This window comes from Pseudomonas sp. B21-012 (genome assembly GCF_024749305.1).
Lineage (GTDB): Bacteria > Pseudomonadota > Gammaproteobacteria > Pseudomonadales > Pseudomonadaceae > Aquipseudomonas.
The window spans coordinates 4857928-4970742 of sequence record NZ_CP087197.1 but is presented as its reverse complement, the minus strand read 5'-3'; the positions used below and the strand labels follow the sequence as shown (position 1 = coordinate 4970742).

104 protein-coding genes and 1 other RNA gene (2 of these 105 cut by a window edge) are annotated in these 112815 nt (G+C 63.0%); 65 read left to right on the top strand and 40 right to left on the bottom strand.

Features of this window, described 5'->3' with window-relative positions:
* From LOY37_RS22665 to LOY37_RS22635, 7 genes are all read left to right on the top strand, one after another.
* Nucleotides 1-1948, top strand: partial view of a ligand-gated channel protein gene (locus LOY37_RS22665; RefSeq protein WP_258594848.1) — the 3' portion only. Its footprint begins 20 nt before the window's first position; only the last 1948 of its 1968 coding nucleotides appear in the window; the start codon falls outside the window, past its left edge; the stop codon is at nt 1946-1948.
* A gap of 74 nt (nt 1949-2022) precedes the next feature.
* A complete protein-coding gene (locus LOY37_RS22660; protein WP_045197184.1) occupies nt 2023-2328 on the top strand; it encodes a DUF3649 domain-containing protein in 306 nt (101 codons plus the stop codon).
* Nucleotides 2325-3899, top strand: a complete 1575-nt coding sequence (locus LOY37_RS22655) for a PepSY domain-containing protein (RefSeq protein WP_258715765.1) — start codon at nt 2325-2327, stop codon at nt 3897-3899. The genes LOY37_RS22660 and LOY37_RS22655 overlap by 4 nt, the downstream gene beginning before the upstream one ends.
* On the top strand, nt 3899-4225 hold the full coding sequence (locus LOY37_RS22650) for a DUF3325 domain-containing protein (protein ID WP_258715764.1): 327 nt from the start codon (nt 3899-3901) through the stop codon (nt 4223-4225). Before LOY37_RS22655 ends, LOY37_RS22650 begins: the two co-directional genes overlap by 1 nt.
* 22 nt (nt 4226-4247) lie before the next feature.
* Complete coding sequence (locus LOY37_RS22645; protein ID WP_258717221.1) at nt 4248-4811, top strand: RNA polymerase sigma factor; 564 nt, start codon at nt 4248-4250, stop codon at nt 4809-4811.
* Nucleotides 4808-5782: a FecR domain-containing protein gene (locus LOY37_RS22640; RefSeq protein ID WP_258715763.1), complete on the top strand. Its 975-nt coding sequence runs from the start codon at nt 4808-4810 to the stop codon at nt 5780-5782. Before LOY37_RS22645 ends, LOY37_RS22640 begins: the two co-directional genes overlap by 4 nt.
* A gap of 105 nt (nt 5783-5887) precedes the next feature.
* Nucleotides 5888-8290, top strand: coding sequence for a TonB-dependent receptor (locus LOY37_RS22635; RefSeq protein ID WP_258715762.1), 2403 nt, complete (start codon nt 5888-5890; stop codon nt 8288-8290).
* Here the strand turns inward: LOY37_RS22635 and LOY37_RS22630 are convergent.
* Nucleotides 8287-9162: an AraC family transcriptional regulator gene (locus LOY37_RS22630; protein WP_258715761.1), complete on the bottom strand. Its 876-nt coding sequence runs from the start codon at nt 9160-9162 to the stop codon at nt 8287-8289. The two genes, LOY37_RS22635 and LOY37_RS22630, sit on opposite strands and share 4 nt — an antisense overlap.
* A 137-nt stretch (nt 9163-9299) precedes the next feature.
* Between LOY37_RS22630 and LOY37_RS22625 the strand changes: the two genes are divergently transcribed.
* Nucleotides 9300-10202: a DMT family transporter gene (locus LOY37_RS22625; protein ID WP_258715760.1), complete on the top strand. Its 903-nt coding sequence runs from the start codon at nt 9300-9302 to the stop codon at nt 10200-10202.
* A gap of 101 nt (nt 10203-10303) precedes the next feature.
* Here the strand turns inward: LOY37_RS22625 and LOY37_RS22620 are convergent, their stop codons facing one another.
* Nucleotides 10304-10813 carry a DUF2165 family protein gene (locus LOY37_RS22620; protein ID WP_258715759.1) on the bottom strand — a complete coding sequence of 170 codons (510 nt, stop codon included), beginning with the start codon at nt 10811-10813 and terminating at the stop codon, nt 10304-10306.
* A gap of 182 nt (nt 10814-10995) precedes the next feature.
* On the opposite strand from LOY37_RS22620, the gene LOY37_RS22615 reads away from it, so the two are divergent.
* Nucleotides 10996-11364, top strand: a complete 369-nt coding sequence (locus LOY37_RS22615; RefSeq protein ID WP_258715758.1) for a hypothetical protein — start codon at nt 10996-10998, stop codon at nt 11362-11364.
* Here the strand turns inward: LOY37_RS22615 and LOY37_RS22610 are convergent.
* A complete protein-coding gene (locus LOY37_RS22610; protein ID WP_258715757.1) occupies nt 11361-12338 on the bottom strand; it encodes a D-glycerate dehydrogenase in 978 nt (325 codons plus the stop codon). The two genes, LOY37_RS22615 and LOY37_RS22610, sit on opposite strands and share 4 nt — an antisense overlap.
* A 73-nt stretch (nt 12339-12411) precedes the next feature.
* The gene (locus LOY37_RS22605; protein ID WP_045197201.1) at nt 12412-13359 is read right to left on the bottom strand and encodes a LysR family transcriptional regulator; all 948 of its coding nucleotides are present in this window, start codon (nt 13357-13359) and stop codon (nt 12412-12414) included.
* A 186-nt stretch (nt 13360-13545) separates the two neighbouring features.
* Between LOY37_RS22605 and LOY37_RS22600 the strand changes: the two genes are divergently transcribed.
* From LOY37_RS22600 to LOY37_RS22585, 4 genes are read left to right on the top strand one after another with little or no spacing between them, the layout of a single operon-like run.
* On the top strand, nt 13546-15072 hold the full coding sequence (locus LOY37_RS22600; RefSeq protein WP_258715756.1) for an efflux transporter outer membrane subunit: 1527 nt from the start codon (nt 13546-13548) through the stop codon (nt 15070-15072).
* On the top strand, nt 15069-17255 hold the full coding sequence (locus LOY37_RS22595; RefSeq protein ID WP_045197206.1) for an FUSC family protein: 2187 nt from the start codon (nt 15069-15071) through the stop codon (nt 17253-17255). Before LOY37_RS22600 ends, LOY37_RS22595 begins: the two co-directional genes overlap by 4 nt.
* Complete coding sequence (locus tag LOY37_RS22590; protein ID WP_028943216.1) at nt 17245-17445, top strand: DUF1656 domain-containing protein; 201 nt, start codon at nt 17245-17247, stop codon at nt 17443-17445. The genes LOY37_RS22595 and LOY37_RS22590 overlap by 11 nt, the downstream gene beginning before the upstream one ends.
* Before the next feature lie 11 nt (nt 17446-17456).
* Nucleotides 17457-18323 carry an HlyD family secretion protein gene (locus LOY37_RS22585; RefSeq protein ID WP_258715755.1) on the top strand — a complete coding sequence of 289 codons (867 nt, stop codon included), beginning with the start codon at nt 17457-17459 and terminating at the stop codon, nt 18321-18323.
* 7 nt (nt 18324-18330) lie between these two features.
* On the opposite strand, the gene LOY37_RS22580 is transcribed toward LOY37_RS22585, so the two are convergent.
* Nucleotides 18331-18783 (bottom strand): universal stress protein, encoded by a 453-nt coding sequence (locus tag LOY37_RS22580; RefSeq protein ID WP_093379669.1) that lies wholly within the window; start codon nt 18781-18783, stop codon nt 18331-18333.
* A gap of 162 nt (nt 18784-18945) precedes the next feature.
* On the opposite strand from LOY37_RS22580, the gene LOY37_RS22575 reads away from it, so the two are divergent.
* The 4 genes from LOY37_RS22575 (at nt 18946) to LOY37_RS22560 (ending at nt 24049) form a co-directional block, all read left to right on the top strand.
* Entirely contained in the window at nt 18946-19851 is a 906-nt protein-coding gene (locus LOY37_RS22575) for a LysR family transcriptional regulator (protein ID WP_045197211.1), read from the top strand.
* Nucleotides 19852-19962: 111 nt separating this feature from the next.
* Nucleotides 19963-21504: an MFS transporter gene (locus tag LOY37_RS22570; protein WP_258715754.1), complete on the top strand. Its 1542-nt coding sequence runs from the start codon at nt 19963-19965 to the stop codon at nt 21502-21504.
* Nucleotides 21505-21527: 23 nt separating this feature from the next.
* Entirely contained in the window at nt 21528-22598 is a 1071-nt protein-coding gene (locus LOY37_RS22565; RefSeq protein ID WP_258715753.1) for an HlyD family secretion protein, read from the top strand.
* Nucleotides 22595-24049, top strand: a complete 1455-nt coding sequence (locus LOY37_RS22560; RefSeq protein ID WP_258715752.1) for an efflux transporter outer membrane subunit — start codon at nt 22595-22597, stop codon at nt 24047-24049. The genes LOY37_RS22565 and LOY37_RS22560 overlap by 4 nt, the downstream gene beginning before the upstream one ends.
* Nucleotides 24050-24090: 41 nt before the next feature.
* Here the strand turns inward: LOY37_RS22560 and LOY37_RS22555 are convergent, their stop codons facing one another.
* The 16 genes from LOY37_RS22555 to yaaA form a co-directional block, all read right to left on the bottom strand.
* Entirely contained in the window at nt 24091-24915 is an 825-nt protein-coding gene (locus LOY37_RS22555) for an SDR family oxidoreductase (RefSeq protein WP_093379686.1), read from the bottom strand.
* A gap of 33 nt (nt 24916-24948) precedes the next feature.
* A complete protein-coding gene (locus LOY37_RS22550) occupies nt 24949-25299 on the bottom strand; it encodes a thioredoxin domain-containing protein (protein WP_258715751.1) in 351 nt (116 codons plus the stop codon).
* Nucleotides 25300-25384: 85 nt separating this feature from the next.
* Nucleotides 25385-25849, bottom strand: coding sequence for a hypothetical protein (locus tag LOY37_RS22545; RefSeq protein ID WP_045197219.1), 465 nt, complete (start codon nt 25847-25849; stop codon nt 25385-25387).
* Nucleotides 25850-25955: 106 nt separating this feature from the next.
* Nucleotides 25956-27407 (bottom strand): mannose-1-phosphate guanylyltransferase/mannose-6-phosphate isomerase, encoded by a 1452-nt coding sequence (locus LOY37_RS22540; protein ID WP_258715750.1) that lies wholly within the window; start codon nt 27405-27407, stop codon nt 25956-25958.
* Between the two features lie 33 nt (nt 27408-27440).
* Nucleotides 27441-28097: an alginate O-acetyltransferase AlgF gene (locus LOY37_RS22535; RefSeq protein WP_045197222.1), complete on the bottom strand. Its 657-nt coding sequence runs from the start codon at nt 28095-28097 to the stop codon at nt 27441-27443.
* Between the two features lie 13 nt (nt 28098-28110).
* Nucleotides 28111-29268, bottom strand: coding sequence for an alginate O-acetyltransferase (locus tag LOY37_RS22530; RefSeq protein WP_093379696.1), 1158 nt, complete (start codon nt 29266-29268; stop codon nt 28111-28113).
* Nucleotides 29269-29279: 11 nt separating this feature from the next.
* Nucleotides 29280-30737, bottom strand: a complete 1458-nt coding sequence (locus tag LOY37_RS22525; RefSeq protein ID WP_258715749.1) for an MBOAT family protein — start codon at nt 30735-30737, stop codon at nt 29280-29282.
* Between the two features lie 139 nt (nt 30738-30876).
* Nucleotides 30877-31986, bottom strand: coding sequence for a mannuronate-specific alginate lyase (locus LOY37_RS22520; RefSeq protein WP_258715748.1), 1110 nt, complete (start codon nt 31984-31986; stop codon nt 30877-30879).
* Between the two features lie 7 nt (nt 31987-31993).
* Nucleotides 31994-33403, bottom strand: a complete 1410-nt coding sequence (locus tag LOY37_RS22515; protein ID WP_213603309.1) for an alginate O-acetyltransferase — start codon at nt 33401-33403, stop codon at nt 31994-31996.
* A 13-nt stretch (nt 33404-33416) separates the two neighbouring features.
* Nucleotides 33417-34982: a mannuronan 5-epimerase AlgG gene (gene algG / locus LOY37_RS22510; protein ID WP_258715747.1), complete on the bottom strand. Its 1566-nt coding sequence runs from the start codon at nt 34980-34982 to the stop codon at nt 33417-33419.
* An 18-nt stretch (nt 34983-35000) separates the two neighbouring features.
* Nucleotides 35001-36482, bottom strand: a complete 1482-nt coding sequence (locus tag LOY37_RS22505; protein ID WP_093379717.1) for an alginate export family protein — start codon at nt 36480-36482, stop codon at nt 35001-35003.
* A complete protein-coding gene (gene algK, locus LOY37_RS22500) occupies nt 36479-37882 on the bottom strand; it encodes an alginate biosynthesis TPR repeat lipoprotein AlgK (RefSeq protein WP_258715746.1) in 1404 nt (467 codons plus the stop codon). Before algK ends, LOY37_RS22505 begins: the two co-directional genes overlap by 4 nt.
* Nucleotides 37883-37894: 12 nt before the next feature.
* Nucleotides 37895-39061 (bottom strand): alginate biosynthesis protein Alg44, encoded by a 1167-nt coding sequence (locus LOY37_RS22495; protein WP_258715745.1) that lies wholly within the window; start codon nt 39059-39061, stop codon nt 37895-37897.
* A gap of 37 nt (nt 39062-39098) precedes the next feature.
* Nucleotides 39099-40589, bottom strand: a complete 1491-nt coding sequence (gene alg8, locus LOY37_RS22490) for a glycosyltransferase family 2 protein (RefSeq protein WP_195884980.1) — start codon at nt 40587-40589, stop codon at nt 39099-39101.
* Between the two features lie 63 nt (nt 40590-40652).
* Nucleotides 40653-41969 (bottom strand): nucleotide sugar dehydrogenase, encoded by a 1317-nt coding sequence (locus tag LOY37_RS22485; RefSeq protein ID WP_045197240.1) that lies wholly within the window; start codon nt 41967-41969, stop codon nt 40653-40655.
* 793 nt (nt 41970-42762) lie between these two features.
* Entirely contained in the window at nt 42763-43542 is a 780-nt protein-coding gene (gene yaaA, locus LOY37_RS22480; RefSeq protein ID WP_045197242.1) for a peroxide stress protein YaaA, read from the bottom strand.
* 134 nt (nt 43543-43676) lie between these two features.
* On the opposite strand from yaaA, the gene LOY37_RS22475 reads away from it, so the two are divergent.
* Both LOY37_RS22475 and LOY37_RS22470 read left to right on the top strand, forming a co-directional pair.
* Nucleotides 43677-44804: a polysaccharide deacetylase family protein gene (locus tag LOY37_RS22475; protein ID WP_258715744.1), complete on the top strand. Its 1128-nt coding sequence runs from the start codon at nt 43677-43679 to the stop codon at nt 44802-44804.
* A 340-nt stretch (nt 44805-45144) separates the two neighbouring features.
* On the top strand, nt 45145-46539 hold the full coding sequence (locus tag LOY37_RS22470; RefSeq protein ID WP_045197246.1) for a PhoH family protein: 1395 nt from the start codon (nt 45145-45147) through the stop codon (nt 46537-46539).
* A gap of 63 nt (nt 46540-46602) precedes the next feature.
* Here LOY37_RS22470 and LOY37_RS22465 read toward each other — a convergent pair whose 3' ends face one another.
* On the bottom strand, nt 46603-46851 hold the full coding sequence (locus LOY37_RS22465; RefSeq protein ID WP_093379737.1) for a hypothetical protein: 249 nt from the start codon (nt 46849-46851) through the stop codon (nt 46603-46605).
* Between the two features lie 186 nt (nt 46852-47037).
* Here LOY37_RS22465 and moaC point away from each other — a divergent pair, with 186 nt between their 5' ends.
* The 4 genes from moaC (at nt 47038) to LOY37_RS22445 (ending at nt 49185) form a co-directional block, all read left to right on the top strand.
* Nucleotides 47038-47514, top strand: coding sequence for a cyclic pyranopterin monophosphate synthase MoaC (moaC, locus tag LOY37_RS22460; RefSeq protein WP_258715743.1), 477 nt, complete (start codon nt 47038-47040; stop codon nt 47512-47514).
* Nucleotides 47511-47756, top strand: coding sequence for a molybdopterin converting factor subunit 1 (gene moaD / locus LOY37_RS22455; protein ID WP_045197253.1), 246 nt, complete (start codon nt 47511-47513; stop codon nt 47754-47756). The genes moaC and moaD overlap by 4 nt, the downstream gene beginning before the upstream one ends.
* A gap of 2 nt (nt 47757-47758) precedes the next feature.
* The gene (gene moaE, locus LOY37_RS22450; protein WP_195884975.1) at nt 47759-48205 is read left to right on the top strand and encodes a molybdopterin synthase catalytic subunit MoaE; all 447 of its coding nucleotides are present in this window, start codon (nt 47759-47761) and stop codon (nt 48203-48205) included.
* Between the two features lie 200 nt (nt 48206-48405).
* Nucleotides 48406-49185, top strand: coding sequence for an ABC transporter substrate-binding protein (locus tag LOY37_RS22445; protein WP_045197257.1), 780 nt, complete (start codon nt 48406-48408; stop codon nt 49183-49185).
* 29 nt (nt 49186-49214) lie between these two features.
* Here the strand turns inward: LOY37_RS22445 and LOY37_RS22440 are convergent, their stop codons facing one another.
* The 5 genes from LOY37_RS22440 to LOY37_RS22420 form a co-directional block, all read right to left on the bottom strand.
* Nucleotides 49215-49841 carry a transcriptional regulator gene (locus LOY37_RS22440; protein WP_045197259.1) on the bottom strand — a complete coding sequence of 209 codons (627 nt, stop codon included), beginning with the start codon at nt 49839-49841 and terminating at the stop codon, nt 49215-49217.
* 73 nt (nt 49842-49914) lie between these two features.
* The gene (locus LOY37_RS22435) at nt 49915-51045 is read right to left on the bottom strand and encodes an FAD-binding oxidoreductase (protein WP_093379754.1); all 1131 of its coding nucleotides are present in this window, start codon (nt 51043-51045) and stop codon (nt 49915-49917) included.
* A gap of 10 nt (nt 51046-51055) precedes the next feature.
* On the bottom strand, nt 51056-52006 hold the full coding sequence (locus LOY37_RS22430; protein ID WP_258715742.1) for an ornithine cyclodeaminase family protein: 951 nt from the start codon (nt 52004-52006) through the stop codon (nt 51056-51058).
* Nucleotides 52007-52152: 146 nt separating this feature from the next.
* On the bottom strand, nt 52153-53586 hold the full coding sequence (gene rhlB / locus LOY37_RS22425; RefSeq protein WP_045197884.1) for an ATP-dependent RNA helicase RhlB: 1434 nt from the start codon (nt 53584-53586) through the stop codon (nt 52153-52155).
* A gap of 102 nt (nt 53587-53688) precedes the next feature.
* Entirely contained in the window at nt 53689-54345 is a 657-nt protein-coding gene (locus tag LOY37_RS22420; RefSeq protein WP_045197265.1) for an alpha/beta hydrolase, read from the bottom strand.
* Nucleotides 54346-54680: 335 nt separating this feature from the next.
* Between LOY37_RS22420 and LOY37_RS22415 the strand changes: the two genes are divergently transcribed.
* The 4 genes from LOY37_RS22415 to LOY37_RS22400 all read left to right on the top strand — a co-directional run bounded on the left by LOY37_RS22415 (nt 54681) and on the right by LOY37_RS22400 (nt 58838).
* A complete protein-coding gene (locus LOY37_RS22415; protein WP_258715741.1) occupies nt 54681-55709 on the top strand; it encodes an amino acid ABC transporter substrate-binding protein in 1029 nt (342 codons plus the stop codon).
* A gap of 67 nt (nt 55710-55776) precedes the next feature.
* The gene (locus tag LOY37_RS22410; RefSeq protein ID WP_045197267.1) at nt 55777-56955 is read left to right on the top strand and encodes an amino acid ABC transporter permease; all 1179 of its coding nucleotides are present in this window, start codon (nt 55777-55779) and stop codon (nt 56953-56955) included.
* Nucleotides 56956-56965: 10 nt separating this feature from the next.
* Nucleotides 56966-58063: an amino acid ABC transporter permease gene (locus LOY37_RS22405; RefSeq protein ID WP_045197269.1), complete on the top strand. Its 1098-nt coding sequence runs from the start codon at nt 56966-56968 to the stop codon at nt 58061-58063.
* Nucleotides 58064-58073: 10 nt separating this feature from the next.
* Nucleotides 58074-58838, top strand: coding sequence for an amino acid ABC transporter ATP-binding protein (locus LOY37_RS22400; RefSeq protein ID WP_010220739.1), 765 nt, complete (start codon nt 58074-58076; stop codon nt 58836-58838).
* Between the two features lie 82 nt (nt 58839-58920).
* Here the strand turns inward: LOY37_RS22400 and algW are convergent, their stop codons facing one another.
* Nucleotides 58921-60078 carry a Do family serine endopeptidase AlgW gene (gene algW / locus LOY37_RS22395; protein WP_010220741.1) on the bottom strand — a complete coding sequence of 386 codons (1158 nt, stop codon included), beginning with the start codon at nt 60076-60078 and terminating at the stop codon, nt 58921-58923.
* Nucleotides 60079-60307: 229 nt separating this feature from the next.
* Here algW and LOY37_RS22390 point away from each other — a divergent pair, with 229 nt between their 5' ends.
* The 4 genes from LOY37_RS22390 (at nt 60308) to cysN (ending at nt 64519) form a co-directional block, all read left to right on the top strand.
* On the top strand, nt 60308-61066 hold the full coding sequence (locus LOY37_RS22390; protein WP_093379772.1) for a Nif3-like dinuclear metal center hexameric protein: 759 nt from the start codon (nt 60308-60310) through the stop codon (nt 61064-61066).
* 136 nt (nt 61067-61202) lie between these two features.
* A complete protein-coding gene (gene cysD, locus LOY37_RS22385) occupies nt 61203-62120 on the top strand; it encodes a sulfate adenylyltransferase subunit CysD (protein ID WP_038998836.1) in 918 nt (305 codons plus the stop codon).
* A 102-nt stretch (nt 62121-62222) separates the two neighbouring features.
* Complete coding sequence (locus LOY37_RS22380) at nt 62223-62564, top strand: four helix bundle protein (protein ID WP_093379777.1); 342 nt, start codon at nt 62223-62225, stop codon at nt 62562-62564.
* 53 nt (nt 62565-62617) lie between these two features.
* A complete protein-coding gene (gene cysN, locus LOY37_RS22375; RefSeq protein ID WP_258715740.1) occupies nt 62618-64519 on the top strand; it encodes a sulfate adenylyltransferase subunit CysN in 1902 nt (633 codons plus the stop codon).
* Nucleotides 64520-64619: 100 nt separating this feature from the next.
* Here cysN and LOY37_RS22370 read toward each other — a convergent pair whose 3' ends face one another.
* On the bottom strand, nt 64620-65099 hold the full coding sequence (locus LOY37_RS22370; RefSeq protein ID WP_045197280.1) for an Lrp/AsnC family transcriptional regulator: 480 nt from the start codon (nt 65097-65099) through the stop codon (nt 64620-64622).
* A gap of 128 nt (nt 65100-65227) precedes the next feature.
* Here LOY37_RS22370 and LOY37_RS22365 point away from each other — a divergent pair, with 128 nt between their 5' ends.
* On the top strand, nt 65228-66424 hold the full coding sequence (locus tag LOY37_RS22365; protein WP_045197282.1) for a methionine gamma-lyase: 1197 nt from the start codon (nt 65228-65230) through the stop codon (nt 66422-66424).
* 36 nt (nt 66425-66460) lie between these two features.
* Nucleotides 66461-69157 (top strand): alpha-ketoglutarate dehydrogenase, encoded by a 2697-nt coding sequence (gene mdeB / locus LOY37_RS22360; protein WP_258715739.1) that lies wholly within the window; start codon nt 66461-66463, stop codon nt 69155-69157.
* Between the two features lie 84 nt (nt 69158-69241).
* Here the strand turns inward: mdeB and LOY37_RS22355 are convergent, their stop codons facing one another.
* On the bottom strand, nt 69242-69676 hold the full coding sequence (locus tag LOY37_RS22355) for a YhcB family protein (protein ID WP_038998843.1): 435 nt from the start codon (nt 69674-69676) through the stop codon (nt 69242-69244).
* 138 nt (nt 69677-69814) lie between these two features.
* Here LOY37_RS22355 and LOY37_RS22350 point away from each other — a divergent pair, with 138 nt between their 5' ends.
* The 3 genes from LOY37_RS22350 to zapE all read left to right on the top strand — a co-directional run bounded on the left by LOY37_RS22350 (nt 69815) and on the right by zapE (nt 73001).
* Nucleotides 69815-70450 carry an alpha/beta hydrolase gene (locus LOY37_RS22350; protein ID WP_045197284.1) on the top strand — a complete coding sequence of 212 codons (636 nt, stop codon included), beginning with the start codon at nt 69815-69817 and terminating at the stop codon, nt 70448-70450.
* Between the two features lie 24 nt (nt 70451-70474).
* Entirely contained in the window at nt 70475-71824 is a 1350-nt protein-coding gene (locus LOY37_RS22345) for a tryptophan--tRNA ligase (protein WP_045197286.1), read from the top strand.
* An 82-nt stretch (nt 71825-71906) separates the two neighbouring features.
* Nucleotides 71907-73001, top strand: coding sequence for a cell division protein ZapE (gene zapE / locus LOY37_RS22340; RefSeq protein WP_195884968.1), 1095 nt, complete (start codon nt 71907-71909; stop codon nt 72999-73001).
* A 241-nt stretch (nt 73002-73242) separates the two neighbouring features.
* Here zapE and LOY37_RS22335 read toward each other — a convergent pair whose 3' ends face one another.
* Both LOY37_RS22335 and LOY37_RS22330 read right to left on the bottom strand, forming a co-directional pair.
* A complete protein-coding gene (locus tag LOY37_RS22335) occupies nt 73243-74163 on the bottom strand; it encodes a GlxA family transcriptional regulator (protein WP_177329159.1) in 921 nt (306 codons plus the stop codon).
* A gap of 190 nt (nt 74164-74353) precedes the next feature.
* The gene (locus tag LOY37_RS22330; RefSeq protein ID WP_258715738.1) at nt 74354-75394 is read right to left on the bottom strand and encodes an NADP(H)-dependent aldo-keto reductase; all 1041 of its coding nucleotides are present in this window, start codon (nt 75392-75394) and stop codon (nt 74354-74356) included.
* 252 nt (nt 75395-75646) lie between these two features.
* On the opposite strand from LOY37_RS22330, the gene rplM reads away from it, so the two are divergent.
* The 7 genes from rplM to LOY37_RS22295 all read left to right on the top strand — a co-directional run bounded on the left by rplM (nt 75647) and on the right by LOY37_RS22295 (nt 80511).
* Complete coding sequence (rplM, locus tag LOY37_RS22325; RefSeq protein ID WP_010220758.1) at nt 75647-76075, top strand: 50S ribosomal protein L13; 429 nt, start codon at nt 75647-75649, stop codon at nt 76073-76075.
* Nucleotides 76076-76089: 14 nt separating this feature from the next.
* Nucleotides 76090-76482, top strand: a complete 393-nt coding sequence (gene rpsI, locus LOY37_RS22320) for a 30S ribosomal protein S9 (protein WP_038998850.1) — start codon at nt 76090-76092, stop codon at nt 76480-76482.
* A 263-nt stretch (nt 76483-76745) separates the two neighbouring features.
* Nucleotides 76746-77339, top strand: coding sequence for a ubiquinol-cytochrome c reductase iron-sulfur subunit (gene petA / locus LOY37_RS22315; RefSeq protein ID WP_010220763.1), 594 nt, complete (start codon nt 76746-76748; stop codon nt 77337-77339).
* Nucleotides 77339-78550 carry a cytochrome bc complex cytochrome b subunit gene (locus LOY37_RS22310; protein ID WP_045197292.1) on the top strand — a complete coding sequence of 404 codons (1212 nt, stop codon included), beginning with the start codon at nt 77339-77341 and terminating at the stop codon, nt 78548-78550. Before petA ends, LOY37_RS22310 begins: the two co-directional genes overlap by 1 nt.
* The gene (locus tag LOY37_RS22305; protein ID WP_010220765.1) at nt 78550-79329 is read left to right on the top strand and encodes a cytochrome c1; all 780 of its coding nucleotides are present in this window, start codon (nt 78550-78552) and stop codon (nt 79327-79329) included. The genes LOY37_RS22310 and LOY37_RS22305 overlap by 1 nt, the downstream gene beginning before the upstream one ends.
* Nucleotides 79330-79447: 118 nt before the next feature.
* Nucleotides 79448-80065 carry a glutathione S-transferase N-terminal domain-containing protein gene (locus LOY37_RS22300; protein WP_010220766.1) on the top strand — a complete coding sequence of 206 codons (618 nt, stop codon included), beginning with the start codon at nt 79448-79450 and terminating at the stop codon, nt 80063-80065.
* Between the two features lie 17 nt (nt 80066-80082).
* A complete protein-coding gene (locus LOY37_RS22295; protein ID WP_045197293.1) occupies nt 80083-80511 on the top strand; it encodes a ClpXP protease specificity-enhancing factor in 429 nt (142 codons plus the stop codon).
* Nucleotides 80512-80561: 50 nt separating this feature from the next.
* Here the strand turns inward: LOY37_RS22295 and LOY37_RS22290 are convergent, their stop codons facing one another.
* The 5 genes from LOY37_RS22290 to LOY37_RS22270 form a co-directional block, all read right to left on the bottom strand.
* The gene (locus LOY37_RS22290; RefSeq protein WP_045197295.1) at nt 80562-80780 is read right to left on the bottom strand and encodes a YgdI/YgdR family lipoprotein; all 219 of its coding nucleotides are present in this window, start codon (nt 80778-80780) and stop codon (nt 80562-80564) included.
* 54 nt (nt 80781-80834) lie between these two features.
* Complete coding sequence (locus LOY37_RS22285; RefSeq protein ID WP_045197297.1) at nt 80835-81413, bottom strand: BON domain-containing protein; 579 nt, start codon at nt 81411-81413, stop codon at nt 80835-80837.
* The gene (locus LOY37_RS22280; RefSeq protein ID WP_026001179.1) at nt 81410-82003 is read right to left on the bottom strand and encodes a phosphoheptose isomerase; all 594 of its coding nucleotides are present in this window, start codon (nt 82001-82003) and stop codon (nt 81410-81412) included. Before LOY37_RS22280 ends, LOY37_RS22285 begins: the two co-directional genes overlap by 4 nt.
* A gap of 134 nt (nt 82004-82137) precedes the next feature.
* Complete coding sequence (locus LOY37_RS22275; protein WP_045197304.1) at nt 82138-82509, bottom strand: YraN family protein; 372 nt, start codon at nt 82507-82509, stop codon at nt 82138-82140.
* Nucleotides 82509-84329 carry a penicillin-binding protein activator gene (locus LOY37_RS22270; RefSeq protein WP_045197306.1) on the bottom strand — a complete coding sequence of 607 codons (1821 nt, stop codon included), beginning with the start codon at nt 84327-84329 and terminating at the stop codon, nt 82509-82511. Before LOY37_RS22270 ends, LOY37_RS22275 begins: the two co-directional genes overlap by 1 nt.
* A 186-nt stretch (nt 84330-84515) precedes the next feature.
* Between LOY37_RS22270 and rsmI the strand changes: the two genes are divergently transcribed.
* The 18 genes from rsmI to lpxC all read left to right on the top strand — a co-directional run bounded on the left by rsmI (nt 84516) and on the right by lpxC (nt 103911).
* The gene (gene rsmI / locus LOY37_RS22265) at nt 84516-85391 is read left to right on the top strand and encodes a 16S rRNA (cytidine(1402)-2'-O)-methyltransferase (RefSeq protein ID WP_045197308.1); all 876 of its coding nucleotides are present in this window, start codon (nt 84516-84518) and stop codon (nt 85389-85391) included.
* A 67-nt stretch (nt 85392-85458) separates the two neighbouring features.
* Nucleotides 85459-85818: RNase P RNA component class A (rnpB, locus tag LOY37_RS22260), an RNA gene on the top strand.
* A gap of 309 nt (nt 85819-86127) precedes the next feature.
* Nucleotides 86128-86583, top strand: a complete 456-nt coding sequence (gene mraZ / locus LOY37_RS22255) for a division/cell wall cluster transcriptional repressor MraZ (protein ID WP_010220775.1) — start codon at nt 86128-86130, stop codon at nt 86581-86583.
* The gene (gene rsmH, locus LOY37_RS22250) at nt 86580-87527 is read left to right on the top strand and encodes a 16S rRNA (cytosine(1402)-N(4))-methyltransferase RsmH (RefSeq protein WP_371128635.1); all 948 of its coding nucleotides are present in this window, start codon (nt 86580-86582) and stop codon (nt 87525-87527) included. The genes mraZ and rsmH overlap by 4 nt, the downstream gene beginning before the upstream one ends.
* Nucleotides 87524-87817, top strand: coding sequence for a cell division protein FtsL (ftsL, locus tag LOY37_RS22245; RefSeq protein WP_045197313.1), 294 nt, complete (start codon nt 87524-87526; stop codon nt 87815-87817). The genes rsmH and ftsL overlap by 4 nt, the downstream gene beginning before the upstream one ends.
* On the top strand, nt 87817-89550 hold the full coding sequence (locus tag LOY37_RS22240; protein ID WP_176794319.1) for a penicillin-binding protein 2: 1734 nt from the start codon (nt 87817-87819) through the stop codon (nt 89548-89550). Before ftsL ends, LOY37_RS22240 begins: the two co-directional genes overlap by 1 nt.
* Nucleotides 89550-91013, top strand: a complete 1464-nt coding sequence (locus tag LOY37_RS22235) for a UDP-N-acetylmuramoyl-L-alanyl-D-glutamate--2,6-diaminopimelate ligase (protein ID WP_258715737.1) — start codon at nt 89550-89552, stop codon at nt 91011-91013. The genes LOY37_RS22240 and LOY37_RS22235 overlap by 1 nt, the downstream gene beginning before the upstream one ends.
* Complete coding sequence (murF, locus tag LOY37_RS22230; protein WP_093379818.1) at nt 91006-92376, top strand: UDP-N-acetylmuramoyl-tripeptide--D-alanyl-D-alanine ligase; 1371 nt, start codon at nt 91006-91008, stop codon at nt 92374-92376. Before LOY37_RS22235 ends, murF begins: the two co-directional genes overlap by 8 nt.
* Nucleotides 92376-93458 (top strand): phospho-N-acetylmuramoyl-pentapeptide-transferase, encoded by a 1083-nt coding sequence (gene mraY / locus LOY37_RS22225; RefSeq protein WP_036996790.1) that lies wholly within the window; start codon nt 92376-92378, stop codon nt 93456-93458. The genes murF and mraY overlap by 1 nt, the downstream gene beginning before the upstream one ends.
* A 6-nt stretch (nt 93459-93464) precedes the next feature.
* Nucleotides 93465-94811 (top strand): UDP-N-acetylmuramoyl-L-alanine--D-glutamate ligase, encoded by a 1347-nt coding sequence (murD, locus tag LOY37_RS22220; RefSeq protein WP_258715736.1) that lies wholly within the window; start codon nt 93465-93467, stop codon nt 94809-94811.
* Nucleotides 94808-96022 (top strand): putative lipid II flippase FtsW, encoded by a 1215-nt coding sequence (ftsW, locus tag LOY37_RS22215; protein WP_045197333.1) that lies wholly within the window; start codon nt 94808-94810, stop codon nt 96020-96022. The genes murD and ftsW overlap by 4 nt, the downstream gene beginning before the upstream one ends.
* On the top strand, nt 96012-97091 hold the full coding sequence (murG, locus tag LOY37_RS22210; protein ID WP_093379822.1) for an undecaprenyldiphospho-muramoylpentapeptide beta-N-acetylglucosaminyltransferase: 1080 nt from the start codon (nt 96012-96014) through the stop codon (nt 97089-97091). The genes ftsW and murG overlap by 11 nt, the downstream gene beginning before the upstream one ends.
* Nucleotides 97084-98538: a UDP-N-acetylmuramate--L-alanine ligase gene (gene murC / locus LOY37_RS22205; protein ID WP_045197336.1), complete on the top strand. Its 1455-nt coding sequence runs from the start codon at nt 97084-97086 to the stop codon at nt 98536-98538. Before murG ends, murC begins: the two co-directional genes overlap by 8 nt.
* The gene (locus LOY37_RS22200) at nt 98535-99494 is read left to right on the top strand and encodes a D-alanine--D-alanine ligase (protein ID WP_093379827.1); all 960 of its coding nucleotides are present in this window, start codon (nt 98535-98537) and stop codon (nt 99492-99494) included. Before murC ends, LOY37_RS22200 begins: the two co-directional genes overlap by 4 nt.
* A gap of 4 nt (nt 99495-99498) precedes the next feature.
* Complete coding sequence (locus LOY37_RS22195; protein ID WP_038998876.1) at nt 99499-100368, top strand: cell division protein FtsQ/DivIB; 870 nt, start codon at nt 99499-99501, stop codon at nt 100366-100368.
* A 15-nt stretch (nt 100369-100383) separates the two neighbouring features.
* Nucleotides 100384-101643 (top strand): cell division protein FtsA, encoded by a 1260-nt coding sequence (ftsA, locus tag LOY37_RS22190; RefSeq protein WP_010220793.1) that lies wholly within the window; start codon nt 100384-100386, stop codon nt 101641-101643.
* Between the two features lie 56 nt (nt 101644-101699).
* Nucleotides 101700-102887 (top strand): cell division protein FtsZ, encoded by a 1188-nt coding sequence (ftsZ, locus tag LOY37_RS22185; protein ID WP_045197340.1) that lies wholly within the window; start codon nt 101700-101702, stop codon nt 102885-102887.
* 112 nt (nt 102888-102999) lie between these two features.
* Nucleotides 103000-103911 carry a UDP-3-O-acyl-N-acetylglucosamine deacetylase gene (gene lpxC / locus LOY37_RS22180; protein WP_028943297.1) on the top strand — a complete coding sequence of 304 codons (912 nt, stop codon included), beginning with the start codon at nt 103000-103002 and terminating at the stop codon, nt 103909-103911.
* Between the two features lie 115 nt (nt 103912-104026).
* Here the strand turns inward: lpxC and LOY37_RS22175 are convergent, their stop codons facing one another.
* Complete coding sequence (locus tag LOY37_RS22175; RefSeq protein WP_258715735.1) at nt 104027-104494, bottom strand: DUF721 domain-containing protein; 468 nt, start codon at nt 104492-104494, stop codon at nt 104027-104029.
* Between the two features lie 283 nt (nt 104495-104777).
* Between LOY37_RS22175 and secA the strand changes: the two genes are divergently transcribed.
* The 4 genes from secA to LOY37_RS22155 all read left to right on the top strand — a co-directional run bounded on the left by secA (nt 104778) and on the right by LOY37_RS22155 (nt 110511).
* Nucleotides 104778-107510: a preprotein translocase subunit SecA gene (gene secA / locus LOY37_RS22170; RefSeq protein WP_045197346.1), complete on the top strand. Its 2733-nt coding sequence runs from the start codon at nt 104778-104780 to the stop codon at nt 107508-107510.
* Nucleotides 107511-107636: 126 nt separating this feature from the next.
* Nucleotides 107637-108854 carry a bifunctional glutamate N-acetyltransferase/amino-acid acetyltransferase ArgJ gene (gene argJ / locus LOY37_RS22165; RefSeq protein ID WP_258715734.1) on the top strand — a complete coding sequence of 406 codons (1218 nt, stop codon included), beginning with the start codon at nt 107637-107639 and terminating at the stop codon, nt 108852-108854.
* Between the two features lie 83 nt (nt 108855-108937).
* Nucleotides 108938-109570: a glutathione S-transferase gene (locus tag LOY37_RS22160; protein WP_258715733.1), complete on the top strand. Its 633-nt coding sequence runs from the start codon at nt 108938-108940 to the stop codon at nt 109568-109570.
* Nucleotides 109567-110511: a Nudix family hydrolase gene (locus tag LOY37_RS22155; protein ID WP_045197354.1), complete on the top strand. Its 945-nt coding sequence runs from the start codon at nt 109567-109569 to the stop codon at nt 110509-110511. Before LOY37_RS22160 ends, LOY37_RS22155 begins: the two co-directional genes overlap by 4 nt.
* 56 nt (nt 110512-110567) lie before the next feature.
* Here LOY37_RS22155 and LOY37_RS22150 read toward each other — a convergent pair whose 3' ends face one another.
* Nucleotides 110568-111128 (bottom strand): cob(I)yrinic acid a,c-diamide adenosyltransferase, encoded by a 561-nt coding sequence (locus LOY37_RS22150; RefSeq protein ID WP_258715732.1) that lies wholly within the window; start codon nt 111126-111128, stop codon nt 110568-110570.
* A gap of 2 nt (nt 111129-111130) precedes the next feature.
* Nucleotides 111131-112815, bottom strand: the 3' portion of a protein-coding gene (locus LOY37_RS22145; protein ID WP_258715731.1) for an ATP-binding protein. It continues 328 nt past the right edge of the window; only the last 1685 of its 2013 coding nucleotides appear in the window; its start codon lies off the right edge, out of view; it ends in the stop codon at nt 111131-111133.

Sequence of the window (112815 nt, the reverse complement as noted above, 5' to 3'; positions counted from 1 at the left end):
ATCCTGCCTCGCGCTTACCCTCTGCTCGCTCTACACCGCGCAAGCCACTGCCCAGAACCAGCCGCTGGAGCTGGACAACATGGTGGTCACTGCGTCGGGTTTCTCCCAGCAGATCAAGGATGCGCCGGCATCGATTTCGGTGATTACCCGCGAGCAGATCGAGAACAAGTCCTACCGTGACGTCACCGATGCCCTGCGCGATGTGCCGGGCGTGGTGGTCACCGGTGGCGCCAGCTCCAGCGACATCAGCATTCGCGGCATGGCCTCCAAGTACACCCTGATGTTGGTCGACGGCAAACGCCAGGACTCGCGCGCCACCCGCCCGAACAGTGATGGCGCCGGTATCGAACAGGGCTGGATGCCGCCGCTGGAAGCCATCGAGCGCATCGAAGTGGTGCGCGGGCCGATGTCTTCGCTGTATGGCTCCGACGCCATGGGTGGGGTGATCAACATCATCACCCGCAAGGTCACCCCGCAGTGGTACGGCGGCGTGCGCACCGAAGCAACCTTCCAGGACCGCTCCGACTCGGGCAACTACAACAGCACCAACGCCTTCATCTCCGGGCCCCTGGTCGACAACCTGGTCGGCCTGCAGCTGTACGGCCAGCGCTCGCGCCGCGACGAAGACCATATCGTCAACGGCTTCAACGAGCAGAGCACCGACAGCGCCACGGCCAAGCTGTCGTTCACCCCGGATGAACACAACGACATCACCCTCGAAGCGGGCAAGTCCGAGCAGGAGCGCAACTCCCACGTCGGCCGTTCGGCCAGTCGTTCCGCCAGCCGTAACGACTACGACCGTACCAACTTTTCCATCACCCATTCCGGGCGCTGGGACAGCCTTACCAGCGAAAGCTACCTGCAGCGCGAAAAGATCGAGAACCCGGGCCGGCGCATGGAGCTGGAAAACACTGTGCTCAATTCGCAGGTGTCGTTCTTCAGCGATTCGCACATCACCACCTTCGGTGGCCAGTACAAGTACGAAGACCTCAGCGACGAAGGCAACCAACTGGCCTCGGCGGCCAGCGTCAACCAGCTGACCCGCTGGTCGTGGGCCCTGTTTGCCGAAGACGAATGGCGTCTGACCGAAGCCTTCGCCCTGACCGGTGGCCTGCGCATGGACCGCGACGAGAACTACGGCACGCACTGGTCGCCACGCCTGTACGGGGTCTACCACCCGACCGAGCAGTGGACCATCAAGGGTGGTGTATCCAGCGGCTACCGCTCGCCGGACATCCGCGCCGCCGTCGATGACTGGGGCCAGATCACCGGTGGCGGTGGCGACCCGGCGATCATCGTCGGCAACTCCAGCCTCAAGCCGGAGAAGAGCCTGAGCCAGGAAATCGGCTTTATCTGGGACAACCTCGAAGGATTCTCCACCGGCCTGACCCTGTTCAACACCGACTTCAAGGACAAGATCACCGAGACCCGCCGCTGCACCGACAGCACCGGCAATGCCTCGGGCCAGTGCCAGATCGGCGGTACCTCGTACAAGTTCATCAGTGACCGGGTCAACGTTGACGAGGCGCAGATGCGCGGCATCGAAGCGACCCTGGACTGGGACATCACCCAGACCGTGTCGCTGGCCACCAACTACACCTTCACCGCCTCCGAGCAGAAGAGCGGCCCGCAGAAAGGCAAGGCCCTGAACCAGATGCCGCGGCACATGTTCAACGCCACCCTCGACTGGCAGGCCACCGACCAGCTGGGCACCTGGGCGCGCCTGAACTACCGCGGCAAGACCTCGGACTACCTGGGCCGCACCACCATGTCCGACGGCACGCCGTCGTACACTTTCGTCGACTTCGGCGGCACCTACCGGGTGACCAAGAACGTCAAGCTGCTGGCCGGTGTGTACAACGTCTTCAACAAGGAAGTGGACTACGACAACTACCAGACCGTGCTGGACGGCCGCCGCTACACCATGGGCGTCGACCTGTCGTTCTGATCGGCCGGCCTGCGGTTTTGCTTATGAGAATATAAATCATTATTATTGTGCGCTTCTCGTAATGGACCGATGCCATGAAAAGCAAAGCCGCCGGGCTGCCCATCAGCTATCGCCTGGCCGTGACTTCCCGCAGCCTGGCTGCCGTGTTCGGTGGCTACCTGCTGGCGGCCATGGCCAGCGTCTGTATCACCCTGCTGTTGCCGGTACCGCGTGCCGAGGCGGTGATCAGCGGCATGATGCTGTCGTTCCTGTTCTACCTGGTGGCTTTTCTCTGGTGCTTCGCCTGTCGTAGTGCCTGGCAGGCCTGGCTGGGAGTACTGGTGCCGAGCCTGGTGCTGGCGATGATCAGCGGCCTGGCCTACTGGATGAAAAACCCATGAAAGAGGGCTTTCGCCAGGCCATGGCCTGGCTGCATACCTGGACCGGGCTGATCTTCGGCTGGTTGCTGTTTGCGATTTTCCTGACCGGGACCATGTCCTACTTCAAGGAAGAAATCAGCCACTGGACCCAGCCAGAAGTGCCCAGCCGGGCGCTGGATCCGGCGGCCAGCCTGGACCTGGCCCAACGCTACCTGCAAGAGCATGCGCCGACTGCGGGCAGCTGGTTCATCGAGTTGCCCAACGCTCGCGAACCGGCGCTGAGCGTGAGCTGGCCCAAGGCTGGAGGCGGGCGCCGCGACTTCACTTCCAAAACCCTCGACCCTGCCACCGGCGCCGAATTGCAGGCGCGCGAAACCCGTGGCGGCAATTTTTTCTACCGTTTCCATTTCCAGCTGGAGATGCCTCACCCCTGGGGCCGCTGGCTGTCGACCTTTGCCGCGTTCATCATGCTCCTGGGCCTGGTGACCGGGATCATTACCCACAAGAAGATCTTCAAGGAGTTCTTCACCTTCCGCCCGGGCAAGGGCCAGCGTTCCTGGCTTGACGGGCATAACGCCATCGGCGTATTGGTGCTGCCGTTTCACCTGATGATCAGCTACAGCAGCCTGGTGATCTTTATGGCCATGGTCATGCCGGCCAGCATCATCGCCAGCTATGGCGACAATACCCGTGGCTTTTTCAACGACCTGTTCGGCGGCCAGAGCCAGGTCCAGGCCGCCGGCACCGCGGCGCCGTTGCTGCCCTTGCCGCAGCTGTACGCCAAGGTCCAGGAGCAGGCGCCCGGGGCCAATCTTGCCTGGGTCGAGGTACAGAACCCCGGTGACCAGAACGCCCGGGTCCGGTTTGCCCGCCATGCCGGTGACCGTATCGCTCACCAGCGCGGCGGTGGCTGGCTGTTTGACGGGGTTAACGGCACGCTTGAGGGCGGCAGCCAGATCGAGGCCACGCCGGTGCTGATTTCCGGCGGCATGTACGGCCTGCACATGGGCATTTTCGCCGGGCCGTGGCTGCGCTGGCTGTACTTCTTCTTTGGCCTGGCCGGCACCGCAGTGATCGGCACCGGCCTGGTCATGTGGCTGGGCAAGCGCCAGCTCAAGCATGCCAAGAGCGGCACCCAGCCGTTCGAGCTGCGCCTGGTCGAGGTGCTCAACATCGCCAGCATGAGCGGCCTGCTGCTGGGTGTGGCGGCGTTCTTCTGGGCCAACCGCTTGTTGCCGATCGACCTTGAAGGCCGTGCCGACTGGGAGACCAACTGCTTCTTCCTGCTCTGGGCCTTGTCGCTGGTGCACGCCATGCTGCGCCGCGGCCGCCGAGCCTGGGCCGAGCAACTGGGCCTCGGCGCGCTGATGTGGGCGGGCTTGCCGCTGCTCAACGGCCTGACCACCGGCCAGGGCCTGAACCACTCGCTCGCCGTCGGCGACTGGGCCATGGCTGGTTTCGACCTGACCGCCTTGGCCAGCGGCCTGTTCCTGGCCTGGGCTGCCAGCAAGATGTGGCGGGCGCCGCTAGTCGCGCCCAAGCGCAAGCCCAAGGCCGCGCCTGGCACGTTGATTGAAAGCGAGGTGAACTGATGCTGGCTATTGCCCTGTTTGGTTTTTCCGGTTTCGCCGCGCTGTGCCTGGCTATGGAGAAACACTACAAGGACCTGCTCGGACAGCCACCGAGCAATGCGCGGCGTGCGGCGCTGCGGGTGGCAGGCTGGGCGCTGCTGGCCCTGGCGCTGTTGTTGGCGGTGCGCCACAGCGGCTGGGCCATGGGCCTGGTCGAGCTGTTCGCGGTGCTGATGGCCGGCGTCACCCTGTGGGTGTTCCTCCTGCCTTACCAGCCGCGCCTGCTGCTCGGCCTGGCGGCGGCCAGCGTGGTGCTGGCGCCATTGACTGCCCTGGCGTCGCTGTAGCTTGGTCAACGAGCCGCTCGATCTGCCCGCCGAAGGTGGCAACGACACCGACGGGGCCAGCGGGCGCGCGCGATTTGTGCAGGTGTTTCTCGCCCAACGGGCGCAGATGGAAGCCCTGGTCAGCCGCCGCATCGGCTGCCGGGCCACCGCCTCGGACCTGATCCAGGAGTTGTTCCTGCGCTTCTGGCGCCGGCCGCAGGTCAAGGTCGAGGCGCTCGATACCTACCTGCTGCGCTGCGCCGGCAATATCGCCATCGATCACCTGCGCAGCGAAGGTGCCCGCGAGCGGGTCAACGACAGCCTGCAACTGGAGGTGGCCGACGAGCATGTCAGCGCACCGCAAGTGGCCCTGGAGGTAAACAGCGACCTGCAGCGCATCGAGGCGGCGTTGCGCCAACTGCCCGAGCGTACCCGGCAGATCTTCTTGCTCAACCGCATTCACGGGCGCAAGTACGCCGAGATCGCCAAGGCCATGGGCCTGTCCCAGAGTGCGGTGGAAAAACATATGATGCGCGCACTGGAGGCGTGCAAGGCGAGTATCGAGCTGCCGCCGGCCAGCACCCGCAAGCCAGGGAAAGCACCATGACTGACATCACCGCCGCGCAGCACCAGGCCGCACTGGGCTGGCTGAGCCGGATCAACGAGCAACCGCAACTGGCCGAGCGCGCCGAGTTCAAGCGCTGGTTGCTCGCCCATCCGGCCCATGGCCGCGCCTATGCCCAGGCCCAGGCGTTGTGGCGCCTGAGCGAAGCGCCGGCGAGCCTGTTGGCAGCCGAGGACGACCCGGCCTTGCAAGGCTATTTGCGCGCCATGCAGCAACCGCCAGCGGGGCGCACCTGGCGCCGTGTCGCCACCTTGGCTGCCGCTGCCTGCCTGGTACTGGCGCTGGGCACCGCTGCCGGCTGGCATCCGGCCTACTGGCTGGATGACCTGCAGGCGGATTACGTCACGGCGCCGGGGCAAGTCGAGGAAGTGGTGCTGGCCGACAACTCGCACATGACCCTGGATGCTGGCAGCGCCGTGTCGGTAGATTTCAGCGATGGTCAGCGCCAGGTGACGATCCGCCGTGGCGCGGCGTTCTTTCATGTCACCCACACCGGCGCGCCGTTCGTGGTCGAGGCGGCAAAGGGCGAGACGCGGGTACTCGGCACCCGCTTCGAGGTGCGCAAGCACAATGACGGCGCGCGGGTCACCGTGCTCGATGGCCGGGTGGCGGTGACCGCCGAGCCCGGGCGCTTGCAGCAACAGCTGAGCGGCGGCCAGCAGGTGGCCTACCGCCACGGCACCGCCAGCGCCGTCGAAGCGGTGGACAGCGAATCGCGCCTGGCCTGGCGCCAAGGCTGGCTCAATTACTACCAGGTGCCGCTGAGCACGGTGATCGACGACCTGGCCCGCTACTATCCAGGGCGCATCATCGTGCTCGACAGCGAACTGGGCAAACGCAAGGTCAGCGGCAGCTTCCCGGCCAGCCAGCCGCTGGCGGCGCTGGATTCGCTCGGCGCGGTGCTGGGCTTCAAGCGCAATACCCTGCTGGAGCGGGTGACGCTGATCCGCTGAAAAATATTTTCAGAAAACTGATGAGGTAAGTTCGCGCGACAACCGTGTAGTGAGTGAAAGTGCGATTCATTCGCATAAACGTCACTCCTTCACAGGTTACCGGTCATGAAGTTCACCCCCTCGGCAGCGCGCAGCTTTTCAATCTGGCTCAGTGTCTCGGCCCTGGCCACAGCGGGCGCATTCCCCCTGGGCGCGGTGGCCGCGCAGCAGGTCTATGTGTTTGCCCAGCCGAGCAAGCCGCTGGTGCAGGCGCTCAATGACTTCAGCCGGCTGACCGGGCAAAGCGTGATCTATACCACCGACCTGCCGGCGCTCAACGCCCCGGCCCTGCACGGCAGCCTCAGCGCCGAGCAGGCCCTGCAGCAACTGCTGGGCAATTCCGGTTTTGCCGCACGCCGGGTCGATGCCCGCACCCTGACCCTCGAACCACTCGATGCCGGCGCTGCGCTCAAGCTCGACGCGACCACGGTGAACTCGCAAGCCGATGCCGACTACAGCTACCAGCCGCCAGCCAGCAGCTCGGTGATGCGCAGCCAGGCTTTGATCATGCAGACGCCCCAGGCGATCAACGTGGTGCCGGCCCAGGTGCTCAAGGACCAGACCCCGCGCAACCTCGACGATGCCCTGGCCAACGTCAGCGGTGTGACCCAGGGCAACAACTTCGGCGGCACCCAGGATACGGTGATGAAGCGCGGCTTTGGCGACAACCGTGACGGCTCGATCATGCGTGACGGCATGCCGATCGTGCAGGGCCGCAGCCTCAATGCCAGCACTGAGCGGGTCGAAGTGCTCAAGGGTCCGGCCTCGTTGCTGTATGGCATCCAGGACCCCGGCGGGGTGATCAACGTGGTCAGCAAGCGCCCGCAACTGCAGCAATACAACGCCCTGAACCTGCGCGGCTCGACCTATGGCAGCGGCAAGAACGGCAGCGGTGGCGGCCTGGACAGCACGGGTGCCCTGGGCCAGAGCAACTTCGCCTACCGCCTGGTGCTCGACCATGAAGACGAAGACTACTGGCGCAACTTTGGTACCCACCGTGAATCGCTGGTGGCGCCGTCGCTGGCCTGGTTCGGCGAAGACACCCAGGTGCTGCTGGCCTACGAGCACCGCGAGTTTCTCTACCCGTTCGACCGCGGCACGGCCATCGACCCGCGCACCAACCACCCGCTGGACATCCCCAGCACCCGGCGCCTGGACGAGCCGTTCAACGACATGCAAGGGCGCTCGGACCTTTACCGCCTGGAAGTCGATCATCAGCTTGCGGACGACTGGAAAGCCCACTTCGGCTTCAGCTACAACCGCGAAACCTACGACGCCAGCCAGGTGCGGGTGACCGCCGTCAACGCCGCCCGCGGCACCCTGAGCCGAAGCATGGACGGCACCCGCGGCGCGCTCAGCAGCGACCGTTTCGCCACCGCAAGCCTGGAGGGCAAGGTGCAACTGGCGGGCATGCAGCATGACCTGCTGCTCGGCCTCGACAATGAGTACCGCAAAGTCTACCGCGCCGACCTGATCCGCCAGGGCAGCCTCAGCACTTTCAGTTACCTCGACCCGGTGTATAGCCGCGAAGTTGAGGGCACCAGCGTGCGCGACAGCGACAGCGCACAGACCGACAAGCTGCGCAGCGACTCGTTGTTCTTCCAGGATTCTATCCACCTCGATGAACACTGGATTCTGGTCGCCGGTGCGCGCTACCAGATGTACGACCAGCTCGCCGGGCGCGGGCGGCCGTTCAAGGCCAATACCAACACCAACGGTCAGGCCTGGGTGCCGCGGGTGGGGCTGGTGTACAAGGTTGACGAGCAGCTGTCGTTGTATGGCAGCTACAGCGAATCGTTCAAGCCCAACTCCAGCATTGCCCCGCTGACCGGCGGCCTGGTGCTGGATTCGGGGATCGAACCGGAGGAGGGTAAATCCTGGGAACTGGGCGCCAAGCTCGACATGCCGGGGGCACTGACCGGCACCCTGGCGCTGTTCGACATCCGCAAGCGCAACGTGCTGGTGGCCAACTTCGATTCCGCTACCGGCGACACGCTCTACAGCAACGCCGGCGAGGTGCGCTCGCGCGGCATCGAGCTGGACCTGACCGGGCAGTTGAGCGAGCGCTGGAGCCTGATCGGCAACTATGCCTTCATCGACGCCGAAGTCACCCAGGACCCGACGCTTGAAGGTAATCGCCTGCAGAACGTGGCGCGCCACAGCGGCTCGCTGTCGGCGGTGTATGACGCCGGCAGCCTGTTCGGTGGCGACCGCCTGCGCCTGGGCGCCGGGGCGCGCTATGTCGGTGAGCGGGCCGGCAACGCCGAGAACGATTTCGAGCTGCCGGGCTACACCGTCGCCGATGCCTTCGCCAGTTACGAAACCCGCCTGGACGAACACAAGGTGCGCTTGCAATTGAACGTCAAGAACGTGTTCGACCGCACCTATTACAGCTCGGCGGTGAACCGCAACTTTGTCTCGGTGGGCGATGCGCGCCAGGTCAGCCTGTCCAGCACCCTCGAATTCTAAGCGCTGAAGGCCGCCCGGTAGGCGCCGGGCGTTGCTCCCAGGGCCTGGCGGAAGCGGTTGCTGAAATGGCTGGCGCTGGCAAAGCCGCACAGCAGCGCCACTTCGCCCAGCGGCAGTTGGCCATGGCGGAGCAATTGCCGCGCTTTGGCCAGGCGCCGGGCCAGCAGGTACTGGTGCGGCGGCAGGCCGAAGCTTTGACGAAACATTCGCGCGAAGTGGTACTCGGAAAGGTTGCACAGCGTCGCCAGCTCACCAAGGCTCAGCGGCTGATCCAGGTGGCCTTCGACATATTCACTCAGTTGCCGGCGCTGGTGCGCGGCCAGCCCGCCCTTCAGGCGCAGGCCCTGGCGCAGGCCGACCTGGCTGAGCAGGGCGTGGTCGAGAATCTCGTGGGCCAGGCTGCTGGTCAGCAGGCGTTCGGCGGGCTCGTCCCAGTCCAGGGCAATCAACTGACGAAAGCGCCGGGCCTGCTCGGGATCGTCGAGAAAGGTCGCTTCCTGCAATTGCAGCTCGCGCGGTTCGCGGTCCAGCAGGCTGACGCAGCCGAGGGCGAACTGCTCCTGGCTGATATACAGGTGCGCCAGGCGGATCGAGCCGTTGACCACCCAGTGCGAGGCGGAACCGGCAGGCATGATGCACAGTTTGTCGGGCGAGCCGGTGTGGCCGGGGCGGTCGCGGCGAAAGGTGCCGGTGCCGTCGGCGATGTAGCACGACAGGGTGTGATGGCTGGGCGCTTCGTAGTCGCGGGCGTCGTGGCGGTTGTTCCACAGGGCTGCCGCCAGGCCGTCCCCCAGGTGCGCGCTGTGTTCCAGGCGGGCATGGGGTGAGTCGTGCATGGCTTTGAAGACTTGCAGCTGGTCCAACGGTGTCATGGTCGCTACCTCTGTTGGCCATCCTACTCCGCCGCGCCCGGGCTGACAGCTGCTGCCTGCGTAAAAGCGCAAGAATGTGCAAGTGCCGGTGCAGCGGGCGGCTGCACACTGGTGGCCTGGAATTGAGGAGTGCCGCCATGAACCTGTCGTTATACCTGCTCACTGTGCTGATCTGGGGCACCACCTGGATTGCCCTGAAGCTGCAACTGGGGGTGGTCGCCATCCCGGTGTCGATCGTCTACCGCTTTGCCCTGGCGGCGCTGGTGCTGTTTGTCATTCTGCTGCTCAGCCGCCGTCTGCAACCGATGAACCGTCGCGGTCACATGATCTGCCTGGCCCAGGGCTTGTGCCTGTTCTGCGTCAACTTCATGTGCTTTCTGACCGCCAGCCAGTGGATACCCAGCGGCCTGATCGCCGTGGTGTTCTCTACCGCGACCTTGTGGAACGCGCTGAATGCGCGGGTGTTCTTCGGCCAGAAGGTGGCCGCCAATGTGCTGGCCGGTGGCGCCCTCGGCCTGGCCGGGCTGGGCCTGTTGTTCTGGCCCGAGCTGTCCGGGCATGCCGCCAGCCGTGAAACCATCATCGGCCTGGGCCTGGCGCTGCTGGGAACCCTGTGCTTTTCGGCCGGCAACATGCTCTCCAGCCTGCAACAAAAAGCCGGTTTGCGCCCGCTGACCACCAATGCCTGGGGCATGCTCTATGGCGCCAGCATGCTTGGCCTGTATTGCCTGGTCAGCGGTATTGCGTTCGCCATGGAATGGAACACGCGCTACATCGGTTCGCTGATGTACCTGGTGATTCCGGGCTCGGTGATCGGCTTTACCGCCTACCTGACTCTGGTCGGGCGCATGGGCCCGGAGCGGGCCGCTTACTGCACGGTGTTGTTCCCGCTGGTGGCGCTGAACGTCTCGGCGTTCTATGAGGGTTACCGATGGACGGCGCCCGCGCTGGCCGGCCTGGTGCTGGTGATGCTGGGCAATGTGCTGGTGTTTCGCAAACCCCGGCCCAAGGTGGTCGAGCCGGTGGTGGCCTTGCGGTAGCTATCGCACCGAACCTGTGGGAGCGGGCTTGACCCGCGATGGGGCCGGTACAGCCAGCCCACAGGGGCCGGCTCAAGCAGGAGCATTGTTGGCAACCGGCCTCAATCATCTATTTTGAGGCTGATGAAAATCAGCGTGGCGAACAGAAAGTCGACGATCCTCCCCGCAGTGGCCAGGGCGTTCCACTGCGCGGATTGCCACATGGCAAACCATTCACCGCCCACCACCTGGAAGAACAGGTACCAGATCAGCAGCCCCAGCAGGCAACCGGCAACGGCGAAGCGCTTGGCCTTGTGAAAGTGTCGGGCGTCGGCACATCGGTGTTTGAACATCTGCCAGGCACCGACTACGAAGCACAAGGTACAGAGGGCCTGGGCGGCAATGATCAACCAGTAGAACAGGTGGTGCAGAGGCGGCGAGGTGATTGAGCGGTAGAGCAGGGCATTGCCCGGGAAGGTCGTGTCCATGCTCAAGGTGTGTTGGACGAAGACAAAGTTGCTGGCGTAGTCGGTGAGGTTGCCGAATACCACTAGCGCACCGAAGATCCCGATGAACGCTGTGAGCAGTATTTTGCCGAGGCGGATCAATCCGTGAGTCGAGAAGGTTTCCATGCTGTTGGTGACCTTAGGCTAAACACGCTTATGGAGTCTGAAATTTCAGGTTCGTTACAGCGATGTAGCCGTTGCAGCTGATTAGCGGTACCTGGCAAAAGTGCCAGGTTTCAAGGGCGTGCCAAAGGCGTAGCTTGCACAACACATCCGCCGCGTTCGAGGCAACGGTCATGGAAGTGATAATGGGCAAGTCCGATAAACCGGTGGTCGCGCCGCCCACGCTCAAAGATGCGAGCTGGACGGTCAGCCTTTCCCAGGTGGGCGAGGCGGGGCTGACGCTCAGTGGTTACGCCTTGCCAGGCTTGCAGGGCTCTCAAGGGGCAACCTTGCTGCTTGGCTGGATTGGTTTTCCACCGGGAGGAGAGCCGGAAACTTTCTCGGACTCGCATGCAATCGAGCATTGGGAAGACTATCGCGGGCACGACTTCGTACTGCCCAGGCGCTATTTGCAAAGCGCGCTGGGCGGTACTGGTGTGCTGTTTTTCGATCTCTCGGTGCTCAGCCTGCCGTCGCAGATTTCACCACGGGTAACGGTAAGGGTGGTTGATTAGGCCGACTTCCACACCTGCGGATTGACCAGGTCCCGTGGCCGTTCACCGAGCAAGGCGCTGCGCAGGTTATCAATCGCCCGATTGGCCATGGCCTCGCGGGTTTCAGCGGTAGCCGAACCTACATGCGGCAAGGTCAGGGCGTTTTTCAGCTGGAACAGCGGTGATTCGGCCAGCGGCTCCTTCTCGTATACATCCAGCCCGGCGCCGCGAATAGTGCCGGTCTGCAAGGCTTCGACCAGCGCCGCTTCATCGACCACCGGCCCACGGGAGACGTTGATCAGAAACGCGCTGGGTTTCATTAACTGCAGCTCGCGACGGCTGATCAGGTGTTTGGTCTGCGCCCCCAGTGGCACCACCAGGCAGACGAAATCAGCTTCAGCCAGCAGTTCATCAAGGCTGCGGTACTGCGCGCCGAGTTCCTGCTCCAGCGCTGGCTTGCGGCTGTTGCCGCTGTAGATCACCGGCATGTTGAAGCCGAAGCGCCCGCGCCGGGCGATGGCCGCGCCGATATTGCCCAGGCCGACGATGCCCAGGGTCTTGCCGTGCACGTCGCTGCCGAACTGCGCCGGGCCGACGGTGGCTTGCCACTGCCCGGCCTTGGTCCAGGCATCCAGCTCGGCGACCCGCCGCGCCGCGCCCATGAGCAGGGCAAAACCGAGGTCGGCAGTACTTTCGGTAAGCACGTCGGGGGTGTTGGTCAGGGCGATGCCGCGCTGGTTGAAGTAGGCCAGGTCATAGTTGTCGTAGCCCACCGAGACGCTGGCGACCACTTCCAGCTTGCTGGCGTTTTCCAGCTGCGCCTGGCCGAGCTTGCGGCCGACGCCGATCAGGCCATGCGCTTGGGGCAGGGCTTGGTTGAACTGGGCGCTGATGTCGCCGAGCTTGGGGTTCGGCACGATCACGTTGAAGTCTTGCTGCAGGCGTTCGACCATCGCCGGGGTGATGCGGCTGAAGGCAAGGACGGTCTTTTTCATCGGCGAAATCTCTGCGGGCGGTGGAGAATGGGTAGCACGCTATCATTCTCCACCGCCGCTGTGCAGCAAGATTTCAGGTGGCAATGCGCAGTTCGTGGGTTTTCAGGTCCGCTTCGTGGGCGGCGAGAATTTCCGGCAGCGAGTTGCGCAGGTACTCGACCCAGGTCTTGATCTTGGCATCCAGGTACTGGCGCGACGGGTAGATCGCGTACAGGTTCAGCTCCTGCAGGCGGTACTCGGGCATTACCCGCACCAGCGAGCCATCGCGCAGGCCCTCTATGGCCGAGTAGATCGGCAGTACGCCAACGCCCATGCCGCTGCGGATCGCGGTTTTCATCGCATCGGCGGAGTTCACCTGGAACGGCGCCTGGGTGATGTTCACCACTTCCTGGCCTTCGGGCCCGTCGAACAGCCATTTTTCCAGCGGGATCACCGGGCTGACCATGCGCAGGCAGGCGTGGTTGAGCAGGTCGCTGGGCTTGTGGGCGATACCGTGGCGCTTCACGTATTCGGGCGAGGCGCAGACGATGCTGTAGGTAATACCCAGGCGCTGGGAGACGAAGCCCGAGTCCGGCAGCTCGCTGGCCAGCACGATCGACACGTCGTAGCCCTCGTCGAGCAGGTCCGGCACGCGGTTGGCCATGGTCAGGTCGAAGGTCACGTCCGGGTGGGTTTCGCGGTAGCGGGCGATGGCATCGATGACGAAATGCTGGCCGACCCCGGTCATCGAATGCACCTTGAGCTGCCCGGCCGGGCGCGCATGGGCGTCGCTGGCTTCGGCTTCGGCTTCTTCGACGTAGGTAAGAATCTGTTCGCAGCGCATCAGGTAGCGCTTGCCGGCTTCGGTCAGGGCAATGCGCCGGGTGGTGCGGTTGAGCAGGCGGGTTTGCAGATGGGCTTCAAGATTGGAGACCGCCCGCGATACGTTAGCGGTGGTCGTATCCAGTTGCACGGCCGCGGCAGTGAAGCTGCCGACTTGCGCGACGCAACTAAAAGCACGCATGTTTTGCAGGGTGTCCATGGGTCGCTCTCAAAGTAGACGACAAATTGTGACATGAAGTAACCGGGGCGGTCTTCAGACTAAAGCCGGATTATCGCTGTTTTCGTAACAAAGATTCGCAGTAATGCACGCTTATCGCCAGTGCGGCGGCCCCCTAGAATTGCCTCTCCAAGCGTCATCCACCTTCTACGTCGGGAATTCGCAGCTGTGCCGCGTCGCATTATCAGAGCGCTCAATGCGCTCAGTGCCTGTGCCTTTAGCTTGACCTTGAGCGGCTGTATCGGAACCTGGGGCATTGCCCCGCAAAGCAAGACGCTGCAAGCCAATACCCTGACCACCGACGCGGCCATCCGTGAAGCCGCCCTCGACGCCCACTGGCCCGACCAGCAATGGTGGCGGGCCTACGGCGACCCGCAACTCGATCGCTGGATCGCCCTGGCCGTACACGACAGCCCCAGCATGGCCATGGCCGCCGCCCGTGTGCGCGAAGCCAGGGCCATGGCCGGGGTGGTCGAGTCGGCGCAGAAACTGCAGGTCAACGGCCAGTCGACGCTCAAGCGCCACAACTGGCCGGAAGACCAGTTCTATGGCCCCGGCGCACTGTCGGGTTCCAACACCTGGGACAACAATGCCGCTTTGGGCTTCAGTTACGCCCTCGACCTCTGGGGCCGCGAGCGCAATGCCAGCGAGCAGGCCGTGGACATGGCCCACATGAGCGTGGCCCAGGCCCGCCAGGCCCAGCTCGAGCTGCAGAACAACATCGTCAAGGTCTATATCCAGCTGTCGCTGCACTTTGCCCAGCGCGATATCGTCAAGGCCGAGCTTGAGCAGCAGGAGCAGATCCTGGCCTTGGCCGAACGGCGCCTGGCTGGCGGTATCGGCACCCATTTCGAAGTCAGCCAGGCGCAGACGCCGCTGCCGGAAACTCACCGCCAGCTCGATGCCCTGAATGAAGAAATCGCCCTGGCGCGGAATCAACTGGCGGCGTTGGCCGGCAAAGGGCCGGGGCAGGGCGCGCAGTTGCAGCGCCCGCAACTGGCCCTGGGTACCGCGTTGAAGCTGCCCTCGGCGTTGCCCGCCGAACTGGTCGGCCAGCGCCCGGATGTGGTCGCCAGCCGCTGGCAGGTAGCGGCCCAGGCCCGTGGTATCGATGTCGCCCATGCAGGGTTCTTCCCCAACGTCGACCTGGTCGGTGGTCTCGGCTTCATGGCCACCGGTGGCGGCGCGCTGGAGTTTCTGACCGGGCGCAAATTTAACTACAACGTCGGCCCGGCGATCAGCCTGCCGGTGTTCGACGGCGGCCGCCTGCGCTCGCAGCTGGGGGTTGCCTCGGCCGGTTACGACATCGCCGTGGCGCGCTACAACCAGACCGTGGTCGAGGCGCTCAAGGGCATTTCCGACCAGTTGATTCGTCGTGAGTCGATGAACGAGCAACAGCACTTTGCCGCCGAATCGGTGGCTTCGGCGCAAAAAACCTACGACATCGCCATGATCGCTTTTCAGCGCGGCCTGACCGATTACCTCAATGTGCTCAACGCGCAAACCCAGTTGTTCCGCCAGCAGCAGATCCAGCAGCAGGTCCAGGCTGCGCGCCTGAGTGCCCATGCCGAGCTGGTTACGGCCCTGGGCGGCGGCCTGGGCGCGGGTAGCGATGTGCCCGGCGAAGACCGTCAGCAGGCGCCGAAGACCCCGGCGACCCTGGCGATTTTCGATAAGCCGGTTCACGGCCAATGAGCGCGCTGACCCTGCCGTTTCGCTGGCTGGCCACCCTGGAGTGGCGTCGCGGGTTCTTTGAATGGCTGCGCACCGACGGGGTGACCTGGGTGTACATCTTCAAGGTCCTCAGCGCCGCCTTCCTGACCCTGTGGCTGGCCATGCGCCTGGAGTTGCCGCAACCGCGCACGGCGATGATCACCGTGTTCATCGTCATGCAGCCGCAGAGCGGCCATGTGTTCGCCAAGAGCTTCTACCGGCTGCTCGGCACCCTGGCCGGCTCTTCGATGATGGTCGCGCTGATCGCCTTGTTTCCGCAGAACACCGAGCTGTTCCTGCCGAGCCTGGCGATCTGGGTCGGCCTGTGTTCGGCCGGTGCCATGCGCTACCGCACCTTCCGCGCCTATGGTTTCGTGCTCGCCGGTTATACCGCGGCGATGGTCGGCTTGCCGGCCTTGCAGCACCCCGACGGCGCGTTCATGGCCGCCGTGTGGCGGGTGCTGGAGATCTCCCTGGGGATTCTGGTCTCGACCCTGGTCAGCGCCGCGATTTTGCCGCAGTCGGCCAGTGCCTCGATGCGCAACGCCCTGTACCAGCGCTTCGGCGTGTTCGCCGGTTTCGTTGCCGAGGGCCTGCGTGGCGACAGCCAGCGCGACCGCTTCGAAAGCAGCAACGTGCGTTTTATCGCCGAGGCCGTGGGCCTGGAGAGCCTGCGCAGCGTTACCGCCTTCGAAGACCCGCACATGCGCCGGCGCAACGGTCGCCTGGGGCGGATGAACAGCGAATTCATGGCCATCACCACGCGCTTCAACGCCTTGCACCAGTTGCTTGAGCGCCTGCGTTTGCGTGGGCCGCTGCAGATCGTCACCGCCATCGAACCCGGGCTCACCGCCCTGGCCGAGCTGCTCGACGGTTATGCCGGGCGCGGCCTCACCGAGCGCGATGCGGCGCGCCTGGCCGAGCAACTGGCGGCCTACAAGGAAGGCTTGCCGGAGCGCGTGCGCACGCTGCGCGCGGCCTATGTCGAAAGCGGCCCGAGCGACGCCGACCTGCTGGATTTTCACACCGCCTACGAGCTGCTGTACCGCTTCGTCGACGACATGCACAGCTACGCCCAGACCCACGCCTCGCTGACCGAACACAACCATGCCCGCGAGCAGTGGGATGAGCCCTATGTCGCGCAGACCAACTGGATGGCTTCGCTGGCCGCCGGTGTGCGCGCTTCGTTCATTTTGCTGGTGCTGGGCAGTTTCTGGATTCTTACCGCCTGGCCGAGCGGGGCGATGATGACATTGATCGCCGCCGCCACCGTCGGCCTCTCGGCGGCGACGCCGAACCCCAAGCGCATGTCGTTCCAGATGGCCTGCGGCACTTTGTTCGGCGCCTTTGTCGGCTTCTTCGAAACCTTCTTCGTGTTCCCCTGGATCGACGGTTTCCCGTTGCTGTGCCTGGTGCTGGCGCCGGTGTTCGTGTTCGGTGCGTTCCTCGCCTCGCGCCCGGCCTATGCCGGTTATGGCCTGGGCCTGCTGATCTTTTTTGCCACCGGTTCCGTGCCCGACAACCTGACCATCTACAACCCCTACAACTTCATCAACGACTACATCGCCATGGTCATCGGCATGCTGGTCTGCGCCGCTGCCGGGGCGATCATCCTGCCGCCCAACAGCCGCTGGTTGTGGAGCCGCCTGGAGCAGGACCTGCGCGCCCAGGTGCTGTATGCAATTACCGGGCGCCTGCGTGGCCTGGGTTCGAGCTTCGAAAGCCGCACCCGCGACCTGCTGCACCAGGCCTATGGCCTGGCGGTCGGCCAGCCGTTGGTGCAGAGCAAGCTGCTGCGCTGGATGTTCGTGGTGCTTGAGGTTGGCCACGCGATCATCGAGCTGCGCAAGGAACAGGCAATCTTGCCAGTGCACCCGTGCTATGCCGAATCGCAGCCCTGGCGCCAGGCCATCCGGGTCATGGGCCGGGCGTTGGCGCGGCTGTTCATGCAACCGAGCGCCAGCAACCACGAGCGCGCCCTGGTGGCGGTGGATCACGCCATCAGCCGCGTACAGGCCACCGACGAGCCGTTCGCCCGCCACTTCGACACCTCGGCCCTGCGCCGGGTGCAGAGCTACCTGCACTTCATCCGTACTTCGTTGCTCGACCCTCAGTCGCCGCTGGCCGAACTGGCCCCGGCCAAAGGACTGCCCCATGCCTCGTGAAATCGCCTTCCATGGCGTCTACATGCCGACCATGACCTTGATGTTCCTGTTCGCCGCCGGGCTTGCCTGGGGCCTGGACCGGTTCATCGCCAGCCACGACGGCTACCGCTTTTTCTGGCACCCGGCGCTGCTGCGCCTGTGCCTGTTTATCTGCCTGTTCGGATCCATGGCCCTGACTCTCTACCGTTGAGACCCCTGTTGATGAAAAAGTTTTTCAGCCTGATCGCCACCTTGCTCGTGCTGGCCGCTGCCGTGGTGATCGGTCGCCAGCTCTGGGTGCATTACATGAACACGCCCTGGACCCGTGACGGGCGGGTGCGTGCCGATATCATCAACGTCGCCGCCGACGTGCCGGGCTATGTGGTCGACGTGCCGGTGCGCGACAACCAGTTGGTGAAGAAGGGCGACGTGCTGCTGCAGATCGACCCCGAGCATTACGAGGTGGCGGTCCGCCAGGCCCAGGCGCTGGTCGCCTCGCGCAAGGCCACCTGGGAGATGCGCAAGGTCAACGCCCATCGCCGCGCCGACATGGACAACCTGGTGATCTCGCGGGAGAACCGTGACGATGCCAGCAACATCGCCAACTCGGCGCTGGCCGATTACCAGCAGGCCCAGGCGCAGCTGGCGGCGGCCGAGCTGGACCTCAAGCGGACCCGGATCCTCGCCACCGTCGATGGCTATGTCACCAACCTCAACGTCCATCGCGGCGATTACGCGCGCACCGGCGAGGCGAAGATGGCGGTGGTCGACAAGGACTCGTTCTGGGTTTATGGCTTTTTCGAAGAAACCAAGCTGCCGCACGTGCGCGTGGGTGACCAGGCCGAGCTGCAGATGATGAGCGGCGAGCGGCTCAAGGGCCACGTCGAGAGCATCTCGCGCGGTATCTATGACCGCGACAACCCTGAAAGCCGCGAACTGATCGCCGACGTCAACCCGACCTTCAACTGGGTGCGCCTGGCCCAGCGGGTGCCGGTGCGGATTCACATCGATGAAGTGCCGGAAGGCTTTTTGCTGGCGGCGGGGACCACCTGCACAGTGGTGGTCACGCCGGCTCGGAAAGAAGGCTAAAAGCGCCTCAAGCCTGGCGCGAATCCACCAGCACCGGGCAACTGACCTGATCGATCACCTTGTTGCTTATCGACGGATCGAGCAACCGCCCGAGGCGGTTCAAATGCCGGTGGCCGATGATGATCAGCTCGCACTCAAGCGCGCGGGCGGCAGCGACGATGGCCGCCACCGGCTCGCCCGGCACCAGCCTGCCTTCGCTCTCGAAGCCCAGCGCCCGCAGGTTCTCCAGGGCCTGGCGCACGGCCTGGACGGCATGGCGCTGCTCATCGGTGGCCGCCGGGTATTCCTGCTGCTCGTACAGGCTGATCGCCCCCGGGCCGTCGCTCAGGGCGAAGGCGCTGTCGATGGCCAGCACCACCTGCAGGCGATGGCAGTTGGGCAAACAGTACTGTTGCGCGAGCTCGACCAGGCCCTGGGAGGCGGGCGATCCATCGATGGCAATCAATACGGGGCTGAGCATGGGCGGCTTCTCTGGGCGGCAGTCGAGCCGGCTATTGTTGAGGATCGGCGGCCTGCGGATAAATGGCCTGGCATGCACTGTGTAGTTGCGTGACGCGCAACCCGATGGCCGCTGCCGAGCTGTTAAGATCGGCCCTTGTTTACCCGCCATGGATGCCTGGCAATGCAGATCCCGGATATGAACCTGTTGGTCGCTCTCGATGCCCTGCTTGATGAGGGCAGCGTGGTCGGCGCAGCGCGGCGCATGAACCTCAGCCCGGCGGCCATGAGCCGGACCCTGGGGCGAATCCGCGAGGCCATCGGCGACCCGATCCTGGTCCGCGCCGGCCGTGGCCTGGTGCCGACGCCGCGGGCGCTGGCCCTGCACGAGCAGGTGCGGGCCCTGGTCGAGCAGGCCGGGCTGGTGTTTCGCAGCCGCGAAGAAGTCGACCTGGCAACCCTCGACCGGGCTTTCAACATCCGCACCAACGACCTGTTCATCGCCCTGTATGGCGCGCAACTGCTGCAGATGATGCACGAGCAGGCGCCGCACACCGTGCTGCGTTTTGTCCCGGAAGGCGGTGGTGACGATGATGCGGTGCTGCGCGACGGTGGCACTGACCTGATCGTCAGCTCGACCATCGACCTGGGCCCCGAGATCAAGATGCAGAGCCTGTTCAACACCATCTACGTCGGCCTGGCGCGCCAGGATCACCCGATCTTCGAGGCCGAAATCACCCCCCAGCGCTTTGCCGCCTACCCGCAGATCAGCGTCTCGCGCCGCGGCCGCGCCAACGGCCCGATCGATGTCGAGCTGGCCAACTACAAGGTGCAGCGGCGGGTGGCGCTGATCACCCCGAGCTTTCATTCGGCGATGTTCTCCTTGCCTGACTCCGACCTGTTGCTGCCGATGCCGGCCAATATCCTCAGCAGCGTGACCAAGCTCGGCCTGCCGCTGCGCTCGTTCCACATCCCGTTGCCACTGGAACGGGTGACGGTGATGCAGGCCTGGCACCCGCGTTTTGACAACGACCCGGCCCACCGCTGGCTGCGCCAGACCCTCAAGGCGTGCTGCAGCGAGCAACGCTGAACCAGTCGATTGCGTTTGCTGCACTAGTAAACTGCCAATATGTCAGTTTTCGTAAGCATTGCCCCTTCATAGACTTGCGCCGGTTCTTTTGTTTGTCCGGAGATGTCTGTGATGAGTTCGCTGACCGCGACTCCTTTACCTGTGCTGCCCCCACCGGTTGCCGCTGCGGCGGCGCCGGCGGCTTTTGGCACGCGCATTCTGGTCGGCCTGCTCGGGGTACTGCTGGCGGTGCTCTGCGCCGGCCTCAACGAGATGGTCACCAAAGCCTCGCTGGCCGATATCCGTGGTGGCATGTTCATCGGCGCCGATGAGGGCGCCTGGCTGATTGCGGTGTATTCGGCGGCGTCGGTCTCGGCCATGGCCTTTTCGCCGTGGCTGGCGGCGACCTTTTCCCTGCGCCGTTTTACCTTGTGCGCCATCGGCGTGTTTGCCCTGCTCGGGCTGGTGCAGCCGTATGCGCCCAACCTGTCCAGCCTGATGCTGCTGCGCACCTTGCAGGGCCTGGCATCAGGGGCGTTGCCGCCGATGTTGATGAGCGTCGCCCTGCGTTTCCTGCCGCCGGGGATCAAGGTCTACGGCCTGGCCGGCTATGCCTTGACCGCGACCTTCGGGCCCAACCTGGGCACGCCGCTGGCCGGGTTGTGGACTGAATATGTCGGCTGGCAGTGGGCGTTCTGGCAGATCATTCTGCCGTCATTGCTGGCAATGGCCTGTGTTGCCTGGGGCCTGCCCCAGGACCCGCTTCGCCTGGAGCGCTTCAGGCAGTTCGACTGGCGCGGGCTGCTGCTCGGCCTGCCGGCCATCTGCACGCTGGTGATCGGCCTGACCCTGGGGGATCGCATGGGCTGGTTCGACTCGCCGCTGATCTGCTGGCTGCTCGGCGGCGGCCTGGTGCTGCTGGTGCTGTTCCTGTGCAACGAGTGGTCCGAGCCGCTGCCGTTCTTCAAGCTGCAGATGCTCAAGGTGCGCAACCTGACCCACGCCCTGGTGACCCTGTTCGGCGTGCTGATCGTGCTGACGGCAGTGATCATCATCCCCTCCAGCTACCTGGCGCAGATCCAGGGTTATCGCCCGGCGCAGACCGGTCCGCTGATGCTGCTGGTGGCCTTGCCGCAGTTGCTGGCGCTGCCGCTGGTGGCGGCGCTGTGCAACATTCGCGCAGTGGATTGCCGCTGGGTGCTGGCGGCGGGGCTGGGCATGTTGTCGCTGTCGTGCGCGCTGGGCAGCCAGCTCACCAGCGTGTGGATTCGCGACAACTTCTACCTGCTGCAACTGCTGCACATCTTCGGCCAGCCGATGTCGGTGATCCCCTTGCTGATGCTGGCCACCGGCGGCATGACCCCACAGGACGGGCCGTTTGCCTCGGCCTGGTTCAACACGGTCAAGGGCCTGGCTTCGGTGGTTGCGGCCGGTTTGATCGAGGCGCTGACCACCGTGCGCCGGCATTTTCATTCCAATGCGCTGGTCGACAGCCTGGGCAACTCGCCGCTGGCCGACAGCAGCGCCCCGGGCCTGGCCAGGCGCATCCATGAACAAGCCCTGGTGCTGACCTCGGCCGATCTTTACCTGTGCATGGCACTGCTGGCTGCGGCGCTGATTGTACTGATTCCTTTTGTGCCTACCCGGATCTACCCACCACGCGCGGTGGCCTAGGTTTGCGGATTTGAGAGAAAGACATGACCACGACAACAACTCACCGAAAAACCGCCTTGATCGTCGCCGCCCTGGTGGTGGCAGGGATTGCCGGCGTGTTCGGCCCGATGCTGCTGGGCCACGACAGCGAGCAGAGCACCAACGACGCCTACGTGTCTGCCGACTACACGGTGATCGCACCGAAGGTGGCCGGCTTTATCAAGCAGGTGCTGGTGGAGGACAACCAGCAGGTCAAGGCCGGCCAGTTGCTGGCGCAGATCGACGACCGCGACTACCAGGCGGCGCTGGCGGCGGCGCAGGCGCAACTGCTGGTGTCCAGCGCGCAAAGCCACAACGCCCGAGCGACCCTCGAGCGCCAGGCCTCGCTGATCGACCAGGCCCAGGCCGCGGTCAGTGCCGACCAGGCTGAGCTGGCCTTCGCCAATCACGAACTGACCCGCCACAGCCGCCTGGCCGAGCAGGGCGCCGGTACCGTGCAGAACGCCCAGCAGGCGCGCAGCCGGGTTGATCAGGCGCGGGCGCGGCTGGCCAACTCGCAGGCGGCGCTGGCGGCGGCGCGCAAGCAGGTGGATATCCTCAGCGCCCAGGTCGACAGCGCTGAAGGTGGCCTCAAGCATGCCCAGGCAAGCATTGAGCGGGCGCAACTGGACCTGTCGTACACGCGCATCGTCGCACCCATCGACGGCATGGTCGGCGAGCGCGCGCTGCGCGTTGGCGCCTACGTCAACCCGGGGGCGCGGTTGCTGTCGGTGGTGCCGCTGGAGCACGCCTATGTGCTCGGCAACTTCCAGGAAACCCAACTGACCCACGTGCAACCCGGGCAGCCGGTGCAGATCCGCGTGGACACCTTTGCCGATGAATACCTGCACGGGCGGGTCGAGAGCATCGCCCCGGCTACCGGTGTCACCTTCGCGGCGGTCAAGCCGGACAACGCCACCGGCAACTTCACCAAGGTGGTGCAGCGCATTCCGGTGAAAATTGTCTTCGACGCCAACCAGCCATTGCTGGATCGCCTGCGGGTCGGCATGTCGGTGGTGGCCACGATCGATACCGGCGCGAGCCTGAGTACCGGTAAAGAGGTCAGCGCCCGATGAAACCTGCATTCGCCCTTTGCCCGCTGCTGCTGAGCCTGCTGGCCGGCTGCAGCCTGGGCCCGGATTTCAGCGCGCCTGACAGCCATGCCCCGGCCGCATGGCCGGCGCTGCAGGAAACCCCCGCCGCCAGTCAGGCCCAGGCTACACCGCTGGAGCAGCGCTGGTGGGAAAGCTTTCACGACCCCAAGCTCAGTGCCCTGATCGAGCGCGCCAGCCAGCGCAACCTCGACCTGCAGATCGCCAGCGCGCGCTTGCTGCAAAGCCGCGCGCTGCGCATGAGCATCGCTTCCGAGCAAACCCCGTCGGTTGATCTGGGCGGCGGATACAGCCGGGCGCGCAACAGTGCCGAAGGCCTCAACGACCCGTCCGGCAACGGCGGCAAGTCGGCCTTCAACCTCTGGCAGGGCGACTTTACCGCCAGTTGGGAGCTTGACCTCTGGGGCCGCGTACGCCGCCAGGTCGAAGCCGCCGACGCGGTGGTCGAAGTCGCCGAGAACGACCGCCGTGGCGTGCTGTTGTCGCTGCTGGCCGAGACCGCCGGCAACTACATCGAGCTGCGAGCGGTGCAGAGCACCCTGGCCGTCACCCGGGAGAACCTTGAGGTTTCGCGGCACAGCCTGCGCCTGTCGCAAATGCGCCTGCGCGACGGGGTAGCCACCGCCCTCGATGTGGCCCAGGCCAGTGCCCAGGTCGCCTCGGTCGAGGCCCGCCTGCCGACCCTGGAAGAGCGCCAGGCACAATTGATCAACGCCCTCGGCCTGTTGCTGGCCGAGCCGCCACGCAACCTGCAGGCCGAATTGCTGGAGCCAGGCGCGATGCCGACGCCGCAGCAACGCTTTGCCATCGGCGTGCCGTCGGAGCTGGCCGAGCGGCGCCCGGACATTCTTCAGGCCGAGGCCCAGCTGCATGCCGCCACCGCCAGTATCGGGGTGGCCAAGGCGGATTTTTATCCGAGCATCCGCTTGTCGGGCAATGTCGGTTTGCAGTCACTGCAGTTGTCGGATTTCGGCAGCTGGGATGCGCGTCGATTCGCCATCGGCCCGCAACTGAACTTGCCGATTTTCGAAGGCGGGCGCCTGCGCGGCGTGCTCAAGTTGCGCGAAGCCCAGCAGCAGGAAGCGGCCCTGCGTTACCAGCAGGTAGTGCTGCGCGCCTGGCATGAAATCGACGATGTGCTGCGCCTGTACAACGCCAGCCAGTTGCGCCGCGACCTGCTCGAAGAGGCCGTGCGCCAGAACCGCATCGCCCTGCAGACCGCGCAGCAGCAGTATGTCGAGGGCGCCGTGGACTTTCTCAATGTACTCAGCGTGCAGGGCGCCTTGCTGGCCAGCCAGGAGCAGTGGGTCGAAAGTTCGGCGGCGGTGTCCCAGGCCCTGGTTGGCTTGTACAAGTCGCTGGGCGGTGGATGGCAGCCGTTCAGCGAGCCGTTGCAGACCGCCGCCCAGGGGTGATCGTTGCGCGGTCATGCACCCGGCGTGCTGCGCTCGATCGCCTAGAGCGCGCGGTCCAGGCCGAAGCGTTTTTTCAGCACGCGCTGCAGCAAGCCCCGCGGCAGCCAGTTTTGCAGCAGCGGCAAGGCGCGGCTGCCATTGCCCAGGCGTACCAGCGCCGCCGGCTCTGGCTGGCGCACGGCCTTGAGGACATCGCGGGCGAAGTCGGCTGCCGGGGTCGGTTTGTCCTGGGAGGCGCGTGAGCGAGCACGGATGCCTTCGCGCAGCGGCCACCACGGCGATTGTTCACCGATCAGTTGTTCGGCTTCGTGCCCGGCGTTGCTGGCGAATTGCGAGGCAATTGCGCCAGGCTGTACTTCCATGACCCGTATGCCAAAGGGCGCCACTTCCAGGCGCAAGGCTTCGCTCAGGGCGTGCACGGCCGCCTTGGAGGCGCAGTAGGCACCGGCGAACGGCGTGACCAGTACCCCGGAAACACTGCCGATATTCACCACCAGGCCTTTGTTGCGGCGTAGCGCCGGGAACAATGCGCGGGTGACCCCGACCACGGCGAACACATTGGTTTCGAATTGCCGGCGCATCGCCTCGGCGCCGCCATCGAGCAGCGGCCCCATGGCGCCGTAGCCGGCGTTGTTGATCAGTACATCGAGGCCCTGGCCGTGCTGTTCCAGTTCACCGGCCAGTTGCGTCAGCGCCTGCTGGTCATTGACGTCCAGTTGGCGGGCATTGAAGCCGCTGGCGGCCAGGCGGTCTACGTCCTCGGCCTTGCGCGCCGTGGCCCAGACCTCGAAACCGGCATTCTTGAAGGTCTCGGCCAAAGCCAGACCGATACCGCTGGAGCATCCGGTGATCAACACGCTGGGCATGAGCTGCTGTCCTTGAGCAGTGGGGGTACTGGATCATAGTTCAGCAATCAGCGTTTTCAATGCATTTTCCAACCGATCGGTGCAAATGCCGGTCCAGAGCTGGCGTTGGCTTGCCCTGTCATACAGCAGTTGAGTGGGCACGTGGGTGACCTGAGTGTCGAGGGACAACGCTTTAAAGGCAGCGAATGTCAGCTGGTAAAAGTCAACCCGGTCCCGATAGCCGTTATCTGCCAGGTTTTTCACGTTGTGCTTGGCATCGGCACATGCCGGGCAGGTGTCCGAATACACCAGGATCACCACGGGCCTGGCCAGCGGTTGATGATGATTGATCCGTTCGAACAGTTGCTTGAACTGGTCCTGAACCGCTGGCGATGTATCGACCATGACCTTACTCCGCTAGGCAGTGAAGTACGCGGAGTCATTCAACAGGATTTTGCCGCTTGGGTAACCTGACAAAAATACCAGGTGCTCAGTCGGCGAAGCTGCCTTGCAGGTGCTCGGCGCGGTAGTCGACGCTCTGCGGCCGGTAGCCGGAGCGCAGTGGCGGCAACGGCAGGCACTCCTGCCAGCTGGCGCCGGGCTGCAGCTCGCCGGGGCCGCGGTAGCGCGGGGCGGCGTAGGTGTTCTCAGCAAGGTTGACGGTATCGCCCGGGGCATAGGCCGCGACCCGCCAGCGCAGCTCCACCAGTGGCACCGGGTTGCCGTTGTTGATGTGCACCTGCAGCGGGCGATCGGCCGGGCATTGCTCCGGGGCGTAGGTCAGGCGCAGCTCCAGATGGGCCAGTTGCCTGGCTTCGCGGTTGTCCAGCCAGACCACCCACAACGCCACCAGGCCCAGGCCGAACAGTGCCGCCAGCGAAATCGGCAGGGCTTTGGCCGGGTAGCGCAGCAGCAGGACCAGCCAGGTGAGGATGAGCAGGGCGCCGATGAACATGGAGCGAACCTTGTGGGTGGGGGTGCTTTCATCCTAACCAAAAAGCATCGCGGGGCAAGCCCGCTCCCACAATGTGTAGGAGCGGGCTTGCCCCGCGATTGGTTTCTTACTGCGCGATGGTCTTGATCGAGATCCCGCGCTCGATCGGCGTCGAGCGTCCGTAGATATCTTCAAAGCGCTCGATATCGTCCTCGCCCAGGTAGCTGCCCGACTGCACTTCGATGATCTCCAGGGGGATCTTGCCCGGGTTGCGCAGGCGGTGCACCGAGGCGATCGGGATGTAGGTGGACTGGTTTTCGGTGAGCAGGAACACGTTCTCGTCGCAGGTCACCTCGGCAGTGCCGGACACCACGATCCAGTGCTCGGCGCGGTGGTGGTGCATCTGCAGCGACAGGCTGGCACCGGGCTTGACGGTGATGTGCTTGACCTGGAAACGCCCGCCCATGTCCACCGAGTCGTACGAGCCCCACGGCCGGTAGACTTCGCAGTGGTTCTGGGTTTCGCTGCGGCCCTGTTCGTTGAGGGTGTTGACCAGTTGCTTGACGCCCTGAACCTTGTCCTTGTGGGCAATCATCATGGCGTCCTTGGTCTCGACCACGACGATGTTCTCAAGGCCGATCACCGATACCAGCTTGCCGTTGCCGTGGATCATGCAGTTGTGGCTGTCCTGGACCACCACGTCGCCCTTGGTGACGTTGCCGTTGTGGTCTTTTTCATGCACATCCCACAGCGACGACCAGCAGCCGACATCGCTCCAGCCCGCCGACAGCGGCACCACGCAGGCGCGCTGGGTCTTTTCCATCACCGCGTAGTCGATGGAGTTGTCCGGGCAGCAGGCGAAGGTGGCTTCGTCGATGCTCAGGTTATCGCCGTCTTCCTCGCTGCGCTCCAGGGTCAGCAGACAGGTGTCGTAGATATCGGCGTCGTGCTTTTTCAGCTCTTCGAGGAAGCGGCTGGCGCGGAACAGGAACATGCCGCTGTTCCAGAAGTAGCCACCGGCCCGGACGAACTCGGCGGCGCGTTTTTCATCCGGTTTCTCGACGAACTGCGCCACCCGGCTGACGCCTTCGGGCAGCAGCACGTCCTGGCTCGACTTGATGTAGCCGTAGCCGGTTTCCGGCTTGGTCGCCTGTACCCCGAACAGCACCATCTCGCCGCGCTCGGCGGCCACGGTGGCCAGGGCCAGGGCCCGTTGCAGGGCTTTCTGGTCGTCGATCACATGATCGGCCGGGAGCACCAGCATCAGCTCGTCACGGCCTTCGTTAACCAGCTTCATCGCGGTCAGTGCCACTGCCGGCGCGGTGTTGCGGCCGAAGGGCTCCATGAGGATGCCCTGGGTTTGAAGTTTGAGGCTTTGCAGCTGCTCGCTGACGATGAACTTGTGGTCTTTGTTGCAGACCACGATGGGCGCGTCCATGCCGTCGAACACCAGGCGCGAGAGGGTTTGCTGGAACAGGGTGTGTTCACCGGTCAGGGCCAGGAACTGCTTGGGAAACTGCTTGCGCGACAGCGGCCACAGACGCGAACCGCTACCACCGGACAGAATGACTGGAATCATGGGTGTTCTCCAAAAATAGAAATAGGCAGGTGGTTAACGGGTGGATACCGGGCGCTTGACCCAGACCGGCGACAGGCTGCTGCCGGAACCGGTGACATACAGCACCGCCGCTTCGCCGCGCTCCAGAGCCACAGGCTTCAGATCGCTGACTTTTTTATCGCCTTCATACAGCGCCAGGCTGACCTTGACCGGGTTGATCTCGCGCTCGCCACGGGCCTTGGCGGCCACCGGCTTGACCACTTCGGTCTTGCCGTCGGCGGTCTTCAGGGTCAGGGCCTGGCTACTGAGGTTCTGTACCCGCACCAGGGATTTCTGCTTGTTCTTGAACGGTGGCTCCTCGACCAGTTGCGGCTGGCCCGAGGCGTTGTTGACCAGGGTGTAGTAGTGATCGGCGGCGAGCTTGACCGGCAGGCTCTGGCTGCCGACCTTGGCGCTGTAATCGCCCTGGGGCATGAAGCTGAAGTCACTGCTGCCTTGGGCCGCCACTTCGCTGATCTGGGTGTTGCCGACGCTGGCGCTCACTGGCTGGGCGCCGGCGTTGTAGATGCGCACGAAGGTCGAGCCTTTCGGCGCGGTCGGGCCATACAGCGCGGCGTCGGCGCCGGCCAGGGCTTGCAGCGAGAGCAGGCTGAGGCCGGCGGCCAGGGCGCAGGCTTTGGCGATGCGCAGCTTTTGGGTATGCAAGGTCATGTGCGTTTCCTCTTCAGTTTTCCGTCCGATGGGACGACAGGGCCAGGTCTTGATTGGCATTGCGGGTTTTTTTCAGCTGCGCGATCCACTGCGGATCGAAAGCGCTGAGGTCGTTTTTCATTGGCAGATAACGTTCCGGGAACTCCCAGATCAGCACTTGCGGCGCGCTGTTCTTGAAGGCGTCGGTTTGCAGGTACTTGAGCATCGGCAGCAGTGGGCCATGGCCGTCTTCGGCGTAATTGACCACGTCGCTGCGCAGTGCTTGCTGCAGGGCTCCGAGGAAGTTCCAGTTGGGGTTGGCGCTGTAGCTGGTGCCAATCAGCGCCACCGGGATTTCACTGTCGGCGAACAATGCATCGCCGCTTTCACCTTCAGCCTCGGCCGGGCGGGTGCTGCGTTTTTGCAGGCTGTCCGGCGGCGGCAGCAGGTTGCTGAACAGCGGGTCGAGCGGCAGGAAGTTGGTCAAATCGCCCTTGTATGGCGCGCTCTGGCGTTGTTCGGTGACGAACTGCTGGGGCTCGCCGTTGAGCAGGGTCTGGCGCGCCACGGCGGCGGCCAGGTGCTGGGCAACCACTTCGGCGCCCATCGGCGTCCAGTGGGTGTCGGTGCGCAGGAACACCTGGCCACGGGCTTTGGCCTCTTGCAGCGGCGCCAGCAGGTCGGGGGCGAACACGCCAGCCTGGCGGGCCTGGGCGTGGAACTCGTTGTACAGGTCGGTGTGCAGGCTGGCCGGGGTCTGTTCGCCGACATACTCCGGATACAGCCGCGCCTTGGCCGGCACAATCGCCAGCACCAGTTGCACGCCGTGTTGCTGCAGGGTGTCGCGCACACCGCGGATCAGCGCCAGGTTCTCTTGTTCGTACTGGTCGCTGTTGGCCACCGGCTTGAACTCCTCGTCACTGAACAGCCAGTGCTCGCGGCCCAGCACCACGCCCGGGCGGCCTTCGTTGAACAGTTTGAAGTCCAGCGCCGCCCACAGGTTGGTGCCGATGCGCTTGAGCGGGAACTGCTCGTCGTAGTGGGTTTCGGCGGCCTTGGCCAGTTTGCCGTCGAGGGCGCTCATCTGCGCAGTGCGCTGGAAGCTGCCCAGGCCGCCCAGCGACCACAGGCCCAGGCCCAGCAACAGGGCGAGGAACAGCAGGGCGTAGAGTTTGCGTAAATGTCGGGTCATGGTCGGCTCGCTCAGAACTGGAAGTAGAGGAACGGCGAGTAGCTTTGCGCCGAGAGCTTGAGGATCGAGGCCACGAACAGCAGCAGCACCAACGCGCGGGTGGCGTACAGGCCCCAGTCCAGGCTCAGGCTGCCGTCGGCATGCACGGCCACCGGGCTGACCTTGGGCGCGGGCCTGGCGTTGCGATAGAAGTCGCGCAGGCCGAAGTACGCCAGAGTCACGTAGGCCAGCACCAGGGTTGCCACTTGCAGGCCGGTGAGGCTGGCGCGGTTGAGCTCCGACAGTTGCCAGTCACCGAAGCTGAACATGGCGCCGTACATGCGTGCGGCGACGTGCAGGTTCTCGGCGCGGAAGATCACCCAGCCCATCACCACCAGCAGGAAGGTGAAGGCCCAGCGCACCAGGTTGAATCGCTGCGGCGCGGCGTTGATGCCCAGGGCCCGCTCGATCGCCAGCCACATGCCGTGCCAGGCACCCCAGACGATGTAGGTGAAGTTGGCGCCGTGCCACAGGCCGCCCAGCAACATGGTCAGGAACAGGTTGCGGTAGGTGGCGAAGGTGCCGCCGCGGTTGCCGCCCAGGGTGATGTACAGGTAGTCGCGCAGCCAGGTCGACAGGCTGATATGCCAGCGCCGCCAGAACCCGGTGATCGACTGGCTGATGTACGGCTGCTTGAAGTTCTCCATGAAGCGAAAGCCCATCATCAGGCCCAGGCCGATGGCCATGTCGCTGTAGCCGGAGAAGTCGAAGTACAGCTGCGCGGTGTAGGCCAGGGCGCCGAGCCAGGCGTCGCCGGTGCTCGGGTTCTGCAGGGCGAAGCAATGGTCGGCGACCACCGCCAGGGTGTCGGCGATGAACACCTTCTTGATGAAGCCCTGCATGAAGCGCGTGCAGCCTTCGGAGAACTTGTCGAGGGTGTGGGTGCGGTGGTTGAACTGGTCGGCCAGGTCCTTGAAGCGCAGCACAGGGCCGGCGATCAGGTGCGGGAAGATCGCCACGAAGGCGGCGAAGTCGATCAGGTTGCGGGTCGCCGGGGTGTCGCCGCGGTACACGTCGATGATGTAGCTGATCGACTCGAAGATGTAGAACGAGATACCGATCGGCAGCAGCACATGGGTGAGGATGAACGGCTCAAGGCCGAACGAGGTCATGATCGCGTTGATGCTGTCGACGCCGAAGTTGGCGTACTTGAAGTAGCCGAGGATGCCCAGGTCGACCGCAACCCCCAGCAGCAGCCAGCGCTGGGCCGGCTTGCTGCGCACGCCGGCGGCGCCGACTTTCAGGCCGATCCAGTAGTTCCACAGGGTGACCCCGGCAAACAGCGCCAGGAAGTCCACCCGCCACCAGGCATAGAACACGTAGCTGGCCAGCAGCAACAGGGCGTTGCGATAGCGTTGCCCGCTCAGGTAGTACAAGCCGAGAAAGATCGGCAGGAACAGGAACAGAAACACGTTGGATGAAAACACCATCCCGATCTCTCCTTGTCGTTAGCAACCGGGGCAGCAGCCCCCCAAACCCCCCATGTCGGAACGCGGGGGGCAGTGTTTAAAGCATCGCGGGTTCGCCGCGCTCCTGTGGGAGCGGGCTTGACCCGCGACAGGTCCTAGCTCATTTTTTCTGTTCGGCCTGCGGGTCATAGACCCGGGTCAGGTCGCCGCCCAGGCGGAAGCTCTTGAACGGCTGCATGTCGTGCTTGCGCCCGAGCACGTCGCTGTTGCAGCTGTAGAGGCTGCACCAGGGCTCGAGCCAGGCGTATTTGCTGTCGATCTTGAGGTCGTCCATGTCCTGTTTCTCGCCGTTCTTTGCCTTGAACGGGCTCGGGTCTTTCGAGCCCGACAGCACCCGCTCACCCAGGCGTTTGAGTGCGCCGTTGTTTTCCGGGCGCACATCGACACCATTGGCCTGGGCGAAGCTGGCGATCATCGCCAGCGGCGGCAGGGCGTAGTTGTGGTAGGCCAGGGCGCGCTGCTTGCGCTTGAGCTCGTTGGGCAAGAAGCCCTGGGCGTCGACCTGGTTGGCGGCCACGCGGTATTCCTTGATCGACCAGTCGAACAGGTCGCGGCGGTCGGTGGCGACGGCGGTAGCCATCACCGACCAGGCCGCCCAGTAGGAGTGGTTGTTGATCTTCTCCAGCGGCAGGTCGCTCCAGTCCTTGATCACCTGGTCGGCCAGGCGCCCGAACCATTTCTCGATCAGTTCGGCCTGTTGTTGGTGCGCCGCCAGCGGCTGGGAGTTGGAGAACTTCAGGCGCAGCCAGGCCGAGCTGAGGCTGCCCAGCGCCCATTTGCGCATCGACTTGCCGGTGTGGTTGTAGTCGGTGGACATCAGCGCATCGGCGCTGGCCCAACTGCTCAGCCACTCCAGGGTGCAGTCGAGCTGCTGCGGGCGGCCATCGCGCATGTACTGCATGACCTGTTTGCTGACTCCGCGCTCGAGGGTGGTGATGCTCGCGGTGGAGTCGCGAAAAGCCTTTTCCGAGGCTTTGTTCAGGGTTGCGCGGGCCTTGTCCGAGCCTTCGTACTTGCTGCGAAACTGCAGCTTGTCGGTGTAGGGCGTGGGGATGGCTGCGCATTTGAAGTCACTGTCGCCGGTCTTGAGCTTTTCGATCCCGGCGTAATAGCCCTGGGGAGGGACCAGCCCGGCGGCGTGCGCGGCCGGGCCGAACAGGGCCAGCGCCAGTGCGAGCGCTGCTACAGGGGATGTGCTGAAATTTTTCATAGGCGCCTCACTTTCGTTTGCACAGCGTGGCTTCGACTTTCTGGCTGCCGCTTTGCGGCCCCTGGACTTCGACGGCGAGCAGGGTCTGGGCGGCCCAGTCCTCATCCTCGCGCAGCTCGAAGGCAAAGCGGCCATCGGTGTCGGCGGTTTCCGGCTTCTCGATCTTCAGGTCTTCGTGGCGGCCGTTCATGTACCAGAGGGTGGCTTGCAGGGTCTTGACCGACTTGTCTTCGAACTGGATATCCAGTTGGTGGCGGCCGTTGGTCAGGTCCTTGATCACGCCGTTACGGCCGTTGACCATCAGCTCGTTCTTGCCCGGCTTGAGCGCGGTGCTGGCGCTCATCTGCGCAGGCTTGCCTTCGCAGCCGTTGTCGACCAGGGCGAGCATCTGTCGCCAGATGGTTTCCTGGTCGAGGCGGTACAGCGGCGAGAATTCCCAGATGAGGATCTTCGGCGGGTTGTTCTGGAAGTCTTCGCTGCCCAGGTACTGGATCATCGAGCCTTCCAGGCCGCCGCCGGGGAAGGCGACGTTGAGCACGTCGGCGCCGATGTACTGCTCAAGGAAGCCCGAGAAGTTGTAGTTCTTGCCGCTGTGGCTGGTGCCGACAAGGGTGATCTGCGGGTTGCCGGAGTCGCCGAACAGGTCGTCGCTGCCGCTCTCGCCCTTGGGCTCGGTGACGAACTGGTCCATGTACTGCACCGCATAGCTGGTGCCGCACAGCTGCCCGGCGACGTTATGCAGGGTGCCGGTCTTGCCCATGCGCCCGGACTTGTGGCTCTCGAACTCACGCTTGGGTACGTCGGCGAAGGCCGGCATCTTGTGCACGCTGTCGGCGACGATTTTTGCCGCGCGCTCGGCGCCGTACGGGGTCCAGTGCTGGTCGCCACGGAAGTAGAAGTCCTTGCCCTGGTCGGCCGCGGCCAGTTGTTCGTTGGTCAGCGGCGACAGGTCGGGCACGGTGTAGCCCATCTGGCTGAAGCGCCCGAGCATGGCCTGGTAGTTGTGCAGCGCCTTGGCGTAATTGAACGCGGCCTTTTCGGCCGGCTTGAGCATGTTACGGTTCACCAGGCCGCGGGTCGGCTGGTAGACGATCACCAGTTCCACGCCCTTGGCCTTGAACGCATCGTGCAACTGCTGCAGGCGCCGGTAGCCGGCCGGGGTGGTGTCGAATTCGGTGCGCAGGTCTTCGCGGGTGCGGAACAGCCAGTCGCCCTGGGCTTGCACCAGGGTGGTGAAGTTCTGCTGGTAGCGGGTGGTGTAGCGGCTGGCGTCGTGGGCTTGCGGGCACAGTTGGCAGCACGGCTCGGCGGTGAAGTCCGGTGCCTGGACCTGTTCGGCCGAGGCGCCGGCGCTGATGGCCAGCAGGGCAGTGGCGAGGCCGCAAAGGCTCAGCAGCTTGGTCAGTTGTGGTTGCATAGGATTGGCTTCCTCAGTCCAGCATTTCGGTCTGGCGCTCGACCGGATCGATCAGCACGGCTTTGCCCTGGCGCACCATCAGGTCGAGAATCTCGTCCTGGCGATCGCCCAGTACTCCGGAAAAACTGATGCCGCTGGCCTTGCTCGGCGCCAGCATCGAGACCCGGTACAGCTCCACGCTCAGCGGCGAATCGATCGACAGCGGGCCGCTGCCGTTGGCCGCCAGCTCACCGCCGACGACGATCAGCGAGACCTTGGTGTCGAACGGGTCGAGGGCGATGTCGCGGTCGGTCTCGGACAAGTCCTTGATGTGCCCGTAGACGCCTACCAGGCCGTTGGCCATGGCGACGTTTTCGTACAGGCGGATGTTGACGCTGTTGCGCACGCGAATGCCGTGGCGGCGGTTGCTGATCAGCTTGTTGCCCCAGATCAGGTTGTCGCCGCTCTCGTACAGGGTGATGCCGTCGGTGTGGTTGCGGTAGATCTCGTTGTAGGCGATCAGGTTGTTGACGCTGTTACGGTCGATGACCACGCCCGAGAGCTTGTTGTCGTAGCTCTTGTTGTTGATGATCCAGCTGTCGTTGACCTCGCGCGAAACGATGATGCCGTGCTTCTTCTTGGTCCCGTACACGGTGTTGCCGGCGATGATCAAACGGTGCGAGCGGTCGTGGGGGTCGATGCCGTAGACGATGTTGTCGCGGTAGGTGCTGTCCTTGACCACGAAGTCGCTGGTTTCGTAGCAGTAGAAGCCGTACCACATGTCGCTGAACTCGGAGCCGATGATCCAGCCGGTGGGTTCCGGGCGGCCCATCTGCTTGGCCATGTTCGGTGTGTACTGAGAAATGCTCACGCCGTAGGACTTGCTCTTGGCATAGCCGAAGCTGGCCATCTTGCTGTTGACGATGTAGGTCTCGGTGCCGCCCCACGACAGCAGGAACGGGCGGAATTCCTTCGGCGAGCGGAAGGTCGCCGGGCCGTTGTCTTTCTCGCGCCAGCCAGTCACCCGGGTGTCGCTGACGAACAATTTGCCGTCGTTGACGATGAACGCGCCGCCTTCCTGGGACAGGCGCAGTTCCTTGACCTTGGCGTCGATCTCAAGCACGCCTTTTTGCCCGACCACGATCGGCAGGCGCGCCAGGTACACCCCCGGCGCGGTTTCGCGCAGGTACTGGCTGGGCACCTGCTTGCTCAGCTCGGTGAAGTTCACATGGCCGTCGTCGATGAATATCGCCTGGGGGATGCCGTGCTGGCGCGCTACCCATTCGGCCATCTTGTTGTCGCCGCCGATGAACTCCTTGAGGCTGTTTTCCTGGAGCATGCGCCGCACCGAGACCTTGCCCTTGTGCGAGCGGTCGATCTTTTTCTGCACCGCTTGCGCGCTATAGCCGGATAGCTCGGGCAGGGTCGGCGCCGGGATCTGCAGCGGCTCGATCGGCGCGCTGCTGACCGTGTAGGTCTTGGCCTGCTGCAGCTCCTTGGCCACCGGCGTCGGCGCCTGGCCGTTGGCCAGGGCGATGCTGCTGGCCAGCAGCAGGGTGCCGGCCAATAAGGCGTGGAGCTTGTTCGGTTGATGGCTCATTTGATTGCACCCCAGGCGTCAGAAGCGCCAGATCACGTCGACGAAAGCGCGGTGCATGTAGGAGTCCGCTTCCTTGCCATAGGCATCACCGGGCTTGAACACGCCGCCACGAAAGCGCACCAGCGCCGACGGCTCGTCGATCGACTGGCTCAGCGCGGCGGGCAACAGGCCCTGCTTGAAGTACTTGGTGACCACCAGGTCCATCTCCTGGCCGAGGTCTTTCTCGCCCTGGATCAGCGGCCGGTTGATGCCGTTGTCCTCGACCACGGCGTTGATGCCGCTGCTGCCGATGTTCTGGTCGCCATCGACGCGCCAGAACTTGTGGTAGATCAGGCTGGCGTCGTAGTCGTCGCGCAGTTGCCAGGAGGTGAACAGGGTCGCCGCCTGGACATTGCCCAGTTCGCCACGGAAGGCCTCGCCGAAGCGGTGTACGCGCGAGCGGGTGCCGGTGAAGTTGGAGCGGTTGCTCTCAAGGCCGGTCTGCTCGTAGTTGCCTGAACCGTCGCTACCACCGCCGCCGCTGCCGCGGGCATAAGCGGCGCCGACCTGCCAGTTGGGATCGAGGCGCAGGCGGATACCGAGGTCGGTGGCCCAGGCATTGACGTCGCCGCTCTGCTTACCGCTGGCCACTTGCTCGCCGTTGACCGTGGTGGTGTTGAGGCTGTCGCGATCGCCGCTCAGCCAGGTCAGGCTGCCCCAGTAGTTGACGCGGTTCTGGTTGCGCCAGTTATAGGCGTCGCTGTTGGCTTCCAGTCCCAGCCAGGTGAGGTCGCCGGTGCGGGTCTTGTCCAGGGCGTCGACGGTTTCGCCGGGATTTTTCAGCTTGCCGTCGTCGTGGGTGTGGTGGGCGCGCAGGCCGACCCAGTGCCCGGGCGTCCACTGCGTGGCAACGTCGCCGTAAATGTGCAGGCGGTCCTTGTCTTCCGGCGCCAGCTCGGTGAGGTCGGTACGGTACTCGCTGAAGCGCTCGGCCACGCCCAGGTTGGCGCGCAGCAGGGTGGTGTCGAAGGTCCAGTTCAGCGCTTCGATGTTGGTGTCGCGCCACATGCCGTCGTCGTTGCGCAGGCGTTGGCGGCCAAAGCGCAGTTGCTCGCCGGGGTAGGCGGTCAGGCCGCTGTAGCCGACCCAGAACTCGCGCATGGCCAGGTAGCTTTTATCGGCTTCGCGGCCATGGGCGCGGCCGCTGTCGGACTCGGCCTCATCGCCGGACTGGCGCAGGGTGTCGGTCTCGATGATGTCGCTGGCGGCCACCGCCTGGCCCATGGCAAAGGCGCTCCAGTTGCCGCGCTCGCCGTACACCCAGGGGCGCAGGTCCAGGCCCAGGCCGTTGACGTCGCCGCCGGAGCGGGTACCCAGGTCGCGGTCGTCTTCGGACTGGCCGGTGATCTTCACGTCCAGGCCGAAGTTCTTTTCAGCGGTCATTGCCGCCAGGGTCGGGCACGACCAGAGCAGGGCGAAGCCCAGGCCTACGCCTGCTTTCATCCACGGATTGAGTGTCATAGGGAGTCCTCGCCTTGTTCGGGTTGCGCTTGGGCCTGCAGGGCCAGGGCATCGGCACCCGGGCCCATGGCGCCACGGGCCTGGCGCTCTTGCTGCAGCAGGCGCTCGGCCTGGGCTTTTTGCGCGGGAGTGAGTTGCTGGTCGAGCTGGGCGGCCAGCTCGCGCGACTGATCGCTGGGGTTGGCTTGCGCCAGTTGGCTGAACACCCAGGCGTTGACCAGGTCCTGGCGAATGCCGTGGCCTTCGCTGAACAACTGGGCCAGGGCGTAGTCGGCGCTGAGCTGGCCGCCGCGGGCAGCGCTGAGCAGATGATCGACGGCCTTTTGCGGGTCAACGCTGCCCAGGTAACCGCGGCGATACAGCTGACCCAGGTAGTAATGGGCGCTGACTTCGCCGGCGTTGGCGGCTCTGAGCAAATGAGTTTCGGCCTTCTGCGCATCAGCCGGCACGGTCTTGCCTTCGTAGTACAGGCGGCCCAGCAGCAGTTCGGCGCGCGGTTGTTCGGCGGCGCGGCCCTTGTCGATGTATTCCATCAGCTTGTCGGTGTCGCCAAGCTCCGGGAAGTCGTAGAGCAACTGCGCCAGGCTGACCCAGGAACCGGGGTTGACCGGCGCCACCTGCTCAAGCAGGGCCTGGGCGGTTTTCTCGTCGGTCTGGCCGAGGCTGCGGTCGGCCAGGACGCGGGCCACGCTGTCGACCCGGGTGGCCGGGATTGCACCGCGCTGGTAGGCGCTTTTGACTTGCTCGAGCAGCGCCGCTTGCTGCTCGGGCTGGGCGCGCTTCTGGTAGACGGTGGCCAGTTCCACGTAGCAGATGTCAGTGCTGCTCAGCGCCGCTTTGCAGATGCGCTCGACCTCGTCCAGGTGCTGGTCGTAGCTGTCCTGGGTGCGGTACAGCAGAATCTGGGCCAGGCCGGCTTCGGGGTAGCCGGCGCTGCGCCACGTGTCGATCTGCTGCTGGGCGTTGGTGCCGGGGAAGCTCTGCGGGTATTGCAGGTAGAGCATCGCCAGCGGGATCAGGGTGTTGCCCTCGCCATTGGCGAAGGCTTTTTTCAATAGGGTTTCGGCTTCCTGGCGCTCGGCTTCGCTGGCGTCCGGCTTGGCCGCCAGCAAACGGCCGAGGCGGGCCTGGGCGCGCGGCGAGATATCAGCGGCGGCGCGGTAGGTGGCTTCGGCCTCCTTGAGCTTGGCCGGGTCGCGGGTTTCCACCTGGATATCGGCGAGGCCCACCTGGGCTTCGCTGTAACCGAGGTCGGCGAGCTGGCGGTAGTTCTGTTCGGCCAGGGCGGTGTCGCCGCGCTTGAGCGCTTCATTGGCCAGGCGCTGGTCGGGCAGGCCGGCACAACCGGCCAGGCTGATGGCCAGGGCCAGGCTGCACAGGCTGTAGGAATAGGCTTTCATGGGCAGATCCTCTTAGAGCCCACGGGCCACGGCTTTATCGATCAGCCAGTCCAGCGACGGGCCTCGATTGCTGTCTACCGCCACCGGGCGGCCGGCCAGTTCGCTGGGCAGCGATTCGTCCGGCTTGATCTGCACGCGGATGTCCGAGGACAGGTCTTCGCTGTTCAGGCTGCTACTGCTGACGATCTGCCCGGTACGGGTCTGCTCTTCGCCAGCGACGGTGAAGTGCACGCGCGAGCCTGGTTTGACGTCGTCGAACTGGCGGTAGCTGAAGCGCGCTTCGACCGTGGGAATGGTGGTGCGCGGGACCAGCTGGAAGATCACCTGGCCCTTGCTTGCATACTGGCCGTCATCCACCAGCTGGCGGGCGACCACGCAATCGCAGGGGCTGGTCAGGGTGCCGCTCATCTGTTTGCCGAACAGCTCCTCGACCTTGGCCGGCTCCAGTTGCTGGTCATCCAGGTGGCCCTTGAGCATGTCCAGCATGCTGGTGCTGAACGAGGCCAATGGCGCGCCCTTGACCACCTGGCCGCCGCTCTCCACCAGGCCCTGCACGGTACCGTCGCGGGGCATGGTGACGTTGCTGGACGGCACGCTGACCACCCCGGCCTGGGCATGGCTGACGAAGTACAGGCCGTATACCGACTTGGCGATAAAGCCGAAGGCGGCAACGCCAACCACGAACACGCCGAGGCTGAAGGTCACCGCCCGCAAGCGGCCGAAGGCGCTCATCCCGCCGCTGGCGTCTTTCTGTTTGCGCGCCTTGGTGAAGTTGTCGCGCTGCAGGGTACTGAGTACGTCGCCGATGGTGATCAGTTCGCCCGACAGGTGCGAGGTGATGATGTGGCGCAGGGTGGCGATGTCGCGGGGTTCGAGGTTCTGGAACTGCACGCCGGCGCGGCCGCTGGAGGGGTCGAAGGAGCGCACCTGGAACTCGATGTCCATGGCCAGGCCGAGCTTGTCGACGGTGAACTGCAAGCGCCCGCGCAGCACTTCGCCGACTTTCAACGGGTGCTTGGCATGGAAGCTCAGGCCGCCGGCGGAAAGGTCGTCGACCTTCACTTCGAGGGTTTCGCGGTTCTCCCCCAGGTAGCGCAGCTTGGCCGGGATGCGTACCCGGGCGTGCTGGCGCTGGGCTTCGGACTCATGCACGACATTGACGTTCACGGCGGTATTCATGGCGATTTGTTCCTGTTTAATCCAATCGGGTTCCGGCTCACACGACCATGAACAGCACAGCAATGAAGATGCTGGCTGCCGAGAAGGTCATGGTCCGGGAGGACCAGGTGTTGAACCATTGTTGAAAGCTGGCGAGGTCGCGCTTGAGGGCAGTGGGCTGGCGGGTCCAGGACTGCTTGTCGAGGCGGAAGAACACGTAGATCTTCATGATCGCGCCGACGATCTGGTTGTAATAAAGAATCAGCGGGTAGGCCGGGCCGATGTTGTGGCCCGAGCACAACAGCATCAGGGTCAGGATCAGCCGGGTGATGCCGATCCACAGCAGGTACACCAGCAGGAACGCCGGGCCGAACTTGAGGCTGGCGATCACCGCGACGGTCAGGCCCAGCAGGCTGGTCCACATCGACACGCGCTGGTCGAACAGCACCACGCTGGTGAACAGGCCCAGGCGGCGGATGCCCAGGCCCAGGGCGCGGGAGTTCTGCCGCAGGTTGTTGCCGTACCAGCGGTACATCAGTTTGCGGCTGGCCTTGATGAAGCTCTTTTCCGGCGGGTGCTCGACCGTGTTGATCGCCGCGTCCGGCACGTAGAAGGTGTCGTAGCCCAGGCGCATGAGGCTGAACCAGCTCGACTTGTCGTCGCCGGTGAGGAACTTGAAGCGGCCCAGGCGCCAGTGCTGCAGCGAGTCGTTCTCGACGTCGGCGATGAACTCGGGGTTGGTCACCACGGCGGCGCGGAACACCGACATCCGTCCGGTCATGGTCAGCACGCGCTTGGACAGGGCCATCGAGCACATGTTGATGTGGCGCTGGGCGAAGCGCAGCTTGTGCCACTCGCTCATGATGTAGCCGCCACGTACTTCACAGAATTCGTTGGTGGTCAGGCCGCCGACATTGCCGAACAGCTTGAACCAGGGCACGGTCTTGCGCACCACGCCTTCGCCGAGCACGGTGTCGCCATCGATCACCGCGACCACGGCGTTTTCATCCGGCAGGTGGCGGGAGATGGCCCGAAAGCCGTAGGCCAGTCCGTCGCGCTTGCCGGTACCGGCAATGCGCACGAAATCGAGGGTTACGCGCTGCGGCGGGTTGTACTTCTCCCACAGGCTTTTCACCAGCAGTTCGTCGGACATTTCCACCAGCGAACAGACCACAGTGGTCGGGTAGCCGCAGTCGATCGCTTCGCGGATCACCGAGCTGTAGACCTGGGCGGTGGTCAGGGCATCGATGCGAAAACTGGTGACCATCAGGTACACATGAGACGGGTCGGCGGCGCTACCGAGCTTGCGCACCTTGCGCCGCAGGTAGGGGTAGACCAGGTAGAGAAACAGCATGCCGCGGACAAAGTGCGTGGCACCCATGGAATAGCGCCAGATGCCGACGGCGCCGACCAGGAAAATGAAGTCCTTCGAGTCGGGGTCGAAAATGGAGTTGGGCAAGGCCAGGGCGATCAACATGAGCAGGCTCACGTAGAACAGCCAACCGGCGACCTGTAGCAGGCCGTGCTTGAGCCTGTGCATGTTCTGCATCCGTATCGAATGGAAGGGGCGTTGATGGCGCGCGGGGCCGGGCGGCCCCGCGCAACCTGCGGGTTACCAGCAGATACCTTCGGTACGGCTGCTCGGGCAGGAGGCCTTGCTCATGAAACCGACCAGGTCGATGACCTGCTTGCCGGCGGGCGCCTGCTGGGCCAGGGCGCGAAACTTCTCGTCGCGGTTGCCCAGCACGATGACGTCGGCGTGGTTGATCACCTGCTCGAAGTCAGCATTGAGCAGCGACGATACGTGAGGGATTTTCGACTCGATGTATTCCTTGTTGGCGCCGTTGACCCGCGCATACTCGACGTTGCTGTCGTAGATGTTCAGCTCGTAGCCCTTGCCGATCAGGCGTTCGGCAAGCTCCACCAGCGGGCTTTCGCGCAGGTCATCGGTACCGGCCTTGAAGCTCAGGCCGAGCAGGGCGACCTTGCGCTTGTCGTGGCTTTCGATGATGTCGAAGGCGTTCTGTACCTGCGACTCGTTGCTGGTCATCAGCGAGTTGAGCAGTGGCGCCTTGACGTCCAGGCTGCCGGCGCGATAGGTCAGCGCGCGCACGTCCTTGGGCAGGCACGAACCGCCGAAGGCAAAGCCCGGGCGCATGTAGTACTGCGAAAGGTTCAGGGCCTTGTCCTGGCAGACCACATCCATCACGTCACGACCATCGACGCCGACCGCCTTGGCAATGTTGCCGATCTCGTTGGCGAAGGTAACTTTGGTGGCGTGCCAGACGTTGCAGGTGTACTTGATCATCTCGGCCACTTCGATGTCCTTGCGGATGATCGGCGCGTCGAGTTCTTCGTACAGCGATTGCAGAAGGTCGCCACTGGTCTTGTCCAGTTCGCCGATGACGGTCATGGGTGGCTGGTCGTAGTCCTTGATCGCGGTGCTTTCGCGCAGGAATTCCGGGTTGACCGCTACGCCGAAGTCGACGCCGGCTTTTTTCCCCGAGCAGTCTTCGAGGATCGGGATCACCACGTTCTTCACCGTGCCCGGCAGCACGGTGCTGCGTACCACGATGGTGTGGCGGCTGGATTTTTCCCGCAGTACGAAGCCGATTTCGCGGCACACCGACTCGATGTATTCCAGGCCCAGGTCGCCGTTCTTCTTGCTTGGCGTGCCGACGCAGATCATCGACAGGTCGCTGTCGCGAATTGCCGCGGCAAAATCGGTGGTGCCCCGCAGGCGGCCATTGTCGATACCCTGTTGCAACAGGGCTTCGAGCCCCGGTTCGACAATCGGCGATTTGCCTTGGTTGATCAGGTCGATCTTGGTGGTGGATACATCGACGCCAATCACTTCATGGCCACGTGCCGACAGGCAGCCAGCACAGACTGCACCCACATAACCCAAACCAAAGATGCTGATACGCATCGCATTCACCTCATGTGTTTATCACGCCGGCTCAATAAATAGAGCCAGACCGGGTTGATTAACCAGCAGTTATCGGGCACACGGAGGCGTGGCAGAAAGATGTCACTTCACCGTGTGCAGGCATATAAATATCAAGTGCAAAAGTCGTTGCACTTAAAGTTGGCAGCCAAAGGCCAATAATTATGGGCGTGCCCTGTTATGCAGCCGTCTTTATTGCAGATCGGTTACCCGAAACTGCAGTGCTTGTTCTTTCAAGTGAATAAAATCCTTTGAAATCAACCACAAGGACGATTTGTAGGGGCGCGTTTCTCCTGGGTTCAACTGTGGGTCGGGTGACCGACACTCAAGTCAAAGTTGTCTGGATGCACAATGACTGTGCGCTCCAATCAATGCTGTAGGTCATCTCTCACATAACGCTCGAGAATCGTTACGGGTGGTATGAGCGATGGCTGAAGGGATAAGTTCCGGGGGCGGTTCAGGGGCTGTGAAAGATTTTTTAATATTTTATCTGATGGCCATACTTTCACTTTGATAGCACTTGTCAGTTTCGTCCCTGTATATAAAGGACGAACTCGAGGTGGGATGTTTTTATGCCAGTACCGGAAAATTTTTTTCAAAATTCGTCAAAAAATTACGAACGGTCTTATGGCGTTTTGCGATAAAGCTAGAAGGGTGGTTTTTTGGCGCCAGGATTGTGGCGTATTTATCGCGGGACAAGTCGGGCCGCATCGCCGCTCCCACTCCGACGGGTAGGAGCGGCGATGCGGCGGCCCGACTTGCCCCGCGAAAGCTTTTACTCGTCCGCGTGATCGCGCAGAAACACCAGGTTGTCGGCCTTCGACAGCTCGGCACTGTAGTAGTAGCCCTGCACATCGAACTGCTTGAGCTGCTCGGGATCGTTGATGCGTTCCTGGATCACGAAGCGGCTCATCATGCCGCGGGCTTTTTTGGCGTAGAAGCTGATGATCTTGTACTGGCCGTTCTTGAAGTCGCGGAACTCGGTGTTGATCACCCGCGCCTTGAGGGCATTGCGCTTGACCGCGCTGAAGTACTCGTTGCTGGCCAGGTTCAGCAGCAGGTCGTCGCCTTGCTCGGCCAGGGCCTGGTTCAGCCACTCGCTGATGCGCGTGCCCCAGAAGGCATACAGGTCCTTGCCGCGGGCGTTGGCAAGCTTGGTGCCCATCTCCAGACGGTACGGTTGCATCAGGTCCAGCGGGCGCAGCAGGCCGTACAGCCCGGAGAGCATGCGCAGGTGCTCCTGGGCGTAGCTGAAGTCGTCTTCGCTGAGGCTTTGCGCGTCGAGCCCGGTATACACGTCGCCCTTGAACGCCAGCAGCGCCTGCTTGGCGTTGTCCGGGGTGAAGGCTGGCGTCCAGCTGCCGAAGCGTGCGGCGTTGAGCCCAGCGAGCTTGTCGGAGAGGTGCATCAGCTCGCTGATCTGCGCCGGCGACAGCTCGCGCAACTGCACGATCAGTTCCTGGGAATCATCCAGGTACTGCGGCTGGGTATAGCGCTGGGTTACCGGCGGGGTGTCGTAGTCGAGGGTCTTGGCGGGGGAAATCACCGTCAGCATCAGGTCGGCTCCTTTATTCGTGGCGCCGATTCTACGGGGCGGGGGCGGCGATCTCCAGCTATCAAGGCAATAGCCACAGACCATCCCGACACTTGGCGCTATAGTGCGCGGCGAGGAAAACGGAGAGCCCGATCGTGCGCATTGCCCTTGTTTTACTGGCTGGCCTGTTCAGCTTCACGGCCCAGGCCGCGCCAGCCCCGGTCGCCACTTTCGACCGCAGCCACTGGCCAGAGCAGCTCGACAGCCCGGCGCTGTTCGATGTCGCCTCGCGCGCCGAAATCCTCGGGTTTGCCCGGGTGCTGGCTGAAAGCGAAATGCTTGATCAGAACGCCCTGGCGGCGCGGCTGAACCTGCGCCAGGTCAATCTGCTGTCGATCAACACGCTGCGCCAGCGCCTGTGGCAGCGCTTATGGCGCAACTACGACCTGGCGCAAAAGAGCTGCGAGCAGGACGCCTCGTTCTGTTATGCCATCGACGACCTGGGCGATTTTCGCAAGCAGACGGCAACCTTCGAAGTCGCCGCCGACTCGTTCTACGCGAGCTGGGCCGAGCCCAGCCGGGCCTTTCACGAGCGCTACCTGGACGAGCTGCTACGCAAGGCCGCGCTGTTCCCGCAGACCGCCAGCGAAATCGAGCGCTTCTCCGACCTTGAGCGCAATGGCGACGAGCTCAACGACCGGCTATTCATGCTGACCTTCGATGGCGGCCCATCCTTGGCGGGCGGCAGTACCGACGGCCTGGCCGAGTTCCTGCGCCGGCAACGGCTGTCGGCGACCTTTTTTGTGCTGGGCAACAGCCTGCAGAACCGGCGCGACAAGACCTCGCTTAGCGACCTGCGGGCGCTCTACCAGGGCCAGTGCGTGGGCTTGCAAGGCTGGCAGTACCGCTCCCACGGGCAGTGGCAGGGCTGGCAGGACTCGGTGCTGCGCAGCCAGGCGCGGGTGCAGGGCGACTTGCCGCAGCAGTATGTGCCGTTGTTCCGGCCGCCTTATGGCCAGCGCCGTGCCGACAGCCAGGCATTCTTCGCCGGCCAGCATTTGCAGGTGGTGTTGTGGGATATCGACGCCCAGGATCAGGGCGCGTTGAACAGCGAACAGTCGGCCCAGCGGGTGCTGACCTTGATGTTGCTGTGGCGAAAGGGGCTGATCCAGTTTCACGACGCCCAGCCCAAGGCGCAGGAGGCAGTGGCCTGGTTGCTCAAGCAAACGGCGCAGAGTGGAATTGGCTGGGAAGATTGCCGTAATTTCGGCGAAAAGCTGTGAAAAGGTAAGGTTCTGGTGGCGCCCGGGAATAAAACGCCGCAGGCATTTCACATGACTGGATTTATGACTGTAGCGGTGCTTTGCCCCTGCGCCAAGGGCTAATTGGTCGATCGAAAAATAAACTTCAAAAAAACGTAAAAACGCTTTTTCCGGTCATGGGTTTTGCGGTATTACGAAGACAGACCGCCGAACCCTGCAGCACAGGTGGCGTCCTACGGCCCATTCTTTGTTCGCAGCTCCCTACCCGTAACGACGCGGACCAGGGGAGAACCGGCGGCCACTTCGCGGCGCAGCACCGCTCAGGTATTGCGTCGTCTGGCTCCCACAAAGGTGACCGAGTATGGATGATCAAGGACGCAGCACTTCCTCCAACCAGCCAATCCTTTATGTGCTCGATACCAATGTACTGATTCACGATCCCAACGCTTTGCTCAACTTCGAGGAGCACCACGTCGCCATCCCGATGACGGTGCTGGAGGAGCTCGACAAACTCAAGACGGGCAAACATACGATTGCCGCCGAATGTCGCCAGGCCATCCGCCTGATCGACCAGACCCTGGGCGATGCCTCGCCGGCCGATGTCGAGCAGGGCGTGCCGATCCAGCGCGGCAAGAGCGGCCCCAAGGGCTTTCTGTCGATTCTCATGAGCCCGCGCAACGAGCCCAACCGCCTGCTGCCGGAGAACCTCAACGACAACATCATCATCAACCAGTTGCTCGAGCTGCGTAGCCGGCGCAAGGAACTGGACGTGGTGCTGGTGACCAAAGACATCAACATGCGCCTCAAGGCCCGCGCCTGCGGGATCGCGGCCGAGGACTACAGCACCGACCAGCTGGTGGACGACGTCTCCCTGCTGTCCAAGGGTTACCACAGTGTCACCGGCTCGTTCTGGGACCGCGTTAGCAAGGTCGAGACCCGCCAGGACCATGGCCGCACCTGGCACCGGGTGCAGATGATCGACAACCTGCCGGCCGTGCACATCAACGAGTTCATCATCGACGAGCAAGGCTTCGTCGGCTGGATCAAGGGCATCAAGGATGGCGAGCTGGTGCTGCTCGACCTGCACCAGGAGCCGCTGCTGCACCAGGAAGCCTGGGGCCTCAAGCCGCGTGACATCCACCAGAGCCTGGCGCTGTTCGCTTTGCTCGACCCGGACATTCACCTGGTCAACCTGACCGGCGCGGCCGGTTCCGGCAAGACCATCCTGGCCCTGGCCGCCGCCATCGAGCAGACCATGGTCAGCAAGCGCTACCGGCGCATCATCGCCACCCGCAGCGTGCAGGGGCTGGACCAGGAGATCGGCTTCCTGCCGGGCACTGAAGCAGAAAAAATGGAGCCCTGGCTCGGGGCAATCACCGACAACCTCGAAGCCCTGCACATGGATGACGAAAACACCCATGGCAGCGTCGAGTACATCCTTGAGCGGGTGCCGCTGCAGTTCAAATCGCTGAACTACATTCGCGGTCGCAGCTTCCAGCAGAGCCTGATCCTGATCGATGAATGCCAGAACCTCACCCCGCACCAGATGAAAACCATCATCACCCGTGCCGGCGCCGGTTCCAAAGTGATCTGCCTGGGCAACCTGGCGCAGATCGACACCCCTTACCTGTCCGCCACCAGCTCCGGCCTGACCTACCTGACCGAGCGCTTCAAGGACTTCCCCAACGGCGTGCACATCACCCTGCAGGGCGTGCCGCGCTCGATCCTGGCCGAATACGCTGAATCGCATCTGTAACCCGGTACGGAGGTTGCAAAAAGCCCGCATCAGCCGATGCGGGCTTTTTCATTGCTGGTAATTTCATTTCCAACCGCGGCCAAAAGCACCCCAACCGGTGAAAATTACGCTCACTATGCTGTCGTCCTTGTCGAGAATCAGCAGGTAAGGGCTCTGCCCGGTATAACCAATGACTCCCGGCCGAATCTCGCTGACTTCACCTCCACCCGCATTTTTGCAGATCTCGTCGGCTAACTCCTTGCTGAATGTCTTGCCAATGTAGGGAGCAAAGACGGGTTGCATTTTTTCGTAGTCTTTCGCGTTCATGACCATATCGGTGCCTCCTGGCATCAGGTTAGGGTGCGTGCAAGGTTGTTGCACTGGCAGCTTCTACCTGCAGACGCATCAGTGTGTAGTAGATGGATATCGCATGTTTAAAGCCCCAGGCAGTGTCCGCGCTTGTCGCTAAGGTCTGACTCAAGGGTTTACAATCGACTGTCCTGAAACAGGAGTAACGCTGTGCTGACCCATCTCGATTCCCAAGGTCGCGCCAACATGGTCGACGTCACCGATAAAGCCGTGACGTCGCGTGAGGCGGTGGCCGAAGCGCGGGTGCGCATGCTCCCGCAAACCCTGCAGATGATTGTCGAAGGCGAACACCCCAAGGGTGACGTGTTTGCCGTGGCGCGCATTGCCGGTATCCAGGCGGCGAAGAAGACCAGTGACCTGATTCCGTTGTGCCACCCGTTGCTGCTGACCAGCGTCAAGGTCGAGCTCAGCGCCGAAGGCAACGACACTGTCTATATCGTCGCCCGCTGCAAGCTGGCCGGGCAGACCGGGGTAGAAATGGAAGCGCTGACCGCTGCCAGCGTCGCGGCCCTGACCATCTATGACATGTGCAAGGCGGTCGACCGCGGCATGATCATCGACGGCGTGCGCGTGCTGGAAAAGCTCGGCGGCAAGAGCGGCCATTACCAGGCGGATGAAGAGAAATGAAAATCAAGGTGATGTATTTCGCCCGTTACCGGGAGTTTCTGGGGGTTGATGCCGAAAAGCTCGAGGGTTCGTTCGCTACCCTGGATGACGTACGCAAGGCGCTGGTTGCAAAAGGTGACAAGCATGATGTGCTGCGCGAACAGAACCTGATGTGCGCGCGCAATGAAGAGCTGTGCAAGCTGGACGAGCCGCTTGAAGACGGTGACGAAGTGGCGTTCTTTCCGCCCGTGACTGGAGGCTGAGCATGAGCGTTCGAGTCCAGAGCGAGCCCTTTGACCCGGGGGCTGAAGTCAATGCGATGCACGCGGCCAACGTCGGTGTCGGCGCGGTGGTCGGTTTTGTCGGTTACGTGCGCGACTTCAATGATGGCCAGGACGTGGCGGGGATGTTCCTCGAGCATTATCCGGGCATGACCGAAAAGGCCCTGGCCAAGATCGTGGTTGAAGCCCAGCAGCGCTGGCCACTGCTCAAGGTCGAGGTACTGCACCGCATTGGCGGCCTGGAACCCGGTGAACCGATCGTTTTTGTCGGTGTTGCCAGTGCCCATCGTCAGGCCGCATTCGATGCCTGCAATTTTATCATGGACTACCTGAAAACCCGCGCGCCGTTCTGGAAGAAGGAACAGACCGGCGACGGCCCGCGTTGGGTCGAGGGCAAGCAGAGTGATGAAGAGGCTGCCGGGCGCTGGTAAATCTGATCGCGGGGCAAGCCCGCTCCTACAGGGATCAAGGTAGGAGCGGGCTTGTCCCGCGATGCTTTTGCTTGTTGAATTTTCATACCAAAAAGTCCAGTATGGAATTATAAGTACAAAATAATTCCAGGCCGACCCGCGCCTGCCCCTTTCCCTCTGTCTGGCACCACACCTCCAACAACGAGCGAGAGAGCCCCGTCATGAACAAGTTCACCCTGATCAGCGGCCTGGCCCTGAGTCTGATGGCCAGCAGCAGTCTGTTCGCCGCCGAGAAGACATTGCGCATTGGCATCGAAGCCGCGTACCCGCCGTTCGCATTCAAGACCCCTGACGGCAATATCAGCGGCTTCGACTACGACATCGGCAATGCCCTGTGCGCGCAGATGCAGGTCAAATGCCAGTGGACCGAGCAGGAGTATGACGGCCTGATCCCGTCGCTGAAGGTCAAGAAGATCGATGCGGCGCTGTCGTCGATCACCATTACCGAAGAGCGCAAGCGCTCGGTGGACTTCACCCACAAGTACTACTTCACCTCCGCGCGCCTGGCGATGAAGGAAGGCAGCCAGGTCGACGACCAGTTCGTCAGCCTCAAGGGCAAGCGCATCGGTGTGCAGCGGGCAACTACCACTGACCGTTACGTCACCGAGGTGCTGGCCCCCAAGGGTATCGAGGTGGTGCGCTACACCAGTAACGAAGAGATCTTCATGGACCTGGTTTCCGGGCGTCTGGACGGCGTTTTCGCCGACACCATTCCGCTGGAGCAGGGTTTTCTGAATACCGAGAAGGGCAAAGGCTACGCTTTCGTCGGCCCAGAGCTGAAAGACCCGAGCTATGTGGGTGAAGGCGCCGGTATCGCGGTGCGCAAGGGCAATACGCAACTGGTGACCGAACTGAACCAGGCCATCGACGCCATTCGCGCCAACGGCGAGTACCAGAAGATCCAGGCCAAGTACTTCAAGTCCGATATCTACGGCGACTGATCGCCGCTTTACTCAAGGCCTGAGCCTGATCAGGCCTTGAGTTCCTTCAGGTGCTTGTACACCGTCGCCCGTCCCATCCCCAGCACATTGGCCACATAGTTGGCGGCACTCTTGCCCTTGAACGCGCCCTCGGCGTGCAGGGCCAGTACCAGTTCGCGCTTATGGTCGCGGCTGAGCAGGTTGAGGCTCAGTTGACGTTGGCGCAGCCAGCTGTTGAGGAAGGTGTTGATGCGCTCCTGCCAGTCATCGCGAAACAGCGCATCGGGCTGCGGGATCAGTTTGCTCGGCGACAAGAACAGGTCGAGCGCCGCCTTGGCGTTTTCGAACAGGGAAATATTCAGGTTGATGCACAGCACCGCCAGCGGCTTGCCGGCCGGGTCGCGCAGTACGGTGCTCAGCGAGCGGATCTTCTGACCGTCCCAGTTGAGCTTTTCGTACGGTCCGATGTTGGTCTCGTCAGTACCTTCCTCGAACATGTCCTCCAGCGCCGCATCATCGCCAATCTCGCGCTTGGACAGGTTGTTGGCAATGTAGTCGATCTTCTGGCTGCGCAAATCGTGCAGCACCACTTCGGCGTGGGGGAAGAACAGGGTGGCGATGGCGTCGGCGATGGCCCGGTAGTTGTGCAGGACGGGATCGGCTTGGGGTGTGGGCATTCGGACGGGCTCCAGGCGGTGTCAGCGCCCTTGCGACAGGGCGCTGGGAGTGTGCCGCAATCGCGGCCGGGCGTCACCCTTGCAGGCGGCGCGGCGACAGCATCGCAGCGTTGAGGCCAAAGCCCTTGAGGGTGTCAGGCAAGTCTTCACCGCGCACCAGGGCGGCGCTGGCCTGGCCCATGGCCGGCGAGGTCTGGATACCATAGCCGCCTTGCGCGGCCACCCAGAACAGCCCGGGCACCTGCGGATCGAAGCCGGCCACCAGGTCGCCGTCAGCGACGAAGCTGCGCAAGCCGGCCCAGGTACGGGTCGGGCGACGAATGCTCAGGGTGGTGGCTTCTTCGATCTGGTAGATGCCCATGGCGATGTCCAGCTCTTCGGCCTGCACGTCGTGGGGCTCGACCGGGTCGGCATTGGCCGGTGAGCCGAGCAGCATGCCGGCGTCAGGCTTCATGTAGAACGACTCATCGAGGCTGACCAGCATCGGCCAGGCATGGCTGTCGATGCCTTCGGGGCCGGCGAAGATGAACGCGGCGCGGCGCTTTGGCTGCAGGCCCAGGGGTTGGGCGCCGGCCAGTTCGCCGACTTTGTCGGCCCAGGCTCCGGCAGCGTTGATCAGCACCGGGGCGGTGAAGGTGCCGCGGCTGGTCTGCACGTGCCAGAGGCCGTCGGCGTCGCGGCTCAGGTGTTGTACTTCGCAGTCGCTGTGCACTTCACCCTGCTGGCGACGAATGCCGCGCAGGTAACCCTGGTGCAGGGCGTCGGTGTCGATGTCGCTGGCACTCGGGTCGTACAGGGCGCCATGCACCTTGTCGCGGCGCAGCACCGGCAGGCGCGCGCAGGCTTGCTCGGCGCTGAGCAGCTCGACCTCTGGCACGCAGGCCTTGGCGCTCTGGTACTGGCGCTGCAGCTCTTCAGGGTCGCCATTGAGATCGACGGTCATTTCCCCGCGCGGGCTGAGCAGCGGGTGCTCGGTAAAGCCCGCTGGCGGCTGGTCGAAAAACGCCCGGCTGGCCAGGGTCAGTGCGCGCACTTGCGGGGTGCCATAGGCGGCGGTGTACAGCGCTGCCGAGCGGCCGGTGGAGTGGTAGCCCGGCTGCGACTCGCGCTCAAGCAGCAGTACCCGGCCGTGGCCGGCCAGCCAGAAACCGGTGGAGGCACCGGCAATACCGGCGCCGATGATGATGAAATCAGCCTGTTGCATGAAGGTTTCCTCAGTCGGCGCGTTGCAGGCGGTACAGGGCGTTGGCCAGGGCGATGTCTTCCAGGCCCAGGCCGATGGAGCGGAAAAAAGCGTGGCGCTGGTAGCCCGGCTTCTGCGCCGCACCACTGATCAATTGCGCCAGATCGCCGACGATCGCATCGGCTTGCCAGCCATGTTGTTCGGCGGCGATGCGCATCTCGCCGGCGCTGCCCGGGGTGGTTACGCGGTAGTCGCAGTAAACGTCCATCTCGCTTAAGGTCGCTGGCGGCACTTCGTGGGCACGCACCGCATTGGTGCTGATGGAGGTGATCAGCGCGGGCTTGCTCAATTGGCGCGGGTCGAGCACCGGCGTGGCGCAGGAGGTGCAGAGCATGATCACGTCGGCATCCAGCACCGCCTGCTCCAGGCTTTCGCTGAGCACCAGGCGCGGGTCGAGATTACTCAGGGCCTGACGCTGTTCGGTCGATTGCCGGCCCAGGCTTGGCGAGTACAGGCGGATGTCCTGCCATGGACGCAGGCTGCGGGCGTAATGCAGGTGGGCGCGGGCAATCGGGCCGCTGCCGATGATGGTCAGGCGCCGGGCCTCGCTGGCTGCCAGGGCATCGACGGCAACGGCGGTAGTGGCGGCGGTGCGCGCGGTGGTCAGTTCACCGGCATCGCACAGCAGCAGCGGCTGGCCGCTGTCCATGGACATCAGCAGGGTCCAGGCGGTGACCAGCGGTCCCTGCTCGCGGACGATATAGGGCGAGGTCTTGACCCCGTACACGCGCTGTTCGGCCAGCACGCCACCGTAGTTGATGAAGTCGCCTTGGCCGGCCGGAAATTCCACCAGTTGCTGGGGTGGTTGCACCGCTTGCCCGGCCGCCAGGTCACGGAACAGGTTGCGCAGGATCTGCGGAACATCCACCTGGGCGAGCAGTTGGCGAGCGTGCTGTTGATCGATGACGAGAGGCGCAGACATGCGAAGCTCCAAATGAACTATTTTGTCTATTATGGACTTTTAGTTTATTTGGGCAATATGCCGAGGTGTAAAAAGCATCGCGGGGCAAGCCCGCTCCTACAGGGTGGTGTAGGAGCGGGCTTGCCCCGCGATTGGTGTTACTGCACTCAGTGATGCTTGCGCGGTACCGGCTTGAGCAACTCGGTCGGCGGCATCTCGCAGCTGATCTTGCGCCCCAGCAGTTCTTCGATGGCTGGCAGCTGGTAGGAGTCATCCTCACCGGCGAAGCTGATCGACACGCCGCTGGTGCCGGCACGACCGGTACGACCAATGCGGTGCACGTAGTCGTCCGGGTCTTCCGGCAGGGTGAAGTTGATCACGTGGCTGATGCCGTCGATGTGGATACCGCGGCCAGCCACGTCAGTGGCCACCAGCACGGTGATGCGCCCTTCGCGAAAGCTCTCGAGGGTCTTGATCCGCTTGTGCTGCGGCACGTCGCCCGACAGCTGGGCGGCGTTGACGCCATCGCGCACCAGGCGTTCTTCGATGCGTCGTACTTCGTCCTTGCGGTTGGCAAAGACCATCACCCGTTCCCACTTGTTCTCGGTCACCAGGTTGTACAGCAGCTTGTACTTGTCGCTGCCGGCCACGGCATAGACGTGCTGCTCGACGGTTTCGCTGGCGACGTTTTCCGGCTCGATCTCGACGATGGCAGGGTCGGTGGTCCACTGCTTGGCCAGGTTCATCACGTCTTCGGTGAAGGTTGCCGAGAACAGCAGGGTCTGGCGCTCGCTCTTGGGCGGGGTCTGGCGGATGATCTGCCGCACCTGGGGGATGAAGCCCATGTCGAGCATGCGGTCGGCTTCGTCCAGCACCAGCACCTCGACCATGTCCAGGTGTGCTTCACCGCGCTGGTTGAAGTCCAGCAGGCGGCCCGGGGTGGCGACCAGGATGTCGCAGTGGCGGGCTTCGAGGGCCTTGAGCTGTTTGTCGAAGTCCATGCCGCCGACGAAGGTCATGACGTTGAGGCCGGTGTATTTGGTCAGCGCCGCGGCATCCTTGGCGATCTGCACCACCAGCTCGCGGGTCGGGGCGATGATCAGCGCCCGTGGCTCGCCCATGTAGCGCTCTTTCGGCGGCGGGGTCTGCTGCAGCTGGGTGATGATCGAAATCAGGAAAGCTGCGGTCTTGCCGGTACCGGTCTGGGCCCGGCCAATGGCGTCTTTGCCACGCAGGGTGTAGCCCAGCACCTGGGCCTGGATTGGCGTGCAGTACGGGAACCCTAGGTCGTGGATCGCATGCATCAGCTCGGGCGAGAGCTTGAAGTCATGAAAGCGGGTCTTGCCTTCCTGCGGCTCGACGGCGAAGTCTTCGAGCTTCCAGGTGGAGGCGGCGGGCTTTGGCTTGCGCTCACGGCGCGGCTTGGCCTCGGCCGGTTTTTCGGCGCGTGCCGGGGCAGGGTCCACGGCTTCGGTCTTGAGCGGTGCCGACGGGGCAGGGGCCTGGGGTGCTGCGGGCGGCTGCTTCACGGGGGCAGCGGTTTCGGTGGCGAGTTGCTCAACCTCGCTCTTGCCGAACATCTTCTTGAGTGCTTTGAGCACGGTCATCTCATCAATTGGTTAAGGAATGTACGCCGGGCAGTGTAATGCAAGAATCGGGCGCGGCGTAGTGGATTGCACTGACAACTACAGGGAACGCTTCTTTTAGCGCAGGCGCTCGGCCAGCCAGTCGGCGATATCGCGAATTTCTTCCTGCAGCACTTCGTGCTCCATCGGGTACTCGGCCCACTTGGCGCTGACGCCCCAGTTCTTCAGGTGCTCGTAAGCGCTGCGCCCCATGGCCGGTAGCACAACCGGGTCGTACACACCATGCAGGCACAGGGCCGGGGTGCGTTGCTGGCAGGCGCTCAGTTCGCGTGCCTCGGTGAAAGTCGGGGCATAGGTCGAAAGCGCCAGTACGCCGCCCAGGGCTTCTTGCCACTTTATATAGGCAGTGTGCAGCACCACGGCGCCGCCCTGGGAGAAGCCGGCGAGGATGATCCGCGACAGGGCCACGCCCTTGGCCTGCTCGGCCTTGATCAGTTCGATCACCTGTTCCGCCGATTCGTGCAACTGGTCTTCATCGATGGCCCGCGCCGGGCTCATGGCCTTGATGTCGTACCAGCTGGGCATTGCGTAGCCGCCGTTGATGGTCACCGGACGGGTGGGTGCCTGGGGCATGACGAAGCGGGTGGTCAGCAGAACTTCCTGCAGGGCCTCAGCCACCGGCATGAAGTCGTAACGATCGGCCCCCAGGCCGTGCAACCAGATCACACAGGCGTCTGCGGTTTTTTGTGGTTCGAGAATCAGCGGGTGGGTCATGACTGCTCCGAAAGTGTGCGCGCGCTCTTGTTTGCGTGCATGAAATGAAGGCGCGTCGGGTAAATCCGGGAAAAACCTGTCGCAAGGTTGCAAGTTTTCCTATTGACGTTAACTGAAACGCTTTAGCCCTTCAGTGTGGTACGCGCTTTGCTATGAAACTCCAGATGCGAGGTTACACGTTTTGGACGGTAACACCCGTTAGCGGTCCCCAAGGCTGTCACAGAACAGCGCATTGCGCCAATTGACCCAAAAACAAGCCAACACGGGTCGGATGCGCCTCATAAGGGTGCGGTGCAATCCCGGCTCACACAACAAGAGCAAAACTGGAGGTTTGAATGAAGATGTTGAAATCCACACTGGCAGTGGTTACCGCTGCTACCGCGTTGGGTATCAGCGGTTTCGCACAGGCAGGTGCGACCCTGGACGCAGTACAGAAGAAGGGATTCGTTCAATGTGGCGTCAGTGACGGCTTGCCGGGCTTCTCGGTACCGGATGCCAAGGGCAACATCGTCGGTATCGACGCCGACGTCTGCCGCGCGGTCGCCGCTGCGGTGTTCGGCGACGCCAAGAAGGTCAAGTTCAGCCAGCTCAACGCCAAGGAGCGCTTCACCGCGCTGCAATCGGGCGAAGTCGACGTGCTGTCGCGCAACACCACCTGGACCAGCTCGCGCGACGCCGGCATGGGCCTGGTGTTCGCCGGTGTTACCTACTACGACGGCATCGGTTTTCTGGTCAACAAGAAGCTCGGCGTTTCCAGCGCCAAGGAACTGGACGGTGCAACCATCTGCATCCAGGCCGGTACCACCACCGAACTCAACGTCTCCGACTACTTTCGCGCCAACGGCCTGAAATACACCCCGATCACCTTCGACACCTCCGACGAGAGCGCCAAATCGCTGGAATCCGGCCGTTGCGACGTGCTGACCTCGGACAAGTCGCAGCTCTACGCACAACGCTCCAAGCTGGCCGCCCCGACCGATTACGTGGTGCTGCCAGAGACCATCTCCAAGGAGCCACTGGGCCCGGTAGTGCGCAAAGGCGATGAAGAGTGGTTCAGCATCGTCAAGTGGACCCTGTTCGCCATGCTCAACGCCGAAGAGATGGGCATCAGCTCGAAAAACGTCGAAGCCGAAGCCAAGGCCACCAAGAACCCTGACGTGGCCCGCATGCTCGGCGCCGACGGCGAGTACGGCAAAGACCTGAAACTGCCGAAGGACTGGGTAGTGCAGATCGTCAAGCAGGTCGGCAACTACGGCGAAGTCTTCGAGAAAAACCTGGGCAAGGAAACCCCACTGCAAATCGACCGCGGTCTGAACGCCCTGTGGAACAACGGCGGCATCCAGTACGCGCCACCGGTGCGCTGACGGTTGCGGCCTGCGGCGGCATCCGGCCGCCGCAGGCTGTTCGGTTCCCTTCCTTGCGGGGCATTACATGCAAAATAATATCGGCGCACCCAAGGGACTATCCCTGAGCGATCCACGTGTGCGTGCGTGGCTGTTCCAGATTATCACCGTGGTCGCGGTGGTCGGTCTGGGCTGGTACCTGTTTCACAATACCCAGACCAACCTGCAACACCGCGGGATCACTTCGGGCTTCGACTTTCTCGAACGCAGTGCCGGTTTCGGCATCGCCCAGCACCTGATCCCCTATACCGAACAGGACAGTTATGCGCGGGTGTTCGTCATCGGCCTGCTCAACACCCTGCTGGTAACCTTCATCGGCATCATCCTTGCGACCCTGCTGGGCTTCATCATCGGTGTGGCACGACTGTCACCGAACTGGATGATCAGCAAGCTGGCCACTGTGTATGTCGAGACTTTCCGTAACATCCCACCGCTGCTGCAGATCCTGTTCTGGTACTTCGCGGTGTTCCTGACCCTGCCGGGACCGCGGGGTAGCATCAATCTCAACGACACCTTCTTTATCAGCAACCGGGGCCTGAACATGCCCGGTGCTGCCATGGCCGATGGATTCTGGCCATTCGTCGTCGCCGTCGCACTGGCAATCCTTGCCATTGTGGTAATGGTGCGCCTGGCCAACCGGCGCTTTGAGGCCACCGGCGAGCCGTTCCACAAATTCTGGGTCGGCCTGTTCCTGTTCTTCGGCATTCCGGCGTTGTGCGTGCTGCTGTTCGGCGCGCCGGTGCACTGGGAGATGCCGCAGCTCAAGGGCTTCAACTTCGTCGGCGGCTGGGTATTGATCCCGGAACTGCTGGCGCTGACCCTGGCACTGACCATCTATACCGCAGCGTTCATCGCCGAAATCGTGCGCTCCGGCATCCGTTCGGTGAGCTACGGCCAGACCGAGGCGGCTCGCTCCCTGGGCCTGCGCGAAGGGCCGACGCTGCGCAAGGTGATCATTCCCCAGGCGCTGCGGGTGATCATCCCGCCGCTGACCAGCCAGTACCTGAACCTGGCGAAGAACTCTTCGCTGGCGGCCGGTATCGGCTACCCGGAAATGGTCTCGCTGTTCGCCGGTACCGTGCTTAACCAGACCGGCCAGGCCATCGAGGTGATCGCCATCACCATGAGCGTCTATCTGGCCATCAGCATCAGCATTTCCCTGCTGATGAACTGGTACAACAAGCGCATTGCGCTGATCGAGCGGTGAGGACAAGCGCATGAGTACCCATGTTTTCAAACCTGATATGCCGCCACCGGTCAAAGCCGTCGGCGTAATGGCCTGGATGCGCGCCAACCTGTTCTCCAGCTGGCTCAACACCCTGCTGACGCTGTTTGCCGTGTACCTGGTGTGGCTGATCGTGCCGCCGCTGCTGCAGTGGTCGATCTTCGACGCCAACTGGGTGGGCACCACCCGCGCCGACTGCACCAAGGAGGGCGCCTGCTGGGTGTTCATCCAGCAGCGCTTCGGCCAGTTCATGTACGGTTACTACCCGAGCGAGCTGCGCTGGCGTGTCGATCTGACCGTCTGGCTGGCGGTCATCGGCGCCGCGCCGTTGTTCATCTCGCGCTTCCCGCGCAAGGCGGTTTACGGCCTGGGCTTTCTGGTGCTGTACCCGATCATCGCCTACACCCTGCTGCACGGCGGCTACCTGGGCCTGGCCACGGTACCGACCAACCAGTGGGGCGGGCTGATGCTGACCCTGGTGATCGCCACCGTGGGCATCGTCGGGGCCTTGCCGCTGGGCATCCTGCTGGCGCTGGGGCGGCGTTCGAACATGCCGGCGGTGAAGGTGGTCTGCGTGACCTTCATCGAGTTCTGGCGCGGCGTGCCGCTGATTACCGTGCTGTTCATGTCCTCGGTGATGCTGCCGTTGTTCCTGCCTGAGGGCATGAGCTTCGACAAGCTGCTGCGGGCCATGATCGGGGTGATCCTGTTCCAGTCGGCGTATATCGCCGAAGTGGTACGTGGCGGCCTGCAGGCTATTCCCAAGGGCCAGTACGAAGCCGCTGCGGCGATGGGCCTGGGCTACTGGCGCTCGATGGGCCTGGTGATTCTGCCGCAAGCCCTGAAGCTGGTAATCCCCGGCATCGTCAACACCTTCATTGCCCTGTTCAAGGACACCAGCCTTGTGATCATCATCGGCCTCTTCGACCTGCTCAACAGCGTCAAGCAGGCCGCTGCCGACCCGACCTGGCTGGGCATGGCGACCGAGGGCTATGTATTTGCCGCCCTGGTTTTCTGGATTTTCTGTTTCGGTATGTCCCGCTACTCCATGCATCTGGAGCGCAAGCTGGACACAGGCCACAAGCGTTAGGAGTGTTCCCATGAGTGAAGCGATCAAACAGCCTGTGAGCCCTGAAGGCATTATTCAGATGCAGGGCGTGAACAAGTGGTACGGCCAGTTCCACGTGCTCAAGGACATCAACCTGAACGTGCGCCAGGGCGAGCGTATCGTGCTGTGCGGGCCGTCGGGCTCGGGCAAGTCGACCACCATCCGCTGCCTCAACCGTCTTGAGGAGCACCAGCAAGGGCGCATCGTCGTCGATGGCGTGGAGCTGACCAACGACCTCAAGCAGATCGAAGCGATCCGCCGCGAAGTCGGCATGGTGTTCCAGCACTTCAACCTGTTCCCGCACCTGACCATCCTGCAGAACTGCACCCTGGCGCCGATGTGGGTGCGCAAGATGCCCAAGCGCAAGGCCGAGGAAATTGCCATGCACTATCTGGAGCGGGTGCGAATTCCGGAGCAGGCCAACAAGTTTCCCGGGCAGCTATCGGGTGGCCAGCAACAACGGGTAGCGATTGCCCGGGCGCTGTGCATGAAGCCGAAGATCATGCTGTTCGACGAACCGACCTCGGCGCTCGACCCTGAGATGGTCAAGGAAGTGCTCGATACCATGGTTGGCCTTGCCGAAGACGGCATGACCATGCTCTGCGTGACCCACGAAATGGGCTTTGCCCGCACCGTGGCGAACCGGGTGATCTTCATGGATAAAGGCGAGATTGTAGAGCAGGCGGCGCCGGACGACTTCTTCGACCGGCCGCAGAATGAGCGGACCAAGCTGTTCTTGAGCCAGATTCTGCACTGACCCCATCGCGGGGCAAGCCCGCTCCCACAGGTAAACCACAAAACCTGTGGGAGCGGGCTTGCCCCGCGATGCTGTTAACCCATCAGTTTTCTTCTTTGGCTGCCGGTGCCGGCGGTGGACGCAAGCCGATCTCGGCGGTCAGCTTGAGCTCCTTGCCGTTGCGCATGACCTGAATCGCCACCTTGTCATTGGGCTTGATCCGCGCCACCTGGTTCATCGAGCGGCGGCCATCGCCGGCCGGTTCGCCATTGATGCTGAGGATCACGTCACCCAGCTCCAGGCCGGCCTTCTGTGCCGGGCCATCACGGAAAATCCCTGCCACGACAATGCCCGGGCGCCCCTGCATGCCGAACGACTCGGCCAGCTCCTGGCTCAGCGGCTGCACCTCGATCCCCAACCAGCCCCGAATCACCTGGCCGTGCTCGATGATCGACTTCATCACCTCCAGAGCGAGCTTGGTCGGGATGGCAAAGCCGATGCCTTGCGAGCCGCCGGATTTGGAGAAGATCGCCGTGTTGATGCCGGTGAGGTTGCCATTGGCGTCGACCAGCGCACCACCGGAGTTGCCCGGGTTGATTGCGGCGTCGGTCTGGATGAAGTCTTCGTAGTTGTTCAGGCCCAGCTGGTTGCGGCCGGTGGCGCTGATGATGCCCATGGTCACGGTCTGGCCGACACCGAAGGGGTTGCCGATGGCCAGGGCGACGTCGCCGATATGGATGTTGTCGGAGCGGCCGATGGTGATCGACGGCAGGTTCTTCAGGTCGATCTTCAGCACCGCGAGGTCGGTTTCCGGGTCGCTGCCGATCACCCGTGCCAGGGTTTCGCGGCCGTCCTTGAGCGCCACCACGATCTGGTCGGCACCGGAGGTCACGTGGTTGTTGGTCAGCAGGTAGCCTTCCGGGCTCATGATCACTGCCGACCCCAGGCTCGACTCCCAGCGGCGCTGCTTGGGCAGGTTGTCGCCAAAGAAGCGGCGGAACTGCGGGTCTTCGAACAGCGGGTGGGCGGTCTTGTTGACCACCTTGGTGGTGTACAGGTTGGCCACCGCGGGGGCGGCGATGCTCACGGCGTCGGCGTAGGACACCGGCCCCTGCATGATCCGCGTGGTTTGCGGGGCTTGCTGCAGGTTGACGTCCTGGCTGGGCAGGCCGACCCACTGCGGAAAGCGCTGGATGACCAACAGGGCGATCAGCACGCCGACCAGCAGCGGCCAGCCAAAGTAACGCAAAGCCTTGAACATTGAACGAATCCTGGGAGTTGGCAGAGGGCCGATGACAGCTGGGAGCGTAAACGCGCGCGATCATACTGCGCTGCGGCTTGTGCAGGAACTGTTAAATCGTCACGAAAGCCAACAATGCCAGCCCCCAGGCAACTGCCGTCGGTTTCCCCAAACCCGGCGACGGTCCATAATGCCGCTCATTATACGGGGCCTTGGGCCGCGCTGAACTGCGAAATTGAGGAGTCTTTCCATGGCTGTTGCCTTGAGTACCCTGGTCGAGGAAGCCGAACGCTACCTCGGCAGCGCCAAAATCCAGGACTACTGCCCCAACGGCCTGCAGGTCGAGGGCCGCCCGCAAGTGACCCGCATCGTCAGCGGCGTGACCGCAAGCCAGGCGTTGCTCGACGCCGCAGTCGAGGCCGACGCCGACCTGGTGCTGGTGCACCACGGCTATTTCTGGAAGGGCGAGAACCCGTGCATCACCGGCATGAAGCAGCGCCGGCTGAAAACCCTGCTGAAAAACGACCTGAGCCTGTTGTCCTACCACCTGCCGCTGGACTTGCACGCGGAAGTGGGCAACAACGTGCAGCTGGCGCGCCAGCTCGACATCACTGTCGAAGGTCCGCTGGACCCGCAGAACCCGCGCATTGTCGGATTGGTCGGCTCGCTCGCCGAACCCATGTCGGCGCGCGATTTTGCCCGCAAGGTGCAGGAGGTGATGGGCCGTGAGCCGCTGTTGATCGAAGGCGAGCAGATCATCCGCCGGGTCGGCTGGTGTACCGGCGGCGGCCAGGGCTATATCGACCAGGCGATTGCTGCCGGTGTCGACCTGTACCTGAGCGGCGAAGCCTCCGAGCAGACCTTCCACAGCGCCCGCGAGAACGGCATCAGCTTCATCGCCGCCGGCCACCACGCCACCGAGCGTTACGGCGTGCAGGCGCTGGGCGATTACCTGGCCCGACGGTTTGCCCTGGAACACCTGTTCATCGACTGCCCGAACCCTATATAAAGCTAAAACGGCAGGGCATATTCTTATACTGTTTCGTTCTAGTTGGCTGCCTAAATAGAATCGGGCGCTGTGATAAAGTGGCCCGCTCGAACACGGCCCGCTGGCCGTCCATAAGATCGTATTTCCGTGAGTAGCCATGGTCGACAAACTGACGCATTTGAAACAGTTGGAGGCGGAAAGCATCCACATCATTCGTGAGGTGGCCGCCGAGTTCGATAACCCGGTGATGCTGTACTCGATTGGCAAGGACTCGGCCGTGATGCTGCACCTGGCGCGCAAGGCCTTCTTCCCGGGCAAGCTGCCGTTTCCGGTGATGCACGTCGACACCCAGTGGAAATTCCAGGAGATGTACAGCTTCCGCGACAAGATGGTCGAGGAAATGGGCCTGGAGCTGATCACCCACGTCAACCCGGACGGCGTCGCCCAGGGCATCAACCCGTTCACCCACGGCAGTGCCAAGCACACCGACATCATGAAGACCGAGGGCCTCAAGCAGGCGCTCGACAAGTACGGCTTCGATGCCGCCTTCGGTGGCGCACGCCGCGACGAAGAGAAGTCGCGGGCCAAGGAGCGGGTCTACTCGTTCCGTGACAGCAAGCACCGCTGGGACCCGAAGAACCAGCGTCCGGAGCTGTGGAACGTCTACAACGGCAAGGTCAACAAGGGCGAATCGATTCGCGTGTTCCCGCTGTCGAACTGGACCGAGCTGGACATCTGGCAGTACATCTACCTCGAAGGCATCCCGATCGTGCCGCTGTACTTCGCCGCCGAGCGTGAAGTGATCGAGAAGAACGGCACCCTGATCATGATCGACGACGCGCGCATCCTCGAGCACCTCTCGGAGGAAGAAAAGGCCCGTATCGTCAAGAAGAAGGTGCGTTTCCGTACCCTTGGCTGCTACCCGTTGACGGGCGCGGTGGAGTCGGAGGCCGAAAGCCTCACCGACATCATTCAGGAAATGCTCCTGACGCGCACTTCCGAGCGCCAGGGCCGGGTCATCGACCACGATGGCGCCGGCTCCATGGAAGACAAAAAACGGCAAGGGTACTTCTAAGCTTCAAGTTACAAGCGGCAAGCTGCAAGTTAGAAGCAAGGTGCGTAGCTTCTGGGTTTTGTCGGCTGCCGCCCCATTGTGGGTGCGTGAGAGTGCTTAACAATGGACTTTGAGAAGCTTGCTGTTTGGCAGAGAAGCAAAGATTTGGCGGTAGCGATTTACACGCAGCAGAGGGTGTGCCGGGATCTTGGATTCAAGGATCAGATCACCCGGGCGGCACTTTCCGTTCCGTCGAATATCGCCGAAGGCATGGAGCGCAGAACGGCAAAAGAAAAGGTTCGCTATCTGTGTATTGCCAAGGCGTCCTGCGGTGAGTTGCGTACGCAGATCATCATCGGGGGAGAGGTAGGCTATCTGCCAAAGCCTTTGTCGAATGAGTGGATTACAGAGACTCGTGAGCTTTCAAGAATGCTGAGCGGGTTGATCAACAAAATTTCTGACTAGTTGTATGCCGACAAGCTTGCCGCTTGAAGCTTACAGCTTGGAGCTTGAATGTAATGAGCCACCAATCTGATCTGATCAGCGAGGACATCCTCGCTTACCTGGCCCAGCACGAACGTAAAGAGCTGCTGCGCTTCCTTACCTGCGGTAACGTCGACGACGGCAAGAGCACGCTGATCGGGCGCCTGCTGCACGACTCGAAGATGATCTACGAAGACCATCTGGAAGCCATCACCCGCGACTCGAAGAAAGTCGGCACCACCGGTGACGATATCGACCTGGCGCTGCTGGTCGACGGCCTGCAGGCCGAGCGCGAGCAAGGCATCACCATCGATGTGGCCTACCGCTACTTCTCCACCGCCAAGCGCAAATTCATCATCGCCGACACCCCGGGCCACGAGCAGTACACCCGCAACATGGCCACCGGTGCGTCGACCTGCGACCTGGCGATCATCCTCGTCGATGCCCGCTACGGTGTGCAGACCCAGACCCGCCGGCACAGCTACATTGCCTCGTTGCTGGGCATCAAGCACATCGTCGTCGCGGTCAACAAGATGGACCTCAAAGGCTTCGACGAGGGCGTGTTCGAGAGCATCAAGGCCGACTACCTGAAGTTCGCCGAAGCCATCAACATGAACCCGAGCAGCCTGCATTTTGTGCCGATGTCGGCGCTCAAGGGCGACAACGTGGTCAACCGCAGCGAGCGTTCGCCTTGGTACACGGGCCCGGCGTTGATGGAAATCCTCGAAACCGTCGAAGTCGCGGCCGACCGCAACTTCACCGACCTGCGCTTCCCGGTGCAGTACGTCAACCGCCCGAACCTGAACTTCCGCGGCTTCGCCGGTACCCTGGCCAGCGGCGTGGTGCACAAGGGCGATGAAATCGTCGTGCTGCCGTCGGGCAAGAGCAGCCGGGTCAAGTCCATCGTCACCTTCGAAGGCGAGCTGGAAAACGCCGGCCCCGGCCAGGCCGTGACCCTGACCATGGAAGACGAGATCGACATCTCCCGTGGCGACCTGCTGGTGCATGCCGACAACGTCCCGCCGGTGACCGACCAGTTCGACGCCATGCTGGTATGGATGGCTGAAGAGCCGATGCTGCCGGGCAAAAAATACGACATCAAGCGCGCCACCAGCTATGTGCCGGGCTCGATTGCCAGCATCGCCCACAAGGTCGATGTCAACACCCTGGAGCAGGGCGCCGCCAGTGCCCTGCAGCTCAACGAGATCGGCAAGGTCAAGGTCAGCCTCGACGCGCCGATCGCGCTGGACGGCTATGACAGCAACCGCACCACCGGCGCCTTTATTGTCATTGACCGCCTGACCAACGGCACCGTTGGCGCCGGCATGATCATCGCGCCACCGGTTGTGCCCCATGGCAGCGTTGGCCAGCACGGCAAACTGGCCCACGTGGACACCGCAGAACGTGCCCTGCGTTTCGGTCAGCAGCCAGCCACCGTGCTGTTCAGCGGCCTCTCGGGCGCGGGCAAGAGCACCCTGGCCTATGCCGTGGAGCGCAAGCTGTTCGACATGGGCCGTGCGGTGTATGTGCTCGATGGCCAGAACCTGCGCCACGACCTGAACAAAGGCTTGCCGCAGGACCGCGCCGGGCGCACCGAGAACTGGCGCCGTGCCGCGCACGTTGCGCGTCAGTTCAACGAAGCCGGCCTGCTGACCCTGGCCGCCTTCGTCGCCCCGGACGCCGAAGGCCGCGAACAGGCCAAGGCGCTGATCGGTAAGGAACGCCTGCTCACGGTCTACGTCCAGGCTTCGCCTCTGGCGTGCCGCGAGCGTGACCCGCAGGGCCTGTATGCCGCCGGCGGCGACAACATCCCGGGCGAGAGCTTCCCGTATGACGTACCGCTGGATGCGGACCTGGTGATCGACACCCAGAACGTCAGCCTGGAAGACGGCGTCAAGCAGGTGCTGGAGCTGCTGCGCAAGCGTGGCGCGATCTAAGCGTTAGCGCGCTGAACAGGAAACCCCACCCCGGTGGGGTTTTTTGTTGCGTGCCGACAGGGTAGGAGCGGGCTTGTCCCGCGCATATGACGGCTAGAACTTAGATGTGCTTTTCCGACACCGGAATCACCCGCTTCTCCTTCACTGCCTTGAACGAGAAGCTCGAGTAAATCTCTTTCACCCCGGGCAAGGTCTGCAGCACTTCGCGGGCAAACTCACCGAATGACTCAAGGTCGCGGGCAAGGATTTCCAGCAGGAAGTCATAACGCCCGGAGATGTTGTGGCAGGCGACGATTTCGGGGATTTCCATCAGCCGCTGCTCGAAGGCGCGGGCCATTTCCTTGCTGTGCGAGTCCATCATGATGCTGACGAAAGCGGTTACGCCAAAGCCCAGCGACTTGGGCGAGAGGATGGCCTGGTAGCCGATGATGTAGCCGGCTTCTTCCAGTAGCTTGATCCGTCGCCAGCACGGCGAGGTGGTCAGTGCGACCTGGTCGGCCAGCTCGGAAACCGTCAAGCGCGCGTTGTCTTGCAAGGCCGCGAGCAACGCTCGATCGGTGCGATCGATGGTTGTAGGCATGTTTTACCCTCCGTGGTCTGAAATCGTTGTTTTTATGTCAATAACCTTCCGCAAGGACGGCTACATTTGGAAAAAAATCAGCACCTCAGTGGCATAAGCTTATAACAAACCACTAGAGGCTGTTTGCCATGAGCGGCTCCAATAACAATTCAGGTTTTGCCACCCGCGCCATTCACCACGGTTACGATCCACTGGAACACAGTGGTGCCCTGGTGCCACCGATCTACCAGACCGCGACCTTTGCTTTTCCGACCGTCGAGTACGGCGCTGCCTGCTTCGCCGGGGAGCAGGCCGGACATTTCTACAGCCGGATTTCCAACCCTACCCTGGCCTTGCTGGAACAACGCATGGCCTCGCTCGAAGGCGGCGAAGCCGGCCTGGCGCTGGCCTCGGGGATGGGCGCGATTACCGCGACCCTGTGGACCCTGCTGCGCCCCGGCGACGAGGTGCTGGTGGGGCGCACCCTGTACGGCTGCACCTTTGCCTTTTTACACCATGGTATCGGCGAGTTCGGGGTCAAGGTCCGGCATGTCGACATGAGCGACCTGCAGGCTGTCGCTGCGGCGATCAACGGCAATACCCGGGTGATCTATTTCGAAACCCCGGCCAACCCCAATATGCAGATGACCGACATCGCTGCCGTGGCCGCGCTTGCGCACCAGCACGATATCAGCGTGGTGGTCGACAACACCTACTGCACGCCGTACCTGCAGCGACCCCTGGAGCTGGGCGCCGACCTGGTGGTGCATTCGGCGACCAAGTACCTCAGTGGCCATGGCGATATCACTGCCGGCCTGGTGGTGGGACGCAAGGCGTTGGTGGACAGGATTCGTCTGGAAGGCTTGAAGGACATGACCGGTGCAGTGATGTCGCCCCATGACGCCGCCTTGCTGATGCGCGGGATGAAAACCCTGAACTTGCGCATGGAGCGCCACTGCAGCAACGCCCAGGCCATTGCCGAATACCTCGAGCAACAGCCGGAAGTTGAAATGCTCAATTACCCCGGCCTGCCCGGCTTTGCTCAATATGAGCTGGCCCAGCGGCAGATGCGTTTGCCGGGCGGCATGATCGCCTTTGAACTCAAGGGCGGCATCACTGCCGGCAGGCGTTTCATGAATGCCCTGCAGTTGTTCAGCCGTGCCGTCAGCCTTGGCGATGCCGAATCGCTGGCCCAACACCCGGCAAGCATGACCCACTCCAGCTATACCCCAGAGGAGCGTGCGCAGTACGGCATTTCCGAAGGGCTGGTACGCCTGTCGGTGGGCCTGGAGGACATCGACGACCTGCTGGCGGATATTCAACAGGCGCTCAAGGCCTGCGCCTAACCTTTCACGGACGAGGTCAATGCAATGGTGGCAATGATGAACCTTGTGCCTGGCGAAGGTGTGCCGCGGCGCCCGGGCGATCCACAGCAGGACAGCGACCCGGGGGAAACCGCCGAATGGCTGGACGCACTGGATTCGACCCTGCTGCACTGCGGCCCGGAGCGTGCGCGGTTTCTGCTGCAGCAACTGCAAACCCATGCCCGCGAGTTGGGCCTGGAGCGCGGGGCCCAGGCCTTTTCGGCCTATCGCAATAGCTTGTCGGTGGAGCAGCAGGGCGTCTATCCGGGTGATCTGGAGCTCGATGAGCGCATCACCAGTATCCTGCGCTGGAACGCCCTGGCCATGGTCATGCGGGCCAACCACGCTTATGGCGACCTCGGCGGGCACATCGCCAGTTATGCCTCGGCCGCAGAGATTTTCGAAGTCGGTTTCCAGCACTTTTTTCGCGGTGAGGCCGGTGGCGAGCAACGCAGCGCTGACCTGGTGTTCTTCCAGCCGCATTCGGCGCCGGGCATTTATGCCCGGGCCTTCCTTGAAGGACGTTTGAGCGAAGAGCAACTGGCCAGCTATCGCCAGGAAGTGGCTGGCAAGGGCCTGTGCTCCTACCCACATCCGTGGCTGATGCCGGACTTCTGGCAGTTTCCGACAGGCTCCATGGGCATCGGCCCACTCAACGCGATCTACCAGGCGCGGTTCATGCGCTACCTGCACAACCGCCAGTTGCTCGATACCAGTGCCCGGCACGTCTGGGGGGTGTTTGGCGATGGCGAGATGGACGAGCCGGAGTCGATTGCCGGCTTGACCCTGGCCGCCCGCGAGCAACTGGATAACCTGACCTTCGTGGTCAATTGCAACCTGCAGCGCCTGGACGGCCCGGTGCGCGGCAACGGCCAGATCATCCAGGAACTTGAAGCGCTGTTCAGTGGCGCCGGCTGGAACGTGATCAAGGTGCTCTGGGGCTCGGAGTGGGACGCATTGTTCGCTCGTGACACCGAGCACGTGCTGTTGCGCCAGTTGGCGGCGACCCCGGACGGGCAGTTCCAGAACCTTGGGGCCAAAGATGGCGCCTACAACCTCGAGCACTTTTTCAACCAGCAACCGGCCTTGCAAAAGCTGGTGGAGCACATGAGCTCGGCCGAGATCAATGCGTTGAAACGCGGTGGCCACGATTTTCGCAAACTGTACGCCGCCTTCGCCGCCGCCAAGGCCTGCAAGGGCCGGCCAACGGTGATTCTGGCCAAGACCAAGAAGGGCTACGGCATGAGCGCCGCCGGTGAATCGCGAATGACCGCGCACCAGGCCAAGAAGCTCGACGTGCAGGCCTTGCTGGCCTTTCGTGATCGTTTTCATTTGCCGCTGTCGGACGCGCAGGTCGAACAGTTGCAGTTCTATCGACCGGACCAAGACAGCGCAGAAATGCGCTACCTGCGCGAGCGGCGGGAAGCTCTGGGTGGGCCGCTGCCTGCTCGGTGCAGCGACGTACGCCCGGTGCCGGTGCCAGCGCTGGAGGCCATGGGCGGCTTCGCCCTGCAGGCCGACGGCAAGGAAATGTCCACCACCATGGCCGCCGTGCGCATGCTCAGCGCCTGGCTCAAGGCGCCGCAGCTGGGGCCGCGGGTGGTGCCGATAGTCGCCGACGAGGCGCGCACCTTCGGCATGGCCAGCCTGTTCCGGCAGATCGGCATCTACTCGCCCCAGGGGCAATGCTACGAGCCGGAAGACGCAGGGTCGTTGCTGTCCTACAAGGAAGCGCGCGATGGCCAGTTGCTGGAGGAAGGTATTACCGAAGCCGGGGCGATTTCTTCCTGGGTGGCGGCGGCAACGTCCTACGCGGTGCATGGCGAACCGATGCTGCCGGTGTACATCTATTACTCGATGTTCGGCTTTCAACGCGTCGGTGACCTGATCTGGGCCGCCGCCGACCAGCGCGCCCGTGGCCTGCTGCTGGGCGCCACTGCCGGGCGCACCACGTTGGGCGGAGAGGGGCTGCAGCACCAGGACGGTTCAAGCCTGGTGATGGCCTCGATGGTGCCCAACTGCCGGGCCTGGGAGCCGTGCTTTGCTGGCGAGCTGGCGGTGATCCTCGAGTACGCGGCGCGGCGCATGCTCACTGAACAGTGCGATGAATTTCATTATGTCGCGGTGATGAACGAAAACTATCCACAGCCGTCCCTGCCGGCGCAGGTGCATGAAGAGGTTTTGCGCGGCATGTACCGTTATGTCGAACAGCAGCTGCCGGCTGCCCAGGGGCGGGTGCGCCTGCTGGGCTCCGGGGCGATTCTGCGCGAGGTGATTGCTGCCAGTGAACTGCTGGCCAGCGACTGGCAGGTTGCCAGTGAAGTGTTCAGTGTCACCAGCTTCAGCGAGCTGGCGCGCGAGGCGCGGGATGTAGATCGCGCCGGCCGGTTGGGGCAGGGCAGTGCTGATCTGAGCCATGTGCAGCGCTGCCTGGACGGTGACGCGCCGGTGATTGCGGCAACCGATTACGTGCGGGCCTGGCCGCAATTGATTGCTGAATATGTACAGGCACCTTATGTGACGCTGGGTACCGACGGTTTCGGCCGCAGTGATACCCGCCAGCAGTTGCGCCGGTTCTTCGAGGTCGATCGTTTCAGCATTGTTCTGGCAAGCCTGCACAGCCTGGTGCGCCAGGGTGGAGTTGAGCGGCGGGTGCTGGATGAGGCGCGGGAGAAGTATGGCTACCGGGAGGGGGAGGCGCCTTGGTATTGCTGAGGCTCATCACGGGGCAAGCCCGCTCCTGCAGGCTGCAACAGCAGCCATAATAAAAAACCCCGCCAGTTGGCGGGGTTTGCATTTTTAACGCTTGAGCCCGTAATGCTCATCGAGCATGCCCGGTGCGTTGGGCGCTTTCGGTGCGTAGTCGCGCGGCACCTCGGTGTCCTTCGGCGGGGTCAGGCGATCACGCGCAGGCTGCACGGCTTCGGAGTGCAGGGCGGCCAGCAGGCGCTGGCGGGTGAGTTCGTCCAGGGCCAGGCGGTTGGCGCCCTCGGCCAGGTGATCCTGGACGTCCTGGTAACTTTGGGTCAGCTTTTTGACCAGCGCAGCCGTACTGTTGAAGTGAGTAACCACCTCATTCTGGTAGCTGTCGAAACGTTCCTGGATATCATCCAGCTGACGCTGGGTGCTGCTCGGTGCGGCATTGGGCAGCAGGCGGGCGACCAGGAAACCAACGACGACACCCACGACGAGGGCCAGGGTCGGCAACAACCAAACTAAGAGCGAGAGTTCCACGAGTCCTTCCTCTATAAACGGCTTTGCTTTACGTTAACGGCTCGGACCTGCGCTGTATACCGCGAACGATCGCAAATATCTCAGACAGAATCATTCAGCTAGACGAGTCGACCCTTTCCGAGGTCACGGAGTTTATCCTTGCTTATCCGCGAAACCCCCGTATTCATCGATGGCCCGGTCGGCCAACTGGAAGCCTTGTACCTTGATGTTGCCGACGCCCGTGGCGTGGTGTTGCTGTGTCACCCTAACCCGGTGCAGGGCGGGACCATGACCAACAAGGTGGTGTCGATGCTGCAGCGCACCGCCCGCGATGCCGGTTACATCACCTTGCGATTCAACTACCGTGGTGTCGGTGCCAGCGCCGGTAACCATGACATGGGCAGCGGCGAAGTGGACGATGCTCAGGCGGCAGCGACCTGGCTGCTGGAACAACATCCGCGACTGCCCCTGACCCTGATGGGTTTTTCATTCGGCGGCTTTGTTGCGGCCAGCCTCGGCGGGCGTCTTGAAGCAAACGGTATCGAATTGAAGCACCTGTTCATGGTTGCGCCAGCGGTGATGCGCCTGCAGGATCACGACACCTTGCCACAAGGCTGCGCGCTGAGCGTGATCCAGCCGCAAACCGACGAAGTGATCGATCCGCAGATCGTCTACGCTTGGTCCGGCGCACTGCCACGCCCCCATGAGCTGCTGAAAGTGGCAGAATGCGGACACTTTTTCCATGGCAAGCTCACCGACCTCAAAGAACTGGTGCTGCCACGCCTTTCGAACTGATACAAGCCTGATAAGCGATTACCCATGACTACGCGCATCCTTACCGGTATCACCACCACGGGCACGCCTCACCTGGGCAACTACGCCGGTGCCATCCGCCCGGCGATCCTCGCCAGCCGTGAGCCGGGTGTCGACTCGTTCTATTTTCTGGCCGACTACCACGCCCTGATCAAATGCGACGACCCGCAGCGCATCCAGCGCTCGCGCCTGGAAATCGCCGCGACCTGGCTGGCCGGTGGCCTGGACCCGGAGCGAGTGACTTTCTATCGTCAGTCCGACATCCCCGAGATTCCCGAGCTGACCTGGCTGCTGACCTGCGTTGCGGCCAAGGGCCTGCTCAACCGCGCGCACGCCTACAAGGCGTCGGTGGACAAGAACGTCGAGAACGGCGAAGACCCGGATGCCGGCATCAGCATGGGCCTGTACAGCTACCCGGTACTGATGGCCGCCGACATCCTGATGTTCAACGCCAACAAGGTGCCAGTCGGCCGTGACCAGATCCAGCACGTGGAAATGGCCCGCGACATCGGCCAGCGCTTCAACCACCTGTTCGGCCAGGGCAAGGAATTCTTCGCCATGCCCGAAGCGCTGATCGAAGAAAGCGTCGCCACCCTGCCGGGCCTGGACGGGCGCAAGATGTCCAAGAGCTACGACAACACCATCCCGTTGTTCACCAGCGCCAAGGACATGAAGGATGCCATCTCGCGCATCGTCACCGACTCCCGCGCCCCGGGCGAAGCCAAGGATCCGGACAACGCGCACCTGTTCACCCTGTTCCAGGCCTTCGCCACTGCCTCCCAGGCCGATGAGTTTCGCAGCGAACTGCTCCAGGGCCTGGGTTGGGGCGAAGCCAAGCAGCGCCTGTTCCAGTTGCTCGATGGCCAGCTGAGCGAGCCGCGCGAGCGTTATCACCAGTTGATCAGCCGCCCGGCCGACCTTGAGGACATCCTCCTGGCCGGCGCGCAAAAAGCCCGCAAGGTGGCCACGCCGTTCCTTGAGGAGCTGCGCGAAGCGGTCGGCCTGCGCTCGTTCCGTAACGTCGAGCAGGCCACTGCCCAGGTCAAGAAGAAGGCGGCCAAGACCGCGCGCTTTGTCAGCTTCCGCGAAGACGACGGCAGCTTCCGCTTCCGCCTGCTGGCGGCCGATGGCGAGCAACTGCTGTTGTCGCGCAACTTCGCCGACGGCAAGACCGCAGGTGCTGTGAGCAAGCAATTGCAACAGGGCGGCGAGCTTGACGTGCGCCACGAAGGCCTGGGCTTCAGCCTGTGGCTGGAAGGTGAGTGCGTTGGCGACGGCCCGCAGTTTGCCGACGGCGCCGCCCGCGACAGCGCCATCGAAACCCTGCGCGCGGCCCTGGTGCCCCAGCAGGACTGAACGGCTTATCGGAAGTCTGATTGCCATTATCCCGGGCCGTCGCTACAGTGACGGCCCGTTTTTGTTACCTTGCTAACGAATTATGACGCCCCTAGAACGATATCAAGCAGATCTGAAACGTCCCGAATTCTTCCATGACGCGGCGCAGGAAACTGCAGTGCGTCATCTGCAGCGCCTGTACGACGATCTGATCGCGGCGCAGAACAACAAGCCGGGTGTGTTCGGCAAGTTGTTCGGCAAGAAGGACCAGGCACCGGTCAAGGGCTTGTATTTCTGGGGTGGGGTAGGCCGCGGCAAGACCTACCTGGTCGATACCTTCTTTGAAGCGCTGCCGTTCAAGCAGAAGGTGCGCACGCACTTCCACCGCTTCATGAAGCGCGTCCACGAGGAAATGAAAACCCTCAAGGGCGAGAAGAACCCGCTGACCATCATCGCCAAGCGCTTCTCCGACGAGGCCCGGGTGATCTGCTTCGACGAGTTCTTCGTCTCCGACATTACCGATGCGATGATCCTCGGCACCCTGATGGAGGAGCTGTTCAAGAACGGCGTGACCCTGGTGGCCACCTCCAACATCGTCCCTGACGGCCTGTACAAGGACGGCCTGCAGCGCGCACGCTTCCTGCCGGCGATTGCCCTGATCAAGCAGAACACCGAGATCGTCAACGTCGACAGCGGCGTCGACTATCGCCTGCGGCACCTGGAACAAGCCGAGCTGTTCCACTTCCCGCTCGACGAAGCGGCCCACGAAAGCCTGCGCAAAAGCTTCAAGGCACTGACCCCGGAGTGCACCCAGGCGGTCGAGAACGATGTGCTGGTGATCGAGAACCGCGAAATCCGCGCCCTGCGTACCTGTGACGACGTGGCCTGGTTCGAATTCCGCGAACTGTGCGACGGCCCGCGCAGCCAGAACGACTACATCGAACTGGGCAAGATCTTCCATGCCGTGCTGCTCAGCGGCGTCGAGCAGATGAGCGTCGCCACCGACGACATCGCCCGACGCTTCATCAACATGGTCGACGAGTTCTATGACCGCAACGTCAAGCTGATCATCTCGGCCGAGGTTGAACTCAAGGACCTGTACACCGGTGGTCGGCTGACCTTCGAGTTCCAGCGCACCCTGAGCCGCCTGCTGGAAATGCAGTCCCACGAATTCCTGTCGCGGGCGCATAGGCCTTAAAAGCAGCTGCAAGTTTCAAGCTTCAAGCTGCAAGCAGGATCAAGAGCCGACCGCGTGCTGCTTTTGATCCTGCTCTTACTTGAAGCTTGTAGCTTGAAGCTGCGCATAAGCCTTAAAAGCAGCTGCAAGTTTCAAGCTTCAAGCTGCAAGCAGGATCAAGAGCCAACCGCGCGCTGCTCTTGATCCTGCTCTTGCTCTTGCTTTCCGCTTGAAGCTTGAGGCTTGAAGCTGAGGAGGCCTTTCAGGCCTCCTGCATAAACTGCTGCCGATACTGATTCGGCGACAACTCCGTGTGCTGCCTGAACAACCGGGCAAAGAAACTCGCATCGTCATAACCAACTTCATAGCTGATGGTCTTGATGCTTTTGCGTGTGCCCGACAGCAAGCCCTTGGCCGTTTCGATCCGCAGCCGTTGCAGGTAGTGCAGCGGCTTGTCGCCGGTGGCGCTCTGGAAGCGGCGCATGAAGTTGCGGATGCTCATGCCGTGGTTGCGGGCCACGTCCTCGAAGCGGAACTTGTCGGCGAAATGTTCTTCGAGCCAGTGCTGGATCTGCAGGATGATCAAGTCCTGGTGCAGTTTCTGCCCGCCAAAGCCCATGCGCCCCGGGGTGTAGTTGCGCTGTACTTCGTAGAGGATGTCACGGGCCACCGCTTGCGCGACGTTGGCCCCGCAGAAACGCTCGATCAGGTAGATGTACAGGTCGCAGGCCGAGGTGGTGCCGCCGGCGCAATAGAGGTTGTCGGCGTCGGTCAGGTGCTTGTCCTGGTTGAGGCTGACCTTGGGGAAGCGCTCTTCGAACTGGCTGAAGAAGCGCCAGTAGGTGGTCGCCTCCTTACCGTCGAGCAACCCGGCTTCGGCCAGCCAGAACACGCCGCTGGCCTCGCCGCAGAGCACGGCGCCGCGGGCGTGTTGCTCGCGTAGCCAGGGCAGTACTTGCGGGTAGCGCTGGCAGAGGGCATCGAAATCGTCCCAGAACGCCGGCAGGATGATGATGTCGGCCTGCTCCAGGCCGCTGTCGACCGGCAGCATCACTTCGCTGAAGCTGCGCACAGGCTGGCCGTCAGGGCTCACCAGGCGGGTTTCGAACATCGGCTGCAGGCCCAGGCCCAACTGCTTGCTGTAGCGCAGGCTGGCGAGATGGAAGAAATCCTTGGCCTGCATCAGGGTCGATGCGAAGACATTGTCGATGGCCAGGATACTGACGCGCCGCAAGGACGCCGTGGGTTGGGTAAACATCATTTTCTTTATTCTTATAGGGTAGAGTGGTCAATCACCGGCTGGATCGTCTTATTTTTTGGCGATTGTGTCTACCCTCGGTTCCCACCTTGTTGATGGGAACCGGGATTGCGTCTCAGGGCGCGGGGTTGGGCTGGTCCTGATGGATGGCCTCGATGGCCGCCAGCAGCTCGTCGCTGAGCTTGAGGTCGGCGCTTGCCAGGTTGCTGTCCAGTTGCTCGAGGGTGGTGGCACCGATGATGTTGCTGGTCACGAACGGCTGGCGGGTGACGAAGGCCAGGGCCATTTGCGCCGGGTCCAGGCCATGGTCGCGGGCCAGCTTCACGTAGCGGCTGCAGGCAGCCACGGTTTGCGGGTTGGAATAGCGCGAGAAGCGGCTGAACAGGGTCAGGCGGCCTTCGGCCGGGCGTGCGCCGTTTTCGTACTTGCCCGAGAGCATGCCGAAAGCCAGGGGCGAGTAGGCCAGCAGGCCGCACTGTTCGCGGATGGCGATTTCCGCCAGGCCCACTTCGAAGCTGCGGTTGAGCAGGTTGTAGGGGTTCTGGATCGACACCGCGCGGCTCCAGCCGCGGCTTTCGGCCAGCTGCAGGAACTTCATGGTGCCCCACGGGGTTTCGTTGGACAGGCCGATGTGGCGGATCTTGCCGGCCTTGACCTGTTCGTCGAGCACTTCCAGGGTTTCTTCCAGCGGGGTGAACAGGTCTTGCGGCGCATGCTGGTAACCCAGCTTGCCGAAGAAGTTGGTGCTGCGCTCTGGCCAGTGCAACTGGTAGAGGTCGATCCAGTCGGTCTGCAGGCGCTTGAGGCTGTCGTCCAGGGCGGCGACGATGTGCTGGCGGTTGTGCTTGAGCAGGCCGTCGCGGATATGGTTGATGCCGTTGCCGGGGCCGGCCACCTTGCTGGCCAGGATCCACTGGGCGCGATCGCCGCGCTGCTTGAACCCGTTACCGATCATGCGCTCGGTGGCGGCGTAGGTTTCCGGGCGGGGAGGGACGGGGTACATCTCGGCGGTATCGATGAAATTGATCCCGGCGGCCTTGGCCCGTTCGATCTGGGCGAAGGCCTGGGTCTGGTCGTTCTGCTCGCCCCAGGTCATGCTGCCAAGGCACAGGGCGCTGACGTTGAGGTCGGTTCGGCCCAGCTGGCGATAGTCCATTCGACTGCTTCCTGTCTAAAAGAAGCATAAAAGCAGGTTGAATTTTTTTTCGCAATCTGGATAATTCAGCCCCTCTCCGTGCAGCGGGAGTGATGCCCCGCTCCATAGAAGAACCCTGCCGAATATTGGACGCGCTGACCCGAGCCCCCGATAGCGTCCGTGTGCGGCTGTGTCCTTGACTTGTCAAGGTGCGCACTATCCAGTAAGATCTGCCGTCTTATTTTCGCTGGGCGGCCCCTGAGGCTATAAAGAATGAAAACTTTTACTGCTAAACCGGAAACAGTAAAGCGCGACTGGTTCGTCGTTGACGCTGCTGGCAAGACCCTGGGTCGTCTGGCCACTGAGATCGCGAGCCGTCTGCGTGGCAAGCACAAGCCAGAGTACACTCCTCACGTTGACACCGGCGACTACATCGTCGTCATCAACGCCGAGCAGGTTCGTGTCACTGGTGCCAAGACTTCGGACAAAATGTACTACTCCCACTCCGGCTTCCCGGGCGGTATCAAGGAAATCAACTTCGAGAAGTTGATCGCCAAGGCCCCAGAGCGCGTGATCGAGACCGCGGTTAAAGGCATGCTGCCTAAGAACCCACTGGGTCGCGACATGTACCGTAAGCTGAAAGTCTATGCGGGCGCTACTCACCCTCATACTGCTCAGCAGCCCCAAGAACTGAAGATTTAACGGAATAGTTCATTATGTCGGCGACTCAAAATTACGGCACTGGCCGTCGCAAGACCGCAACCGCTCGCGTTTTCCTGCGTCCAGGTACCGGTAACATCTCCATCAACAACCGTTCTCTGGACGTGTTCTTCGGTCGTGAAACCGCGCGCATGGTAGTACGCCAGCCGCTGGAACTGACCGAGACCACCGAAAAGTTCGACATCTACGTCACCGTTATCGGTGGTGGTGTCAGCGGCCAGGCCGGTGCAATCCGTCACGGTATCACCCGTGCACTGATGGACTACGACGAAACCCTGCGTGGCGCTCTGCGCAAAGCTGGCTACGTCACCCGCGACGCCCGTGAAGTCGAGCGTAAGAAAGTGGGTCTGCGTAAAGCACGTAAGCGTCCTCAGTACTCCAAGCGTTAATTTCGCTTCGGCGTTCAAAAAAAGCCCGGTTCCTGGTGGAACCGGGCTTTTTTTATGTCTTGAATAACTATGCTGTTGTTTACTGTGACAACTTGCCGCATAGACGCAAGTCAAGAGTTACAAGGGATAGCGGGGTGGCACAAGGCTAATCACCTTGTCAGAGAAGGGTCTTTTCATTACCATGCGGCAAATTTTTAGCAGTTCAGAAATTACTTAGTAGATGCCTGTTGCAACAGGCCATAAAGCTGATGGGAGAGGACTGAATGAGCAATGACGGCGTCAATGCAGGCCGGCGTCGCTTCCTCGTAGCAGCCACGTCCGTGGTGGGTGCTGCAGGAGCGGTGGGGGCTGCGGTCCCGTTCGTAGGGTCATGGTTCCCCAGTGCCAAGGCGAAAGCCGCGGGTGCACCGGTGAAGGTCAATATCGCCAAGGTAGAGCCTGGTCAGCAGATGATTGCTGAGTGGCGCGGCCAACCGGTGTTCATCGTCCGTCGTACCGAGGAGATCCTCGGTAACCTCAAGAAGATTACCGGCGACCTCTCCGACCCAGAGTCCAAGGCTTCGGTTCAACCCACTTACGTCGATCCGTCGAACCGCTCGATCAAGCCGGAAATCCTCGTGCTGGTCGGCCTGTGCACCCACCTGGGCTGCTCGCCGACCTTCCGTCCGGAAGTGGCACCTGTCGACCTGGGTCCGAAGTGGGTCGGTGGCTACTTCTGCCCGTGCCACGGCTCCCACTACGACCTGGCTGGCCGCGTCTACAAATCCCAGCCGGCGCCGCTCAATCTGCCAGTGCCGCCGCACTCTTATGAGTCGGACGACATCATTGTCGTCGGCGTCGATCAGGAGAACGCGTGATGAGTAAGTTCATGGATTGGGTTGACGCCCGCTTCCCCGCGACCAAGATGTGGGAAGACCATCTCAGCAAGTATTACGCACCGAAGAACTTCAACTTCTTCTATTTCTTCGGCTCCCTGGCCCTGCTGGTCCTGGTCAACCAGATCGTCACCGGCGTGTGGCTGACCATGAGCTTCACCCCTTCGGCCGAAGAGGCGTTCGCCTCGGTCGAATACATCATGCGTGACGTCGAATACGGCTGGATCCTGCGCTACCTGCACTCCACCGGCGCCTCGGCGTTCTTCATCGTCGTCTACCTGCACATGTTCCGCGGCCTGCTGTACGGCTCGTACCAGAAGCCTCGCGAACTGGTCTGGGTGTTCGGCATGCTGATCTACCTGGCGCTGATGGCCGAAGCGTTCATGGGCTACCTGCTGCCATGGGGCCAGATGTCCTACTGGGGTGCCCAGGTGATCATCTCGCTGTTCGGCGCCATTCCGGTGATCGGCGACGACCTGACCCAGTGGATCCGCGGTGACTACCTGATCTCCGGCATCACCCTGAACCGCTTCTTCGCCCTGCACGTGGTGGCCCTGCCGATCGTCATTCTCGGCCTGGTGGTGCTGCATATCCTGGCGCTGCACGAAGTCGGTTCGAACAACCCTGACGGTGTCGACATCAAGAAGCACAAGGACGAGAACGGCGTGCCGCTGGACGGTATTGCGTTCCACCCTTACTACACCGTGAAGGATATCGTCGGCGTCGTCGTGTTCCTCTTCGTGTTCTGCGCCATCGTGTTCTTCTTCCCGGAAATGGGCGGTTACTTCCTGGAAAAACCGAACTTCGAACAGGCCAACGCCTTCAAGACCCCTGAGCACATTGCCCCGGTCTGGTACTTCACTCCGTTCTACGCGATCTTGCGCGCCGTTCCGGACAAGCTGCTCGGTGTAATTGCCATGGGCGCCGCGATCGCCGTGCTGTTCGTCCTGCCGTGGCTGGATCGCAGCCCGGTCAAGTCCATGCGCTACAAGGGCTGGATGAGCAAGGTCTGGCTGCTGGTGTTCTGCATCTCGTTCGTGATCCTCGGTGTGCTCGGCGTTCTGGCGCCTACCCCGGGCCGTACGCTGCTGTCGCAGGTATGCACCTTCCTGTATTTCGCCTACTTCCTTCTGATGCCGTTCTACACCCGGCTCGAGAAGACCAAACCGGTTCCGGAAAGGGTGACTGGCTGATGAAAAAGCTATTTGCAGTATTGATTCTGGCAGTGATGCCCGCGTTCACCTTCGCCGCCGAACACGGCCTGGAGCTGGACAAGGTCGATATCGACCTCACCGACAAGGCCGCCATGCAGGACGGCGCACGCACCTTCGCCAACTATTGCATGGGTTGCCATAGCGCCAAGTTCCAGCGTTACGAGCGCGTGGCTGACGACCTGGGCATTCCTCACGAGCTGATGCTCGAGAAGCTGGTGTTCACCGGCGCCAAGATTGGCGACCACATGAAGATCGGCATGAAGCCTGAAGATGCCAAGACCTGGTTCGGTGCCGCACCGCCTGACCTGACCCTGGTTGCCCGGGTCCGTGGTACCGACTGGCTGTACAGCTACCTGCGTAGTTTCTATGAGGACAAGTCGCGTCCGTACGGGGTGAACAACAAGGTTTTCCCCAACGTCGGCATGCCTAACGTGCTGGTTGGCCTGCAGGGCAACCAGGTGATTGGCTGCAAGCAAGTGCAGACCGTGGTCGATGGCAAGAAGCAATACGACCCGCTGACCGGCTCGCCTTTGACTCATGAAGCATGCGACCAGCTGACCGTGGAGCCGAAATCCGGTACCCTGACGCCAGAGCAGTTCGACGAGAAGGTCAAGAACCTGGTGACCTTCCTGGCCTACTCGGCTAACCCGGTCAAACTGGAAAGCCAGCGCATCGGTACCTATGTGCTGCTGTATCTGGCCTTCTTCTTCGTATTCGCTTATCTGCTCAAGCGCGAATACTGGAAGGACGTGCACTGATCACGCAGTAGTTTCTGGTAGTTGAACGCGCCCTGGGGCGCCTCTGGAATCACAGGGGCGCTCGCAGGGCGCGTTTGCATTTGCAGCATTTATAAATTCATACGCGAGGAGGACCACTATGGGCGTGACCAACCGGTTAGCCTGCTACTCCGACCCCGCTGACCATTATTCTCATCGGGTGCGCATCGTTCTCGCCGAGAAGGGTGTCAGTGTCGAGATCATCAACGTCGATCCTGGTCGCCTTCCGCCCAAGCTGGTTGAAGTGAACCCCTATGGCAGCGTGCCAACCCTGGTCGATCGCGACCTGGCGTTGTACGAGTCGACCGTGGTGATGGAATACCTCGATGAACGTTACCCGCACCCGCCATTGTTGCCGGTGTATCCGGTGGCGCGGGCCAACAGTCGCCTGCTGATCCACCGTATCCAGCGCGACTGGTGTGCGCTGGTCGACCTGATACTCGACCCGCGCAGCAAGGAGCCGGCACGGGTACAGGCGCGCAAGGAGCTGCGCGAGAGCCTGACCGGAGTGTCGCCGTTGTTTGCCGACAAGCCTTGTTTCTTGAGTGAGGAGCAAAGTCTGGTCGATTGTTGTCTATTGCCCATACTCTGGCGTTTGCCGGTGTTGGGTATCGAACTGCCGCGGCCGGCCAAGCCGTTGCTCGACTACATGGAGCGACAGTTTGCCCGCGAAGCCTTCCAGGCAAGCCTGTCCGCTGCTGAACGTGAAATGCGCTAGGTTTTAAGGAGCTGTCGATGAACTCCAGTCGCCCCTATTTGGTACGTGCACTCTATGAGTGGATCGTGGACAACGACTGCACACCGCATATGCTGGTCAACGCCGAATACCCGGCCGTCCAGGTACCCCAGAGCTTCGCCAGTGACGGCCAGATCGTCCTCAACATCTCACCCAGTGCCGTACGTCACCTGCACATGGATAACGAGGCTGTGAGCTTCGAGGGCCGCTTTGGTGGCGTTGCTCACACCCTGTTCGTGCCTGCCGGTGCCATCCTCGGTATTTATGCCCGGGAAAACGGCCAGGGTATGGTCTTCGAACTCGAGCCGCCGCTGCTCGATGATGAAGATGAAGAAGACGACAGCGTCGAGCCGGATGACGACGGTCCGCCTGCCGGCGGCCAGCCGCCGCGGCCAAGCGGGCGTCCGAGCTTGAAGGTGGTCAAGTAACAAAAAAGGCGATCCGCATGGATCGCCTTTTTTGTGTCTGCCGGCCTGGATTACAGGTCGGTGATGGTGCGGACCTGGTCCTTGTTGACCTTGATCACCTTGCCATCGAGCTGCTTGAACTCGTAGAAGCCGGCTGCGCGGTCGTAGTGCGGCGCGTCGACTGCCTGGAATTCGCGGCCGTCGTTGAGGGTGATCTGGGTTGGGGTGGAGCAGCCGGCCAGGGTGGCGAAGGCGCCAATCAGCAAGGTTGGCAGCAGGCCGTTTTTCATGGGGACTTCCTAAGGATGGTTGGATCGCGGGGCGCTTGCCCCGCGATGGGTTTATCAGTCGATGTATTCGAACAGCTTGACGATCTTCTGCACGCCCGACACGCCCTGCACCAGGTTGGTGGCGCGCGAGGCTTCCTGCTGGGTCAGCAGGCCGAGCATGTAGACGATGCCGTTTTCGGTGATGACCTTGATGCGTGAACCGGGAATGTTGCTGTCGGTGAGCATCTGGGTCTTGATCTTGGTGGTCAGCCAGGCGTCGTTGTTGCGCGCCAGGATCGAGGAGGGCGGCAGCACCTGCAGCTCGTTATGCACCTTTTTCACCCGCTGGACCTGGCCGGCAGCCTGTTCGGCCAGGCCCTTGAGGTCGGCGCGCGGGGTTTGCCCGGCGAGCAGGACGATGCCGTTGAAGCTGCTGACGACAATGTGCGAGTTCTTGTCCAGGTCAGGGCTGGCCTTGGCGACGTTCACCGCGACTTTGGTTTCGATCAGCGAGTCATCGATCTTGCTGCCGAAGGTGCGGGTGCCGCGGTCGTCCTCGATCGGCTTGTCGCGGGTGGCGGTGAGCACCGAGCTGCAACCGGTGAGGCTCAGGCACAGGGTCAGGGCCATCAGGCCGAGGCGGTTAGGGGTCATTCTTCACTCCCGAACAGTTGGCTGTCGATCAGGTCGCAGAGGCAGTGGATCGCCAGCAGGTGGACTTCCTGGATACGTGCGGTGACGTTGGCCGGTACGCGGATCTCGACGTCTTCAGGCAGCAGCAGCGAGGCCATGCCGCCGCCATCGCGCCCGGTCAGAGCTACGACAATCATTTCGCGATCATGTGCGGCCTGGATCGCCTGAATAATGTTCGCCGAGTTACCGCTGGTCGAAATCGCCAGCAGCACATCGCCGGGCTGGCCCAGGGCGCGGATCTGCTTGGAGAATATTTCGTTGTAGCTGTAGTCGTTGGCGATCGAGGTGATGGTCGAGCTGTCGGTGGTCAGGGCGATGGCCGGCAGGCTCGGGCGCTCACGCTCGAAGCGGTTGAGCAGTTCGGAAGAAAAGTGCTGGGCATCGCCGGCCGAGCCGCCGTTGCCGCAGGCAAGCATCTTGCCCTCGTTGAGCAGCGCATTGACCATGACCTGACTGGCTTGCTCGATGTGTGGTGCAAGGACTTCCATCGCCTGTTGCTTGGTGTTGATGCTGGCCTGAAAAAGCTGGCGAATTCGGGATTGCATGTCCATCAGTGTGACCTTAAGTAGGGCGGCTGGCCGGGCGCGTCGGGAGTATACAAAAAAGGTCCCGGCACATGACTGTGCAGCCCGTGAAGCAAAGAGCAAAAAAGTTGTAGGGGTAATGGCGCAGGGCAGTGGCGGGTTCAGCACTCGAAGGCATTTTTCAGCCAGTCCAGCGGTGGGCCCGAATGGCCTCTGCCTTGCAAGGCGATGACATCGAAACGGCAGGGGTGGTTGGCCCAGCGTGTTTCCTTTTGCAGAAAAGACTCGGCGGCTAGCACCAGTTTGTCCTGCTTGCGCCCGTCGATACTGGCGAGCGCACCGCCAAAATCCGCGTGCAGCCGGTAGCGGACTTCGACGAATACTACTGTATCGCTGTCGAGCATGACCAGATCAAGCTCGCCGCGTTTGCATCGCCAGTTCTGCGCCAGCAGCCGCAGGCCTTGCCCTTGAAGGTATTCAAGGGCTTGCCGTTCGGCGGCCTGGCCGGCCTGTTGGCGCGAACTGTCGGGCATCAGCGTGGGGTGTCGGGCAGGCGTTTGATTTGGCCGCCGGTGAACTCGGCCCACGGCAGTTGCCGCTCGATGCGCTGGTTCTCGTTCATGCTCAGGCTGCCGGACAGGCCGTCAATGCGGTTTTCCGGCAGCGCGCGCAGCTGGCCCAGGCGTGGTGCCAGGCTGAAGGCGTCGATGCCCATGGCGTACAGGCGGCCGAGGCTGCCGGCCGCTTGTGGCCACTGACGTTCTACCTGCTGGCGCAACGGGTTGCCGCTGTCGAGCAGCCATGGAGTATCGCAAAAGCGCACGCCGGTGAGGTCGCGGTACTGGTTGACGTCGCCGCTGGCGCTGTAAACGTGCGAGGTGGCATACACCGGTACGTCGCCAGCGTACTGGAAGTTCAGGGTCGGCTTGATCTGCTGGCCTTGCTGCGGGGTGGCGGCAAGGAAGATGAAGTCGATGTCCTGGCGGCGCGACGGCTGGGCCGATACGGCGCCGCCGACGGTGCTTTGCAGGCTCTTGGCGCGGCCTTCGCTCTGGCGCAGCTGGAACAGCTCGGCGATCTGCTGGGCCAGGGCTACCGGCTGGTCGATGTGCTGGGCAGCCAGCAGGCTGCCACCGTTGGCTTCCCAGTCCTGGCGGAAGGCCTTGAGCACGCGGTCGCCCCATTCGCCTTTCGGCACCAGGGCGACGGCGCGCACCATGCCGTCGGCGCGGGCGCGGCGCGACACTTCACGGGCTTCGTCTTCGGCGGCGAGGCCGAACTGATACAGCTGCTCCGGGCCTTTCTGGCCGGCGTCGCTGTAGTTCAGGGCGAGGGTGGTGATCGGCAATTGCGGGTAGGCGGCGAGCTTTTTCACCAGCGGTTTTTCCAGCGGGCCAACCACCAGTTGCACGCCAGAGGCCTGGGCCTGGCGGTAGAAGTCGTCCAGCGAGGTCAGTCGCGAGCTGTCGAAGACTTCGATGGTCGGCGGCTTCTGGCCGGCTTGCTGGGCCTGGAAGTGCGCGGCCATGAAACCGTCACGCAGGGCGCGGGCAACGCCGGCCAGCTGGCCTTCCTGTGGCAGCAGCAGGGCGATTTTGGTCAGCGGCTGGCTGGTCAGCTCCATCAGCTTGATCAGCGACGGTGGCAGCTGGGCGGCGGCCGGGTGATCGGCGTGCTGGGCGCGCCAGGCGTCGATGGCGGCTTGTTGCTGCTCGACGGTGCCGGCGCCTTTTACCGCCAGGGCCAGGCTGGCCCAGCCGGCCATGGTGTCGGTGCCGCTGCTGAGGTTATTGAGCTGATCGCGCGGGGTGGCGGCTACCAGGTTCCAGATCGCGTCGTTGTTGGCGTTGGCAGCATCGCCCTTGAGCAGCGGCGTCAATTGCGCGCGCTCCTGGGCGGCGGCCAGTGGCTGGCCGTTGGCTTCCAGCACTGCGGCATGCACGCTGCGGGTACGGATCTGTTGATCTTCCGGCAGCTCGTTGAGGCGCGCCAGGCTTGGGTGGCTCAAGGCGGCCAGGGCCATTTTCGGCTGGTTGCGGCTCATGGCCAGTTCTGCCGCCAGGGTGCTGGCGAAGATCTGCTGGGCCGGTTTGAGCTGCTCCAGCGGCACCTGCTCGAGGATGCGCGCGGCGCGGGCATTGTCCTTTTGCTTGTAGGCCAGGTCGGCGGCGCTCAGGCGCAACAGTGCAGCTTGCTCCGGCGTCTTGCTGGTGGTGGCCTGTTCAAGCAGTTGCTCGATGCTGGCATCCGGTGTGCGCGGCAGTTCGCCGAGGCTCGACGAGGGCGAGCTGGCGCAGGCTGCCAGCAGGGCGGCGAGGCAAAGGGCTGTGAACAGCCGCAGGCAAGCGATCATGTAAGGGTCCTGTTACTCGATCAAATTAACTGGCAATTGTACCCAAGCGCTGGCCGGGGCGCGATCTTGCTGGCGTTAATCCTTCAATATAGGTGCTGGAACGCCGCTTTGCGGTAATCCTGATTGCCCAATGTTGCCGACTCTCGGGCTACAATGGCGCTTTGATCATGACGACAGGTGTGTGCAGTGACTGATGTTCCAGGGGCTTCCCAATCCACTTCGGGCACGCTTTATGTGGTGGCCACGCCGATCGGCAACCTGGATGACATGAGTGCCCGGGCACTGAAAATACTCGGTGATGTGGCGCTGATCGCCGCCGAAGACACACGTCACTCCATTCGTCTGATGCAACACTTTGGTATCAACACGCCGCTAGCTGCCTGCCACGAGCACAACGAGCGTGATGAGGGCAGTCGTTTTATCACCCGTTTGCTGGCGGGCGACAACGTCGCGCTGATTTCCGACGCCGGTACGCCGCTGATTTCCGATCCTGGCTATCACCTGGTACGCCAGGCCCGCGCCGCCGGCATCGCCGTGGTGCCGGTGCCCGGTGCCTGCGCGCTGATCGCGGCGCTGTCGGCCGCTGGCCTGCCGTCGGACCGGTTCATCTTCGAAGGCTTCCTGCCAGCCAAGGCTGTAGGACGTCGCGCACGCCTGAGTCAGGTAAAGGAAGAACCGCGCACGTTGATCTTCTACGAAGCACCGCACCGGATTCTCGAGTGCCTGCAGGACATGGAAGAGGTGTTCGGTGGCGAGCGCCCGGCGCTACTGGCCCGCGAGCTGACCAAAACCTTCGAGACCCTCAAGGGTTTGCCGCTGGCCGAGCTGCGCGCCTTCGTCGAGGCTGACAGCAATCAGCAGCGTGGCGAGTGTGTGGTGCTGGTGGCGGGCTATACCGCGCCGGAAGATGAGCAGGCGGTCAGCAGCGAGGCAATGCGTATTCTCGACCTGTTGCTGGCGGAAATGCCGCTCAAGCGCGCCGCTGCGCTGGCGGCGGAAATCACCGGGGTGCGCAAGAACCTGCTGTACCAGGCGGCACTGGAAAAACAGAAAGCCCACTGATGTTATAGTGCTATTATCGGTTTTATCGCTTGTTCTTGGCGCCCGCTACCGTTAACCTTTGCGGCGGAGAGTCGATTGGACAGTCGCTGCCTTCTATTGTTCCGCAATAGAGGGGGGAGGAAAGTCCGGGCTCCATAGGGCAGAGTGCCAGGTAATGCCTGGGGGGCGCGAGCCTACGGAAAGTGCCACAGAAAATAACCGCCTAAGCACTTCGGTGCCGGTAAGGGTGAAAAGGTGCGGTAAGAGCGCACCGCATGACTGGCAACAGTTCATGGCTAGGTAAACCCCACTCGGAGCAAGACCAAATAGGGTTCCATATGGCGCGGCCCGCGTTGGAACCGGGTAGGTTGCTAAAGGCGTCCAGTGATGGCCGTCGTAGAGGAATGACTGTCCTCGACAGAACCCGGCTTACAGATCGACTCTCCACCTCTTCCCCTCCTGCTTGAATCGATAGCAGATGCGTGCTGGTAATACCGAAAAAATCTTACTCTTAATAAATTACTTTAACTTCGCTCTCTATCCGTCTGAGTGGGTTTGAGTTTTTTCGTCAAAATCCCTTCCGAATTGTCCTTCTATCTTCTCTGTGCGCGCTAAATCTCCGATCTGTAAGGGATTTCCTTATAAGCGTGCCTTGACGGTGTGGTAGGCGGATTCCTATAGTGTGCGCAAGTGGCAGAAAGTGGCATGAAGTGGGTTTTCTGACACAAAAACGCTAACATTGTGGGGAATCGCAGCCGTGTTCCGCGGAGCCAACGCCATCAACCTCGACGCAAAGGGCCGTCTCGCAATGCCGAGCCGGTACCGTGACGAGCTCGATTCGCGTAGTTCCGGGCAGTTGATCGTGACCATCGATGCGGTTGATCCCTGTTTATGTGTGTACCCGCTCGATGAGTGGGAGCTGATTGAAGCCAAGTTGCGCGCCTTGCCGTCATTGCGTGAAGAGAACCGCCGCCTGCAGCGTTTGCTGATCGGCAATGCGGTGGATCTTGAGCTTGATGGCAGTGGGCGTTTCCTGGTGCCGCCGCGTTTGCGCGAGTACGCCAAGCTCGACAAGAAGGCAATGCTGGTGGGGCAACTGAACAAATTTCAGCTGTGGGACGAGGATGCCTGGAACGCGGTTTCGGCAGCCGACCTCGCAGCTATCCAACAACCGGGCGCCATGCCTGATGAACTGCGTGATTTGATCCTGTGACTATAGATAGCGGCTTTAACCACATCACCGTACTGCTTGACGAAGCCGTCGAGGCTCTCGCCGTACGCGCCGATGGCTGCTATCTGGATGGCACCTTCGGGCGCGGCGGGCATAGCCGGTTAGTCCTCAGCAAGCTCGGGCCGCAGGGCCGGCTGCTGGGTTTTGACAAGGACCCACAAGCGATTGCCACCGGGCAAGCGCTGGCGGCCGAAGACGGCCGCTTTGTCATTGTGCAGCGCAGCTTTGCCGAGCTGGGCGCCGAAGTTGCCGAGCGCGGCCTGGCCGGCAAGGTTAGCGGCATCCTGCTCGACCTGGGCGTCTCGTCGCCACAGCTGGACGACCCTGAGCGCGGCTTCAGCTTCCTCAACGACGGCCCGCTGGACATGCGCATGGACCCGACCCGCGGCGTCAGCGCTGCCGAGTTCATCGCCACTGCGCCGGAAGAAGAAATCGCCCGGGTGTTCAAGGAATACGGCGAAGAGCGCTTTGCCAAGCGCATGGCCCGTGCCGTGGTGCTGCGCCGTGAAGAAACTCCGTTTACCCGCACCGCCGACCTTGCCGAAGTGCTCAAGGTTGCCAACCCGGCCTGGGAAAAGGGCAAGAACCCGGCAACCCGTGCCTTCCAGGGCCTGCGCATTCACGTCAACAACGAACTCGGTGACCTTGAGGCCGGCCTTGAGGCTGCGCTCGAAGCGCTGGAAGTCGGCGGGCGCCTGGTGGTGATCAGCTTCCACTCGCTGGAAGACCGCATCGTCAAACTGTTCATGCGCAAGCTGGTCAAGGGTGAGGCCGACAACCTGCCGCGCAACCTGCCGGTCCAGCACAAGCACTTCGAGCCGAAGATCAAGGTCCACGGCAAGGCCCAGTTCGCTTCCGAAGCCGAGCTCAAGGCCAACCCACGTTCGCGTAGCGCGGTCATGCGCGTCGCCGAGAAACTGCGGTGAGCCGTTTGTTCGCCAAGCCTTTGCCAGGCGGAAGCTTCCTGATGCTTCTGCTGTTCATTGGCGTGCTCGTTTCTTCGGTGGCGGTGTCCTACAGCGCGCACTGGAACCGTCAGTTGCTCAACACCCTGTACGGCGAACTCAGCGAGCGCGACAAGGCCCAGGCCGAGTGGGGCCGACTGATTCTCGAGCAGAGCACCTGGACGGCCCACAGCCGTATCGAGAACCTTGCCAGCGAACAGCTGAAAATGCGTATTCCGGCCGCTGACGAAGTACGGATGGTGGCGCCATGATGAAACTTGAAGGCGCACTCTACCCATGGCGGTTCCGCGTGGTCATCGCCCTGCTGGCACTGATGGTCGGCGCGATTGCCTGGCGCATCATCGACCTGCAGGTGGTCGACCGTGACTTCCTCAAGGGCCAGGGCGATGCCCGCAGCCTGCGGCATATTCCTATTCCTGCGCACCGCGGGCTGATCACCGACCGCAATGGCGAGCCGCTGGCCGTCAGTACTCCGGTGACCACCCTGTGGGCCAACCCGAAAGAAATGCAGGCTGCCAAGGACCGCTGGCCGGCCCTGGCTGCCGCGCTCAAGCAGAACCCGCAGCAACTGGCAGCGCGCCTGGAACAGCAGGCCAGCAAGGAGTTCATCTACCTGGTCCGCGGCCTGACCCCGGAGCAGGGCCAGGTGGTGCTCGATCTTAAAGTCCCCGGTGTCTATGGCATCGAGGAATTCCGTCGTTTCTACCCAGCCGGCGATGTCGCCGCGCACATGGTCGGCTTTACCGACCTCGACGACCATGGCCGCGAAGGCGTGGAGCTGGCCTACGATGAATGGCTGGCCGGCGTGCCCGGCAAGCGACAGGTGATCAAGGACCGGCGCGGCCGGCTGATCAAGGACATCCAGGTAACCAAAAACGCCAAGGCCGGAAAGACCTTGGCGTTGTCGATCGACCTGCGCCTGCAATACCTGGCCACCCGCGAGTTGCGCAACGCCATTGCCGAACAGGAAGCCAAGGCCGGCAGCCTGGTGATCCTCGACGTCAAGACCGGCGAAGTGCTGGCCATGGTCAACCAGCCGACCTACAACCCCAACAACCGTCGCAGCATGTTCCCGGCGGCCATGCGTAACCGGGCGATCATCGACGTGTTCGAGCCAGGCTCGACGGTCAAGCCGCTGTCCATGAGCGCGGCCCTGCAGAGCGGGCGCTGGAAGCCGACCGACAAGGTCGAGGTCTACCCGGGCACCCTGCAACTGGGCCGCTACACCATTCGCGACGTATCGCGCAGCGAAGGGCCGATCCTTGACCTGACCGGCATCCTGATCAACTCCAGTAACGTCGGCATGAGCAAGATCGCCTTCGATATCGGTGGCGAATCGATCTACCGGGTCATGTCCCAGCTGGGGCTTGGCCAGTACACCGGCCTGGGCTTCCCGGGCGAGCGCGTCGGCAACCTGCCCAACCACCGCGAGTGGCGCAAGGCCGAGACCGCGACCCTGTCCTACGGCTACGGCCTGTCGGTGACCGCGCTGCAACTGGTGCATGCCTACGCCGCGCTGGCCAACGACGGCAAGATGGTGCCGCTGAGCATCCTCAAGGTCGACAAGGCGCCGGAGTCTACCCAGGTCGTGCCCAAGGAAGTCGCCGAGACCATCCAGGGCATGGTCCAGCAGGTCATCGAGGCGCCGCGCGGGGTGTTCCGCGCCCAGGTGCCGTTCTACCACGTGGGTGGCAAGTCGGGCACCGCGCGTAAAGCCACTATCGGTTCCAAGGGTTACACCGAGAACTCGTACCGTTCGCTGTTCGCCGGCTTCGGGCCGATGAGCGACCCGCGCTATGCCGTGGTCGTGGTCATCGATGAGCCGAGCAAGGGCGGCTACTTCGGTGGCCTGGTATCGGCGCCGGTGTTCAGCAAAGTCATGTCCGGCACCCTGCGCCTGATGAACATTCCGCCGGACAACCTGCCGCCGGCAACACCTACGCAGCAAGTCAACGCTGCACCGGTCAAGGGAGGACGCGGTTGATGACAATGCCATTGAGCAAGCTTTTTACCCAGGCCAGCCGCGATCCGTCGATCCGCGAACTGACCCTGGACAGCCGCAACGTGCGCCCGGGCGACCTGTTCCTGGCGGTGCCGGGTACGCGCCTGGATGGCCGTGAACACATTGCCGACGCGCTCAAGCGCGGTGCGGCGGCGGTCGCCTATGAAGCCGAAGGCGCCACCGTGCTGCCGATCGCCGAGGTGCCGTTGATCCCGGTCAAGGGCCTGGCCGCGCAACTGTCGGACATCGCCGGGCGTTTCTACGGCGAGCCGAGCCGCCTGCTCGACCTGGTCGGCGTCACCGGCACCAACGGCAAGACCAGCGTCACCCAGCTGGTAGCCCAGGCGCTGGACCAGCTCGGCCAGCACTGTGGCCTGATCGGCACCCTCGGGACCGGTTTCTATGGCGCCCTGCAAAGCGGTCGCCTGACCACGCCGGACCCGATCGCCGTGCAGGCGACCCTGAGCGACCTGAAAAAGGCCGGGGCCAAGGCCGTGGCCATGGAAGTCTCTTCCCATGCCCTGGACCAGGGCCGGGTCGCGGCTCTGGCATTCGATATTGCGGTGATGACCAACCTGTCCCGTGATCACCTCGACTACCACGGCAGCATGCAGGCTTACGAGGATGCCAAGGCGCGCCTGTTCGCTTGGCCGAACCTGCGTTGCCGGGTGGTCAACCTCGATGACGACTTCGGTCGGCGCCTGGCGGCCGGGCAGGGCGAGTCGCGCCTGATCAGCTACAGCCTCAAGGATCCGGCCGCGTCGCTGTACTGCCGCGAAGCGCATTTCGATGATGATGGCGTGCGCGCCGTGATCGTCACCGCCCAGGGTGAGCACGCGCTGCGCAGCCGCCTGCTCGGGCGCTTCAACCTGAGCAACATGCTCGCGGCGGTCGGCACCTTGCTGGCGCTGGATTTCCCGCTGGACGAAATTCTCAAGGTTACCCCGGCGCTGGAAGGCCCGGTCGGGCGCATGCAGCGCCTGGGCGGCGGCAGCAAGCCGCTGGTGGTGGTCGATTACGCGCATACCCCCGATGCCCTGGAGCAGGTGCTGCAAGCGTTGCGCCCGCACGCCAAGGGCCAGTTGCTGTGCTTGTTCGGTTGCGGCGGCGATCGCGATCGCGGCAAGCGGCCGCTGATGGCCGAAGTTGCCGAGCGCCTGGCTGACCGCGTGCTGGTTACCGACGACAACCCGCGCACTGAAGATCCGCAGCAGATCTTCGCCGACATCCGCCCGGGTTTTGCCCAGGCCGATGCGGTCGAATTCGTTGCCGGCCGCGGTGCCGCCATCGCTCAGCTGATTGCCAGCGCCGGCGTTGACGATGTCATCGTCCTGGCCGGCAAGGGGCATGAGGACTATCAGGAAATCAACGGCGAGCGCCACGACTTCTCCGACCTGGTTGAAGCTGAGAAGGCCCTGGCCGTGTGGGAGGCTGCCCATGCTTAAGCCATTGTCCCTCAGCCAACTGACGGCGCCGCTCAACGGCCGCCTGCACGGTCAGGATGCAACCTTCAATGGCGTCAGCATCGACAGCCGTGCCATCACCGCCGGGCAGCTTTTCGTTGCCCTGGCCGGGCCGCGTTTTGACGGCCATGATTACTTGAACGACGTTGCTGGCAAAGGCGCGGTCGCCGCCCTGGTGCAGCGCGAAGTGCCGGGCAGCAGCCTGGCGCAGTTGGTGGTTGCCGATACCCGCCTGGCCCTGGGCCAGCTCGGCGCGTTGAACCGCGCCGCTTTCGACAAGCCGGTCGCCGCCATTACCGGCTCCAGCGGCAAGACCACGGTCAAGGAGATGCTTGCCAGCATCCTGCGCACCCGTGGCCCGGTGCTGGCCACCCGTGGCAACCTCAACAACGATTTTGGCGCACCGCTGACCCTGCTCGAACTGGCTCCGGAACACACCGCGGCGGTGATCGAGCTGGGCGCCTCGCGCATCGGCGAAATTGCCTACACCGTCGGCCTGACCAAGCCACAGGTCGCGTTGATCAACAATGCCGGAACTGCTCATGTCGGCGAGTTCGGCGGGCCAGAGAAGATTGTCGAAGCCAAGGGCGAGATCCTCGAAGGTCTGGGGCAGGATGGCGTGGCCGTATTGAACCTTGATGACAAGGCCTTCGCCATCTGGAAAAAGCGCGCCGGTAATCGCCCACTGCTGACCTTCGCCCTGAACAACGCCGACGCCGATTTCCACGCTGCCAACATCGCCCACGACCCGCGCGGTTGCCCGTCGTTCGACCTGCACAGCCCGCTGGGCGTGGCGCGGGTCCAGCTCAACCTGCTGGGCACCCACAACGTGGCCAACGCACTGGCGGCCGCGGCTGCCGCGCATGCCTTTGGTCTGACCCTGGACGGTATCGTCCAGGGCCTCAATGCCGTGCAACCGGTCAAGGGCCGCACTGTGGTGCAGATGACGGCCAACGGTGTGCGGGTGATTGATGACACTTACAACGCAAACCCCACCTCGATGTGCGCTGCCGTTGATATACTCGCCGGCTTTTCCGGCCGCACCGTCCTGGTGCTCGGGGATATCGGCGAATTGGGCCAGTGGGCTGAGGAAGGGCATCGGCAGGTAGGCGAGTACGCCAAAGACAAGGTTTCGGCGCTCTATGCGGTGGGCACCAACATGGCCCACGCGGTAGCTGCGTTCGGTACCAATGCCCGACATTTCGCTAATCAAGCTGACCTGATCGACGCCGTTCGCGCCGCCGAGCAGGCCACCAACACCACTATTTTGATCAAGGGTTCGCGCAGCGCTGCGATGGAGAACGTCGTGGCGGCTTTGTGCGGTTCCAGCGGGGAGAAACATTAATGCTGCTGCTGCTGGCTGAGTATCTGCAACAGTTCTACAAAGGCTTCGCGGTCTTTCAGTACCTGTCCCTGCGCGGGATTCTGGGTGTACTGACCGCGTTGTCGCTGGCCCTGTGGCTGGGCCCATGGATGATCCGTACCCTGCAGATTCGCCAGATCGGTCAAGCTGTTCGTAACGACGGCCCGCAATCGCACCTGTCCAAATCCGGCACCCCGACCATGGGTGGCGCACTGATCCTGTCGGCCATCGGCATCAGCACCCTGCTGTGGGCCGACCTGACCAACCGTTATGTCTGGGTGGTGCTGATCGTCACCCTGCTGTTCGGCGCCATCGGCTGGGTCGATGACTACCGCAAGGTGATCGAGAAGAACTCGCGCGGCCTGCCGAGTCGCTGGAAGTATTTCTGGCAGTCGGTGTTCGGCCTGGGCGCGGCGATCTTCCTTTACATGACCGCGCCGACCAGCGTCGAAACCACCCTGATCGTGCCGATGCTCAAGGATGTCACCATCCCGTTGGGTATCGGTTTTGTCGTCCTGACCTACTTCGTCATCGTTGGCTCCAGCAACGCGGTGAACCTCACCGACGGCCTCGATGGCCTGGCGATCATGCCAACAGTCATGGTCGGCGGCGCCCTGGGCATCTTCTGCTACCTGTCGGGTAACGTGAAATTCGCTGAATACCTGCTGATCCCTTATGTACCGGGCGCAGGCGAACTGATCGTGTTCTGTGGCGCGCTGATCGGTGCCGGCCTGGGCTTTTTGTGGTTCAACACCTATCCGGCCCAGGTGTTCATGGGCGACGTCGGTGCCCTGGCACTGGGCGCCGCACTGGGCACGATCGCGGTGATCGTGCGCCAGGAAATCGTCCTGTTCATCATGGGCGGTGTGTTCGTCATGGAGACCCTGTCGGTGGTGATCCAGGTGGCTTCCTTCAAGTTGACCGGCAAGCGCGTGTTCCGCATGGCGCCGATCCACCACCACTTTGAACTCAAGGGTTGGCCCGAGCCTCGGGTGATCGTCCGCTTCTGGATCATCACCGTGATTCTGGTGCTGATCGGCCTTGCCACCCTGAAACTGAGGTAGAAACGCGTGTCCTTGATCGCTTCTGACCACTTCCGCATCGTTGTCGGCCTCGGCAAGAGCGGCATGTCCCTGGTTCGCTTCCTGGCGAACCGGGGCATTGCCTTTGCGGTTGCCGACACCCGTGACAACCCGCCGGAACTGGACACCCTGCGCCGTGATTTCCCGCAGGTGGAAGTGCGCTGTGGCGAGCTGGACGTCGAGTTTCTCTGCCGCGCCGACGAGCTGTATGTCAGCCCCGGCCTGGCCCTGGCCACCCCGGCCCTGCAACAGGCCGCTGCCCGTGGCGTGAAGCTGTCGGGCGATATCGAACTGTTCGCCCGCAACGCCAAGGCGCCGATCATTGCCATCAGCGGCTCCAACGCCAAAAGCACCGTCACCACCCTGGTTGGCGAAATGGCCGCCGCGGCAGGCAAACGTGTGGCGGTCGGCGGCAACCTCGGTACCCCGGCGCTGGATTTGCTCAGCGACGACGTCGAGCTGTACGTGATGGAGCTGTCGAGCTTTCAGTTGGAGACCACCGACCAGCTCAACGCCGAAGTGGCCACCGTGCTCAACGTCAGCGAAGACCACATGGACCGCTACAGCGGCCTGCCGGCCTATCATCTGGCCAAGCACCGGATCTTCCGTGGTGCGCGCCAGGTGGTGGTCAACCGCCAGGATGCCCTGAGCCGGCCTCTGTTGTCTGAAGGCCAACCGGTATGGACCTTTGGTCTGAACGCCCCCGACTTCAAAGCCTTCGGTCTGCGCGAAGAGAGCGGCGAGAAGTACCTGGCGTTCGAATTCCAGAATCTGATGCCGGTGCGCGAGCTGAAGATTCGCGGCGCCCACAACCAGTCCAACGCCCTGGCGGCCCTGGCCCTGGGCCATGCGGTCGGTTTGCCGATGGACACCATGCTCTCCAGCCTGCGCACCTTCGCAGGCCTTGCCCACCGTTGCCAGTGGATCCGCGAGCGCAACGGCGTGAACTGGTATGACGACTCCAAGGCGACCAACGTCGGTGCCGCCCTGGCGGCGATCGAAGGCCTGGGCGCCGATATCGACGGCAAGCTGGTGCTGGTCGCCGGCGGCGATGGCAAAGGTGCCGACTTCAGCGCCCTGCGCGCACCGGTTGCAGCCAACTGCCGCGCCGTTGTGCTGCTTGGCCGCGATGCCGAGCGCCTGGCGCAAGCCCTGGGCGACGACGTGCCGCAGATCCGGGTGAACACCCTCGATGAAGCCGTGCAGCAATGCGCCGAACTGGCCCAGCCTGGCGATGCCGTGCTGTTGTCGCCGGCCTGCGCGAGCCTGGACATGTTCAAAAACTTCGAAGAGCGTGGGCGCCTGTTCGCCCAGGCCGCAGGAGGGCTGGCATGATCTTCGGCATCATCAAGCCTTATCCATCGCCGCTGATCAGCGGTCGCGGCATCGACCTCGATTTCGCCATGCTCGCCGGTTGCCTGGCGCTGCTCGGCCTCGGCCTGGTGATGATCACCTCGGCGTCCTCGGAAGTCGCCGCGGCGCAGTCGGGCAACCCGCTGTATCACATGTTTCGCCACCTGGTGTACGTGGCCATCGGCGTCTTTGCCTGCATCGTCACCATGATGGTGCCGATCGCCACCTGGCAGAAGATGGGCTTCACCATGCTGGTCGGCGCCTTCGGCCTGCTGGTGCTGGTACTGGTGCCGGGCATCGGCCGCGAAGTGAACGGCTCGATGCGCTGGATCGGCTTCAGCTTCTTCAACGTCCAGCCCTCGGAAATCGCCAAGGTCTTCGTGGTCATTTACCTGGCCGGTTACCTGGTGCGTCGCCAGCAGGAAGTGCGCGAAAGCTGGATGGGCTTCTTCAAGCCGTTCATCGTGCTGTTGCCAATGGCCGGCCTGCTGCTGATGGAGCCGGACTTCGGTGCCACGGTGGTCATGATGGGCGCGGCGGCAGCGATGCTGTTCCTTGGTGGCGTCGGTCTGTTCCGTTTCAGCTTGATGGTGGTGCTGGCGGTGGCGGCGGTGTTCATCCTGGTCCAGGCCCAACCCTACCGGATGGCACGTTTGATCACCTTTACCGACCCCTGGTCGGATCAGTTCGGCTCCGGCTACCAGCTGACCCAGGCGCTGATCGCCTTCGGTCGCGGCGAGTGGCTGGGTGTCGGCCTGGGCAACAGCGTGCAGAAGCAGTTCTACCTGCCCGAAGCGCACACCGACTTCGTCTTCTCGGTGCTTGCCGAAGAACTGGGCGTGGTCGGCTCGCTGGTCACCGTGGCGCTGTTTGTGTTCGTCACTGTGCGCGCGCTGTACATCGGCCTGTGGGCTGAAAAAGCCAAGCAGTTCTTTGCCGCCTACATGGCTTTCGGCCTGGCCTTCCTGTGGATTGGTCAGTTCCTGATCAACATCGGCGTGAACGTCGGCCTGCTGCCGACCAAGGGCCTGACCCTGCCGTTCCTCAGTTACGGCGGTAGCTCGCTGGTGATCTGCTGCGCCTGCGTCGGTTTGCTGCTACGGATCGAGTGGGAGAGCCGCACGCACCTGGGCAGTGAAGAACACGAATTCGATGAAAGCGATTTTGCCGAGGAGCCGAATCATGGCCGCTAACGGCAAGAACGTATTGATCATGGCTGGTGGCACCGGGGGCCACGTGTTCCCGGCGCTGGCCTGCGCCCGTGAATTCCAGGCACGCGGCTTCAGCGTGCACTGGCTGGGCACCCCCCGCGGTATCGAGAACGAGCTGGTGCCCCAGGCAGGTCTGCAATTGCACCTGATCCAGGTCACCGGCCTGCGCGGCAAGAGCAAGCTGTCGTTGCTCAAGGCGCCGTTCACCCTGGTCAAGGCCGTGCTCCAGGCGCGGCGGATCATTCGTCAGCTCAAGCCGGTCTGCGTGGTCGGCTTTGGTGGCTACGTGACCGGCCCCGGTGGCGTTGCCGCCAAGCTCTGCGGCGTGCCGGTGGTGATTCACGAGCAGAACGCCCGCGCCGGTACCGCCAATCGGCTGCTGGTGCCCTTGGCTGGCCGAGTCTGCGAAGCTTTCCCCGACACCTTCGCGGCGTCGGACAAACTGCGCACCACCGGTAACCCGGTGCGCAGCGAACTGTTCATGGAAACCCTGCGCGAGCCCCTGGGCGCGCGCAGGCCTCGCTTGCTGGTACTCGGCGGAAGCCTGGGTGCCGAACCGCTGAACAAGCTGCTGCCCCAGGCCCTGGCCCAGGTGCCTCAGGAGATTCGTCCCGAGGTGTTCCACCAGGCTGGCAAGCAGCACGACCAGATTACCGCCGAGCGTTATCGCCAGGCGGGTGTCGAGGCTCAGGTAGAGCCGTTCATCAAGGACATGGCCCATGCCTATGGCTGGGCTGATCTGGTGGTCTGCCGCGCGGGTGCGCTGACTGTCAGCGAGCTGGCTGCGGCCGGCTTGCCCTCGATGCTGGTGCCCTTGCCCCATGCCATCGACGACCACCAGACCCACAACGCCCATTATCTGGCCCGTGAAGGCGCTGCCTTCCTGATGCCACAAGCGACAACTGGCGCAGCGCAACTCGCTGAACGCCTGAACGAGGTGCTGATGCAACCGGAAAAACTCACCACCATGGCCGCCACTGCCCGGCGACTGGCCAAGCCCGCTGCCACCCGCACCGTGGTCGATATCTGTCTGGAGGTGGCCCATGGTTGAGAATCAAAAAGCCATGCCACAACCGGAAATGCGCCGTATCCGTCGCATCCACTTCGTCGGTATCGGCGGCGTGGGCATGTGCGGTATTGCCGAAGTGCTGCTGAACCTGGGTTACCAGGTGTCGGGCTCCGACCTCAAGACCTCGCCGGTCACCGAGCGTCTGGAATCCTTCGGTGCGCAGATCTTCATCGGTCACCGTGCCGAGAACGCCGCCAGCGCCGATGTGCTGGTGGTCTCGAGCGCCATCAACACCGCCAACCCGGAAGTCGCCACCGCCCTTGAGCGGCGCATTCCGGTGGTGCCGCGGGCCGAGATGCTCGCCGAGCTGATGCGCTACCGCCACGGCATCGCCGTTGCCGGTACCCATGGCAAGACCACCACCACCAGCCTGCTGGCCTCGGTGTTCGCCGCCGGTGGCCTGGACCCGACCTTCGTCATCGGTGGCCGCCTCAATGCAGCCGGCACCAATGCCCAGCTCGGCACCAGCCGCTACCTGATCGCCGAAGCCGATGAAAGCGACGCCAGCTTCCTGCACCTGCAGCCGCTGGTGGCGGTGGTCACCAACATCGACGCCGACCATATGGCGACCTACGAAGGCGACTTCAACAAACTGAAGAAAACCTTCGTCGAGTTCCTCCACAACCTGCCGTTCTACGGGCTGGCGGTGATGTGCCTGGACGATCCGGTGGTGCGCGAGATCCTCCCGCAGGTCAAGCGGCCGGCGGTCACCTATGGCTTCAGCGAAGAAGCCGACGTGCGCGCGATCAATGTCCGCCAGTCGGGCATGCAGACCCACTTCACCGTGCTGCGCCGCGATCGCGAGCCGCTGGACGTGTCGGTCAACATGCCGGGCAATCACAACGTGCTCAACGCCCTGGCGACCATCGCCATTGCCACCGACGAGGGCATCAGCGATGAAGCCATTGTCCAGGGCCTTTCGGGGTTCCAGGGGGTAGGGCGGCGCTTCCAGGTCTACGGCGAACTGCCGGTAGAGGGCGGCAGCGTGATGCTGGTCGACGACTACGGCCACCACCCGACCGAAGTCGCGGCGGTGATCAAGGCCGTGCGCGGTGGCTGGCCTGAGCGGCGCCTGGTGATGGTTTACCAGCCGCACCGTTACAGCCGCACCCGCGACCTCTACGACGATTTCGTCCAGGTCCTGGCCGACGCCAACGTACTGCTGCTGATGGAAGTCTATCCGGCCGGCGAAGAGCCGATCCCCGGTGCCGACAGCCGTCAGCTGTGCCACAGCATCCGCCAGCGCGGCCAGCTCGACCCGATCTACATCGAGCGCGGCATCGAGCTGGCGCCGCTGGTCAAGCCGCTGCTGCGCGCTGGCGACATCCTGCTGTGCCAGGGTGCCGGTGACATCGGTGGCCTGGCCCCGCAATTACTCAAGAGTCCGTTGTTCGCTGGTGCTGTTGCCAGTCAGGGGAAGTCGAAATGACTGATAACGCATACGCCACTTTGCACTCGACCATCGACCCGAAAGCCTTCGGCCGCGTTGCCGTGCTGTACGGCGGCAAGAGCGCCGAGCGCGAGGTTTCGCTGAAATCCGGCGCCGCAGTCATCCAGGCGCTGACCAGCGCCGGTGTCGATGTGGTCGCCATCGACGTCGGTGACGATCTGCTGCAGCGCCTACTGAGCGAGAAGATCGACCGCGCCTTCATCATCCTCCACGGCCGTGGCGGTGAAGACGGCAGCATGCAGGGCTTGCTGGAGTGCCTGGGCATCCCTTATACCGGCAGCGGCATCCTCGCTTCGGCACTGGCCATGGACAAGCTGCGGACCAAGCAGGTCTGGCACAGCCTGGGGATTCCGACCCCGCGCCACGCGGTGCTGAGCAGCGAAGCCGACTGTATTTCTGCAGGTGCGGAACTGGGCTTCCCTTTGATCGTCAAACCGGCCCATGAAGGTTCCAGTATCGGTATGGCGAAAGTGCAGGGTGTCGACGAATTGATCGCCGCCTGGAAGGACGCCGCTACCTACGATTCGCAAGTGTTGGTCGAACAATGGATTCATGGTCCGGAGTTCACCGTCGCGACCCTGCGTGGCCAGGTGTTGCCGCCGATTGCCCTGGGCACGCCGCACACCTTCTATGACTACGACGCCAAGTACATTGCCAACGATACCCAGTACCGCATCCCGTGCGGCCTGGACGCGGCCAAGGAACAAGAGCTGATCGACCTGACTGCCCGTGCCTGCGACGCCATCGGCATCGCCGGCTGGGGCCGCCTGGACGTGATGCAGGACGAGCAGGGGCGTTTCTGGCTGCTCGAGGTCAACACCGCACCAGGCATGACTGATCACAGCCTGGTCCCGATGGCGGCACGCGCGGCCGGCCTGGACTTCCAGCAGTTGGTGCTGGCGATCCTGGCGGCAAGCGCCCCGGCGCGAGGTTAAGCCCATGCAAGGCGCGATGTTACGTCATCAGCAACCCGCCCCCGGCCGTAACAAGCCGGTGCCGCGTGGTGCCAGCCGGATGGTGGCCAAGGAGCCACTGTCGGCGCGCCTTCCCAAGGCCAACTTCAGCGTGTTCAAGCGCCTGCTGTGGCCGGTGCTGCTGGTCGTCGCAGGTTTTGGCGCCTACGAAGGTGCCCAGCGCCTGATGCCGTACGCCGATCGGCCGATTACCAAGATCGCCGTACAGGGCGACCTCAGCTACATCAGCCAGCAGGCGGTGCAGCAGCGGATCGCCCCCTACGTAGCAGCGAGCTTCTTCACCGTCGACCTGGCGAGCATGCGCGCGGAACTGGAGCAGATGCCCTGGATCGCCCACGCCGAAGTGCGCCGGGTGTGGCCGGATGAAGTGGTGATCCGCCTGGAAGAACAGTTGCCGGTCGCGCGCTGGGGTGACGAAGCCTTGCTCAATAACCAGGGCCAGGCCTTTACCCCGCGTGAACTGGCCAACTACGAGCACCTGCCGCAGCTGTTCGGGCCGCAGCGGGCGCAGCAAAAAGTAATGCAGCAATATCAGGTCCTGAGCCAGATGTTGCGGCCGATGGGCTTTTCGATTGCCCGGCTGGAGTTGCGCGAGCGCGGCAGCTGGTTCCTGACCACCGGTGCCGGTAGCGCCGGGCCAGGTATCGAACTGCTGCTGGGACGCGATCATCTGGTGGAAAAGATGCGCCGCTTCATTGCCATTTACGACAAGACACTCAAAGAACAGATCACGAACATCGCCCGCATCGATCTGCGTTATGCCAATGGCCTGGCTGTTGGCTGGCGGGAACCGAATGCACCGACGACGGCCCAACCCGCCGTTGCGAAGAATTAGAGAGAGGCAGGACCCATGGCAAATGCGCATAGCGGCAAAATGATCGTCGGGCTGGATATCGGCACCTCCAAGGTCGTGGCACTGGTGGGCGAAGTCGCCGCCGACGGCACCCTGGAAATCGTCGGTATCGGCACCCACCCATCGCGCGGGCTGAAGAAGGGCGTGGTGGTCAATATCGAGTCCACCGTGCAGTCGATCCAGCGTGCGGTCGAAGAGGCCCAGCTGATGGCTGGCTGCCGGATCCACTCGGCGTTCGTCGGTGTTGCCGGCAATCACATCCGCAGCCTGAACTCCCACGGCATCGTCGCCATCCGCGACCGTGAAGTCAGCGCCGCCGACCTTGAGCGCGTGCTCGACGCCGCCCAGGCCGTGGCCATTCCGGCCGACCAGCGGGTCCTGCACACCCTGCCGCAGGACTACGTGATCGACAACCAGGAAGGCGTGCGCGAGCCACTGGGCATGTCCGGCGTGCGTCTGGAAGCCAAGGTCCACGTGGTCACCTGCGCCGTCAATGCCGCGCAGAACATCGAAAAGTGCGTGCGTCGCTGCGGCCTGGAAATCGACGACATCATCCTCGAGCAACTGGCCTCGGCTTACTCGGTGCTGACCGATGACGAGAAAGAGCTTGGCGTGTGCCTGGTCGACATCGGTGGCGGCACCACCGACATCGCCATCTTCACTGAAGGCGCGATCCGTCACACCGCGGTGATCCCGATTGCCGGCGACCAGGTGACCAACGACATCGCCATGGCCCTGCGTACCCCGACCCAATACGCCGAAGAGATCAAGATCCGTTACGCCTGCGCCCTGGCCAAGCTGGCCGGCGCCGGTGAAACCATCAAGGTGCCGAGCGTCGGCGACCGTCCGCCGCGCGAACTGTCGCGCCAGGCCCTGGCCGAAGTGGTCGAGCCGCGTTACGACGAGCTCTTTACCCTGATCCAGGCCGAACTGCGTCGCAGCGGCTACGAAGACCTGGTACCGGCGGGCATCGTCCTGACCGGCGGTACCTCGAAAATGGAAGGCGCGGTAGAACTTGCCGAGGAAATCTTCCACATGCCGGTACGCCTGGGCGTGCCGCACAGTGTTCGCGGCCTTAGCGATGTGGTGCGCAACCCGATTTATTCCACCGGTGTGGGCCTTTTGACCTACGGCCTGCAAAAGCAGTCCGACGGCTTGACCCTGACCGGTATCAGCAGCAGCAACAACGGCTATGGCGATGAACCGAAGGCTCCAGCGTTCGAACGCTTCAAACGCTGGGTCCAGGGCAACTTTTAAAGTTTCAAAGCAGTAGTAGTAGGCGCAAAAACTAGAGAACTGTAAGGAGAGGGAAAATGTTCGAGCTCGTAGACAACGTCCCGCAAAGTCCGGTCATCAAAGTGATCGGCGTCGGTGGCGGCGGTGGCAACGCCGTCAATCACATGGTCAAGAGCAACATCGAAGGCGTCGAATTCATCTGCGCCAACACCGATGCTCAAGCGCTGAAAAACATCGGCGCGCGCACCATCCTGCAACTGGGTACCGGCGTGACCAAGGGCCTGGGTGCCGGGGCCAATCCGGAAGTCGGCCGCCAGGCCGCGCTGGAAGACCGTGAGCGCATCGCTGAAGTGCTGCAAGGCACCAACATGGTGTTCATCACCACCGGCATGGGCGGCGGTACCGGTACCGGTGCGGCGCCAATCATCGCCGAAGTGGCCAAGGAACTGGGCATCCTCACCGTTGCCGTGGTGACCCGGCCGTTCCCGTTCGAAGGCCGCAAGCGCATGCAGATTGCCGACGAGGGCATCCGTGCACTGGCTGACAGCGTCGACTCGCTGATCACCATCCCCAACGAGAAGCTGCTGACCATCCTCGGCAAGGACGCCAGCCTGCTGTCGGCGTTCGCCAAGGCTGACGACGTACTGGCCGGTGCCGTTCGCGGTATCTCCGACATCATCAAGCGTCCGGGCATGATCAACGTCGACTTCGCCGACGTGCGTACCGTGATGAGCGAGATGGGCATGGCCATGATGGGTACCGGCTGTGCCAGCGGTCCTAACCGTGCACGTGAAGCGACCGAGGCAGCCATCCGCAACCCGCTGCTCGAAGACGTCAACCTGCAGGGCGCTCGCGGCATCCTGGTAAACATCACCGCAGGTCCTGACCTGTCGCTGGGTGAGTACTCGGACGTCGGTAGCATCATCGAGGCCTTCGCATCCGATCACGCCATGGTCAAGGTCGGTACCGTTATCGATCCGGACATGCGCGACGAGCTGCACGTTACCGTGGTTGCCACTGGCCTGGGTGCGAAAATCGAGAAGCCGGTCAAGGTTATCGACAACACCATGCAGACCGCTGCGGCGCAGACCCCGGCTCCGGCCCCTGTACGCAACGAGTCGTCGGTTAACTACCGTGACCTGGAGCGTCCGACCGTGATGCGCAACCAGGCCCACGCCGGTGCTGCGGCGGCTGCAAAACTTAATCCGCAAGACGATCTGGACTACCTGGACATCCCGGCATTCCTGCGTCGTCAGGCCGATTAATGAAATTTATCAGGGGTATAAGGGTGATTGGTGTTCAGCAAAGGCCGGGTCTGGTATTATCCTCAGCCTTTGTTGATACCAGTTCGCAATTTGCGCTGAAGCGGCCAATGCCATGATTAAACAACGCACCCTGAAGAATATTATCCGTGCCACAGGTGTCGGCCTGCACTCCGGGGAAAAGGTTTACCTGACCCTCAAACCTGCACCTGTGGATACCGGCATCGTATTTCGCCGTGCCGACCTCGACCCCGTGGTGGAAATTCCCGCCCGCGCGGCCAACGTCGGCGAGACCACCATGTCGACGACACTGGTCAACGGCGATACCAAGGTAGACACGGTTGAGCACTTGCTCTCGGCCATGGCTGGCCTGGGCATCGATAACGCCTACGTCGAGCTCTCCGCGTCCGAAGTGCCGATCATGGACGGTAGCGCTGGGCCCTTTGTATTCCTGATTCAATCTGCCGGCCTGGAAGAACAGGACGCAGCCAAGAAGTTCATCCGCATCCTGCGCGAAGTGACAGTGGAAGACGGCGACAAGCGCGCTACTTTCCTGCCATTCGACGGGTTCAAGGTGAGTTTCGAGATCGATTTCGATCACCCGGTGTTCCGCAACCGGACCCAAAGCGCCAGCGTGGACTTTTCCAGCACCTCGTTTGTGAAGGAAGTCAGCCGCGCCCGTACCTTCGGGTTCATGAGTGACATCGAGTACCTGCGCAAGCACAACCTCGCACTCGGTGGCAGTGTGGAAAACGCCATCGTGGTCGACAAGGACGGCGTGCTCAACGAAGACGGTCTTCGCTACGAAGACGAATTCGTCAAGCACAAGATCCTCGACGCCATCGGCGACCTCTACCTGCTGGGCAACAGCCTGATCGGCGAGTTCAAGGGCTACAAGTCCGGACACGCGCTGAACAACCAGCTGCTGCGCAAGCTGATCGAGGAAACAGACGCCTGGGAAGTGGTGACTTTCGAAGATGCCAGCACGGCACCGATCTCTTACATGCGTCCGGTTGCGGCAGTGTAAGTACGAACACTCTCTTCTTTAGTTTTTTTCGGCCACCTTCGGGTGGCCTTTTTTATGCCTGTTGCCCCTGTAGGAGCGGGCTTGCCCCGCGATAGCAGGCGCATTGGGAATACCCTCAAGAGTCCGCCGCATCCTTATCCCGCGCATGGCTGGCCAACCGCTCCAGCGCCGCCCGCAGCTTCGGATCGCTGATGCCTTCAGCCGTCGCCTGAATACTTTCGGCCGCCCGGCTCGACAGGTCGGCGGTGTGCCCGGCCGCGCGGCTCTGGGTGGTCGGTGGCTGTACCTTGAACAAAATCCGCGTCAGGCTGGCAAAGGCTTCCAGAGTCTGCAGCTGGCGTTGCAGGCGTTTTTGCTGGTAACGCAGGCGGGTGGCCCAGTGGCCGTCGGTGACGATCAACAACAGCGTGCCCTCGCGCCAGGAAGCGAGGTGGCAATGTTCGCGGGCCGCCGGCTGCAGCTGGCTGTCGAGCAGCTTCTGCAGTTGCGCCAGGCGCTGGGCCTGGCTGAACAGGGCTTTGAGCGGCCGGGCTTCGCGCAGAAGGACAGCGGGAGCGCGGGCTGGCGAGGGGCGAAAAGCCATGAAGGGACACCTGAAGTTACAGAGCTGCCATCTTAGCAGATCGCCACAGGCAGGCCCTGTTTGCGCTGCGAGGGTAAAACTTCATGTTGCAATGGCTTGAAGTTGGCGAAAAAGGCCTTATTTTAACCATGCCCCGTCAAAGCGCTGTGCCAGCATCGTGGAAATCCGCCACTTTCCTCACCATCGTTTCCGGGTAGAATGCTCGTTCGCATGCGGCCATTAGGGCTGCACGGGCGACTTACGGGGCCGCCCTCCATCCCCACGTGTGGAAGATCCTGCCGATATGTTTGCGCCTTTGTTAAAAAAACTTTTTGGAAGCAAGAACGAGCGTGAAGTCAAACGCATGCTCAAGACGGTACAGATCGTCAATGCCTTCGAAGAGCAGATGGTGGCCCTCTCGGACGAGCAGCTGCGCGCCAAGACCGCAGCGTTCAAAGAGCGCCTGGCCAAAGGCGAGACCCTCGACCAGCTGTTGCCTGAAGCCTTCGCGGTCGCCCGTGAAGCGGGCAAGCGGGTCATGGGCATGCGTCACTTCGATGTGCAGCTGATCGGCGGCATGACCTTGCACGAAGGCATGATCGCAGAAATGCGTACCGGTGAAGGCAAGACCTTGGTCGCAACCCTGGGCGTGTACCTCAATGCCTTGTCGGGCAAAGGTGTGCACGTGGTCACGGTGAACGACTACCTGGCCCGCCGCGACGCCAACTGGATGCGTCCGCTGTACGAATTCCTCGGCCTGACCGTCGGTGTCGTCACACCGTTCCAGCCGCCGGAAGAGAAGCGCATTGCCTATGCCGCCGACATCACCTACGGCACCAACAACGAATTCGGTTTCGACTACCTGCGCGACAACATGGCCTTCAGCATGGAAGAGAAATTCCAGCGCGAGCTGAATTTCGCCGTGATCGACGAAGTCGACTCCATCCTCATCGATGAAGCCCGTACCCCGCTGATCATCTCTGGCCAGGCCGAAGACAGCTCCAAGCTGTACATCGAGATCAACAAGCTGATCCCGCGCCTCAAGCAGCACATCGAGGAAGTCGAGGGCCAGGTTACCCAGGAAGGCCACTACAGCATCGACGAGAAGAGCCGTCAGGTTGAACTCAACGAAGCCGGCCACCAGTTCATCGAAGAGATGCTCACCCAGGTCGGCCTGCTGGCCGAGGGCGAGAGCCTCTACTCGGCGCACAACCTGGGCCTGCTGACCCACGTCTACGCCGGCCTGCGCGCGCACAAGCTGTTCCATCGCAACATTGAGTACATCGTCCAGGACGGCCAGATCCTGCTGATCGACGAACACACCGGGCGTACCATGCCGGGCCGTCGTCTGTCCGAAGGTCTGCACCAGGCGATCGAAGCGAAAGAGAACCTGAACATTCAGGCCGAGAGCCAGACCCTGGCCTCGACCACCTTCCAGAACTACTTCCGCCTGTACAACAAACTGTCGGGCATGACCGGTACCGCCGACACCGAAGCGTTCGAGTTCCAGTCGATCTACGGCCTCAACGTGATGGTGATCCCGCCGAACAAGCCGTTGGCCCGTAAGGACTTCAACGACCTGGTGTACCTGACCGCCGATGAGAAGTACCAGGCGATCATCGCCGACATCAAGGAAAGCATGACCCAGGGCCGTCCGGTCCTGGTGGGCACCGCGACCATCGAAACCTCCGAGCACATGTCCAACCTGCTGCAGAAGGAAGGCATCGATCACAAGGTCCTGAACGCCAAGTACCACGAAAAAGAAGCCGAGATCATTGCCCAGGCCGGTCGCCCGGGTGCGCTGACCATCGCCACCAACATGGCCGGTCGCGGTACCGACATCCTCCTGGGCGGTAACTGGGAAGTCGAAGTCGCCGCCATGGACAGCCCGACCGCCGAGCAGGTCGCGCAGATCAAGGCCGACTGGCAGAAGCGTCACCAGCAGGTGATCGAGTCCGGTGGCCTGCACGTGATTGCTTCCGAGCGTCACGAATCGCGCCGTATCGACAACCAGCTGCGTGGCCGTTCCGGTCGTCAGGGCGACCCGGGTTCGAGCCGTTTCTACCTGTCGCTGGAAGACAGCCTGATGCGTATCTTCGCCTCTGACCGGGTGAAGAACTTCATGAAGGCCCTGGGCATGCAGTCCGGTGAAGCCATCGAACACCGCATGGTCACCAACGCCATCGAAAAAGCCCAGCGCAAGGTCGAAGGCCGCAACTTCGACATTCGCAAGCAGTTGCTCGAGTTCGACGACGTCGCCAACGAACAGCGTAAAGTCATCTACCACATGCGTAACAGCCTGCTGGCAGCCGACAACATTGGCGACACCATCGCCGACTTCCGCCAGGAAGTGCTCGACGTCACCGTCGCCCAGCACATTCCGCCGCAATCGCTGCCCGAGCAGTGGGACGTGGCCGGCCTGGAAGCGGCCCTGGCCAGCGATTTCGGGGTCAAGCTGCCGATTCAGCAATGGCTCGACGAAGACGACCATCTGTACGAAGAAACCCTGCGTGCCAAGCTCATGACCGAGCTGCTGGCGGCCTACAACGAGAAGGAAGAGCAGGCCAGCGCCGAAGCCCTGCGTACCTTCGAGAAGCAGATCCTGCTGCGTGTGCTCGACGACCTGTGGAAAGACCACCTGTCGACCATGGACCATCTGCGCCACGGTATCCACCTGCGCGGCTATGCGCAGAAGAACCCGAAGCAGGAGTACAAGCGCGAGTCGTTCAACCTGTTCCAGGAGCTGCTCGATTCGATCAAGCGCGACACCATCCGCGTGCTCTCGCACGTTCAGGTGCGCCGCGAAGATCCGGTCGAGGAAGAGGCCCGTCTGCGCCGCGAAGCCGAAGAGCTGGCTGCGCGCATGCAGTTCCAGCACGCCGAGGCCCCGGGCCTTGAAGCTGAACCGCAGGAAGACGGTGCTGACGTTGCCGTGGCCGCCGCGCCTGTGCGCAACGAGCAGAAGCTGGGCCGCAACGAGCCATGCTGGTGCGGTTCGGGCAAGAAGTTCAAGCAGTGCCACGGCAAGATCGACTGATCATCACGCCGTAGTACCTCGCTGACATCTGAACACCGCGCCGCGACTGGTCCTGACCGTCGCGGCGTTGTTCCATCTCAAGCGCCGGTAATCTTGTCCCGGTGCCTTTTTTCTAGGAGCGCTTTCATGGCTGTTGGTCTTGGTCCTTTGCCAACGTTGCACCCGGTTCCAGGTTTCGAACTCGGCATCGCCTCTGCGGGCATTAAGCGCCCCGGGCGCAAGGACGTGGTGGTAATGCGCTGCGCCGAAGGCTCCAGCGTCGCCGGCGTGTTTACCCTGAACGCCTTTTGTGCCGCCCCGGTGATCCTCGCCAAACAGCGCGTACAGGGTACCGTGCGCTACCTGCTGACCAACACCGGCAACGCCAACGCCGGCACCGGCGCGCCAGGCCTGGCTGCGGCCGAGCGCACCTGCGCCAAGCTGGCCGAGCTGACTGGCGTCGACGCCAGTGCCGTGCTGCCATTCTCCACCGGCGTGATCGGCGAGCCGCTGCCGGTCGAGAAGATCGAAAGCGCCCTGCAGGCAGCCATCGATGACTTGTCGGAAAACAACTGGGCTGCTGCCGCCACCGGCATCATGACCACCGACACCCTGCCTAAAGGCGCCAGCCGCCAGTTCCAGCATGACGGCGTGACCATCACCGTCACCGGCATCAGCAAAGGCGCGGGCATGATCCGCCCGAACATGGCGACCATGCTCGGTTACATCGCCACCGACGCCAAGGTGGCCCCGGCGGTGCTCAAGGACCTGATCCTCGACGGCGCCAACAAGTCGTTCAACCGCATCACCATCGACGGCGATACCTCCACCAACGACTGCTGCATGCTGATTGCCACCGGCAAGGCCGATGTCGCCGAAGTCAGCGAAGCCAGCGGCCCGCTGTTCGAAGCGCTGAAAAAAGCCGTGTTCGAGGTGTGCATGGAAGTCGCCCAGGCCATCGTCCGCGACGGCGAAGGTGCGACCAAATTCGTCACTGTTGAAGTCAACGGCGGCGGCAACCATCAGGAGTGCCTGGACGTCGGCTATGCCGTGGCCCACTCGCCGCTGATCAAGACCGCACTGTTCGCCTCCGACCCGAACTGGGGCCGGATCCTCGCCGCGGTCGGCCGGGCCGGTGTACCGGACCTGGACGTCAGCCTGATCGACGTTTACCTGGGTGATGTGTGCATCGCCAGCCAGGGCGGGCGCAGCGCCAGCTACACCGAAGCCCAGGGCTCGGCAGTCATGGCCCGTGAAGAAATCACCATCCGTATCGAGCTGGGCCGTGGCCAGTGCAGCGAAACCATCTGGACCACCGACCTGTCCCACGAGTACGTGAAAATCAACGCTGAATACCGTACCTAACCTCATCGCGGGTCAAGCCCGCTCCCACAAAGCCACTGTGGGAGCGGGCTTGACCCGCGAAAAGCCCCTGATGGAGCCGAACCATGAGCTACCACCTGATCATCGGCGACAAGCTGTACTCCTCCTGGTCGCTGCGCGCCGCCCTGGCTCTTGAGCTGGCCGGTGCTACTTACGATGAAACCCTGATCAAGCTCAACCAGCCTGACACCCGCCAGCGCCTGCTCGAGCATTCGCCCACCGCCAAGGTACCGCTGCTCAAGAGCGAGCACGGGGTGATTGCCGACTCCCTGGCGATTGCCGAATACCTGGCCGAGCGTCACCCTCAAGCCAACCTCTGGCCTACCGATGTCGCTGCCCGTGCCCAGGCCCGTTCGGCTTGCGCGCAGATGCACAGCGGCTTCTTCGCCCTGCGTGGCAACATGCCGTTCGACCTGTCTCGCGATCAAGCGCTGGAAAGCATGCCGCTGGACGTGCAGGTCGATATCGACCGCATCGTCGCGCTGTGGTCCGAATGCCGCCTGGCAGCCAAAGAGGCTGGCCCTTACCTGTTCGGCAGCCTGAGCCTGGCCGATGCCTTCTTTGCCCCGATTGCCGTGCGCCTGCGCACCTACCGGGTCGAAGTGCCGGCAGGTGCGGCGGCCTATATCGAGACCATCTACCAGTGGCCAGCCTTCCAGGCCTGGCAACAAGCTGGCCTGGCGGAGCGTGAAGGGTGAAACGTGTGCATGTAGCCGCCGCGGTCATCCGCGGCACCGACGGACGCATCCTGATTGCCCGCCGCGCTGACAGCCAGCACCAGGGCGGCCTGTGGGAATTTCCCGGTGGCAAGGTCGAAGACGGCGAAGCGGTCGAAGTGGCCCTGGCTCGTGAGCTTCATGAAGAGCTGGGCATCGTTGTCACTGCGGCGCGGCCGCTGATCAAGGTCAAGCACGATTACCCGGACAAGCAGGTGCTGCTGGATGTCTGGGACGTTAACGGCTTTAGCGGCGAACCCCATGGCGCCGAAGGCCAGCCGCTGGCCTGGGTGACTGCGCGGGAGTTGCCGGACTACGACTTCCCTGAAGCCAACCAGCCAATCGTTGCCGCCGCGCGTTTGCCGGGGCAATACCTGATTACTCCCGAGGGGCTGGAAGTCCCGCAGATGTTGCGAGGCATCCAGAAGGCCATTGCCGACGGAATCAAGCTGGTACAACTACGTGCGCCGAACATGTACGACCCCAAATACCGCGATGTCGCGGTGGATGCGGTCGGTCTGTGCGCGGGCAAGGCGCAGTTGATGCTCAAGGGCCCGCTGGAATGGCTCGGCGACTTCCCGGCGGCCGGTTGGCACCTGACCTCTGAGCAGTTGCGCAAGTACGCCAGCAAAGGCCGGCCGTTCCCCAGGCAGCGCTGGCTGGCGGCGTCGTGTCATAACGCTGAAGAACTGGCGTTGGCCGAGCAGATGGGCGTGGATTTTGTCACCCTGTCGCCGGTGCAGGCGACCCAGACCCATCCGGATGCCGTGCCACTGGGCTGGGACCAGGCGCAGCAACTGATCGAAGGCTTCAGCAAGCCTGTCTATCTGCTTGGTGGCGTGGGCGCTGCCGAGCAGGAAAAGGCCTGGCAGCATGGCGCTCAGGGTGTGGCGGGGATCCGCGCGTTCTGGCCTGAGCTCTGATTTGATCGCGAGGCAAGCCTGTTCTGTGGGAGCGGGCTTGACCCGCGATGAGGCCATCAAGGCTTGGCCGCAGCCTGCCACAACACCTCGGCCACTCCCTGACGCCGTGCTATCAAGCGCGCCGCGACAAACAGCAAATCCGACAACCGATTGATATACGCCAGGCCCACCCCGGCCAGCGGCTCGACACTGTTCAACTGCTGGCAGCGCCGCTCGGCACTGCGGGCCAGGCTGCGGCACACGTGGGCCTGGGCGATCAGCGCCGAACCACTGGGCAGAATGAAGTTCTCCAGCGGCCCCAGCTCTTCGTTCCAGCGGTCGATTGCCGCCTCCAGGCGTTCCACTTCTGCACTGTTCAACGCCTGGTAAGCAGGCATCGCCAGTTCCCCGCCCAGATCGAACAACCGGTGCTGACACGGCGCCAGCACTTCACTGAGCTCATCCAGGCCCTGTTCGGCCAACCCGGCCAGCAACAGGCCCAGCTGGCTGTTGAGGCTATCGACCTCGCCAATCGCTTCGATCCGCGGGTGGTCCTTGGGCACGCGGCGGCCATCGCCCAGGCCGGTTTCACCTTTGTCGCCGGTGCGGGTGTAGATCTTCGACAAACGAAAACCCATGCTCAAGACTCCGTTTTCAGGGGGGCAAGTGGCAGGCGCAAGGTGAAGCAGGTGCCCTGTCCGGGTGCCGATTGCACTTCCATCTGCCCCTTGTGATTGTTGGTGATGATGAAATACGACACCGACAGGCCCAGGCCCGTGCCCTGGCCGATTTCCTTGGTGGTGAAGAACGGCTCGAAGGTGCGTTTGCGCACGGCTTCGGGCATGCCGATGCCGTTGTCCTCGACCTGGATCTCCGCCCACGGCGGGTTGAGCCGGGTGCGCAGGGTGATGCGCCCGGGTTCGCTGTCGTCCGGGCGCAGGTGAATGGCCTGGGCGGCGTTTTTCAGCAGGTTGAGCAACACCTGTTCCAGTTCGTTGGCGGTGCACGGCACCGGGCCCAGGTTGGGGTCGAACTGGCGGACGATGGCCTGGCCCTTGAAGTCGAAGCCGATGGTCAGGTCAAAGTCGTTGCCGGCAATTTCCACCGCCTGGTCGATCAGCGCCGGCAAATCACAAGGCGCCAACTGGCGGTTGCTGCGCCGGCTGAAGCTGAGCATGTGGGTAACGATTTTTGCCGCGCGGGCGCCGGCCTGCTGGATGCCGTCGAGCAACTGCGGCACTTCGCGGCTTTGCAGGTAGCGGTTGACGGTCGGCAGGTCGATGCCGATCTCGTCGGCCTGTTCGAGGTTCTTGGCAAGGTCCGGCGATAGCCGCCGGCGAATGTTCTGCACGTTGTGCAGGATGGCGCCCAGCGGGTTGTTGATCTCGTGGGCCATGCCCGCCGCCAGGCCGCCGACCGAGAGCATCTTCTCCGACTGCACCATCATCTCTTCCAGCGACAGGCGCTGGGTGATGTCGTCGATGCGGATCACCACGCCGCGGCCGCCACCGCCCATCAGTGGGTAAAAGGTCAGGGCATAGTGGCGGGCGTCGTCGTCCTTGGTCCAGGTTACCCGCTCGATCTTCGCCACCCGGTGCTTCTCGACGCTCTCCTTGAGCTGCGGTAAAAACGGCTTGAGTGGTTCGAAGGCGAGGAATATCGGCTGGTTCAGCGCTTCGTCTAGCGGCGTTCCAGAGAGCGCGCTGGCTTCCTGGTTCCACTGGGTGACATAGAGCTGCTCATCGAGGGCGATCAGCGCCGAGGGCATGGAGTCGATGATGCTGTTGAGATAGTTCTGAAAACCGGTGAGTTTTTTCTCGATCTTGCTGCGCACCTGGACTTCCAGCTCCAGTTTGCGGTTGGTGTGGCGGGTTTCTTCGGCCAGGCCCTGGGCCTGGTCGTAGGCGTCCTGGAATTCGTCGCGGGTGCGCTTGAGCTGCTGCTCGCGGGCTTCGATGCGCGAGAGCATGGTGTTGAAGGCGTCGGCCAGGCTGCCGATCTCGTCATCGTTGCCGCGCTTGGCGCGCAGGGCGTAGTTTTCTTCGCGGGTGACCTGGCGCGAGAGTTCTTCAAGCTGGTAGATCGGCTGGGTGATCAGGCGTTTGATCTGCCGGGCGATGATCATCCACAGCAGGATGCTGAACACCAGGATGCCCAGGCTGGCGGTCAGGGTGCCGGTGTAGAAGGCCATCGGCAGCTCGCTGCTGGCCACCAGCAGCAGATGGCCGGGCGGGCCGCCCGCGCGCGGCAGGCTCACCAGTTGCGTGCTGCGAAATTCGGTCAGGCGCCAGTTGTCGATGTTGCGGTAGCGCTTGGGCAACGGCA

What these genes read in the sequence shown, in the direction of transcription:
- LOY37_RS22660 (WP_045197184.1), top strand. Translation starts at nt 2,023, where the DNA reads ATGAAAAGCAAAGCCGCCGGGCTGCCCATCAGCTATCGCCTGGCCGTG.
- LOY37_RS22655 (WP_258715765.1), top strand. Translation starts at nt 2,325, where the DNA reads ATGAAAGAGGGCTTTCGCCAGGCCATGGCCTGGCTGCATACCTGGACC.
- LOY37_RS22650 (WP_258715764.1), top strand. Translation starts at nt 3,899, where the DNA reads ATGCTGGCTATTGCCCTGTTTGGTTTTTCCGGTTTCGCCGCGCTGTGC.
- LOY37_RS22640 (WP_258715763.1), top strand. Translation starts at nt 4,808, where the DNA reads ATGACTGACATCACCGCCGCGCAGCACCAGGCCGCACTGGGCTGGCTG.
- LOY37_RS22635 (WP_258715762.1), top strand. Translation starts at nt 5,888, where the DNA reads ATGAAGTTCACCCCCTCGGCAGCGCGCAGCTTTTCAATCTGGCTCAGT.
- LOY37_RS22630 (WP_258715761.1), bottom strand. Translation starts at nt 9,162, where the DNA reads ATGACACCGTTGGACCAGCTGCAAGTCTTCAAAGCCATGCACGACTCA.
- LOY37_RS22625 (WP_258715760.1), top strand. Translation starts at nt 9,300, where the DNA reads ATGAACCTGTCGTTATACCTGCTCACTGTGCTGATCTGGGGCACCACC.
- LOY37_RS22620 (WP_258715759.1), bottom strand. Translation starts at nt 10,813, where the DNA reads ATGGAAACCTTCTCGACTCACGGATTGATCCGCCTCGGCAAAATACTG.
- LOY37_RS22615 (WP_258715758.1), top strand. Translation starts at nt 10,996, where the DNA reads ATGGGCAAGTCCGATAAACCGGTGGTCGCGCCGCCCACGCTCAAAGAT.
- LOY37_RS22610 (WP_258715757.1), bottom strand. Translation starts at nt 12,338, where the DNA reads ATGAAAAAGACCGTCCTTGCCTTCAGCCGCATCACCCCGGCGATGGTC.
- LOY37_RS22605 (WP_045197201.1), bottom strand. Translation starts at nt 13,359, where the DNA reads ATGGACACCCTGCAAAACATGCGTGCTTTTAGTTGCGTCGCGCAAGTC.
- LOY37_RS22595 (WP_045197206.1), top strand. Translation starts at nt 15,069, where the DNA reads ATGAGCGCGCTGACCCTGCCGTTTCGCTGGCTGGCCACCCTGGAGTGG.
- LOY37_RS22590 (WP_028943216.1), top strand. Translation starts at nt 17,245, where the DNA reads ATGCCTCGTGAAATCGCCTTCCATGGCGTCTACATGCCGACCATGACC.
- LOY37_RS22585 (WP_258715755.1), top strand. Translation starts at nt 17,457, where the DNA reads ATGAAAAAGTTTTTCAGCCTGATCGCCACCTTGCTCGTGCTGGCCGCT.
- LOY37_RS22580 (WP_093379669.1), bottom strand. Translation starts at nt 18,783, where the DNA reads ATGCTCAGCCCCGTATTGATTGCCATCGATGGATCGCCCGCCTCCCAG.
- LOY37_RS22575 (WP_045197211.1), top strand. Translation starts at nt 18,946, where the DNA reads ATGCAGATCCCGGATATGAACCTGTTGGTCGCTCTCGATGCCCTGCTT.
- LOY37_RS22570 (WP_258715754.1), top strand. Translation starts at nt 19,963, where the DNA reads ATGAGTTCGCTGACCGCGACTCCTTTACCTGTGCTGCCCCCACCGGTT.
- LOY37_RS22565 (WP_258715753.1), top strand. Translation starts at nt 21,528, where the DNA reads ATGACCACGACAACAACTCACCGAAAAACCGCCTTGATCGTCGCCGCC.
- LOY37_RS22560 (WP_258715752.1), top strand. Translation starts at nt 22,595, where the DNA reads ATGAAACCTGCATTCGCCCTTTGCCCGCTGCTGCTGAGCCTGCTGGCC.
- LOY37_RS22555 (WP_093379686.1), bottom strand. Translation starts at nt 24,915, where the DNA reads ATGCCCAGCGTGTTGATCACCGGATGCTCCAGCGGTATCGGTCTGGCT.
- LOY37_RS22550 (WP_258715751.1), bottom strand. Translation starts at nt 25,299, where the DNA reads ATGGTCGATACATCGCCAGCGGTTCAGGACCAGTTCAAGCAACTGTTC.
- LOY37_RS22545 (WP_045197219.1), bottom strand. Translation starts at nt 25,849, where the DNA reads ATGTTCATCGGCGCCCTGCTCATCCTCACCTGGCTGGTCCTGCTGCTG.
- LOY37_RS22540 (WP_258715750.1), bottom strand. Translation starts at nt 27,407, where the DNA reads ATGATTCCAGTCATTCTGTCCGGTGGTAGCGGTTCGCGTCTGTGGCCG.
- LOY37_RS22535 (WP_045197222.1), bottom strand. Translation starts at nt 28,097, where the DNA reads ATGACCTTGCATACCCAAAAGCTGCGCATCGCCAAAGCCTGCGCCCTG.
- LOY37_RS22530 (WP_093379696.1), bottom strand. Translation starts at nt 29,268, where the DNA reads ATGACCCGACATTTACGCAAACTCTACGCCCTGCTGTTCCTCGCCCTG.
- LOY37_RS22525 (WP_258715749.1), bottom strand. Translation starts at nt 30,737, where the DNA reads ATGGTGTTTTCATCCAACGTGTTTCTGTTCCTGTTCCTGCCGATCTTT.
- LOY37_RS22520 (WP_258715748.1), bottom strand. Translation starts at nt 31,986, where the DNA reads ATGAAAAATTTCAGCACATCCCCTGTAGCAGCGCTCGCACTGGCGCTG.
- LOY37_RS22515 (WP_213603309.1), bottom strand. Translation starts at nt 33,403, where the DNA reads ATGCAACCACAACTGACCAAGCTGCTGAGCCTTTGCGGCCTCGCCACT.
- algG (WP_258715747.1), bottom strand. Translation starts at nt 34,982, where the DNA reads ATGAGCCATCAACCGAACAAGCTCCACGCCTTATTGGCCGGCACCCTG.
- LOY37_RS22505 (WP_093379717.1), bottom strand. Translation starts at nt 36,482, where the DNA reads ATGACACTCAATCCGTGGATGAAAGCAGGCGTAGGCCTGGGCTTCGCC.
- algK (WP_258715746.1), bottom strand. Translation starts at nt 37,882, where the DNA reads ATGAAAGCCTATTCCTACAGCCTGTGCAGCCTGGCCCTGGCCATCAGC.
- LOY37_RS22495 (WP_258715745.1), bottom strand. Translation starts at nt 39,061, where the DNA reads ATGAATACCGCCGTGAACGTCAATGTCGTGCATGAGTCCGAAGCCCAG.
- alg8 (WP_195884980.1), bottom strand. Translation starts at nt 40,589, where the DNA reads ATGCAGAACATGCACAGGCTCAAGCACGGCCTGCTACAGGTCGCCGGT.
- LOY37_RS22485 (WP_045197240.1), bottom strand. Translation starts at nt 41,969, where the DNA reads ATGCGTATCAGCATCTTTGGTTTGGGTTATGTGGGTGCAGTCTGTGCT.
- yaaA (WP_045197242.1), bottom strand. Translation starts at nt 43,542, where the DNA reads ATGCTGACGGTGATTTCCCCCGCCAAGACCCTCGACTACGACACCCCG.
- LOY37_RS22470 (WP_045197246.1), top strand. Translation starts at nt 45,145, where the DNA reads ATGGATGATCAAGGACGCAGCACTTCCTCCAACCAGCCAATCCTTTAT.
- LOY37_RS22465 (WP_093379737.1), bottom strand. Translation starts at nt 46,851, where the DNA reads ATGGTCATGAACGCGAAAGACTACGAAAAAATGCAACCCGTCTTTGCT.
- moaD (WP_045197253.1), top strand. Translation starts at nt 47,511, where the DNA reads ATGAAAATCAAGGTGATGTATTTCGCCCGTTACCGGGAGTTTCTGGGG.
- moaE (WP_195884975.1), top strand. Translation starts at nt 47,759, where the DNA reads ATGAGCGTTCGAGTCCAGAGCGAGCCCTTTGACCCGGGGGCTGAAGTC.
- LOY37_RS22445 (WP_045197257.1), top strand. Translation starts at nt 48,406, where the DNA reads ATGAACAAGTTCACCCTGATCAGCGGCCTGGCCCTGAGTCTGATGGCC.
- LOY37_RS22440 (WP_045197259.1), bottom strand. Translation starts at nt 49,841, where the DNA reads ATGCCCACACCCCAAGCCGATCCCGTCCTGCACAACTACCGGGCCATC.
- LOY37_RS22435 (WP_093379754.1), bottom strand. Translation starts at nt 51,045, where the DNA reads ATGCAACAGGCTGATTTCATCATCATCGGCGCCGGTATTGCCGGTGCC.
- LOY37_RS22430 (WP_258715742.1), bottom strand. Translation starts at nt 52,006, where the DNA reads ATGTCTGCGCCTCTCGTCATCGATCAACAGCACGCTCGCCAACTGCTC.
- LOY37_RS22420 (WP_045197265.1), bottom strand. Translation starts at nt 54,345, where the DNA reads ATGACCCACCCGCTGATTCTCGAACCACAAAAAACCGCAGACGCCTGT.
- LOY37_RS22415 (WP_258715741.1), top strand. Translation starts at nt 54,681, where the DNA reads ATGAAGATGTTGAAATCCACACTGGCAGTGGTTACCGCTGCTACCGCG.
- LOY37_RS22410 (WP_045197267.1), top strand. Translation starts at nt 55,777, where the DNA reads ATGCAAAATAATATCGGCGCACCCAAGGGACTATCCCTGAGCGATCCA.
- LOY37_RS22405 (WP_045197269.1), top strand. Translation starts at nt 56,966, where the DNA reads ATGAGTACCCATGTTTTCAAACCTGATATGCCGCCACCGGTCAAAGCC.
- LOY37_RS22400 (WP_010220739.1), top strand. Translation starts at nt 58,074, where the DNA reads ATGAGTGAAGCGATCAAACAGCCTGTGAGCCCTGAAGGCATTATTCAG.
- algW (WP_010220741.1), bottom strand. Translation starts at nt 60,078, where the DNA reads ATGTTCAAGGCTTTGCGTTACTTTGGCTGGCCGCTGCTGGTCGGCGTG.
- LOY37_RS22390 (WP_093379772.1), top strand. Translation starts at nt 60,308, where the DNA reads ATGGCTGTTGCCTTGAGTACCCTGGTCGAGGAAGCCGAACGCTACCTC.
- cysD (WP_038998836.1), top strand. Translation starts at nt 61,203, where the DNA reads ATGGTCGACAAACTGACGCATTTGAAACAGTTGGAGGCGGAAAGCATC.
- LOY37_RS22380 (WP_093379777.1), top strand. Translation starts at nt 62,223, where the DNA reads ATGGACTTTGAGAAGCTTGCTGTTTGGCAGAGAAGCAAAGATTTGGCG.
- cysN (WP_258715740.1), top strand. Translation starts at nt 62,618, where the DNA reads ATGAGCCACCAATCTGATCTGATCAGCGAGGACATCCTCGCTTACCTG.
- LOY37_RS22370 (WP_045197280.1), bottom strand. Translation starts at nt 65,099, where the DNA reads ATGCCTACAACCATCGATCGCACCGATCGAGCGTTGCTCGCGGCCTTG.
- LOY37_RS22365 (WP_045197282.1), top strand. Translation starts at nt 65,228, where the DNA reads ATGAGCGGCTCCAATAACAATTCAGGTTTTGCCACCCGCGCCATTCAC.
- mdeB (WP_258715739.1), top strand. Translation starts at nt 66,461, where the DNA reads ATGAACCTTGTGCCTGGCGAAGGTGTGCCGCGGCGCCCGGGCGATCCA.
- LOY37_RS22345 (WP_045197286.1), top strand. Translation starts at nt 70,475, where the DNA reads ATGACTACGCGCATCCTTACCGGTATCACCACCACGGGCACGCCTCAC.
- zapE (WP_195884968.1), top strand. Translation starts at nt 71,907, where the DNA reads ATGACGCCCCTAGAACGATATCAAGCAGATCTGAAACGTCCCGAATTC.
- LOY37_RS22335 (WP_177329159.1), bottom strand. Translation starts at nt 74,163, where the DNA reads ATGCAGGCCAAGGATTTCTTCCATCTCGCCAGCCTGCGCTACAGCAAG.
- LOY37_RS22330 (WP_258715738.1), bottom strand. Translation starts at nt 75,394, where the DNA reads ATGGACTATCGCCAGCTGGGCCGAACCGACCTCAACGTCAGCGCCCTG.
- rplM (WP_010220758.1), top strand. Translation starts at nt 75,647, where the DNA reads ATGAAAACTTTTACTGCTAAACCGGAAACAGTAAAGCGCGACTGGTTC.
- rpsI (WP_038998850.1), top strand. Translation starts at nt 76,090, where the DNA reads ATGTCGGCGACTCAAAATTACGGCACTGGCCGTCGCAAGACCGCAACC.
- petA (WP_010220763.1), top strand. Translation starts at nt 76,746, where the DNA reads ATGAGCAATGACGGCGTCAATGCAGGCCGGCGTCGCTTCCTCGTAGCA.
- LOY37_RS22310 (WP_045197292.1), top strand. Translation starts at nt 77,339, where the DNA reads ATGAGTAAGTTCATGGATTGGGTTGACGCCCGCTTCCCCGCGACCAAG.
- LOY37_RS22305 (WP_010220765.1), top strand. Translation starts at nt 78,550, where the DNA reads ATGAAAAAGCTATTTGCAGTATTGATTCTGGCAGTGATGCCCGCGTTC.
- LOY37_RS22300 (WP_010220766.1), top strand. Translation starts at nt 79,448, where the DNA reads ATGGGCGTGACCAACCGGTTAGCCTGCTACTCCGACCCCGCTGACCAT.
- LOY37_RS22295 (WP_045197293.1), top strand. Translation starts at nt 80,083, where the DNA reads ATGAACTCCAGTCGCCCCTATTTGGTACGTGCACTCTATGAGTGGATC.
- LOY37_RS22290 (WP_045197295.1), bottom strand. Translation starts at nt 80,780, where the DNA reads ATGAAAAACGGCCTGCTGCCAACCTTGCTGATTGGCGCCTTCGCCACC.
- LOY37_RS22285 (WP_045197297.1), bottom strand. Translation starts at nt 81,413, where the DNA reads ATGACCCCTAACCGCCTCGGCCTGATGGCCCTGACCCTGTGCCTGAGC.
- LOY37_RS22280 (WP_026001179.1), bottom strand. Translation starts at nt 82,003, where the DNA reads ATGGACATGCAATCCCGAATTCGCCAGCTTTTTCAGGCCAGCATCAAC.
- LOY37_RS22275 (WP_045197304.1), bottom strand. Translation starts at nt 82,509, where the DNA reads ATGCCCGACAGTTCGCGCCAACAGGCCGGCCAGGCCGCCGAACGGCAA.
- LOY37_RS22270 (WP_045197306.1), bottom strand. Translation starts at nt 84,329, where the DNA reads ATGATCGCTTGCCTGCGGCTGTTCACAGCCCTTTGCCTCGCCGCCCTG.
- LOY37_RS22240 (WP_176794319.1), top strand. Translation starts at nt 87,817, where the DNA reads ATGAAACTTGAAGGCGCACTCTACCCATGGCGGTTCCGCGTGGTCATC.
- LOY37_RS22235 (WP_258715737.1), top strand. Translation starts at nt 89,550, where the DNA reads ATGACAATGCCATTGAGCAAGCTTTTTACCCAGGCCAGCCGCGATCCG.
- murF (WP_093379818.1), top strand. Translation starts at nt 91,006, where the DNA reads ATGCTTAAGCCATTGTCCCTCAGCCAACTGACGGCGCCGCTCAACGGC.
- mraY (WP_036996790.1), top strand. Translation starts at nt 92,376, where the DNA reads ATGCTGCTGCTGCTGGCTGAGTATCTGCAACAGTTCTACAAAGGCTTC.
- ftsW (WP_045197333.1), top strand. Translation starts at nt 94,808, where the DNA reads ATGATCTTCGGCATCATCAAGCCTTATCCATCGCCGCTGATCAGCGGT.
- murG (WP_093379822.1), top strand. Translation starts at nt 96,012, where the DNA reads ATGGCCGCTAACGGCAAGAACGTATTGATCATGGCTGGTGGCACCGGG.
- murC (WP_045197336.1), top strand. Translation starts at nt 97,084, where the DNA reads ATGGTTGAGAATCAAAAAGCCATGCCACAACCGGAAATGCGCCGTATC.
- LOY37_RS22200 (WP_093379827.1), top strand. Translation starts at nt 98,535, where the DNA reads ATGACTGATAACGCATACGCCACTTTGCACTCGACCATCGACCCGAAA.
- LOY37_RS22195 (WP_038998876.1), top strand. Translation starts at nt 99,499, where the DNA reads ATGCAAGGCGCGATGTTACGTCATCAGCAACCCGCCCCCGGCCGTAAC.
- ftsA (WP_010220793.1), top strand. Translation starts at nt 100,384, where the DNA reads ATGGCAAATGCGCATAGCGGCAAAATGATCGTCGGGCTGGATATCGGC.
- ftsZ (WP_045197340.1), top strand. Translation starts at nt 101,700, where the DNA reads ATGTTCGAGCTCGTAGACAACGTCCCGCAAAGTCCGGTCATCAAAGTG.
- lpxC (WP_028943297.1), top strand. Translation starts at nt 103,000, where the DNA reads ATGATTAAACAACGCACCCTGAAGAATATTATCCGTGCCACAGGTGTC.
- LOY37_RS22175 (WP_258715735.1), bottom strand. Translation starts at nt 104,494, where the DNA reads ATGGCTTTTCGCCCCTCGCCAGCCCGCGCTCCCGCTGTCCTTCTGCGC.
- secA (WP_045197346.1), top strand. Translation starts at nt 104,778, where the DNA reads ATGTTTGCGCCTTTGTTAAAAAAACTTTTTGGAAGCAAGAACGAGCGT.
- argJ (WP_258715734.1), top strand. Translation starts at nt 107,637, where the DNA reads ATGGCTGTTGGTCTTGGTCCTTTGCCAACGTTGCACCCGGTTCCAGGT.
- LOY37_RS22160 (WP_258715733.1), top strand. Translation starts at nt 108,938, where the DNA reads ATGAGCTACCACCTGATCATCGGCGACAAGCTGTACTCCTCCTGGTCG.
- LOY37_RS22150 (WP_258715732.1), bottom strand. Translation starts at nt 111,128, where the DNA reads ATGGGTTTTCGTTTGTCGAAGATCTACACCCGCACCGGCGACAAAGGT.